General features: G+C 71.0%; 100 protein-coding genes and 2 pseudogenes (1 of these 102 cut by a window edge). 50 read left to right on the top strand and 52 right to left on the bottom strand.

Going from position 1 to position 112372, the window contains the following annotated elements; translation table 11 throughout:
• The 8 genes from ACH5AF_RS32605 to ACH5AF_RS32570 all read left to right on the top strand — a co-directional run.
• Positions 1–113: the end of an amidohydrolase gene (locus ACH5AF_RS32605; protein WP_398906805.1), read on the top strand. 1156 nt of this gene lie to the left of the window's left edge; only the last 113 of its 1269 coding nucleotides appear in the window; its start codon lies beyond the left edge, outside the window; the stop codon is at positions 111–113.
• 225 nt (positions 114–338) lie between these two features.
• Positions 339–1388: a BMP family protein gene (locus ACH5AF_RS32600; RefSeq protein ID WP_398906780.1), complete on the top strand. Its 1050-nt coding sequence runs from the start codon at positions 339–341 to the stop codon at positions 1386–1388.
• Between the two features lie 279 nt (positions 1389–1667).
• Positions 1668–3224, top strand: coding sequence for an ABC transporter ATP-binding protein (locus ACH5AF_RS32595; protein WP_398906778.1), 1557 nt, complete (start codon positions 1668–1670; stop codon positions 3222–3224).
• Positions 3221–4333 (top strand): ABC transporter permease, encoded by a 1113-nt coding sequence (locus tag ACH5AF_RS32590; RefSeq protein WP_398906777.1) that lies wholly within the window; start codon positions 3221–3223, stop codon positions 4331–4333. Before ACH5AF_RS32595 ends, ACH5AF_RS32590 begins: the two co-directional genes overlap by 4 nt.
• A complete protein-coding gene (locus ACH5AF_RS32585) occupies positions 4330–5601 on the top strand; it encodes an ABC transporter permease (protein WP_398906775.1) in 1272 nt (423 codons plus the stop codon). The genes ACH5AF_RS32590 and ACH5AF_RS32585 overlap by 4 nt, the downstream gene beginning before the upstream one ends.
• Entirely contained in the window at positions 5598–6035 is a 438-nt protein-coding gene (locus ACH5AF_RS32580; protein WP_398906773.1) for a cytidine deaminase, read from the top strand. The genes ACH5AF_RS32585 and ACH5AF_RS32580 overlap by 4 nt, the downstream gene beginning before the upstream one ends.
• Before the next feature lie 109 nt (positions 6036–6144).
• Positions 6145–7422 (top strand): thymidine phosphorylase, encoded by a 1278-nt coding sequence (locus ACH5AF_RS32575; protein WP_398906772.1) that lies wholly within the window; start codon positions 6145–6147, stop codon positions 7420–7422.
• Between the two features lie 85 nt (positions 7423–7507).
• Positions 7508–8038 carry an STAS domain-containing protein gene (locus ACH5AF_RS32570; RefSeq protein ID WP_398906803.1) on the top strand — a complete coding sequence of 177 codons (531 nt, stop codon included), beginning with the start codon at positions 7508–7510 and terminating at the stop codon, positions 8036–8038.
• A gap of 88 nt (positions 8039–8126) precedes the next feature.
• Here the strand turns inward: ACH5AF_RS32570 and ACH5AF_RS32565 are convergent, their stop codons facing one another.
• The 6 genes from ACH5AF_RS32565 to ACH5AF_RS32540 form a co-directional block, all read right to left on the bottom strand.
• On the bottom strand, positions 8127–8252 hold the full coding sequence (locus ACH5AF_RS32565) for a hypothetical protein (RefSeq protein WP_398906770.1): 126 nt from the start codon (positions 8250–8252) through the stop codon (positions 8127–8129).
• A gap of 68 nt (positions 8253–8320) precedes the next feature.
• Positions 8321–9895: a transporter gene (locus ACH5AF_RS32560; protein ID WP_398906768.1), complete on the bottom strand. Its 1575-nt coding sequence runs from the start codon at positions 9893–9895 to the stop codon at positions 8321–8323.
• Positions 9871–10656, bottom strand: a complete 786-nt coding sequence (locus ACH5AF_RS32555; protein ID WP_398906767.1) for an ABC transporter ATP-binding protein — start codon at positions 10654–10656, stop codon at positions 9871–9873. Before ACH5AF_RS32555 ends, ACH5AF_RS32560 begins: the two co-directional genes overlap by 25 nt.
• A gap of 131 nt (positions 10657–10787) precedes the next feature.
• Positions 10788–11792 carry a sigma-70 family RNA polymerase sigma factor gene (locus ACH5AF_RS32550; RefSeq protein WP_398906765.1) on the bottom strand — a complete coding sequence of 335 codons (1005 nt, stop codon included), beginning with the start codon at positions 11790–11792 and terminating at the stop codon, positions 10788–10790.
• Positions 11793–11928: 136 nt separating this feature from the next.
• Positions 11929–12576 carry a L,D-transpeptidase family protein gene (locus ACH5AF_RS32545; protein ID WP_398906802.1) on the bottom strand — a complete coding sequence of 216 codons (648 nt, stop codon included), beginning with the start codon at positions 12574–12576 and terminating at the stop codon, positions 11929–11931.
• A gap of 176 nt (positions 12577–12752) precedes the next feature.
• Complete coding sequence (locus ACH5AF_RS32540; protein WP_398906763.1) at positions 12753–14021, bottom strand: MFS transporter; 1269 nt, start codon at positions 14019–14021, stop codon at positions 12753–12755.
• Positions 14022–14083: 62 nt separating this feature from the next.
• Between ACH5AF_RS32540 and ACH5AF_RS32535 the strand changes: the two genes are divergently transcribed.
• Positions 14084–15034, top strand: a complete 951-nt coding sequence (locus tag ACH5AF_RS32535; RefSeq protein WP_398906762.1) for a LysR family transcriptional regulator — start codon at positions 14084–14086, stop codon at positions 15032–15034.
• 89 nt (positions 15035–15123) lie between these two features.
• Here the strand turns inward: ACH5AF_RS32535 and ACH5AF_RS32530 are convergent, their stop codons facing one another.
• Positions 15124–15837: an alpha/beta hydrolase gene (locus tag ACH5AF_RS32530; RefSeq protein WP_398906800.1), complete on the bottom strand. Its 714-nt coding sequence runs from the start codon at positions 15835–15837 to the stop codon at positions 15124–15126.
• A 265-nt stretch (positions 15838–16102) separates the two neighbouring features.
• Between ACH5AF_RS32530 and ACH5AF_RS32525 the strand changes: the two genes are divergently transcribed.
• Complete coding sequence (locus ACH5AF_RS32525) at positions 16103–17239, top strand: adenosine deaminase (protein ID WP_398906761.1); 1137 nt, start codon at positions 16103–16105, stop codon at positions 17237–17239.
• A gap of 145 nt (positions 17240–17384) precedes the next feature.
• Positions 17385–17756 carry an ATP-binding protein gene (locus ACH5AF_RS32520; RefSeq protein WP_398906760.1) on the top strand — a complete coding sequence of 124 codons (372 nt, stop codon included), beginning with the start codon at positions 17385–17387 and terminating at the stop codon, positions 17754–17756.
• A gap of 116 nt (positions 17757–17872) precedes the next feature.
• On the opposite strand, the gene ACH5AF_RS32515 is transcribed toward ACH5AF_RS32520, so the two are convergent.
• From ACH5AF_RS32515 to afsQ1, 5 genes are all read right to left on the bottom strand, one after another.
• Positions 17873–18103 (bottom strand): PspC domain-containing protein, encoded by a 231-nt coding sequence (locus ACH5AF_RS32515; protein ID WP_398906758.1) that lies wholly within the window; start codon positions 18101–18103, stop codon positions 17873–17875.
• 93 nt (positions 18104–18196) lie between these two features.
• Positions 18197–18781, bottom strand: a complete 585-nt coding sequence (locus tag ACH5AF_RS32510) for a VanZ family protein (protein WP_398906756.1) — start codon at positions 18779–18781, stop codon at positions 18197–18199.
• 733 nt (positions 18782–19514) lie between these two features.
• Complete coding sequence (locus tag ACH5AF_RS32505; protein ID WP_398906754.1) at positions 19515–20153, bottom strand: hypothetical protein; 639 nt, start codon at positions 20151–20153, stop codon at positions 19515–19517.
• The gene (locus ACH5AF_RS32500; protein ID WP_398906798.1) at positions 20150–21718 is read right to left on the bottom strand and encodes an ATP-binding protein; all 1569 of its coding nucleotides are present in this window, start codon (positions 21716–21718) and stop codon (positions 20150–20152) included. Before ACH5AF_RS32500 ends, ACH5AF_RS32505 begins: the two co-directional genes overlap by 4 nt.
• 85 nt (positions 21719–21803) lie before the next feature.
• Positions 21804–22481, bottom strand: coding sequence for a two-component system response regulator AfsQ1 (gene afsQ1, locus ACH5AF_RS32495; protein ID WP_215183360.1), 678 nt, complete (start codon positions 22479–22481; stop codon positions 21804–21806).
• A gap of 170 nt (positions 22482–22651) precedes the next feature.
• On the opposite strand from afsQ1, the gene ACH5AF_RS32490 reads away from it, so the two are divergent.
• Positions 22652–23428: a SigE family RNA polymerase sigma factor gene (locus tag ACH5AF_RS32490; protein WP_398906752.1), complete on the top strand. Its 777-nt coding sequence runs from the start codon at positions 22652–22654 to the stop codon at positions 23426–23428.
• 163 nt (positions 23429–23591) lie between these two features.
• Here the strand turns inward: ACH5AF_RS32490 and ACH5AF_RS32485 are convergent, their stop codons facing one another.
• On the bottom strand, positions 23592–24230 hold the full coding sequence (locus ACH5AF_RS32485) for a uridine kinase (protein ID WP_398906750.1): 639 nt from the start codon (positions 24228–24230) through the stop codon (positions 23592–23594).
• 118 nt (positions 24231–24348) lie between these two features.
• On the opposite strand from ACH5AF_RS32485, the gene ACH5AF_RS32480 reads away from it, so the two are divergent.
• Positions 24349–24759 (top strand): hypothetical protein, encoded by a 411-nt coding sequence (locus ACH5AF_RS32480; RefSeq protein WP_398906748.1) that lies wholly within the window; start codon positions 24349–24351, stop codon positions 24757–24759.
• Positions 24760–24817: 58 nt separating this feature from the next.
• Here ACH5AF_RS32480 and ACH5AF_RS32475 read toward each other — a convergent pair whose 3' ends face one another.
• Genes ACH5AF_RS32475 through deoC form a run of 3 tightly spaced genes read right to left on the bottom strand, consistent with a single transcriptional unit; the run spans position 24818 to position 28120 of the window.
• Entirely contained in the window at positions 24818–25738 is a 921-nt protein-coding gene (locus tag ACH5AF_RS32475; RefSeq protein ID WP_398906746.1) for an aldehyde dehydrogenase family protein, read from the bottom strand.
• On the bottom strand, positions 25731–27167 hold the full coding sequence (locus ACH5AF_RS32470; RefSeq protein ID WP_398906744.1) for an aldehyde dehydrogenase family protein: 1437 nt from the start codon (positions 27165–27167) through the stop codon (positions 25731–25733). Before ACH5AF_RS32470 ends, ACH5AF_RS32475 begins: the two co-directional genes overlap by 8 nt.
• Before the next feature lie 5 nt (positions 27168–27172).
• A complete protein-coding gene (deoC, locus tag ACH5AF_RS32465) occupies positions 27173–28120 on the bottom strand; it encodes a deoxyribose-phosphate aldolase (RefSeq protein WP_398906796.1) in 948 nt (315 codons plus the stop codon).
• 141 nt (positions 28121–28261) lie between these two features.
• Here deoC and ACH5AF_RS32460 point away from each other — a divergent pair, with 141 nt between their 5' ends.
• Positions 28262–28897, top strand: coding sequence for a PH domain-containing protein (locus ACH5AF_RS32460; RefSeq protein WP_398906742.1), 636 nt, complete (start codon positions 28262–28264; stop codon positions 28895–28897).
• Between the two features lie 793 nt (positions 28898–29690).
• Here ACH5AF_RS32460 and ACH5AF_RS32455 read toward each other — a convergent pair.
• From ACH5AF_RS32455 to ACH5AF_RS32445, 3 genes are all read right to left on the bottom strand, one after another.
• The gene (locus ACH5AF_RS32455) at positions 29691–31340 is read right to left on the bottom strand and encodes a phospho-sugar mutase (protein ID WP_398906741.1); all 1650 of its coding nucleotides are present in this window, start codon (positions 31338–31340) and stop codon (positions 29691–29693) included.
• Positions 31341–32021: 681 nt separating this feature from the next.
• Positions 32022–32852: a purine-nucleoside phosphorylase gene (locus ACH5AF_RS32450; RefSeq protein WP_398906739.1), complete on the bottom strand. Its 831-nt coding sequence runs from the start codon at positions 32850–32852 to the stop codon at positions 32022–32024.
• A gap of 202 nt (positions 32853–33054) precedes the next feature.
• Entirely contained in the window at positions 33055–33492 is a 438-nt protein-coding gene (locus ACH5AF_RS32445; protein WP_398906738.1) for a gamma-glutamylcyclotransferase, read from the bottom strand.
• A 238-nt stretch (positions 33493–33730) separates the two neighbouring features.
• Between ACH5AF_RS32445 and ACH5AF_RS32440 the strand changes: the two genes are divergently transcribed.
• Together ACH5AF_RS32440 and ACH5AF_RS32435 are read left to right on the top strand one after the other, a co-directional pair.
• The gene (locus tag ACH5AF_RS32440; RefSeq protein ID WP_398906737.1) at positions 33731–35170 is read left to right on the top strand and encodes an NAD(P)H-quinone dehydrogenase; all 1440 of its coding nucleotides are present in this window, start codon (positions 33731–33733) and stop codon (positions 35168–35170) included.
• A 200-nt stretch (positions 35171–35370) separates the two neighbouring features.
• A complete protein-coding gene (locus ACH5AF_RS32435; protein ID WP_398906794.1) occupies positions 35371–36261 on the top strand; it encodes a DeoR/GlpR family DNA-binding transcription regulator in 891 nt (296 codons plus the stop codon).
• A gap of 779 nt (positions 36262–37040) precedes the next feature.
• Here the strand turns inward: ACH5AF_RS32435 and ACH5AF_RS32430 are convergent.
• Together ACH5AF_RS32430 and ACH5AF_RS32425 are read right to left on the bottom strand one after the other, a co-directional pair.
• Entirely contained in the window at positions 37041–37673 is a 633-nt protein-coding gene (locus ACH5AF_RS32430) for a TetR/AcrR family transcriptional regulator (protein WP_398906736.1), read from the bottom strand.
• Positions 37674–37815: 142 nt separating this feature from the next.
• A complete protein-coding gene (locus ACH5AF_RS32425; protein WP_398906734.1) occupies positions 37816–39567 on the bottom strand; it encodes an acetyl/propionyl/methylcrotonyl-CoA carboxylase subunit alpha in 1752 nt (583 codons plus the stop codon).
• A 355-nt stretch (positions 39568–39922) separates the two neighbouring features.
• On the opposite strand from ACH5AF_RS32425, the gene ACH5AF_RS32420 reads away from it, so the two are divergent.
• On the top strand, positions 39923–40360 hold the full coding sequence (locus ACH5AF_RS32420; protein WP_398906732.1) for a hypothetical protein: 438 nt from the start codon (positions 39923–39925) through the stop codon (positions 40358–40360).
• A 103-nt stretch (positions 40361–40463) separates the two neighbouring features.
• On the opposite strand, the gene ACH5AF_RS32415 is transcribed toward ACH5AF_RS32420, so the two are convergent.
• The 4 genes from ACH5AF_RS32415 to ACH5AF_RS32400 form a co-directional block, all read right to left on the bottom strand.
• Positions 40464–41072: a nucleoside triphosphate pyrophosphatase gene (locus ACH5AF_RS32415; protein ID WP_215183332.1), complete on the bottom strand. Its 609-nt coding sequence runs from the start codon at positions 41070–41072 to the stop codon at positions 40464–40466.
• 400 nt (positions 41073–41472) lie between these two features.
• On the bottom strand, positions 41473–41601 hold the full coding sequence (gene mmpB / locus ACH5AF_RS32410; protein WP_398906730.1) for a morphogenic membrane protein MmpB: 129 nt from the start codon (positions 41599–41601) through the stop codon (positions 41473–41475).
• Between the two features lie 187 nt (positions 41602–41788).
• Positions 41789–42004 carry an acyl-CoA carboxylase epsilon subunit gene (locus ACH5AF_RS32405; protein WP_398906729.1) on the bottom strand — a complete coding sequence of 72 codons (216 nt, stop codon included), beginning with the start codon at positions 42002–42004 and terminating at the stop codon, positions 41789–41791.
• A 17-nt stretch (positions 42005–42021) separates the two neighbouring features.
• Entirely contained in the window at positions 42022–43605 is a 1584-nt protein-coding gene (locus ACH5AF_RS32400) for an acyl-CoA carboxylase subunit beta (RefSeq protein WP_398906727.1), read from the bottom strand.
• Positions 43606–43740: 135 nt separating this feature from the next.
• On the opposite strand from ACH5AF_RS32400, the gene ACH5AF_RS32395 reads away from it, so the two are divergent.
• The 5 genes from ACH5AF_RS32395 (at position 43741) to hutH (ending at position 50559) form a co-directional block, all read left to right on the top strand.
• On the top strand, positions 43741–44610 hold the full coding sequence (locus ACH5AF_RS32395; RefSeq protein WP_398906725.1) for a biotin--[acetyl-CoA-carboxylase] ligase: 870 nt from the start codon (positions 43741–43743) through the stop codon (positions 44608–44610).
• An 878-nt stretch (positions 44611–45488) separates the two neighbouring features.
• On the top strand, positions 45489–46652 hold the full coding sequence (locus tag ACH5AF_RS32390) for an adenylate/guanylate cyclase domain-containing protein (RefSeq protein ID WP_398906723.1): 1164 nt from the start codon (positions 45489–45491) through the stop codon (positions 46650–46652).
• A 90-nt stretch (positions 46653–46742) separates the two neighbouring features.
• Positions 46743–47543 carry an enoyl-CoA hydratase/isomerase family protein gene (locus tag ACH5AF_RS32385; protein WP_398906721.1) on the top strand — a complete coding sequence of 267 codons (801 nt, stop codon included), beginning with the start codon at positions 46743–46745 and terminating at the stop codon, positions 47541–47543.
• Positions 47544–47733: 190 nt separating this feature from the next.
• Positions 47734–48906 (top strand): diguanylate cyclase domain-containing protein, encoded by a 1173-nt coding sequence (locus tag ACH5AF_RS32380; RefSeq protein WP_398906719.1) that lies wholly within the window; start codon positions 47734–47736, stop codon positions 48904–48906.
• An 81-nt stretch (positions 48907–48987) separates the two neighbouring features.
• The gene (hutH, locus tag ACH5AF_RS32375; protein WP_398906792.1) at positions 48988–50559 is read left to right on the top strand and encodes a histidine ammonia-lyase; all 1572 of its coding nucleotides are present in this window, start codon (positions 48988–48990) and stop codon (positions 50557–50559) included.
• An 87-nt stretch (positions 50560–50646) separates the two neighbouring features.
• On the opposite strand, the gene ACH5AF_RS32370 is transcribed toward hutH, so the two are convergent.
• On the bottom strand, positions 50647–50952 hold the full coding sequence (locus tag ACH5AF_RS32370; RefSeq protein ID WP_398906717.1) for a hypothetical protein: 306 nt from the start codon (positions 50950–50952) through the stop codon (positions 50647–50649).
• A 108-nt stretch (positions 50953–51060) separates the two neighbouring features.
• Between ACH5AF_RS32370 and ACH5AF_RS32365 the strand changes: the two genes are divergently transcribed.
• The 3 genes from ACH5AF_RS32365 (at position 51061) to ACH5AF_RS32355 (ending at position 54822) form a co-directional block, all read left to right on the top strand.
• Positions 51061–51450, top strand: a complete 390-nt coding sequence (locus ACH5AF_RS32365) for a hypothetical protein (RefSeq protein ID WP_398906715.1) — start codon at positions 51061–51063, stop codon at positions 51448–51450.
• A gap of 347 nt (positions 51451–51797) precedes the next feature.
• Complete coding sequence (locus ACH5AF_RS32360; protein WP_398906713.1) at positions 51798–53063, top strand: Ig-like domain-containing protein; 1266 nt, start codon at positions 51798–51800, stop codon at positions 53061–53063.
• Positions 53064–53829: 766 nt separating this feature from the next.
• Positions 53830–54822, top strand: coding sequence for a GNAT family N-acetyltransferase (locus ACH5AF_RS32355; protein ID WP_398906712.1), 993 nt, complete (start codon positions 53830–53832; stop codon positions 54820–54822).
• Between the two features lie 15 nt (positions 54823–54837).
• Here ACH5AF_RS32355 and ACH5AF_RS32350 read toward each other — a convergent pair whose 3' ends face one another.
• The gene (locus ACH5AF_RS32350) at positions 54838–55701 is read right to left on the bottom strand and encodes a helix-turn-helix transcriptional regulator (RefSeq protein WP_398906710.1); all 864 of its coding nucleotides are present in this window, start codon (positions 55699–55701) and stop codon (positions 54838–54840) included.
• Between the two features lie 127 nt (positions 55702–55828).
• Between ACH5AF_RS32350 and ACH5AF_RS32345 the strand changes: the two genes are divergently transcribed.
• From ACH5AF_RS32345 to fxsT, 3 genes are all read left to right on the top strand, one after another.
• Complete coding sequence (locus ACH5AF_RS32345; RefSeq protein WP_398906708.1) at positions 55829–56881, top strand: NAD(P)-dependent alcohol dehydrogenase; 1053 nt, start codon at positions 55829–55831, stop codon at positions 56879–56881.
• 238 nt (positions 56882–57119) lie between these two features.
• Entirely contained in the window at positions 57120–57470 is a 351-nt protein-coding gene (locus ACH5AF_RS32340; protein WP_398906705.1) for a DUF1330 domain-containing protein, read from the top strand.
• A gap of 444 nt (positions 57471–57914) precedes the next feature.
• Positions 57915–60188: an FxSxx-COOH system tetratricopeptide repeat protein gene (gene fxsT / locus ACH5AF_RS32335; RefSeq protein ID WP_398906703.1), complete on the top strand. Its 2274-nt coding sequence runs from the start codon at positions 57915–57917 to the stop codon at positions 60186–60188.
• Between the two features lie 7 nt (positions 60189–60195).
• On the opposite strand, the gene ACH5AF_RS32330 is transcribed toward fxsT, so the two are convergent.
• A complete protein-coding gene (locus ACH5AF_RS32330) occupies positions 60196–61242 on the bottom strand; it encodes an LLM class flavin-dependent oxidoreductase (protein ID WP_398906701.1) in 1047 nt (348 codons plus the stop codon).
• Positions 61243–61623: 381 nt separating this feature from the next.
• Here ACH5AF_RS32330 and ACH5AF_RS32325 point away from each other — a divergent pair, with 381 nt between their 5' ends.
• A complete protein-coding gene (locus ACH5AF_RS32325; RefSeq protein ID WP_398906699.1) occupies positions 61624–61824 on the top strand; it encodes a hypothetical protein in 201 nt (66 codons plus the stop codon).
• 544 nt (positions 61825–62368) lie between these two features.
• Here ACH5AF_RS32325 and lepB read toward each other — a convergent pair.
• Both lepB and ACH5AF_RS32315 read right to left on the bottom strand, forming a co-directional pair.
• Positions 62369–62971, bottom strand: coding sequence for a signal peptidase I (gene lepB / locus ACH5AF_RS32320; RefSeq protein WP_398906697.1), 603 nt, complete (start codon positions 62969–62971; stop codon positions 62369–62371).
• 622 nt (positions 62972–63593) lie between these two features.
• Positions 63594–64253 carry a DUF4389 domain-containing protein gene (locus ACH5AF_RS32315; RefSeq protein ID WP_398906695.1) on the bottom strand — a complete coding sequence of 220 codons (660 nt, stop codon included), beginning with the start codon at positions 64251–64253 and terminating at the stop codon, positions 63594–63596.
• Positions 64254–65031: 778 nt separating this feature from the next.
• Here ACH5AF_RS32315 and ACH5AF_RS32310 point away from each other — a divergent pair.
• Both ACH5AF_RS32310 and ACH5AF_RS32305 read left to right on the top strand, forming a co-directional pair.
• Positions 65032–67140 (top strand): bifunctional polysaccharide deacetylase/glycosyltransferase family 2 protein, encoded by a 2109-nt coding sequence (locus ACH5AF_RS32310; protein ID WP_398906692.1) that lies wholly within the window; start codon positions 65032–65034, stop codon positions 67138–67140.
• Positions 67137–68321: an LCP family protein gene (locus ACH5AF_RS32305; RefSeq protein WP_398906690.1), complete on the top strand. Its 1185-nt coding sequence runs from the start codon at positions 67137–67139 to the stop codon at positions 68319–68321. The genes ACH5AF_RS32310 and ACH5AF_RS32305 overlap by 4 nt, the downstream gene beginning before the upstream one ends.
• 22 nt (positions 68322–68343) lie before the next feature.
• Here ACH5AF_RS32305 and msrA (ACH5AF_RS32300) read toward each other — a convergent pair.
• From msrA (ACH5AF_RS32300) to ACH5AF_RS32290, 3 genes and pseudogenes are all read right to left on the bottom strand, one after another.
• A pseudogene (msrA, locus tag ACH5AF_RS32300) lies at positions 68344–69048 on the bottom strand (peptide-methionine (S)-S-oxide reductase MsrA).
• A 117-nt stretch (positions 69049–69165) separates the two neighbouring features.
• Positions 69166–69855, bottom strand: coding sequence for a peptide-methionine (S)-S-oxide reductase MsrA (msrA, locus tag ACH5AF_RS32295; RefSeq protein ID WP_398906688.1), 690 nt, complete (start codon positions 69853–69855; stop codon positions 69166–69168).
• A gap of 76 nt (positions 69856–69931) precedes the next feature.
• The gene (locus ACH5AF_RS32290; RefSeq protein WP_398906686.1) at positions 69932–71035 is read right to left on the bottom strand and encodes a hypothetical protein; all 1104 of its coding nucleotides are present in this window, start codon (positions 71033–71035) and stop codon (positions 69932–69934) included.
• A gap of 133 nt (positions 71036–71168) precedes the next feature.
• On the opposite strand from ACH5AF_RS32290, the gene ACH5AF_RS32285 reads away from it, so the two are divergent.
• Positions 71169–72323 (top strand): cystathionine gamma-synthase, encoded by a 1155-nt coding sequence (locus ACH5AF_RS32285; protein WP_398906684.1) that lies wholly within the window; start codon positions 71169–71171, stop codon positions 72321–72323.
• Positions 72324–72395: 72 nt separating this feature from the next.
• On the opposite strand, the gene ACH5AF_RS32280 is transcribed toward ACH5AF_RS32285, so the two are convergent.
• The 4 genes from ACH5AF_RS32280 to ACH5AF_RS32265 all read right to left on the bottom strand — a co-directional run bounded on the left by ACH5AF_RS32280 (position 72396) and on the right by ACH5AF_RS32265 (position 74048).
• Positions 72396–72587: a DUF1059 domain-containing protein gene (locus ACH5AF_RS32280; RefSeq protein ID WP_398906682.1), complete on the bottom strand. Its 192-nt coding sequence runs from the start codon at positions 72585–72587 to the stop codon at positions 72396–72398.
• Positions 72588–72695: 108 nt separating this feature from the next.
• On the bottom strand, positions 72696–72947 hold the full coding sequence (locus ACH5AF_RS32275) for a hypothetical protein (RefSeq protein WP_398906681.1): 252 nt from the start codon (positions 72945–72947) through the stop codon (positions 72696–72698).
• 46 nt (positions 72948–72993) lie between these two features.
• On the bottom strand, positions 72994–73467 hold the full coding sequence (locus tag ACH5AF_RS32270) for a sigma factor-like helix-turn-helix DNA-binding protein (protein WP_398906679.1): 474 nt from the start codon (positions 73465–73467) through the stop codon (positions 72994–72996).
• A gap of 68 nt (positions 73468–73535) precedes the next feature.
• Positions 73536–74048, bottom strand: a complete 513-nt coding sequence (locus ACH5AF_RS32265; RefSeq protein ID WP_398906677.1) for a MarR family winged helix-turn-helix transcriptional regulator — start codon at positions 74046–74048, stop codon at positions 73536–73538.
• Between the two features lie 154 nt (positions 74049–74202).
• Between ACH5AF_RS32265 and ilvA the strand changes: the two genes are divergently transcribed.
• From ilvA to ACH5AF_RS32250, 3 genes are all read left to right on the top strand, one after another.
• Positions 74203–75432, top strand: a complete 1230-nt coding sequence (gene ilvA / locus ACH5AF_RS32260; RefSeq protein ID WP_398906675.1) for a threonine ammonia-lyase — start codon at positions 74203–74205, stop codon at positions 75430–75432.
• A gap of 510 nt (positions 75433–75942) precedes the next feature.
• Positions 75943–76968: an ATP-binding cassette domain-containing protein gene (locus tag ACH5AF_RS32255; protein WP_398906674.1), complete on the top strand. Its 1026-nt coding sequence runs from the start codon at positions 75943–75945 to the stop codon at positions 76966–76968.
• The gene (locus tag ACH5AF_RS32250; RefSeq protein WP_398906672.1) at positions 76965–77822 is read left to right on the top strand and encodes an ABC transporter permease; all 858 of its coding nucleotides are present in this window, start codon (positions 76965–76967) and stop codon (positions 77820–77822) included. The genes ACH5AF_RS32255 and ACH5AF_RS32250 overlap by 4 nt, the downstream gene beginning before the upstream one ends.
• A 71-nt stretch (positions 77823–77893) precedes the next feature.
• Here the strand turns inward: ACH5AF_RS32250 and greA are convergent, their stop codons facing one another.
• Together greA and ACH5AF_RS32240 are read right to left on the bottom strand one after the other, a co-directional pair.
• A complete protein-coding gene (greA, locus tag ACH5AF_RS32245) occupies positions 77894–78391 on the bottom strand; it encodes a transcription elongation factor GreA (protein WP_398906670.1) in 498 nt (165 codons plus the stop codon).
• Between the two features lie 175 nt (positions 78392–78566).
• The gene (locus ACH5AF_RS32240; RefSeq protein WP_398906668.1) at positions 78567–78974 is read right to left on the bottom strand and encodes a DUF4307 domain-containing protein; all 408 of its coding nucleotides are present in this window, start codon (positions 78972–78974) and stop codon (positions 78567–78569) included.
• A gap of 97 nt (positions 78975–79071) precedes the next feature.
• Here ACH5AF_RS32240 and mca point away from each other — a divergent pair, with 97 nt between their 5' ends.
• Together mca and ACH5AF_RS32230 are read left to right on the top strand one after the other, a co-directional pair.
• Positions 79072–79953, top strand: a complete 882-nt coding sequence (mca, locus tag ACH5AF_RS32235; protein ID WP_398906666.1) for a mycothiol conjugate amidase Mca — start codon at positions 79072–79074, stop codon at positions 79951–79953.
• Positions 79946–80200: a hypothetical protein gene (locus tag ACH5AF_RS32230; protein ID WP_398906665.1), complete on the top strand. Its 255-nt coding sequence runs from the start codon at positions 79946–79948 to the stop codon at positions 80198–80200. The genes mca and ACH5AF_RS32230 overlap by 8 nt, the downstream gene beginning before the upstream one ends.
• A gap of 738 nt (positions 80201–80938) precedes the next feature.
• On the opposite strand, the gene ACH5AF_RS32225 is transcribed toward ACH5AF_RS32230, so the two are convergent.
• A complete protein-coding gene (locus ACH5AF_RS32225; protein ID WP_398906664.1) occupies positions 80939–84145 on the bottom strand; it encodes a tetratricopeptide repeat protein in 3207 nt (1068 codons plus the stop codon).
• 183 nt (positions 84146–84328) lie between these two features.
• Here ACH5AF_RS32225 and ACH5AF_RS32220 point away from each other — a divergent pair, with 183 nt between their 5' ends.
• The 5 genes from ACH5AF_RS32220 to ACH5AF_RS32200 all read left to right on the top strand — a co-directional run bounded on the left by ACH5AF_RS32220 (position 84329) and on the right by ACH5AF_RS32200 (position 93364).
• Complete coding sequence (locus ACH5AF_RS32220) at positions 84329–86359, top strand: thioredoxin domain-containing protein (RefSeq protein ID WP_398906662.1); 2031 nt, start codon at positions 84329–84331, stop codon at positions 86357–86359.
• A 227-nt stretch (positions 86360–86586) separates the two neighbouring features.
• Positions 86587–87810, top strand: a complete 1224-nt coding sequence (locus ACH5AF_RS32215; RefSeq protein WP_398906660.1) for a glycosyltransferase — start codon at positions 86587–86589, stop codon at positions 87808–87810.
• On the top strand, positions 87807–89522 hold the full coding sequence (locus tag ACH5AF_RS32210) for an ArnT family glycosyltransferase (protein WP_398906658.1): 1716 nt from the start codon (positions 87807–87809) through the stop codon (positions 89520–89522). The genes ACH5AF_RS32215 and ACH5AF_RS32210 overlap by 4 nt, the downstream gene beginning before the upstream one ends.
• Positions 89519–90739 (top strand): glycosyltransferase, encoded by a 1221-nt coding sequence (locus ACH5AF_RS32205; protein WP_398906657.1) that lies wholly within the window; start codon positions 89519–89521, stop codon positions 90737–90739. Before ACH5AF_RS32210 ends, ACH5AF_RS32205 begins: the two co-directional genes overlap by 4 nt.
• Before the next feature lie 258 nt (positions 90740–90997).
• Positions 90998–93364: a galactose oxidase-like domain-containing protein gene (locus tag ACH5AF_RS32200; RefSeq protein WP_398906790.1), complete on the top strand. Its 2367-nt coding sequence runs from the start codon at positions 90998–91000 to the stop codon at positions 93362–93364.
• 151 nt (positions 93365–93515) lie between these two features.
• Here the strand turns inward: ACH5AF_RS32200 and ACH5AF_RS32195 are convergent, their stop codons facing one another.
• Both ACH5AF_RS32195 and ACH5AF_RS32190 read right to left on the bottom strand, forming a co-directional pair.
• Positions 93516–94175: a TetR/AcrR family transcriptional regulator gene (locus tag ACH5AF_RS32195; RefSeq protein WP_398906655.1), complete on the bottom strand. Its 660-nt coding sequence runs from the start codon at positions 94173–94175 to the stop codon at positions 93516–93518.
• 161 nt (positions 94176–94336) lie between these two features.
• Entirely contained in the window at positions 94337–95014 is a 678-nt protein-coding gene (locus tag ACH5AF_RS32190) for a hemolysin III family protein (RefSeq protein WP_398906653.1), read from the bottom strand.
• Between the two features lie 229 nt (positions 95015–95243).
• Between ACH5AF_RS32190 and ACH5AF_RS32185 the strand changes: the two genes are divergently transcribed.
• Positions 95244–97082, top strand: a complete 1839-nt coding sequence (locus ACH5AF_RS32185; protein ID WP_398906651.1) for a phosphoenolpyruvate carboxykinase (GTP) — start codon at positions 95244–95246, stop codon at positions 97080–97082.
• 201 nt (positions 97083–97283) lie between these two features.
• The gene (locus ACH5AF_RS32180) at positions 97284–97742 is read left to right on the top strand and encodes a hypothetical protein (protein ID WP_398906650.1); all 459 of its coding nucleotides are present in this window, start codon (positions 97284–97286) and stop codon (positions 97740–97742) included.
• Positions 97743–97924: 182 nt separating this feature from the next.
• Here the strand turns inward: ACH5AF_RS32180 and ACH5AF_RS32175 are convergent, their stop codons facing one another.
• Together ACH5AF_RS32175 and ACH5AF_RS32170 are read right to left on the bottom strand one after the other, a co-directional pair.
• Positions 97925–98311 carry a hypothetical protein gene (locus tag ACH5AF_RS32175; RefSeq protein WP_398906648.1) on the bottom strand — a complete coding sequence of 129 codons (387 nt, stop codon included), beginning with the start codon at positions 98309–98311 and terminating at the stop codon, positions 97925–97927.
• A 94-nt stretch (positions 98312–98405) separates the two neighbouring features.
• Entirely contained in the window at positions 98406–99617 is a 1212-nt protein-coding gene (locus ACH5AF_RS32170) for a pyridoxal phosphate-dependent aminotransferase (RefSeq protein WP_398906646.1), read from the bottom strand.
• A 362-nt stretch (positions 99618–99979) separates the two neighbouring features.
• Between ACH5AF_RS32170 and ACH5AF_RS32165 the strand changes: the two genes are divergently transcribed.
• Positions 99980–100792, top strand: a complete 813-nt coding sequence (locus tag ACH5AF_RS32165) for a putative protein N(5)-glutamine methyltransferase (RefSeq protein ID WP_398906644.1) — start codon at positions 99980–99982, stop codon at positions 100790–100792.
• 89 nt (positions 100793–100881) lie between these two features.
• Here ACH5AF_RS32165 and ACH5AF_RS32160 read toward each other — a convergent pair whose 3' ends face one another.
• Entirely contained in the window at positions 100882–101115 is a 234-nt protein-coding gene (locus ACH5AF_RS32160; protein WP_398906642.1) for a chaplin, read from the bottom strand.
• Between the two features lie 286 nt (positions 101116–101401).
• Positions 101402–101812 (bottom strand): rodlin, encoded by a 411-nt coding sequence (locus ACH5AF_RS32155; protein ID WP_398906640.1) that lies wholly within the window; start codon positions 101810–101812, stop codon positions 101402–101404.
• A 226-nt stretch (positions 101813–102038) separates the two neighbouring features.
• Between ACH5AF_RS32155 and ACH5AF_RS32150 the strand changes: the two genes are divergently transcribed.
• Positions 102039–102692: a vitamin K epoxide reductase family protein gene (locus ACH5AF_RS32150; protein ID WP_398906639.1), complete on the top strand. Its 654-nt coding sequence runs from the start codon at positions 102039–102041 to the stop codon at positions 102690–102692.
• Positions 102693–102781: 89 nt separating this feature from the next.
• On the opposite strand, the pseudogene ACH5AF_RS32145 reads toward ACH5AF_RS32150, so the two are convergent.
• Both ACH5AF_RS32145 and ACH5AF_RS32140 read right to left on the bottom strand, forming a co-directional pair.
• Positions 102782–102898: pseudogene (locus ACH5AF_RS32145) on the bottom strand (RdlA protein); the annotation flags it as partial.
• Between the two features lie 49 nt (positions 102899–102947).
• Entirely contained in the window at positions 102948–103247 is a 300-nt protein-coding gene (locus ACH5AF_RS32140) for a hypothetical protein (RefSeq protein ID WP_398906637.1), read from the bottom strand.
• A gap of 1020 nt (positions 103248–104267) precedes the next feature.
• Between ACH5AF_RS32140 and ACH5AF_RS32135 the strand changes: the two genes are divergently transcribed.
• Positions 104268–104768 carry a DUF5949 family protein gene (locus ACH5AF_RS32135; protein ID WP_398906635.1) on the top strand — a complete coding sequence of 167 codons (501 nt, stop codon included), beginning with the start codon at positions 104268–104270 and terminating at the stop codon, positions 104766–104768.
• 200 nt (positions 104769–104968) lie between these two features.
• Here the strand turns inward: ACH5AF_RS32135 and ACH5AF_RS32130 are convergent, their stop codons facing one another.
• The gene (locus tag ACH5AF_RS32130; RefSeq protein ID WP_398906633.1) at positions 104969–105217 is read right to left on the bottom strand and encodes a chaplin; all 249 of its coding nucleotides are present in this window, start codon (positions 105215–105217) and stop codon (positions 104969–104971) included.
• 764 nt (positions 105218–105981) lie between these two features.
• Between ACH5AF_RS32130 and ACH5AF_RS32125 the strand changes: the two genes are divergently transcribed.
• Together ACH5AF_RS32125 and ACH5AF_RS32120 are read left to right on the top strand one after the other, a co-directional pair.
• Entirely contained in the window at positions 105982–106566 is a 585-nt protein-coding gene (locus tag ACH5AF_RS32125; RefSeq protein WP_398906631.1) for a tetratricopeptide repeat protein, read from the top strand.
• Positions 106563–107837 carry a glycosyltransferase gene (locus ACH5AF_RS32120; RefSeq protein WP_398906629.1) on the top strand — a complete coding sequence of 425 codons (1275 nt, stop codon included), beginning with the start codon at positions 106563–106565 and terminating at the stop codon, positions 107835–107837. Before ACH5AF_RS32125 ends, ACH5AF_RS32120 begins: the two co-directional genes overlap by 4 nt.
• Before the next feature lie 277 nt (positions 107838–108114).
• Here ACH5AF_RS32120 and ACH5AF_RS32115 read toward each other — a convergent pair whose 3' ends face one another.
• From ACH5AF_RS32115 to ACH5AF_RS32105, 3 genes are all read right to left on the bottom strand, one after another.
• Entirely contained in the window at positions 108115–108756 is a 642-nt protein-coding gene (locus tag ACH5AF_RS32115; protein ID WP_398906627.1) for a hypothetical protein, read from the bottom strand.
• Between the two features lie 904 nt (positions 108757–109660).
• A complete protein-coding gene (rfbA, locus tag ACH5AF_RS32110; RefSeq protein ID WP_398906626.1) occupies positions 109661–110605 on the bottom strand; it encodes a glucose-1-phosphate thymidylyltransferase RfbA in 945 nt (314 codons plus the stop codon).
• A gap of 181 nt (positions 110606–110786) precedes the next feature.
• Positions 110787–111503 (bottom strand): NAD(P)-dependent oxidoreductase, encoded by a 717-nt coding sequence (locus ACH5AF_RS32105; protein ID WP_398906624.1) that lies wholly within the window; start codon positions 111501–111503, stop codon positions 110787–110789.
• 94 nt (positions 111504–111597) lie between these two features.
• Between ACH5AF_RS32105 and ACH5AF_RS32100 the strand changes: the two genes are divergently transcribed.
• Entirely contained in the window at positions 111598–112281 is a 684-nt protein-coding gene (locus tag ACH5AF_RS32100) for a TetR/AcrR family transcriptional regulator (protein WP_398906621.1), read from the top strand.
• Positions 112282–112372 lie beyond the last annotated feature (91 nt).

Below are 112372 nucleotides of genomic sequence, written 5' to 3'. Positions count from 1 at the left end.
CCACCCGCCGTGACCTGCACCGTGGGGACTTCGACGTCGACGAGGAGGCCATCACGGCCGGTGTCGAGCTGTTCACCGCCGCGGCGCTGCTGGAGGGGCTCCGCGCACCCTGACGTCACCCGCCCGACCAGGCGTCGTGCCGAGGCCGGCCGGCGACACGCCGGGGTGCGAAGGCGAACGGGCCCGCCCCGCCGGGCCGTACACGATGCATGGCTTGTTCGCGACGATCCGATAACGACTGATGAACGGGTCTTTAACTGACATCTACGCGCGTTACGATCGCCGCGAAACCCAGCGCCGGAAGTGGCGCTTTCGGTCAGGTTTTAAGGAGCCCCCTAGTGCGCCGGATCACCAGGATCGCCACCGTGGGCATCGCGTCCGCGGCTCTCGCGCTGTCTGTCACCGCGTGTGGCAGCGACTCGTCGTCCCAGGCAGGGTCGGACGACAAGGGCGGCAAGGCCGCCATCGCCTACGACATCGGTGGCCGCGGCGACCAGTCCTTCAACGATGCCGCGTTCGCCGGTCTGGAGAAGGCCGAGAAGGAACTCGACATCAAGGGCACCGAGCAGGAGCCCAGCGAGGGCGAGGGTGACCCGGACAAGGTCCAGCGCCTCACCGCTCTGGCCCGCGCCGGCAACAACCCGGTGATCGGCGTCGGCTTCGCCTACGCCCCGGCCATCGCCGAGGTCGCCCCGAAGTTCCCGAAGGTCACCTTCGGCCTCATCGACGACACTTCGAAGACCGGCCCGAACATCGCCAACCTCGTCTTCAACGAGGAGCAGGGCTCCTACCTGGCCGGCGTCGCCGCCGCCAAGGTGACCAAGTCCAAGACGGTCGGCTTCATCGGCGGTGTCGAGACCCCGCTGATCAAGAAGTTCGAGGCGGGCTTCGTCCAGGGCGTCAAGGACACCGACAAGAACGTCAACGTCAAGGTCCAGTACCTCACCCAGCCGCCGGACTTCGGAGGCTTCTCCAAGCCCGACCTCGGCAAGGCCGCCGCGCAGGGTCAGCTCGACGCGGGCGCCGACGTGATCTACGCCGCCGCGGGTCTCGCCGGTGCCGGCTCCATCGAGGCGACCGCCAAGGCCGGCAAGTGGGCCGTCGGCGTCGACTCCGACCAGTACAACCAGAAGGGTCTGGCCGCCTACAAGGAGCGGATCCTGACCTCGGTGACCAAGAACGTCTCCGGCGCCGTGTTCAACCTGATCAAGTCGGTCCAGGACGGCAAGCCGCAGACCGGTGAGATCCGCTACGGCCTCCAGGACGACGGCGTCGCCCTGGCCAGGTCCAACCCGGCCTTCACCAAGATGACCGAGGTCATCGCCGCGGTCGACAAGGCCGAGGCCGACATCACCGCCGGCACGATCAAGGTCAAGACGGCTCCGTAGTCCCGGCCAGCCGGTCGTTCGGACCACGGTCCGGGACTCGCGGCGCGCGGCGTACAGCCGCCGCCGCGGGACCCGGACCAAGTCATGGCCATCGGTTTTCACTCTTCGGCATTGCTACGCGCGTAGAACCCTCCCCGGCGCGATAACTTCGCCCCACCCGTCCCCTGCCCGCCGAGCTTCGCCTTCCCGCCTGCCCGCCAGCAGCTCCCGCCCTGCCCCCCGGGCTTCCTTTCCCGCCAAGGAGAGTGCGTCATCAACGCGTCCAGTCAGTCATTGCCGATGGCTGCTGCCGTAGAACTGCGCGGCATCACCAAGCGCTTCCCAGGCGTCGTCGCCAACCACGACATCGACATCACCGTCCACAAGGGCACCGTGCACGCCCTCGTCGGTGAGAACGGTGCGGGCAAGTCGACCCTGATGAAGATCCTCTACGGCATGCAGAAGCCGGACGAGGGCACCATCACCATCGACGGCGAGCAGGCCACCTTCTCCAGCCCCTCCGACGCCATCGCCCGCGGCATCGGCATGGTCCACCAGCACTTCATGCTGGCCGACAACCTCACGGTGCTGGAGAACGTCGTCCTCGGCGGCGAGAAGCTGTACGGCATCGGCGCCAAGGCCCGCAACAAGATCAAGGAGATCTCGGACGCGTACGGCCTGAACGTGCGCCCCGACGTCCTCGTCGAGCAGCTCGGCGTCGCCGACCGCCAGCGCGTCGAGATCCTCAAGGTCCTGTACCGCGGCGCCCGCACGCTGATCCTCGACGAGCCGACCGCCGTGCTCGTCCCGCAGGAGGTCGACGCGCTCTTCGCCAACCTGCGCGAGCTCAAGGCCGAGGGCCTGACCGTCATCTTCATCTCGCACAAGCTGGGCGAGGTGCTGTCGGTCGCCGACGAGATCACCGTGATCCGCCGCGGCACCACCGTCGGCACCGCCGACCCGAGGACGACGACCCCCAAGCAGCTCGCCGAGCTCATGGTCGGCACCGAGCTGCCCTCGCCGGAGACCCGCGAGTCGACGGTGACGGACATCCCGATGCTGTCGGTCCGGGACCTCCGGCTCACCGCGACCGACCCCGACGGCGTCGTCCGCGAGGTTCTCGGCGGGATCGACTTCACCATCCACAAGGGCGAGGTCATGGGCATCGCCGGCGTCGAGGGCAACGGCCAGACCGAGCTGATCGAGGCCCTGATCGGTCTGCGCGATCCCGACAGCGGCGTCATCACCCTCAACACCGCCGACATCTCGCACGCGCCCACCCGCAAGCGGCGCGAGGCCGGCATCGGCTACATCCCCGAGGACCGCCACCGGCACGGACTTCTGCTGGAGTCCCCGTTGTGGGAGAACCGCATCCTCGGCCATGTCACCGAGGCGCCCAACAGCAGGAGGGGCCTGCTCGACCTCGCGGCCGCCCGCAAGGACACCGAGCGGATCGTGCGCGAGTACGACGTGCGTACGCCCGGCATCGAAGTCACCGCCGCCTCCTTGTCCGGCGGCAACCAGCAGAAGCTGATCGTCGGCCGCGAGATGAGTCACACGCCCAAGCTGCTCATCGCCGCCCATCCCACCCGCGGCGTGGACGTCGGCGCGCAGGCCCAGATCTGGGACCAGATCCGCGAGGCACGCCGCGAAGGCCTCGCCGTCCTGCTGATCTCCGCCGACCTGGACGAGCTCATCGGGCTCTCCGACACCCTGCGGGTGATGTACCGCGGCCGGCTGGTCGCGGACGCCGACCCCGCCGCGATCACCCCCGAGGAGCTGGGTTCGGCCATGACCGGCGCCGCCTCCGGCCACCTGGAAGCACACGAGCAGCCCGAGAACGGTGAGGCCCGATGAAGAAGTTCGACAAGGACCGGCTGATCCTGGGCCTGGCCGGCCCGGTGCTCGCGCTGGTCGTGGCCTTCCTGCTCACCTCCGTGGTGCTGCTCCTCTCGGACCGCAGCCCCATCGAGCCGTACGCGCTCATGGCGGAGCAGATCAACTTCACCGATGTCCAGGTGCTGATCATCAATCAGACCGGCATCTACTACCTCGCATCGCTCGCCGTCGCCATCGGCTTCCGGATGAACCTGTTCAACATCGGCGTCGACGGCCAGTACCGCCTCGCGGTCATGTTCGCCGCCGCCGTCGGTGCCGCGGTCGAGCTGCCCGGGCCGCTGCACATCCTGCTGATCGTGTTCGTCGCCATGGCCGTCGGCGCCTTCTGGGCCGGTATCGCCGGCGTCCTCAAGACCACGCGCGGTGTCAGCGAGGTCGTCTCCACGATCATGCTGAACGCCATCGCCACCAGCCTGATCGCCTGGCTGATCCTGCCGAAGAACCTCGGCGTGCAGCCGGAGGGTTCCAACCAGCTGACCACCGGTGAGATCGCCGAGTCGGGCTGGTTCCCCGGCCTGGACATGGGCGAGGGCGGCTTCATCTACGGCTTCACGTTCGTCGCCTTCGCGCTGGGCATCGTCTACTGGTTCGTGCTCAACCGCACTCGCTTCGGCTTCGACCTGCGGGCCACCGGAGCCAGCGAATCCGCCGCCCAGGCGAGCGGCGTCGACTCCAAGCGCATGATCCTCACCGCGATGCTGATCTCGGGTGCCATGGCGGGGCTCGCCGGTATGCCGATGCTCCTGGGCCAGACGCACACCTACAGCCTCAGCTTCCCCGTCGGTGTCGGCTTCACCGCCATCTCCATCGCCCTGCTCGGCCGTAACAACCCGATCGGCATCCTCTTCGCGTCACTGCTCTTCGCCTTCCTCGACAAGACCGCCGAGGGCCTCGGGCTGGAGGGCTACCCGAAGGAGATCGCCATGATCATGCAGGGCCTGATCGTGATCGCGGTCGTCGTGTCCTACGAACTCGTCCGCCAGTACGGGCTTCGCCGTCAGCAGCAGAAGGTCGGCGAGGAGCTTGCCGCGCAGGCCCGTAAGAACAAGGAAGAGGTTGCGGCATGAGCGAGTCCACGAGCACGGTCTCGATGGCGAGCACCGCGCCCAGGAAGGGCGGCGGCCGCCGCAGGCTGAGCCTGCCCGTCATCCTGCTGATCATCGCGGCCGGCCTGGCACTCTTCTCCCTGGTCCGCGTCATCAGCGGCGCCGACGACCTCACCTCCGTGGGCCAGATCTCCGGAGCGCTCCAGCTGGCCGTGCCGATCGGCCTCGCCGGTCTCGGCGGCCTGTGGGCGGAGCGGGCCGGTGTGATCAACATCGGCCTCGAAGGAATGATGATCCTCGGCACCTGGTTCGGTGCCTGGGCCGGCTATCAGTGGGGCCCGTGGACCGGTGTGGTGGTCGGCATCGCGGGCGGTGCGCTCGGCGGTCTGCTGCACGCGGTGATGACGGTGACGTTCAAGGTGAACCACATCGTCTCCGGTGTGGCCATCACGATCCTGGCCACCGGTCTCACCCGTTACCTGTCGAACTTCACCTTCGACGAGGCCGAGGGCGGCTCCTCCAAGCAGTCCCCGCGCATCGACGCGATCGACCGCATCACCGTTCCGGGGCTCTCGGACTGGCTGGCGGACCTTCAGGCCAAGCACTGGTTCTTCGTCTCCGACCTCGGCGGCGTGCTGGGCGGCCTGATCACCAACCTGTCGCTGCTGACCATCGTCGCGCTGCTGCTGATCCCCGGGACCTGGTGGCTGCTGTGGCGGACGTCCTTCGGCCTGCGGCTGCGCTCCTGCGGTGAGAACCCGGTCGCCGCCGAGTCCCTCGGCGTCAACGTCTACAAGTACAAGTACATCGCCGTCGTCGTCTCCGGCGCGCTCGCCGGTCTCGGCGGTGCCTTCCTCGCGATCGTCTCCACCGGCATCTACCAGGAGGGCCAGACCGGCGGCCGCGGCTACATCGGTCTCGCCGCCATGATCTTCGGCAACTGGATGCCCGGCGGCATGGCCCTGGGCGCCGGCCTGTTCGGCTTCACCGACAGCCTCAAGCTGCGCGGCGGCGCCGTGAACGTGCACGCCATGCTCCTGCTGCTGGCGATCCTGCTGGTGGCCGTCGTCGTCTGGCAGCTGTACAAGAAGAAGTACATCCAGGCGGTCGTCGCCGCGGCCGTCTCGGCGCTGCTGTTCACCTGGTACGCGCTCACCGACGAGGTGCCCAGCCAGTTCGTCGACGCCGCTCCGTACGTCGCGACGCTGCTGGTGCTGGCCGTCTCCGCCCAGCGGTTGCGCATGCCCAGGGCGAACGGTCAGCCCTACTTCAAGGGCCAGGGCAAGTGACCGCTGCTGCCTTCGACTGGGAGGCCCTGCGGGCGCGGGCGCGCGAAGCCATGTCGCACGCGTACGCCCCGTACTCGGGCTTCCCGGTCGGCGTGGCGGCCCTGGTGGACGACGGCCGCACGGTCACCGGCTGCAACGTCGAGAACGCCTCCTACGGGCTCGGCCTGTGCGCGGAGTGCGGGCTCGTCTCGCAGCTCCAGGCGACCGGTGGCGGCCGGCTCACGCACTTCACATGCGTCGACGGCCGGGGCGAACTGCTCGTGCCGTGCGGCCGCTGCCGGCAGCTGCTGTACGAGTTCGGCGGGGCGGACCTGCTGCTGGACACCCCGGCCGGGGTCCTGCCGCTGTCCGAGATGCTTCCGCAGGCCTTCGGTCCGGGCCATCTGCGACCGGGTTCGCTCGGGGCGCGCCCGTCCGGTCCCGGCAGCCCGTGACAGGGCGGTCTTCCGCGGCCCTTCCGCTCCGGTGGAGGGGCCGCACCCCTACCCTTTCTCTATGCGCGTAGAGCTCCCTCTGTGCGTGGAGCGACTCTGGAGGAATGCCATGGACGTCATCTCCGTCATCCGCACCAAGCGGGACCGCGGCGAGCTGAGTGACGAGCAGATCGACTGGGTGATCGACGCCTACACGCGCGGTGAGGTCGCCGACGAGCAGATGTCGGCCCTGGCGATGGCCATCCTGCTGAACGGCATGACCCGCACGGAGATCGCCCGCTGGACCGCCGCGATGATCGCCAGCGGTGAGCGCATGGACTTCTCCTCCCTCTCCCGCCCGACCGCCGACAAGCACTCCACGGGCGGGGTCGGCGACAAGATCACGCTGCCGCTCGCGCCGCTGGTCGCCGCCTGCGGCGCGGCCGTGCCGCAGCTGTCCGGCCGCGGCCTCGGCCACACCGGCGGCACGCTCGACAAGCTGGAGTCCATCCCCGGCTGGCGCGCGCTGCTGTCCAACGAGGAGATGCTGCACGTCCTCGACACCACCGGCGCCGTCATCTGCGCGGCCGGCGACGGGCTCGCCCCCGCCGACAAGAAGCTGTACGCGCTGCGGGACGTCACCGGCACCGTCGAGGCCATCCCGCTGATCGCCTCCTCGATCATGTCGAAGAAGATCGCCGAGGGCACCGGCTCCCTCGTCCTGGACGTGAAGGTCGGCACCGGCGCGTTCATGAAGACCATCGAGGACGCCCGCGAACTGGCCTCCACCATGGTCGCGTTGGGCACCGACAGCGGCGTGCGGACCGTCGCCCTGCTCACCGACATGTCCACCCCCCTCGGTCTGACGGCGGGCAACGCCCTGGAGGTCCGTGAGTCCGTCGAGGTCCTGGCCGGCGGCGGCCCCGCCGACGTCGTCGAGCTCACCCTGGCGCTCGCCCGCGAGATGCTCGACGCGGCCGGCATTAAGGACGCCGACCCGGCGAAGGCGCTGGCCGACGGATCCGCGATGGACGTGTGGCGCCGGATGATCGCGGCCCAGGGCGGCGACCCGGACGCCACCCTGCCGGTCGCCCGCGAGCAGCACGTCGTCACGGCACCGTCCTCGGGTGTGCTGACCCGCCTCGACGCGTACGACATCGGCATCGCCGCCTGGCGTCTGGGCGCGGGGCGCGCCCGCAAGGAGGACCCGGTCCAGGCGGGCGCGGGCGTCGAGATGCACGCCAAGCCGGGTGACACGGTGACCGCCGGTCAGCCGCTGCTGACGCTGCACACGGACACCCCGGAGAAGTTCGACTATGCGCTGAAGTCCCTTGCGGGCGCGTACGACGTGGCCCCGGCAGGCACGGCGTTCACCGCCGCCCCGATCGTGCTCGACCGCATCGCCTGAGCGGGGGCCGACGCGCGTCCGGGCCACGTCCGAGCCCGCGGCGATGACTTCCCGCCGCGGCGGCGGTCATCCCCGTGTGGACGCAATGCAGCCGATCGTCATGCGCATCGCCGGGAGGGTCGCCCCCGGCGATGCGCCACGCCTGTGCGAGGAGTTGACCGCCCTCCTGAGGGACGCCGGCACGACGGTGGCGTCACCGGGAACGGCGTGGGACGACGGCCCGGCGCCGGCCGGCAGCGGAGCGGCGGCGGACACTTCGCCCGACCCGGACACTTCGCCGGACCCGGACCCCGACCCGGACCCGGACCCGGACCTGGACCCGGACCCGGACCTGGACCCGGACCTGGACCTGGACCTGGACCCGGACCCGGACCCGGACCCGGCGGCGGGAGACGGTATGGCGCGGCGCTGCCGGCCCGAGGTCGTCTGCGACGTCGGCGGACTCGCCCAGACCTCGCTCGCCGTCGTCGACGCGCTCGCCCGTCTCCAGCTCACCGCCCGCCGCCACGGCGCCCGCATACGCCTGCGGAACGCCCCGCCCGACCTCGTCGCCCTGCTCGGCCTCGTCGGGCTGTCCGGGCCGGGGGAGTCCACCGAGCGGGCCGGGCCCCAGTAGGCCCTCTCTTCAGGATCCTGCCGGGCTCGCGGGCCGGGCTGTGCGCCGTCGCGCCGGCCCGTGTGCGGGCGATCTCCTGATGCGCGGCTCACCGGTGCGGGGCCCGGCCGGCCTCCGGGGCGAGGCCCTGCGTCGCCGCCAGGCGGCGGTACAGACCGTTGTCGCGCAGGAGGTCGGCGTGTGAGCCGGCCGCCCGGACGCGGCCGTTCTGCATGACTCCTCGGGTCGTCGGACCCGGTCGCGCGGGCACGGCCGGGCAGGGCCTGGTGGACAGGGCCCGCGTCAGGAGGCCCGCAGCGCGGTGAGGACCTCCGGCGCCCGCGCATACAGCCGACGGGCCATGGACCGCAACGTGATCACGACCGCGAGCACGCCGTACGCCGTTCCCATCGGCAGCAGCAGCCAGGAATGCGGCGACCTCTCCAGCACGACCGCGCCGACGACGAACGGGGAGACGGCGAGCAGGCCGAGGAGGGTGCCCACGAAGTTGGCCGTGTGGTAGCCGCCGTTCTGCCCGGGCGCGCTCACCTCGAAGGGGTCCTCCGGGTACGGGTAGGGCCAGTGGACGCTGATGACCATGCCGATCGCGAACGTCAGCCCCAGCAGCGCGAACGTCAGCCCCAGGGCCGCCGCGAGCTGGTCACCCCGCCCGGTGAGCAGCGCGACGACCACGGCGGTCGCGGTGACCCACGGCACGATCAGCGCCATCTGCGGCAGCATCCTGCCCGCGAGTTCGGCACGGGCCTGCGCACGCGTACGCAATGTGGCGATGTTGCTCCAGATCGCCGACCCGTCCATCGCGAACAGCACGCCCGGGGCGGTCAGTCCGAACACCCAGGCACCGCCGACGGCCACGTACGGGCTCCTCGCCCCGACGGGCACGCACACCACAGGGAACAGCAGCGCGTACGCCAGCGCGGCGATCAGCGTCATCCGGTGCCGCGGCGCGCGCAGGAACGAGGTGAACTGGTGATGGGCGATCAGCAGCGTGCGGCTCGACGTCAGCAGCCGGGCCGTGGTCCCCGAGCGCGCGCCGCGCTCCCGGACGGCCTGGGCCGTCGACGCGTCCACGGTGGTCATCAGCCGGTTCAGCGACCTGTGCCACCAGACCATCAACAGCGCCGTCAGCGCGACGGCCGCCGCCGTCTCCGCCAGCACGACTCCCGCACGCCCCTCGGCGGCGGCCCGGATGCTGTCCGCGGTCCAGCCCGGCGGCGTCCAGCGGAGCACCCGCACCACGAAGGCCGGCAGCTGCGGACCGGAACCGGCCGTGCTCAGCAGCAGATACGCCGCATAACCGCCGACCGCCGTCAGGACGCCGCCCAGCGCCGCCACGTCCTTGCCGCGCCGCCCGGTCAACGCCCGGGCGAAGGAAGCCAGTACGGCACGCGAACCGATCACGCACAGCAGCAGCATCAGGACGGACGCCGCCACGGCCGCCCCTGCCGAGGCCGCGGATCCTCCGGTGGCACGGGCCGCACCGGTCGCCGCGCCCGCGACGAGGATGAGTGAGCACAGCGGCCCCGGGCCGACGAGCGCGGCGGCGGTGGCACCGGTGATCAGTGCACGAGGGCGTACGGGGAGGACCACGAGCCGCGTCGGGTCGGCGCTCTCGTCACCGCCCCCGCCGAAGGACAGCGGCAGCGCGAGCCATGCCACGGCGAGGCCGGTGAAGGCGAGCACCGTGAGATCGGCCGCTTCGTTCGCCGGGCGCGCCCCGGCAAGGTGCACGGACGTCCAGCAGGAGCCGACGACGGCCGCGGTCGTCCCGGCGACGAAGCCGACGGCCCGGGACCTGCTGCGCCGCAGACTGCTGCGCAGCAGGGCGACTTTCAGCCCGACGAAGACCCCAACCATGCGAGGCTGCCTCCCTTCGCCTTCGTGGCGGGGGAACCCACCAGCTCCATGAACCGCTCGCCCAGCGTCCGTCCGGCGCGCACCTCGTCCAGCGTCCCGTCGGCGACGACCCGACCCGCGGCCATGACGGCGACATGGCCGCACAGCGCGGACACGAGCTCCATCACATGGCTGGAGAAGATCACCGTCGAACCGGTGCCCGTGTACTGCCGCAGCACCTCCCGGATCGTCTCGGCGGAGACGGGATCCACGCTCTCGAACGGCTCGTCGAGGAACAGCACCGGCGGATTGTGCAGCAGGGCCGCGGCCAGCCCGATCTTCTTGCGCATGCCGGTCGAGTAGTCGACGACCATTTTTCCGGCGGCCTCGGTGAGCCCGAGGACCTCCAGCAACTCCTCGGCCCGCTCCTCGGTCTGATGCGCCGGCAGCTGGCGCAGACGCCCTGTGTAGCGCAGCAGTTCGCGGCCGGACAGCCGCTCGAACAGACGCAGCCCGTCGGGCAGGATGCCGATCCGGTGCTTGGCCTCGTACGGGTCCCGCCAGACGTCGTGGCCGGCGACCGTCACGGTCCCCGAGTCCGGTCGTAGCAGACCGGTGATCATCGACAGACTGGTCGTCTTGCCGGCGCCGTTGGGGCCGACGAGCCCGTAGAAGCTGCCCGCCGGGACGGTGAGGTCGATGCCGTCCACAGCGGCCTTGCCGTCGAACTCCTTCCGCAACTGCCGTACGTCGACGGCGGCAAGAGGTGCTTCATTACGCAATGGCTGTCACACCCCCCGGTATCAACAGTCCTGAAACTGATCTTAAGTGATCGGCTCGCGTCCCCAGTTGGAGGGGTCGCGAGCCGAGGGGTGGGCCGTCCGCCGGGGCGGCACCGGTGGTGCGGAGAAAATTACCGGTCGGTCATCGGCGCCCCGGTCGTGTCCAGCCGCGCCGGCAGGTCGAACAGCGGGAACCAGCGCTTGGTGTCCAGGAAGAAGTCCATCCCGCCCACCTTGCCGTCCCGCAGCTCCAGGACGATCAGCGCCCACGGCTCGTAGCCCTCGCCGTCCTGGCTCGGGTGGTAGTGCGCGAACGCCGGGACGCCGTTCGCCACCGTCGGGACCAGCCGGGAGCCCCGGCAGACGTCGCCGACGCCCAGCATCCAGCCCACTATGTCGTCGTGACCGCGCAGCCACAGGTCGTACGGCGGCATGGACATCGTCGCGTCCTCGTGCAGCAGCGCCGTGAGGGCCTTCATGTCGTATCCCTCGAAGGCCGCGACATAGCGGTCGAGCAGCTTCTGCTGCTCCTCGTCGAGCGGGTCCGCCGCGTCCGAGGTCGTGGGCTTTTGCTCGGCGAGCGTCGCGCGGGCGCGCTGGAGGGCGCTGTTCACCGAGGCTACCGTCGTGTCCAGCAGCTCGGCCACCTCGCTCGCCTTCCAGGCCAGCACCTCGCGCAGGATCAGCACCGCCCGCTGCTTCGGCGGCAGAAGCTGCAACGCGGCGACGAACGCCAGCCGGATCGTCTCCCGCTCCACGGCCGTCTCCGCCGGGTCCACGACCGACGGCAGCACCCGCCCGTCCGGCACCGGCTCCAGCCAGGTGATCTCCGGCCGGGCGTTGAGCTGCGCCTGGGCGACCGGGGTCGGGTCCGTCAGGTCCATCGGGCGGGCCCGGCGATTGCCCGCGTTCAGCATGTCCAGGCACACATTCGTCGCGATGCGGTACAGCCAGGAGCGCAGCGACGAGCGCCCCTCGAACTTCTCGATGTTCCGCCAGGCGCGGACCATCGTGTCCTGGACAGCGTCCTCGGCCTCGAAGGACGAGCCCAGCATGCGGTAGCAGTAGCCGGTGAGCTCCCGGCGATGCCGCTCCAGCTGTGCATCGAGATCCTGCGTCGTTGCGAGGTCACTCATCGGGTCCATCCCTGTCACCCATCGGCACCGGCGGTTCGAAAGCTACCGCAGGCCACTGACAATCAGGCCGGGCCGGGAGATCGGGGAACCACCGGGCCGCTTCCGTGGGGTCCTGGGGCGCGTATGACCGACGGGCTCAGGTGCCGGGCTTGCGCCCGTACACATAGACGTCGTCGCCGTTCCTCAACAGGTTCCAGTATGCCTTCGCGTCCGTGGCGCGCATGTTCACGCAGCCGCCGGACCCGGGCGGGTTCCACATGGACTTCGTCGTGGAGTGGAAGGCCTGTCCGCCGTCGAAGAACTGCGCGTACGGCATCCGTACGTGGTAGATCGTCGACCAGTGGTTGATGTTGCGCCAGTAGATCTTCTTCGCGCCGGTGCGGGTCTCCGTGCCGTTCTTTCCGGTGCGCACGGGCACCGGGCCGTACCTCAGCGTCCTGCCGTCCTGGATCCAGCTGAGCTGCCTGGTCAGGTCGACGCAGGCGATCCGCCCCTTGTTCACCGGGCACGTGCCGGCCTTGTTCGGGTTCTTCCCGGCGGCCCGCTGGGCGAGCATCGTGTTCATCGTGCGCCAGGTGATCGGGCCCGCGTAGCCGATGGTCGGTGTGATGCCGTGCTTGGCCTGGAAGGACCGGGTGGCCGTGCAGTCGGCCGCCGACTGGCGCCCGTCGACCGGGCGGCCGAGGAACCTCTCCACCTGCCTCTGGTACGGGCCCGTCGACGTCGTGCACGATGCCGCCTGTGCGGGTGCGGCGCCGAGCACCGCGGTGACCGGGATCAGCATGCCGGTCAGGCCCAGCACCACTGCCGTACGTCCTGTTATGCCTCTCATGTCCCCCAACTCCCCTTCGAGCGCCTTCCGGTGGGACGGTCTGCCGGTTGAGACACGCGAAGGGGAGCGTGAGTTGCACCGAAGGGGGACGTATTTCAGGACGTATTCGCTGAAGGGGGCGCGCGCCGTTACGCGGCCGCCGCGACGCGCCGGTCGTGGACCCGGGCCGCGTGCGTCCCGTACAGGGTGACCGACACGACGCCGAGCACCGCCAGCAGGCCGAGCGCGACCGTGCCGGACCAGCCGCCGGCGTGGAAGGCCACCGCGCCGAGCGTGCCGCCCACGCTGCTGCCCAGGTAGTACGCCGACTGGTACAGCGCCGACGCCTGGGCCCTGCCCGTCTTCGCCGTACGGCTCACGGAGGACGATGCGACGGCGTGCCCCGCGAAGAACCCGGCGGTGATCAGGACAAGGCCGAGCAGCACGGTGGCCAGTGAGTCGGCGAGCGAGAGCAGCAGACCCGTGGTCGTCGTGGTGACCGCGAGGTACAGCGCGCCGCGCCGGCCCAGCCGGGCGACCAGCTTCCCCGCGGCTGCGGACGAGACCGTGCCGACGAGGTAGACCAGGAAGATGGAGCCGATCACACCCTGGGGCAGGTGGAAGGGCGCCTCCACCAGGCGGTAGCCGATCACCGTGTAGACCGCGCCGAAGACGGTCATGAACAGCGCGCCTATCGCGTACAGCCGCAGCAGCAGCGGGTCGGACAGGTGGCCGCGGACGGTCCTCGCCAGCGCGAGGGGGTTCAGCGAACCGGGCGTGAAGTGCCGGGCGCGGGGGAGCAGCGCACGGAAGACGAGCGCGCACGCCAGCGCCATCACACCGACCGCGGCGAGCCCCACACGCCAGCCCGCGACCTGCGCGACCCAGCCGGTGAGGATGCGGCCGCTCATGCCGCCGATGCTGTTGCCCGCGACGAACAGGCCGATCGCCGCCACCAGCGCCTTGGGCCTGACCTCCTCCGCGAGGTACGCCATCGCCGAGGCGGGCAGCCCAGCCAGAGCCGCGCCCTGCAGGGCGCGCAGCGCCACCAGCCACGGAAGGTTCGGCGCGAGGGGCACCAGCAGGCCCAGCACGACCGCCACCGCGAGCGCCACGGTCATCACCGTGCGCCGCCCGAAACGCTCGGACACCGCGCTCAGCGGCAGTACGCACAGGGCCAGCGCGCCCGTCGCCGCGGACACCGTCCAGCTGGCGGCGCTCGCGCTCACGCCGAAATCGGCGGAGACGGCGGGCAGCAGCGCCTGCGTGGAGTACAGGAGAGCGAAGGCCGCCATGCCGGCGGCGAAGAGAGCGAAGCTCATGCGGCGGTAGCCGGGAGCGCCGGGGGCGAGTCGGAGATCGGGGGACGGCGAGGCGGCGCCCACGGTGGTGGGCGCCTTGGTACTGGCAGGAGGCATATGTCGAAGTTAGACCGCCGTTTTTCATGCGTCCAATGCATGAAAGGGGGATAATCGTTCCCATGGCGCATGAACGCAGCTCAGGGGCACGCCTGTCACAGGCCAGTTACGAAGAAGACATCGCGCTGCTGCTCGCGCCACGGCTCGCCTACTTCGCGGGAGTCGCTCGGCAGGAGCATGTGACCCGTGCCGCGCAGGAGATGGGCGTGCCGCAGTCGACCCTCTCGCGCGCCATGGTCCGGCTCGAACAGGACCTCGGCGTCACGCTGTTCGCCCGCAAGGGCCGTACGGTGTCCCTCACCCCGGCCGGCCGCGCCTTCCTCGCCTCGGTGGAGCGGGCGCTGTCCGAGATCGAGCGGGCGGCCGACTCGGTCCGGGCCGACGCCGACCCGCAGGCGGGCAAGGTCGCCTTCGGCTTCCTCCACACGATGGGCTCCGAGACGGTGCCTGGCCTGATCCGCGCCTTCCGCGCCGATCACCCCGGGATCCGCTTCACCCTGGTCCAGAACTACGGCGAGGCCATGATCGAACGGCTCCGGGCCGGCGAACTCGACCTCTGCCTGACCTCGCCGGTCCCCGACGCGCCCGACCTGGAGGCGCGCCGCCTCGACGAACAGCGCCTGCTGCTGGTCGTCCCCGACGACCACCGCCTAGCCTCGCGGAGACGCGTGCGCCTCGCCGAGGCAGCGGACGAAACCTTCGTCACCCTCGAACCGGGCTACGGCCTGCGACGCATCACCGACGACCTGTGCGCGGAGGCAGGCTTCACACCGCGTGTGGCGTTCGAGGGAGAGGAGGCGGAGACCCTGCGCGGCCTGGTGGCGGCGGGCCTGGGAGTGGCCCTGCTGCCACCCCCGGCCGTCCCCCGCCCCGGCGTCGTCGAACTGACGGTCACGGCACCGAAGGCGGTCCGCGAAATCGGCCTGGCCTGGCTCGATGGTCACCCGGAAACACTCCCGGTCGCAGCCTTCAAGCGCTTCCTCCTCTCCCGCCGGGGCAACCTGCTGGCGTAGTGCAGGCACGGGAAGGCGGTCCCGGTCTCCACTGCCGGAGACCCGGCCACGCCCCTCCGGGGGCTCGGGGGCGGGGCGCCCCGGGTCGGCTACGCGCGCAGGGCGCGGCCGAAGCCCGCTGCGAGCGGCATCCGCAGGCCCAGCGGCGGCGGAGCCGCCATCGCGTCCGCCAGGGGGCGCGCGTACGTCCCTGTGAACAGCGAGCCCCGCACGAAGTCCGCCGCCAGCGCCAGGACTTCCTCCTGGTACTGCCGCAGCGCATGCCCGTCCGAGTGGACCTCGAAGCGGCACGTGTCCCGGTTCGACTTCTTCGCGCGCTCCGCCAGGCGGTACGACAGCTCCGGGTCCGTCGTGCGGTCGTTCGTGCCGTGCACGATCAGCACCTGCCGGTCCACCAACTGCTCCACCGGCTCCGGCTGCACCGCCACGTCGTCCTCCGGCAGCCACGGCGCCATCGCCAGCACCGAGTCGACCGCCGGGTGGCCCGCCGCGTGCAGGGCCGCCCGGCCGCCCATGCCGTGCCCGGCCAGGCACACCGGAACATCGCCGTAGCGGCGTACGACCTCCTCCACCGCCCATGTCGCGTCCGCGGCGAGGCACGCGTCCGGACCGTTCCAGCCGCGCGAGCGGTAGCGCACCCAGTGCACGAGCAGCCCCTCCGCCCGCGCGGCGCGCGCCAGCGCGCGGCCCAGTGGGAGCGCCGCCGCGTACGACAGCGCCGACGCCCGGCGTGCCGATTCCGGCTCGCCGTCGGGGAGCAGCAGGACCACACCCGCCACCGCCGCGTCCTCGCCGCCGACCATGCCGAGGCGCCCGGGCAGTCGGCCGAGCCGGGCCTGCGCCGTCCGCCCGGTGCGCTCCGCCCGTCCAACCGCGGTGTCACGTAGGACCGTCGGCCCTCCGCCCGGTCCGGCCGGGCGCCCCCGCCACCGGGGCACTGCGTGGTGTGCCATGGCCCAACAGTCTCAGAAGGCCAGGTGTACTCCACTCGTACGCGCGGTCACTGTTACGTATCGACAGGGCTCGCCGGGGGGCGCGCTCTACGCGCGTAGGGGCTAGAGTGCGCAGATGACGAGCCAGACCCTCAATTCGCCCACCGGGGACCAGATCCGCCGCGCCCCGAAGGTCCTGCTCCACGACCACCTCGACGGCGGTCTGCGTCCGGGCACGATCATCGAACTCGCCCGTGACATCGGCTACGAGACCCTGCCCGAGGCCGAGCCCGACAAGCTCGGCGTCTGGTTCCGCGAGGCCGCCGACTCCGGTTCCCTGGAACGGTATCTGGAGACGTTCGCGCACACCTGCGCCGTCATGCAGACCCGCGACGCGCTCTTCCGCGTGGCCGCCGAATGCGCCGAGGACCTGGCGGAGGACGGGGTCGTCTACGCCGAGGTCCGCTACGCCCCCGAGCAGCACCTGGAGCGCGGGCTCACCCTCGAAGAGGTCGTCGAGGCGGTCAACGACGGTTTCCGCGAAGGGGAGCGCCGGGCCAGGGAGAGCGGTCACCGCATCCGCGTCGGCGCGCTGCTGACCGCGATGCGGCACGCCGCCCGCGCCCTGGAGATCGCCGAACTGGCCAACCGTTACCGTGACGCCGGCGTCGTCGGATTCGACATCGCCGGAGCCGAGGCGGGCTACCCGCCCACCCGGCACCTCGACGCGTTCGAGTACCTCAAGCGCGAGAACAACCACTTCACGATCCATGCCGGTGAGGCCTTCGGCCTGCCCTCGATCTGGCAGGCGCTCCAGTGGTGCGGTGCCGACCGCCTCGGCCACGGGGTGCGCATCATCGACGACATCGAGGTGGCCGACGACGGATCCGTGAAGCTGGGCCGGCTCGCCGCGTACGTGCGGGACAAGCGCATCCCGCTGGAGATGTGCCCGACGTCCAACCTGCAGACCGGCGCGGCCGACTCGTACGCCGCCCACCCCATCGGCCTGCTGCGCAGACTCCACTTCAGGACCACGGTCAACACCGACAACCGGCTGATGAGTGGCACCAGCATGAGTCGTGAATTCGAGCTGCTGAACGAGGCGTTCGGATACACGCTCGACGACATGCAGTGGTTCACCGTCAATGCGATGAAGTCGGCATTCATTCCTTTCGATGAACGACTGGCGATGATCAACGATGTGATCAAGCCCGGCTATGCCGAGCTGAAGTCCGAATGGCTGTTCCGGCAGACCGCGACGACCGGGAACTGAGCGCCCGCCGGACACGGCGACACGCGTACACCCAAGCGGCCGGAGGCGTCAATTTCCGGCCGCTTCGCCGTGTTTGCGGCGCCTGTGCGAGGCTGACTAGCTTGCGGAGCCGCTCATAGTTGTCGTCCCCAAGGATTTGTCTGCGATGAAGCAATCCGCAAAGACCCTCGGTGTCGCCGCCCTCGGCGCCGCCTTCGCCGCTGCCGCCGCCGGTACGGCATCCGCCGCACCCACGCTGCCCGACGCGACCGGTGCGCTCGGCCCCGTCTCCCACCTCGCCCCGGTCCAGGAAGTCGCCGGCAGTCTTCCGACGGGCGCCCCGCAGGCCCTCGCCGGCGGCCAGTCGGCGCTGAAGAACTCCGCCGCCACGCTGCCCGGAGCCGTCCAGGGCGCGGCCGGCAAGGTGCTGTCGTCCAAGGACCCCGCGGCGCCGGTCGCCGGCCTGCTCGGCGGCCTGAAGACGGCGAAGCTCCGCGGCGGTCTGCTCGGCGGACTCCCTGGCGGACTCGCGGGCTGACGAACCCGTGCCGACGTGCCGCGATGGCCGCACCCGCGTGGGGCGCACACCCGAACAGGGTGTGCGCCCCACGCGGGTGCGCTGTGAAGCCGCGAGGGCGCCCGTGCGCCGGGGTTTCACCAGGCGGCGGTCGCGTTCTTCTCCGACGGCAGCAGCAGCCACAGCGCCAGGTAGAGCAGGACCTGCGGCCCGGGCAGCAGGCACGAGACGACGAAGATCACGCGCATCGTGGTCGCGGAGGTGCCGAAACGCCGGGCCAGCGCTGCGCACACTCCGCCGAGCACGCTCCCCTCGCGCCTCCGGCGTGGGAGGTTCCCCCAGTCACGGGGGCGGGCAAGTGCGGCCATGGTGGGCTCCTTCACGAGAGCGGTCGGGGAGCCTTTGGATGTGCGCTCCCGATGTCTCCATGGTCGCGCTCCGAATGCGGGCGAAGCGTCGCTCTACGGGGCGATCCCGACCCTGGGAATCGTCGGGGTCGCCCCCTGAGAACCCTCGTCCCGCATGGTCCGAGGCTCCTGCCCACGGCCGCCCCCGCGCAGAGCCGACCGACCGCCCGGGTGCAGCAGCCTGCGGCGCAGCCGGGCACGGCCCGCGGGGACGACGGCGAGGTGGGCGAGCGCGACGCCGCAGGTGTTGAGCAGGATCGAGTCGATGTCGACGACCTGGCCGGGCACGCCGGTCTGGAGCAGCTCGATGCCGAGCGACAGCAGCACGCCGGCGGCGACCGTACGGGTCAGCGAGGCCCACGGGGAGACCGCCAGCCGGCCGCCGGCCATGGGCAGGAGCACGCCGAGCGGCGACAGCAGGAGCAGCCCCTCGCCGATGTGCCGGGCGGCCTCCAACGGCCCCAGCACCAGGGCTGCCTGGATCCCGGCGAACGGTTCGAGATTCGCCGCCGTCACCCACAGCACGTCGCGTGGGCGCAGTGTCAGCCAAGCGACGAGCAGCAGATGGGCGAGGAGGAGTACGAGCCCCGTCGCGCGGAAGAGGATGGCGGCACTGCCGCCCAGGCCTTGACGCTGCACGCCCCCCAAGACGCCGCCTCCCCGCGAAACGGTTCCGCCCCTGTCGGAAGGGACGGTCCCACCCGGACCCGCGCGGAACGCCGCCCGCGTTCGCGGGGTGTGCGGCACCGCCCTGCCGAGGGCCCCGGGCAGATCGCGCCCGCCCGGCTCCGCGCCCGCCCGGCTCCGCGCCCGCCCGGCTCCGCGCCCGCCCGGCTCCGCGCCCGCCCAGCTCCGCGCCCGCCCAGCTCCGCGCCCGCCCAGCTCCGCGCCCGCCCAGCTCCGCGCCCGCCCGGCTCCGCCCAGCTCGGAACACCGTCCGCGTACGCGGGGTGTGCGGCACCGCCCTGCCTGGGCGCCCTCCAAAACCGGGTCCCGTCCCTGCTCGGAACCGAGCGGCACGTCACCCCCGGCTTATACGCCGCCCGCTCACGCAGGGATGTGCGGCAATGCCCGAGCGGGGCGCCCCTGGGTAGACGGGGTCCCGCCCCTGCTCCGCCGAGCTCGGTACGCCGCGCGCGTACGCCGGGGTGTGGCGGCAATGCCCGAGCGGGGCACCCCCCGAAGACCGGGCCCGTCCCGCCCCCGCCCGGAACCGAGCGGCACGCCATCCGGCTTCGCCGGACGTATGGCACCGACCCCGTGAGGCGACACCCGACGCGACGAGCGCGTGGTGTCGCGCCCCCGAACTCGTGGGCTCAGCGCGGCGGGCCCGGCTATACCGGCCGGACGCCGCCCGCCGCCGAACCCGGGCTCAGTGCGGCGGGCCCGGCGGGCCCGCCGTCGGGAGCACCGCGTCGGGGCGCTCCTTCGTCGCGTCCGGACAGGTGTAGGCACGCGGGGCGTAGTCGCCCGGGCCGCCCAGCAGCACCGAGCCGTCCGCCGTCGCCCCGTTCTCCAGCAGGGTGCACACGATCTGTGCCAGCGCGGCCGGCGGCAGGTCCTCCGGCTGGCGGCTCAGGCGCAGCGCCCCGGCGGGGTCGTCGCGCCGTCCGGCGTTCAGCAGCAGCGGCCCGCGTACGTACGTGGAGAAGCCCGCCTCGTGCTCGGGGGCCGACGGCTCCCGCTGGAGCTCGTCGAGCAATGCCTGCGCGGTCGCGACGCGGTCGGCCGGGGCCTTCTCCTCCGTCGTCCCCGCCGTGCGGTCGACCGACACCAGCTGCGAAGCGCACACCAGATACACGCGGACCGGGAGGCCCGTACGCCCCGCCTGGGGTGCGATGTCGACGCCGGACACCTCGCACGGAACGCGTGAGGGCGCGGGCCCGGCGTCCACGGGCACCTGTGTGGGCCTGATCCCGCAGCCCGCGAGCGCGAGTGCGCCGGCCAAAGCGGCCAGCGCGGCCAGTGCGGCCGTCGGCCGGCGGGCCGCCGATGTTCCGGGGAGTATCACTGCGTGTCCCCCTCTCCCCGCTCGCGGCCGACACCATGGCCGCCGTTTTCGCTGTCCGCGTCGTCCGCCCGGGCCGCCTCGCAGTCCGCGCTCTCGGACGCGTCACGGGGCAGGCGCAGGACGAAGACGGCGCCTGCCCCGTCCGGGGAGTTGGCCGCGGTGATTTCGCCGCCGTGGATATGGGCGTTCTCGACGGCGATCGACAGACCGAGACCGCTTCCCTCGGAGCGCGGCCGCGAGGCGCTGGCCTTGTAGAACCGGTCGAAGACGTGCGGCAGGACGTCCTCGGGGATGCCCGGCCCGTGGTCCCGTACCTCGATGATCAGATCGTTTTCGCCCAGCCGCACGGACACCCGTACCGGGGAGCCGCCGTGCTTGAGGGCGTTGCCGATCAGATTGGCCAGGATCACATCGAGCCGGCGGGGGTCCAGGCGCGCCATGATCCCGCGCTCGGCGTCCAGTTCGACGGCATCCAGCCAGGCGCGCGCGTCGACGCACGCGGTGACCTGGTCGGCCACGTCCACCGTGTCGAGCACGAGCCTTGCGGTGCCCGCGTCGAAGCGGGTGACCTCCATCAGGTTCTCCACGAGGTCGTACAGCCGCCGCGTCTCGCTCACCACGAGGTTCACGGCCGGGGCGATCATCGGGTCGAGGCTGTCGGCCTCGTCCTCGAGCACCTCCGTGACGGCGGTCAGCGCGGTCAACGGGGTGCGCAGCTCGTGGGACATGTCGGCGACGAACCGCCGGCTCGACTCCTCCCGCGCGCTCATGTCCGCGACCTTCTTCTCCAGTGACGCGGCCGTCTTGTTGAACGTCCGTGCCAGCTCGGCCAGTTCGTCCGTACCCGAGACCCGCAGCCGGGTGTCGAGCTTGCCCTCGCCGAGCCGCCTGGCCGCCTCGCCCAGCCGGTGCACCGGCTTGAGCACGGTCGTGGCGGCGGCCTGGGCGAGCAGCGCCGAGCCGATGAGGGCCAGCAGTGTGGCGATACCCAGCGACCAGGCCAGGGAGTTGAGGTCCTGGCGCTCCTGGTCGAGCGAGGTGTACAGATAGCCGGTCGGCCCGCCGCCGGTGATCCGCGTACCGCCGACGAGATACGGCTCGCCGCGGCGCTCGGTGCGCTGCCAGTACAGGTGGTACGGATCGGAGTTGCCGGCGCCGACGTCCTGCCGGTCGTTCACCGCGTCCTGAAGCGACCGCGGCACGTCCGCCATCGTGAACTCGTCGCGGTCGGACACCCCGGTGATCGGCTTGCCCTCGGCGCGCTCGGCGATCAGCACCACGCTGTGGTCGCCGCCGCTCGCCATCTGCTCGGCGGTCTTCTGCAGTTCGGCCTGGGTGGGCCGCAGCGGCAGCGCCGCCGCCCGGTTCTGCATCTCCTGCCGGAAGTCGCCGAGCGCCGCGTCCTGGGTGCGGGTGAGCACCGCCTCGCGGTTGAGCCAGTACGCGATGCCGGAGGCGGAGACCGCCGCGGTCAGCGCGACCAGCGCGAAGACGACCACGAGGCGCAGCCGCAGGCTCGTCAGCCGCAGTCCGGCGAGCGGCCCACGCCGCGCGCCGCCCCCGATGCGGTCCGCGCCGTCCGCCGCACCCTTGTCCGTACCACCGCTCACCGAACGGTCCCGTCCGGCGCGCACGCGCCAAGCCCGTGGGTCACTGCGGAGCGTCCAGCCGGTAGCCGACGCCACGCACCGTACGGATCAGGGTCGGTGAGGAAGGCACGTCCTCGACCTTCGCCCGCAACCGCTGCACACACGCGTCCACCAGACGCGAATCGCCGAGGTAGTCGTGCTCCCACACCAGGCGCAGCAGCTGCTGGCGGGAAAGCGCCTGTCCCGGCCTGCGGCTCAGCTCCAGCAGCAGCCGCAGCTCGGTGGGCGTGAGCTGCAGATCGCCGCCGTTCTTGGTGACCGTCATCGCGGAGCGGTCGATCACCAGGGAGCCGAAGGTCGCCGAGTCGGTGGACTCCCGCTCGCCGCGGCGCAGTACGGCACGGATACGGGCGTCCAGCACCCGCCCCTGCACCGGTTTGACCACATAGTCGTCGGCGCCGGACTCCAGCCCGACGACCACGTCGATGTCGTCGCTGCGGGCGGTCAGCAGGATGATCGGCAGCTGATCGGTGCGCCTGATGCGGCGGCACACCTCGAAGCCGTCGATTCCGGGCAGCATCACATCCAGCACGATCAGGTCCGGCCGCTGCTCGCGCAGCAGCTGCAGGCCGTCTTCTCCCGTCGCCGCGGTGGCCACACGGTGGCCCTGGCGGGACAGGGAGAGTTCGAGGGCCGTGCGGATGGCGTCGTCGTCCTCGATCAGCAACAGGAAAGGCACGGGCCCATTCTGGCCCATGCGGTCGGCAACGTTCGACTCCTTGGCACATCACCGTTGTCCCCGGCCTCTGTGACGCGCCTGTGACAGTCGGCGGACACCGCGATGAAAGAGCCCGGGCAAGCTTCTTGTCACACGGAACGAAGCAGACTCCACTCGACGGGGGGCGCGAGATGAACGCACTGCACAGCACCACCTCAAGCGCAGTTGTCACGCGTCTCCACGACGTCGTACGGAGCGCGGAGAAGTCCGGCGCGGTCGGGGGCACCTCCCTGCTCGGGCGAAGCCCGGAGCAAGGGGGAGGGCGGGGGTGCGTTCGCGGCGCCGGGCGTCAGCACAAGGCGACGTACATGGTGGCCGTGACCGACCGGGGAACGGCGTACGGAGAGGCAACGGGGGAACGGTCGAACCTGCCGGAGTCGGGGTCCGCGGAAGCCGCGTTCACCGCCTACGTCCAGGAGCGCCGCGCCTCTCTGTACGCGACCGCCTACCACCTGACCGGCGACCGGTACGAGGCCGAGGATCTGCTGCAGAGCGCGCTGTTCTCGACGTACCGCGCCTGGGACAGGATCACCGACAAGGCGGCCGTCGGCGGCTATCTGCGCCGCACCATGACCAATCTGCACATCAGCGCCTGGCGCCGGCGCAAGCTGAACGAGTACCCGACGGAGGAGCTGCCGGAGACGGCCGGCGACACCGACGCGATGCGGGGCACGGAGCTGCGCGCGGTCCTGTGGCAGGCGCTCGCCAGGCTTCCCGAACTCCAGCGGACGATGCTGGTCCTGCGCTACTACGAGGGCCGCACGGACCCGGAGATCGCGGAGATCCTGGACATCAGTGTCGGCACGGTGAAGTCGAGCATCTGGCGGTCGCTCCGACGGCTGCGCGAGGACGAGGTCCTCAGCTTCGGCCGTGACGAGGAAGAGTCCTTCGGCGAGCTGGTGGCCTGAAGGCACGGGGGGAACACGGGGGAACGGGGGCCGCTGTTTCGGGGGAGACGGCGGGACGGGATCCGCGGGGGACACGGGGGATCCACGGGGGAAGCGGAGTGGGGCCGGACAGATCGGGGGGTTCTGTCCGGCCCCACTCCCATGTCCGCGGGCGGGAATCGCGTCAGGCCGGCTGGCGTGCCACGGGCGTACGGCAACGGCCGGCCGCCGCGTCCGCGAGACGCCCCAGGGCCTCGGCCTTGCCGCACGGGTGCGCGCCCAGGCCGGTCTGACGGGCCACGATCCCGCGTTCCGCGCGCATCAGGCGCCAGCCGCGGCGCAACAGGAACGGGACCGACTTGCGGCCCTCGCGCAGATCACGCACGAGGCGGCGGCGGAACGTCGTGGCGGGCCGGCCGCGCAGGCACAGGGCGTCGGCCAGTACGCCGAGCTCCTGGCAGCGGCGGACGATGTCGGCCGCGAAGATGCCCTCGGCCACGAACAGCGGGGTGCGGGCCGTGGCGAACGTCTCGTGACCTACGCGCGCGCTCGCCGAGATGTCGTACACGGGGACGTTCGTGCGGCCGGTGGCGCACACCTCCGCTATAGCGGTGACCGCGGCGTCGGCGTCCCACGACGCGGGTGAGTCCCAGTCGATGTCGGAACTGCCCGTCACCCGGGGCAGCGTCGGGTCGTTGCCCTCTTTGTAGAAGTCGTCCAGATGCAGGACCGGCAGCCCGGTGCGGGCCGCGAGGGACGATTTTCCGGAACCGGAGGGGCCCGCGATCAGCACCACGCGGGTCGGGATGGGTTGGGAACTCACGGGAGACAAGTGTGACGCATCGATCCGCCCGGGGGACCCCCTGGAGGCGGGGCGGTTGCCCGTCTCACACCTCAACTACTGTCCGTGCGTCCACGATTACTCGAACAGGCAGGAATTCATGGCTCGTCATGCAGCTTCTTCCCACCGGCGCCACACGCTTCTGCGGGCCGGGCTGACCGTTGTCGCGGCGGGTGCGGCACTGGGTGCGGGCTCGGCGGCCGCGCAGGCGGCCGACGGATCCGTCGGTACGGAGTCCGTCGCCGGCCCGGGCCCGGTGCTCGGTGCCGCTCCGCTGGAGACCGTGACCGGTACGGTCGCCCGGTCCGTGGACGGCGTCGGCCACCTCAAGAGCATGCAGCTCCACCCGCTGGCGAACACCGGTGTCGACCCGCTCGACAACTCGGTGGGCACCCAGGTCGCCGACTTCGAGCCGGTCAGCACCGCGATCGTGACGGACCACATCACCAAGGGGCAGGCGCTGGAGGACCTGCCGGTGGCCGGCCCGGTCACCGGCGCGCTGCTGCCGTAGCGCCCGTGAAGAAGCCCCTGCCTCCGGACGGAGAGGCAGGGGCTTCGGTCCGTGGGTGTCAGTACGCCGAACCGGAGGCGCCGAGCGAGCCGGTGGGATGCCAGACCGTCTTGGTCTCCAGGAAGGCCGTCAGGCGGTGGATGCCGGGGTCGGCCGGCCAGTCGTTGTCCACAGCCTGTGGACGCAGTACCCGCTTGAGGTTGTCCGCGGCCGCGATCTCCAGCTCCTTCGCCAGCACCTCGTCGGCGCCGGTCAGGTCGATGCCGTTGACGTCCTGGTGCGAGGCAAGCGGGGCGGCGATCTCCGCCGTACGCCCGGACAGCACGTTCACCACGCCGCCCGGCAGGTCGGAGGTGGCCAGCACCTCGCCCAGCGACAGGGCCGGGAGCGGGGCCCTCTCGGACGCGACGACGACCGCGGTGTTGCCGGTCGCGATCACGGGGGCGACGACCGAGACCAGACCCAGGAACGACGACTCCTGCGGCGCGAGGACCGTGACGACACCGGTCGGCTCCGGGGTGGAGAGGTTGAAGAACGGGCCCGCGACCGGGTTCGCCCCGCCCACGATCTGGGCGATCTTGTCCGTCCAGCCCGCGTACCAGACCCAGCGGTCGATCGTGGCCTCGACCAGGACGGCGGCCTTGGACTTGGACAGGCCCTCCGCGTCCGCGACCTCGTGCACGAACTGGCTCTTGCGGCCCTCCAGCATCTCGGCGACGCGGTAGAGGATCTGCCCCCGGTTGTACGCCGTCGCGCCCGACCAGCCCCCGAACGCCTTCCGGGCCGCGACGACCGCGTCACGCGCGTCCTTGCGGGACGACAGCGGTGCGTTGGCCAGCCACTTGCCCTTGCCCGCCGCCTCAGCGGCTGATGCTTTCGCCGTCACCTCGTACACCCGGCCGCTCTCGGAACGCGGGAACTTGCCGCCCACGTACAGCTTGTAGGTCTTGAAGACACTCAGGCGCGTCTGATCAGACATCGAGGTAGGCCTCCAGACCGTGGCGGCCGCCCTCGCGGCCGAAGCCCGACTCCTTGTAGCCGCCGAAGGGCGAGGTCGGGTCGAACTTGTTGAACGTGTTGGCCCACACGACACCCGCACGGAGCTTGCTCGCCACCGCGAGGATGCGGGAGCCCTTCTCCGTCCAGATGCCCGCGGACAGGCCGTACTGGCTGTTGTTCGCCTTGGCGACCGCCTCGTCCGGCGTACGGAACGTCAGCACGGACAGCACCGGGCCGAAGATCTCGTCGCGTGCGATGGTGTGCGCCTGCGTGACGTTCGTGAACAGCGTCGGCGCGAACCAGTACCCGGACGTCGGGAGGTCGCAGGCGGGCGACCAGCGCTCGGCGCCCTCCGCCACGCCCGCCTCGACGAGCGCGGTGATCCGGGTCAGCTGCTCCTCGGAGTTGATCGCACCGATGTCGGTGTTCTTGTCGAGCGGGTCGCCGAGGCGCAGCGTGGAAAGACGGCGCTTGAGCGACTCCAGCAGCTCGTCCTGGACCGACTCCTGGACCAGCAGGCGCGAGCCCGCGCAGCAGACCTGGCCCTGGTTGAAGAAGATGCCGTTGACGATGCCCTCGACGGCCTGGTCGATGGGGGCGTCGTCGAAGACGATGTTGGCGCCCTTGCCGCCCAGCTCCAGGGTGACCTTCTTACGCGTCCCGGCGACCTGGCGGGCGATGGCCTTGCCGACCGCGGTCGAGCCGGTGAAGGCGACCTTGTCGACGCCCGGGTGCTCCACGAGCGCGGCGCCGGTGTCCCCGTATCCCGGGAGGATGTTGACGACGCCCTTGGGCAGGCCGGCCTGGCGGCAGATGTCCGCGAAGAACAGGGCGGAGAGCGGGGTCGTCTCGGCGGGCTTCAGTACGACCGTGTTGCCGGTCGCGAGGGCCGGGGCGATCTTCCAGGCCAGCATCAGCAGCGGGAAGTTCCACGGGATGACCTGGCCGGCGACGCCGAGCGGCTTCGGGTTCGCCCCGTAGCCGGCGTGGTCGAGCTTGTCGGCCCAGCCCGCGTAGTAGAAGAAGTGCGCCGCGACCAGCGGGAGGTCCGCGTCGCGGGTCTCCTTGATCGGCTTGCCGTTGTCCAGCGTCTCCAGGACGGCCAGCTCGCGGCTGCGCTCCTGGATGATCCGCGCGATCCGGAACAGGTACTTGGCGCGCTCGGAGCCGGGCAGCGCCGACCACTTCTCGAACGCCTTGCGGGCGGCCTTCACCGCGCGGTCGACGTCCTCGGTGCCGGCCTGGGCGACCTCGGCGAGGACCTCCTCGCTGGCGGGCGAGACGGTCTTGAAGACCTTGCCGTCTGCGGCGTCGGCGAACTCGCCGTCGATGAACAGGCCGTACGAGGGCGCGATGTCGACGATCGACCGTGACTCGGGGGCGGGTGCGTACTCGAATGCGGAAGCCATGATGATCAGTCCACCGTCACGTAGTCGGGGCCGGAGTAGCGGCCGGTCGCCAGCTTCTGGCGCTGCATCAGCAGGTCGTTCAGCAGGCTGGAGGCGCCGAAGCGGAACCAGTGGTTGGTCAGCCAGTCGTCACCCACGGTCTCGTTCACCAGCACGAGGAACTTGATCGCGTCCTTGCTGGTGCGGATGCCGCCGGCGGGCTTCACGCCCACCTGTACCCCAGTCTGCTTCCGGAAGTCACGGACGGCTTCGAGCATCAGCAGGGTGTTGGCCGGGGTGGCGTTGACCGCGACCTTGCCGGTCGAGGTCTTGATGAAGTCCGCGCCGGCGATCATGCCGAGCCAGGAGGCGCGGCGGATGTTGTCGTACGTGGAGAGCTCACCGGTCTCGAAGATGACCTTCAGCCGGGCGCTTCCGGAGGCCTCCTTGACGGCCCGGATCTCCTCGAAGACCTGTCGGTACCTGCCGGACAGGAAGGCGCCGCGGTCGATCACCATGTCGACCTCGTCGGCGCCGGCGGCCACGGCGTCGCGGACGTCCGCGAGCTTGATGTCGAGGGCGGCACGGCCGGCCGGGAAGGCGGTCGCGACGGAGGCGACCTTGACACCGGAGCCCGCCAGGGCGGCCTTGGCGGTCGCCACCATGTCGGGGTACACGCAGACCGCCGCGGTGCGCGGGGTCGTGCGGTCGGTCGGGTCGGGATGGACGGCCTTGGCGGCGAGCGCCCGGACCTTGCCCGGGGTGTCCGCGCCTTCGAGCGTCGTCAGGTCGATCATCGAGATGGCCAGGTCGATGGCGTACGCCTTCGCCGTGGTCTTGATCGAACGGGTGCCGAGGGACGCGGCTCGCGCTTCCAGGCCGACGGCGTCGACGCCGGGCAGCCCGTGCAGGAAGCGGCGCAGCGTGCTGTCGGACGCGGTCACGTCAGCGAATGCTGGTGCAATGGTGGGCATGGTCACCAGATGAGCATATCTACGCGCGTAGCGACCTGTACAGGGGGTGCGTCGCCCGGAGAGGTCACAGGTGGATCGCGGGCGGTCCCTCGTGGGACCGGTCCCGGCGGCCGGTTGCGGGCGTACGGCAGAATCGGACCCATGACAAGCCCCCAGCAGCCGGCCGACTCCTCCTACGCCGACCGGGTCTTCCGGTCGCCCGCCGGGATGGCGGGCGGTGGACTGCTGCTCGCGCTCATCGCCTGGATGGTCGTGGACGCGCTCGTGCGCGGCGAGGGCCGCACGCCGTGGCTGGCGCTGGCGGCCGCACTGCTCGTGGTGCCGTTGATCGTCGCCTTCAGCATGCGTCCCGCGGTGTTCGTGAACGAGGAGCGGCTGAGGATCAGGAACCCGTTCCGGACGATCACGCTGCCGTGGGGCGCCGTCGCGGACGTACGGGCCGGGTACTCCAGCGAGCTCTTCACCATCGAGGGCACGAAGTACCAGATGTGGGCCATCCCCGTCTCCCTGCGCCAGCGCAAGCGCGCTGCCCGGCGGCAGATGCACAGCGCGACGGACGACCCGCACGGCGCCACGTCGGTGACGGCGGACGTCACCGACACGCAGACGCGGATGGCGCCGGCGGACCAGACGATCGCGGACCTGCGCGACATGGCCGAACACCTGGCCCCGCGCTCGTCCGCGCAGGGCGAGCCCCAGGTGCGGTGGGCATACGAAGTGTTCGCCCCGATGGCGGCGGGCGTGGTGCTGCTCGCCCTGGTGCTCGGCCTGGCCTGACGCGCGCGGGGCCCCGGAGGGGCGGCCGGGACGTGGGGGCGGCCTGTATCGGAGTCGACCCCGTGCCTCGGCCTGTACCGGGGCCGTTGACGGGCGCGGGCCTGGCCTGTAGCGGGGCAGGCGACGAGCCCCGGAGAGGCGGCCGGGGCCTGGGGGGTCGGCCTGTAGCGGGGTAGGCGACGAGCCTCGGAGAGGCCGCCGGGGCCTGGGGGTCGGCCTGTATCGGAGGGCCTGCCGGGCAGCGGGGTACTGCCTGTATCGGTGCTGAGCTGACGCCCCCCGAGAGGCCGCCGGGCCGCTGGGGCCGCGTGTACCGAGTCGACGCCGACTCGCCTCGGCCTGCACCGAGGCCGGCCCCGACGGGCCGCGGGCCTGGTCCTGTACCGGTGCCGACGTGACGGGCCGGGCCCCGGAGGGGCCGCCGGGCCCTGAGGGTCGGCTTGTACCGGAGTCGACTCCGGCCGCCTCGGCCCGTACCAAGGCGGTCTGATGGGCCGCGGAGGCCGCCGGCCCGCCGGGATCGGCCTGTGTCGGAGTGCCTGCCGGGCCGCGAGGTCCGGCCTGTACCGGTGCCGAGCCGATGGGGCGCCGGGGGCCCGCCCGTACCGGTGCCGAGCCGATGGGGCGCCGGTGGCCCGCCCCGTACCGGTGCCGAGTCGCAGGGCGCGGGAGCCCGTTCGTACCGGTGCCTGCCCGCCGGGGGCGGCCTTCACCGGGGCGGCCGCACGCTCCCGTCGTGCGGCGGCCCCGGCATCGGCAGGACCGCGGGCCGTCGACTCCGGCGCGCCGGGCTTCAGATGCCGGCCGCGGACGAGAGGTCGCGCTTGATGTCCGCGAGCACACCGGCCGCACGCTCCCGGGCCGCGGCCAGCTCGCTCGCGTCGGCGACCGGTACCACGACCTCCAGGTAGCACTTGAGCTTCGGCTCGGTGCCGCTCGGCCGGACGATCACGCGGGCGGTGAACTCGCCGTCGAGGTAGTAGCGCAGCCCGTCCGTCGGCGGCAGCGTGTCCGTGCCCCGCGTCAGGTCCTCGGCGCTCGTCACCCGCAGGCCCGCCAGCATCACCGGCGGCCGCTCGCGCAGCGCGCGCATCGCGTTCGCGATGACGCCCAAATCCTCGACCCGCACCGAGAGCTGGTCGGTGGCGTGCAGTCCGTGCGCGACGGCGAGGTCGTCGAGAAGCTCGTCGAGCGTACGGCCCTGCTCCTTGAGCTCGGAGACCAGTTCGGCGACGAGGAGGGCGGCTGTGATGCCGTCCTTGTCGCGCACACCGCCGGGGTCGACGCAGTAGCCGAGCGCCTCCTCGTAGCCGTAGCGCAGACCGTCGACCCGCGCGATCCACTTGAAACCGGTCAGGGTCTCCTCGTGGCCGAGCCCGGCCGCCCGGGCGATGCGCCCCAGCAGGGACGAGGACACGATCGACTCGGCGAAGACCCCGGTGGCTCCCTTGTGCACGAGATGCTCGGCGAGCAGCGCGCCGACCTCGTCGCCGCGGAGCATGCGCCAGCCGGCCTCGGCGGAGTCGTCGGGGACGGCGACCGCGCAGCGGTCCGCGTCCGGGTCGTTGGCGATGACGACGTCCGGACGCACCCGGCGGGCCGTCTCGAAGGCGAGATCCATGGCGCCCGGCTCCTCCGGATTGGGGAACGCGACAGTCGGGAACTCGGGGTCGGGCTCGGCCTGCGCCTCGACGAGCGCGGGCGCGGGGAAGCCGGCCCGTGCGAACGCCTGGAGCACCACGTCCTTGCCGACGCCGTGCATGGCCGTGTAGACGACACGGGCCGTACGCGGGGAGGCGGCGGTGAGGACCGCGTCCGTACGTTCCAGGTACGCCTGCACGACCTCGTCGCCGAGGGTCTCCCAGCTGTCCTCGGCACGCGGTACGTCGTCGATGCTCGCGATCGCGTCGATCTCGGCGGCGATCTCGGCGTCCGCGGGCGGCACGATCTGCGAGCCGTCGCCGAGGTAGACCTTGTAGCCGTTGTCCCGCGGGGGGTTGTGGCTCGCCGTGACCTCGACGCCCGCGACCGCGCCCAGCTTCCTTATGGCGAAGGCCAGGACGGGCGTGGGCAGGGGCCGCGGCAGCACGGCGGCGCGCAGGCCGGCGGCGACCATGACGGCGGCCGTGTCGCGCGCGAAGTCGGCGGACTTGTAGCGGGCGTCGTAGCCGATGACGACGAGGCCGTCGCCCTGGCCCTTGTCCTTGAGGTACGCGGCGAGCCCGGCGGCGGCCCGGATGACGACGACCCGGTTCATGCGCATGGGCCCGGCCCCCAGCTCCCCGCGCAGCCCGGCGGTCCCGAACTGCAGCGTCCCGCCGAACCGGTCCGCCAGCTCGGAGAGGTCGCGCGCCTCGATGAGCTTGCCGAGCTCGTCCCGGGTCTCGCTGTCCGGGTCCTCCGCGAGCCACGCCTGGGCCCGCGCGATGAGGTCCTGCTGCACGGTTGGTCCGCCTCTCGTGTGTGAGTACGTCGAGTGTGCGCGCCGGGCTCCTGCGCGCGATGCTTTTCCGCCCCTGCGCGCGCCGCTGCCTCCACCGGGGCGCTGCCCCGTGGGCCCCGTCGGGCTCCGCCCCGAGCCCCGCGCTTCGTACGCCGGCGAGAGGCCGGAAGCCGCGGGGCGGGCTTGCGGTGCGCCGCCCCGGGCCGCGGGCCTCAAGCTCCCTCTACGGCCTGACGGCCGTGGAAGGTGCGCCCAGCGGGGCGGGATTCTCAGCCCATTCGCGGCCACGGGCGCGGCGCGCTCGTCGGGGCCCGGCCCCGAACCCTGGCCCGCCGACGGGGACGGCCGGTGGGCCAGGTGAGCCCGGCGGGGCTGGTGAGCCGACGATGGGCCCGTTGGGGCCGGCGGGTTCGGCGGGGGTGGGTGAGCCCGATGGGGTTCGGTGGCCCAGGGTGCCGTGCGACACCGAGCCAGGCCCGACCGGGGTTGCCGGACGGGCCGGGGTGCCGCGCCCCAGCGAGGCCGGCCCCTCCGGGCCCCTGGCGAAGGCCAGGGAAGACCGAGGCTCCCGCGCCAAGCGGTACGGGGCCGGGGCTGGTACCCCCGGGGCGCAGCGCCAAGAAATGGGCCGGGCCCCCGACGGAAAACGTCTTGCGGCGCGCCGCCCCCGACCGCACCGGCTCAGATGCGGTCCAGCACCCGCGTCAGCAGCTCACCCATCCGCGCCGCCGAGTCCCGGCCCGCCTGCAGGACCTCCTCGTGGTTCAGCGGCTCGCCCGTCAGGCCCGCCGCCAGGTTCGTCACCAGGGAGATGCCCAGCACTTCGGCGCCCGCCTCGCGTGCGGCGATCGCCTCGAGGACCGTGGACATGCCGACGAGGTCGCCGCCCATCACGCGGACCATGTTGATCTCGGCCGGGGTCTCGTAGTGCGGGCCGGGGAACTGGACGTACACGCCCTCCTCCAGCGACTCGTCCACCTCCTTGCACAGTGCCCGCAGCCGTGGGGAGTACAGGTCCGTCAGATCCACGAAGTTGGCGCCGATGATCGGCGACGTGGCCGTGAGGTTGATGTGGTCGCTGATCAGCACCGGCTGACCCGGGCGCATGCCCTCGCGCAGACCGCCGCAGCCGTTCGTCAGCACGACGGTCTTGCAGCCGGCGGCGACGGCGGTGCGCACGCCGTGGGAGACGGCGGCGACGCCACGGCCCTCGTAGAAGTGCGTACGGCCCAGGAAGACCAGCGCGCGCTTGTCGCCGATGCGGTACGAGCGGATCTTGCCGCCATGGCCCTCGACCGCCGGCGGGGGGAAGCCGGGCAGTTCGGTGACGGGGAACTCGGCCTCGGGCGCGCCGAGCGCGTCGACCGCGGGGGCCCAGCCGGAGCCCATCACCAGCGCGACGTCATGGGTCTCGGTGCCGGTCAGCTCGCGCAGCCGCGCGGCGGCGGCGTCGGCCGCGGCATGGGGGTCGGCGAGAGCGCCGATGAGGTCCGGATTCACAGAAGCGTTCACGCCGACGAGGGTAACCCGACAATCCCTACGCGCGTAGATGACGCAGTACACGGTCTCCGGATCGTTGCCTTGTCGTTTCCGACGAATGAGCGGAGCGTCACCGCGCGGGCACCGAGGTGGGCCGGAAGGCGCCCTCCGGGCGGGGCCGGACCTGAGCAGGGGCGCTTGCGGCGGACCTGAGCACGGGCGCTTGCGGCGGACCTCAGCAGGGGCGCTTGCGGAGCTCCATCACATAGTCGTGGGGTGCCCCCGCCGACTCCGCCGCGTCCGCGATCTCGCCCAGGTAGCGGGCGGACGGCAGCCCGCCCTCGTACGCGTTCAGCACATACACCCAGGCCGCCTCCTCGCCGTCCAGCGTGTGCACCCGCACCCGCATGCGCCGGTAGATGTCGAGGCCGACACCCTCCCAGCGGTCCATCGAGTCCTCGTCCTTCGGCGCGATGTCGTACAGCGCGACGAAGACCTGGGACCGCGGTGCCTCCACGATGGTGGCGAGCGCCCCCTCCCAGCCCATCTGCTCGCCGCCGAAGGTGAGCCGCCAGCCGTTCAGCCAGCCGGTGCCGCGCAGCGGCGAGTGCGGTGCGCGGCGGGTCATCAGCCGCGCGTCGAGGTTGCCGGCGTACGCGGCGTAGAGCGACATGGGGTCGAGGGTACGGGAGCGGGCGGCGGAGCGGCCGACATGTCCGGGTGTGCGCGACGGTCGGCGGACGCCCGGGCGAGGGCAAGTGCCGTGGTCGCGGCCGTATACCGCCCCCGGGGCGAGAACCGCGACGCGGTGCGGGACAATGAAGTACGTACTGCATTCCCCGGGGGGACCCCCGGACCCCCGGCAGAGCGGGCAGGCGGGCCGGGACCGACAATGCGAGGCGGACTTTTTCGTGACCCGGATCGTGATCATCGGTGGCGGACCCGGCGGCTATGAGGCGGCGCTCGTCGCCGCCCAGCTGGGTGCGGAGGTGACCGTCGTCGACTGCGACGGTCTGGGCGGGGCGTCGGTGCTGACCGACTGCGTGCCCTCGAAGACCCTGATCGCCACCGCCGAGGTCATGACGACCTTCGACTCCTCCTATGAGGAGCTCGGCATCATCGTGGCCGACGACACCCCGCACATCGAGCAGGCGGCCCGCGTCGTCGGCGTCGACCTCGGCAAGGTCAACCGGCGTGTCAAGCGTCTCGCGCTCGCCCAGTCGCATGACATCACCGCCTCCGTCACCCGCGCCGGCGCCCGCGTCATGCGCGGCCGCGGCCGCCTCGACGGGCAGCAGGCGATGGACGGCTCCCGCAAGGTGATCGTGCGTGCCGCCGACGGCAGCGAGGAGACGCTCGTCGCGGACGCCGTCCTGATCGCGACCGGCGGCCACCCGCGCGAGATCCCCGACGCCCTGCCCGACGGCGAGCGCATCCTGAACTGGACGCAGGTGTACGACCTGAACGAGCTCCCCGAGGAGCTCATCGTGGTCGGTTCCGGTGTCACCGGCGCGGAGTTCGCCGGCGCCTACCAGGCGCTCGGCTCGCGCGTCACGCTCGTCTCCTCCCGCGATCGCGTCCTGCCGGGCGAGGACCCCGACGCGGCCGCGGTCCTGGAGGAGGTCTTCCGCCGCCGGGGCATGAACGTCATGGCCCGCTCCCGCGCCGAGTCCGCCAAGCGGGTCGGCGACCGGGTCGAGGTCACGCTCTCCGACGGCCGGGTCATCTCCGGCACGCACTGCCTGATGGCGGTCGGCGCGATCGCGAACACCGCGGGCATGGGTCTGGAGGAGGCCGGCGTACGGCTGAAGGACTCCGGCCACATCTGGACCGACAAGGTCTCGCGCACCTCCGCCCCCGGCGTCTACGCGGCCGGTGACGTCACCGGCATCTTCGCCCTCGCCTCGGTGGCGGCGATGCAGGGCCGTATCGCGATGTACCACTTCCTGGGCGACGCGGTCACCCCGCTGAACCTGAAGACCGTCTCCTCGAACGTCTTCACCGACCCCGAGATCGCGACGGTCGGCTACACCCAGGCGGACGTCGACGCGGGCAGGATCGACGCCCGCGTCGTCAAACTCCCGCTGCTGCGCAACCCGCGGGCCAAGATGCAGGGCATCAGGGACGGTTTCGTCAAGATCTTCTGCCGGCCGGGCACGGGGATCGTGGTCGGCGGTGTCGTCGTCTCACCGCGTGCTTCGGAACTGATCCACCCCATCTCGATCGCCGTCGACAACAACCTGACGGTGGAACAGATCGCAAACGCTTTCACCGTGTACCCGTCTCTGTCGGGCTCGATCGCCGAGGTGGCACGCCAGTTGCACACCCGCAAGGCAACCGCCGAGAGCTGACGGCGCCCGGCGGGGGACGAAACCCGGCGAACCCCGGCACTCCGCGCGGCAAGCGATCAACTGAGAGGCCGCCTATACCACTTGGCGGCCTCTCAAATGCGCAATTTCCGCTATCCGGCGCATAGAGCTGAAAACTGATGGGCGGTGGGGTTACTGTCAGTTTCGTGTTCGCTGCAGAACGTCGTCAGTTGATCCTCGAAATGGTGCGCGCCAACGGAGCCGTGTCGCTCCGTGAGCTCGCCCGCGTCGTCCAGACCTCCGAAGTGACCGTACGGCGGGACGTGCGGGCACTGGAGGCAGAAGGACTCCTCGACCGCCGGCACGGCGGTGCGGTACTGCCGGGCGGCTTCACCCGCGAGTCCGGCTTCCCGCAGAAATCCCTGTCCGCGACGGCCGAGAAGACGGCCATCGCGGATGTCGCCGCCGGACTCGTCGAAGAGGGCGAGGCCATCGTGGTGGGTGCCGGGACCACGACGCAGGAGCTGGCGCGCCGGCTCGCCCGCGTCCCCGGCCTTACCGTGGTCACCAACTCGCTGCTGGTGGCGCAGGCGCTCGCCCATGCCAACCGGGTCGAAGTGGTCATGACCGGCGGGACGTTGCGCGGCTCCAACTACGCCCTGGTGGGCAGCGGGGCCGAGCAGTCGCTCCAGGGACTGCGCGTCTCGCGGGCCTTCCTCTCGGGGAGCGGGCTCACCGCCGAGCGGGGGCTGTCCACGTCCAACATGCTCTCGGCGAGCGTGGACCGGGCCCTGGTGCAGGCCGCCGCGGAGGTCGTCGTGCTGGCCGACCACACCAAGCTCGGCACCGACACGATGTTCCAGACCGTGCCCACGGACGTGATCACCCGCCTGGTGACGGACGAGCCCCCGCCCCATGACGACCGGGCGGCGACGGAGCTGCAGGCGCTGGCGGACCAGGGCGTACAGATCACCGTGGCGGGGGCGGCGGCCACGGCGGCCACCGCCCGCCACGAGGTCCCGCTCCCCGGCCAGCGCCGCACCCGCGCCCCCCTGCGCAGTGCGGGCGGCGCCCTGGCCCCGGAGCAACTCCAGGACCGTTCACCCCGGGTCGCGGACCTCCGCCGCCGCTGAAGCCGCTTACGCGGCCCTTGGCGACCGAATCGCGGCTCTCGGCTCACGAGCCGGTTCCTGTCGCGCCACGATGGGTGTCTGACGCCGATCACGGCTACGGGCTGGGGGTTGCGTTGCCCGATCCCGGGCGCCGAAACGGGAGGACCGGCCATGGTGCCTGGCCGTCGGCACCGATGTCAGGCCATCGGTCATGATGTCGGGCCGCCGCCACCAACGACGCCCGGCCGCTGCCCACGACGACGCGGCCGCGGCCTCCAACGCCTCGTCGCCGCCGACGATGCCGGGCCATCGTCCATGACGCCGGGCCGGCGGCCAAGACGCCTGACCATCAGTCACCTGCCGGTCGCGTGTCACGAGGCCGGGCCGCCTGGCCGTCGGCCACACTGCCGGGCCGCTGCCCACGGCGACCCGGCCGTCGGCTCTGCTCCCACTGCTGTGGCGTCCTACCCTCCCGTGCTGTGCGCGCCGCCCGCTCACCGATGCGGCGCGCTACCGCCGGGCACCCGCCCAGGCACGGATGACCGGAGACAGAACCAGCAGGCGGCAGCCTCCGGCTTCGTCGTGATCACGGCAACACGTCGGCAGCAGCGCTGCGGACGGCCCGGGCGTGATCATCGCGCGGCTCACCGGATCGGGGCAGTCGCCCAGTCCCGGTTCGGGTCCGCCTCAGGTCCCGGCTCGGATTCCTGCTCGAAGCCGGCCCGCGCGGGCGCTGGGAGCCCCGGCACCGGAGCCGGCCACGGCTCAACGCGGGCGGCCCCGGGTGGTCGCCTGTCCGCTCACCCGCTCGGGGCAGTCGCCGGGTCCGCCTTCAGACCCCGGAGCGTCAGCGTCAGCAGGCGGTCCGCCAGCTCCCCGTCCTCCGGGCTTTCCTCCGCCGCCAGCGCGATCGCGTTCGTCAGTTGCATCAGGTCGCCGATCGACACGTCCGCCCGAACCGCGCCGCTCTCCTGTGCCCGTGCCAGCAGCCGCATCCCCGCCTCGCGCAGGGGGACGCTGCACGCCGCCAGCGCCGACTCCCTGTCCGCCGCCGCCGACATGAGCGCGCGGGCCAGGCCCCGGTACTCACCCGCATGTGTGATGAGGGCGCGCAGCCACTCCACGAGCGCCCCGCAGGGCTGCTCGGCGCCGACCAGTTCGCGGGAGCGTGCCAACAGGTCGGCCAGCGCCTCCTGGAAGACCGCGCTCATCATCGCGTGGCGGTTGGGGAAGTGCCGGTACAGGGTGCCGATGCCCACGCCCGATCGGCGGGCGATCTCCTCCAGCGACGCGTCGGTGCCGTGCTCGGCGAAGACGGCGCGCGCCTCGGTGAGCAGACGTTCGTAGTTGCGGCGGGCATCGGCCCGCATGGGCCGCGGTGCGGGCGCGCCCGCTGTCGTGTCCGCGGTCGTGCCGACCGTACTGGTTGCCATCGCCTCGTCCTTCCGGAGTCCACTCCGGTTCCAGGATGCCATTGCCGGATCGGCGGCCCGCCGTGAGTGGACATGTATGTGGGGCCCGCCCCCGGGCCGCCGACGCGGACCAGGGGCGGGCCCCACATGCTGACGTGCTGCGTCAGTCCTTGATCTCGCAGATGACTGCGCCGGAGGTCAGCGATGCGCCGACCTCCGCCGCGAGGCCCTTGACGGTGCCGGAGCGGTGCGCGTTGAGCGGCTGCTCCATCTTCATCGCCTCGAGGACGACGATCAGATCGCCCTCCGTGACCTCCTGGCCCTCCTCCACGGCGACCTTGACGATGGTGCCCTGCATCGGCGACGTGAGCGTGTCGCCCGAGGCGGCCGAGGTGGACTTCTTCGCCGCCCGGCGCTTCGGCTTCGCGCCCGCCGCCAGGCCCGTGCGCGCCAGCGTCATGCCCAGCGAGGAGGGCAGCGAGACCTCCAGGCGTTTGCCGCCGACCTCGACCACGATCGTCTCGCGGCCGGCCTCGTCCTCCTCGGCCTCTGCGGGGACGGCGAACGGCTTGATCTCGTTGACGAACTCGGTCTCGATCCAGCGCGTGTGGACCCGGAACGGGTCGGCGGTGAACGCCGGGTCGGCCACGACCGCGCGGTGGAACGGAACGGCGGTCGCCATGCCCTCGATCTCGAACTCCGCCAGCGCACGCGCCGCGCGCTGCAGCGCCTGCTCACGAGTGGCGCCGGTGACGATCAGCTTGGCGAGCAGGGAGTCCCACGCCGGGCCGATGACGGAGCCGGACTCGACGCCCGCGTCCAGGCGGACACCCGGGCCGGTCGGCGGGCGGAAGGTGGTGACGGTGCCGGGCGCGGGCAGGAAGCCGCGGCCCGGGTCCTCGCCGTTGATCCGGAACTCGAAGGAGTGGCCGCGCACGGCGGGGTCGTCGTAGCCCAGCTTCTCGCCGTCGGCGATACGGAACATCTCGCGCACCAGGTCGATGCCGGTGACCTCTTCGGTGACCGGGTGCTCGACCTGGAGACGGGTGTTGACCTCGAGGAAGGAGATCGTGCCGTCGACACCGACGAGGAACTCGACCGTGCCGGCGCCGACGTAGCCCGCCTCCTTGAGGATGGCCTTCGACGCGCGGTACAACTCGGCGTTCTGCTCGTCCGTCAGGAACGGCGCCGGGGCCTCCTCCACCAGCTTCTGGTGGCGGCGCTGCAGCGAGCAGTCACGGGTGGAGACCACCACGACGTTGCCGTGGCTGTCGGCCAGGCACTGGGTCTCCACGTGACGCGGCTTGTCCAGGTAGCGCTCGACGAAGCACTCGCCGCGGCCGAAGGCGGCGACGGCCTCGCGGACGGCGGAGTCGTAGAGCTCCGGGACCTCTTCCAGCGTGCGGGCGACCTTCAGACCACGGCCGCCACCGCCGAACGCGGCCTTGATGGCGATCGGCAGACCGTGTTCCCGCGCGAACGCGACGACCTCGTCCGCCCCGGAGACCGGGTCGGGCGTGCCCGCGACCAGCGGGGCGCCGGCGCGCTGGGCGATATGACGGGCGGCGACCTTGTCACCAAGATCGCGGATCGCCTGCGGCGGCGGACCGATCCAGGTCAGCCCCGCGTCGATCACCGCCTGGGCGAACTCCGCGTTCTCGGACAGGAAGCCGTAGCCGGGGTGGACGGCGTCCGCTCCCGAATCGGCCGCGGCCTGCAGCACCTTGGCCATGTCCAGGTAACTGGCGGCCGGGGTGTCACCGCCCAGGGCGAACGCTTCGTCGGCCGCCCGGACATGCAGAGCGTCCCGGTCCGGATCGGCGTAGACGGCTACGCTCGCGATCCCGGCGTCCCGGCAGGCACGGGCAACGCGGACAGCGATTTCGCCACGGTTGGCGATGAGCACCTTGCGCACGATGGCTCCCTCCTTGAAACAAGCTGAGTTTAGGGACTGCCGACACGGCCTTTCGACCCGTCCCCAATGGTGAGCTTGCCCACACGGAGCGTGATTCGAGGCTCGCTGACACGCGAAATCCCTTGTCGCACCACGGTACGACGGGTTCCTCCCTCGCACAGTAGCCCTCTGGTGTGGCCAAGGTCTCTGTTCGAGGACGCAGCGGCCGAATGGGTTTCTTTGTGGAGTCCCTACGAATGGCCCAATGAATCTTTGCCGTGTGACGGAGAGTGTCACGCCTCTTGTCCCTGCGTTTACTGGTCAGTAGCGTTCGCGTTGTCGTACGTACGTCCGGTAACAGAGGGTTGGGGGCGCCATGGTGCGCAGACCGGTGGCCGTCGTGGCTGCGATCGTCCTGCTGGTGGAGGCCGTCGGCATCGTCGTGATCAACGGGATCATGGCCCGTTTCGTCGAGGCGCAGAGCATGTCACTGGACGGTCTCGACCCGGACGCGATGGCCGCCGGCACCTGGGGTATGGGGATCGGCTCGGGGTTGTTCCTCGCGGTGTGCGGCGCGCTGTTGCTCCTGATGGGCATACGCGACCGGGCGCCCGGCCGGTTCCCCCGCATCCTGCTGATCGGCTGTGCGGTCGTGCACGGGGTGCTGGGCGCGCTGACGGTGGGCCTGGTCGGCTGGCCGGCGTTCGCCTGGATGATGCTGGTGCTCGGCCTGCTGGTGCTGTCCCTGATCACGTACGGCGGCGACGACGCTCCGGAGCAGGAGGCGGCCCCGAAGGAGGCCGCGCCCGCGTGACCCCGCGTGACCCCCGTGAGCGCCGACGTGATCGACCGCATGACCGCCCGCTTGACCGTCGGCCTGACGGTCGGATCCGGAGATCGCCGGACCCGGAGGATCGTCAGACCCAGAGGTCGGTGATCGAAATGCCCAACTCGGCGAACAGCTTGCGCAGCAGCGGCAGGGAGAGGCCGATGACGTTGCTGTGGTCGCCCTCGATGGACTCGACGAAGGGGGCGGAGAGCCCGTCGAGCGTGAACGCGCCCGCCACGTGCAGCGGTTCGCCGCTCGCGACGTAGGCGGCGATCTCGGCATCCGTCGGCTCGGCGAACCGTACGGTCGTGGACGCGGTCGCGGACACCTGCCGGCCGGTGGACGTGTCGATGACACAGTGCCCGGTCCGCAGCACGCCCGCCCGGCCACGCATCGCCTTCCACCGGGCGGTGGCCTCCTCGGCGTCGGCGGGCTTGCCGAGCGCCTGGCCGTCGAGCTCCAGCACGGAGTCGCACCCGATGAGCAGCGCACCGGCGGCCTCGGGCCGCGCGGCGACCGCGGCGGCCTTGGCCTCGGCGAGCGCCAGCGCGAGTTCGGCCGGGGTGGGCGCGCTGAGGGCGTCCTCGTCGACACCGCTGACGATGACATGCGGATCGAGCCCGGCCTGCTTGAGCAGGTTGAGCCGCGCGGGAGAGGCGGACGCGAGCACGAGACGCGGACGGGCGGGGGAGGTCATGCGGCCATGTTAGGCGGCCGCCCGCACGCGGCTTCGAGGGCCTCCGTCCCCGCTCTGATCCTCCTCCTCAAGGGCTCTGCCCCCGCGCTTCGCACATCGGCGTGGCAGGTGGGCCGATGGCCTGGTGGTGCTGTGCCGGTGTGGCGTGCTTGCGGGGCTATGTCCCGGATCCCGCGCTTCGCGCGCCGGGCGTGGCAGGTGGGCCGATGGCCTGGTGGTGCTGTGCCCGTGCGGCGTGCCGCAAGGCTCACTCCCGGCCCCCGCGCCTCGAACTCCCCCTACGGCCTGGCGGCCGTGGGTGGGCGTGCGCCCAGCGAGGCCGGGTGTGCCTGCGGCCGGCGGCGACGCCGCGCAGCGTCTGGGCGGAGTCCCGGTTCGGTCAACGGCCCCCGCCGCGCCCTCACCGGAGGCCCGCCACGACCATCCCCACCACCATGGCCAGCGCCAGCAGAATCCCCGCGCGGCGGAGCATCGCCTGCATGTCGCGCAGTTCCTTGGGCGGCTCGTTCTTCGGGTCGGACCAGAGCATGCCTTCGATGCTGCGACCGAGCGCCGCCTCGCGCCTGAGTACGCGTACTCAACCCGTCTCCCCCGTCGGGACCACGCACACCCCGCCCGCGCGCAGCCCTCCGTCGGCTCCGTGCGGAGTCCTTCGGCGCGATCCAGCATGGGCCGGGCCCCCCGACGCGGGGCCCGGCCCATGCTGGAAAGCGGCCTCAGGCAGGCCAGTAGCTGCGCGCCCACGACCGTGGGCCCGGCTGCGGCCTGCTGGCCCGTGCGATACGCGCGGGGTCCGACCAGCCCTCCGGTATCGGGGACAGAGCCGCCCCGGCAGCCGCGGCCTCGGCACTGGCCGCGGCCCGGGCCTGAACCACCGCCAGTGCGGCGGCCAGCTCCTCCGGGGTCGGGTTCCCGCGTACGACCTTGATCATGACGACTCCTGTCCGGCCTAGAGGGGGATGTTGCCGTGCTTCTTCGGCGGCAGGCTCTCCCGCTTCGTACGCAGCTGACGCAGCCCCTTGACGACCTGGGCCCGTGTCTCCGAGGGCATGATCACGGCGTCGATGTAGCCGCGTTCGGCGGCCGTGTACGGGTTCAGCAGCGTGTCCTCGTACTCCTGGATGAGCCGCGCCCGCGTCGCCTCCTGGTCCTCCGCCGCCGCGATGGTGCGCCGGTGCAGGATGTTGACCGCGCCCTGCGCGCCCATGACCGCGATCTGGGAGGTCGGCCAGGCGAGGTTGAGGTCCGCACCCAGGTGCTTGGAGCCCATGACGTCGTACGCGCCGCCGAACGCCTTCCGCGTGATGACCGTGATCAGCGGGACGGTGGCCTCGGCGTACGCGTAGATCAGCTTCGCCCCGCGCCGGATGATGCCGCCGTACTCCTGATCCACGCCCGGCAGGAAGCCCGGCACGTCCACGAAGGTCAGCACCGGCACGTTGAACGCGTCGCAGGTGCGTACGAAACGGGCCGCCTTCTCCGAGGCGTTGATGTCCAGGCAGCCGGCGAACTGCATCGGCTGGTTGGCCACGATGCCGACCGGGAAGCCCTCCACCCGGCCGAAGCCGGTGACGAGGTTGGGTGCGAACAGGGACTGCGTCTCCAGGAACTCGCCCTCGTCCAGCACGTGCTCGATCACCGTGCGGATGTCGTACGGCTGGTTCGCCGAGTCCGGGATGAGCGTGTCCAGCTCCCGGTCCTCGTCGGTGACGGCCGTGTCGGCGGTCTCGGGGAACGCCGGCGGCTCGGAGAGATTGTTCGACGGCAGGTACGACAGGAGGGACTTGACGTACTCGATCGCGTCCTTCTCGTCGCCCGACATGTGGTGCGCGACACCGGAGGTGGTGTTGTGCGTGCGCGCGCCGCCGAGCTCCTCGAAGCCGACGTCTTCGCCGGTGACCGTCTTGATGACGTCGGGGCCGGTGATGAACATGTGCGACGTCTGGTCCACCATCACCGTGAAGTCGGTTATGGCGGGGGAGTAGACGGCGCCGCCCGCGCACGGGCCCACGATGAGCGAGATCTGCGGGATGACGCCCGACGCGTGCGTGTTGCGGCGGAAGATCTCGCCGTACATGCCGAGCGCGCTGACGCCCTCCTGGATGCGTGCGCCGCCGGAGTCGTTGATGCCGATGACCGGGCAGCCGGTCTTCAGCGCGAAGTCCATCACCTTGATGATCTTCTGTCCGAACACCTCGCCGAGAGCACCGCCGAAGACGGTGAAGTCCTGCGAGAAGACCGCGACGGGCCGGCCGTCGACCGTGCCGTAACCGGTGACGACGCCGTCGCCGTACGGGCGGGTCTTCTCCAGGCCGAAGTTCGTCGAACGGTGGCGCGCGAACTCGTCCAGCTCCACGAACGAGTCCTCGTCCAGCAGCAGGTCGATCCGCTCGCGGGCGGTCAACTTGCCCTTGGCATGCTGCTTTTCCACGGCACGTGCGGAGCCGGCATGCGTCGCCTCGTCGATACGGCGCTGAAGATCCGCGATCTTTCCCGCGGTGGTGTGGATGTCGTTCTGTTCCGGCTCGGACATCGGGATGCGGCTCCCTGGCTGATCACGGGGACGGTAACGGAAGTCGATGAGTGGGTTCCGTTGCTACTGACTCGTAGCGTATCGGCGTGGATACCGTTCGGCAGTGCGGCGTTTACCACACCTAACCTGGCTTGCATGACGCCAGACAATGCGCCTGACGGCGCGCCCGCAAGCCCTTGGTCCGACCTCGGCCGGCCCCCGCTTAACGTCCCCGCGCTGCGCCGCGCCCTGCTGGTCCCCGGCTCCCTGTGGACGTCGCTCGATGTGGTCGCGGCCACCGGCTCGACCAACTCCGACCTCGCGGGGCGGGCCGCGTCCCTGCCGGAGGGTGCGGTGCTCGTCGCCGAGGAGCAGACGGCGGGCCGCGGCCGCCTGGACCGCAGCTGGATCGCGCCGCCGCGGTCGGGTCTGTTCTTCTCCGTACTCCTGCGCCCCGGCGACGAGGTCCCCGTCGAACGCTGGGGCTGGCTCCCGCTGCTCGCAGGGGTCGCCGCCGCGACCGGCCTCGCGCGGGCCGCGGGCACCGACATGTCCCTCAAATGGCCCAACGACCTCCTGGTCACCGTCGGCGGCGAGGAGCGCAAGGCCGGCGGCATCCTCGCCGAGCGCGCCGGGGACGACGCGGTGGTCCTCGGCATCGGTGTCAACGTGTCCCTGCGCGCCGACGAGCTGCCCGTCCCCACCGCGGGCTCCCTCGCGCTCGCGAACGCCGTGTCCACCGACCGCGACCCTCTGCTGCGGGCCGTACTGCGCTCGCTGGAGCAGTGGTACGACCGGTGGCGCGCGGCCGGCGGCGATCCCGGCGCGTCCGGGGTGCAGGAGGCGTACGCGGCGGGCTCGGCGACCCTGGGCCGCACCGTGCGCGCGGAGCTGCCGGGCGGCCGCTCGGTCAGGGGCGAGGCCGTCGCCGTGGACGGCGACGGCCGGGTGGTCCTGGTGGCCGAAGACGGCGAGCGCGTCGCGGTGAGCGCGGGCGACATCGTGCACCTGCGGGCGGCCGACTGACCGGGCGGGCGGGCGTGAACGGGTGTCCAGCGGGCTGGGCGGCGGTCGGCCGATGGCGTCGCGGCGGTTGGCCCGGTGGCGTTGTGGCGTCGCGGTCATGGCCGCGGCGCTCGGCCGACCTGGCGGGCCGAGCGGCGTCCGGTGCGGCCCCACGGTGCTGGCGCGGATTGGCCGAGCGGCGTGCCGCGGTGCGGCCCACGTGCCGCGGGGCGCGGTGCGGACGACTGGCCGCGTCCCCGGCACGCCCTCGCGGAACTCTGCGGACCAGTTACGCGGCCCCGGTACGCCGTTACGCGGCCCCGGTACCCCGTTACGCGGCACCGGTACTGCGGTCACGGAACCCAGTCCCCGGCCACGGGGACCCGCGCCCCGGTTACCCGGACCGGTACCGGAGTACCGCGCTCATGGGGACCCGCCGCCCCCGGTCAACGGACGCCCCGGCGGGCGGGCGGGCGGCACGGCGGGGGCGGAGCGGTGTCCACAGTGCCCGGGCGGGCCCGGTCGAGCGGCACGCGCGGGGCCCAGCGGCCCGGTTTCGCGGCCCCGTTGCCCCGGCGGGCCGGGCGGTGATCCCACTGAACGGCCGGCCGGCGGCCCGGGCGGTGGGGCCGGCCGAGCCGCAAGCGCGGCCCGGAACCCCCTGTCCCGGATCAGGTGGCCCCGCGGTTCGTGCGCGGCCCCCGGTGCCGTCCCGGGCCAGGCGGCCCCGCGGTGCGCGGGCGCGGGCGCGGGCGCGCATCGGCCGCCCCGCCGGAGCGGGCGCGGCGTGCATCGGGTCCGTCGCCGGGACGTGAGCTGGGGCACACCTGCCGTATCGTTGAGGCGATCGAGCGACAGATCGGCAGGGCAGTGCGCAGGGAACGGGCAGGAGGCGGGTGGTGACCGTCGACGACACCACTTCCGGCGCGGGCGATCGCGGCGCGGGCGATGGTGAAACGGGCTCGGGTACGAGCTCCGGCTCGGTGCATCCGACGCCGCACCACGAGGTCGACCACACCGCGGAGCCGACCGACGATCCGCTGGCCATCCGCCTCGAACAGCTGATTCTGGGCGCGGAGCGGCGCTACACGGCCTTCCAGGCCGCCCGGACCGCGGGCGTCTCCATGGAGCTGGCCTCCCGCTTCTGGCGGGCGATGGGCTTCGCCGACATCGGCCAGGCAAAGGCGCTCACCGAAGCCGACGTACTGGCCCTGCGACGGCTGGCCGGTCTTGTCGAGGCGGGCCTGCTCAGCGAGCCGATGGCCGTGCAGGTGGCCCGGTCCACCGGGCAGACCACCGCCCGACTGGCCGAATGGCAGATCGACTCCTTCCTGGAGGGCCTGACCGAGCCCCCCGAGCCCGGCATGACCCGCACCGAGGTCACCTATCCGCTCGTCGAGCTGCTCCTGCCCGAGCTGGAGGAGTTCCTCGTGTACGTCTGGCGGCGCCAGCTCGCCGCGGCCACCGGCCGGGTCGTGCAGGCGGCCGACGACGAGGAGATGGTCGACCGCCGCCTGGCCGTCGGCTTCGCGGACCTCGTCGGTTTCACCCGGCTGACCCGCCGCCTGGAGGAGGAGGAACTGGGCGAGCTCGTCGAGTCCTTCGAGACCACCTGCGCCGACCTGGTCGCGGCGCACGGCGGCCGCCTCATCAAGACCCTCGGCGACGAGGTCCTGTACGCGGCGGACGAGGGGCGCACGGCGGCGGAGATCGCCCTGAGGCTCATCGACGCCATGACCCAGGACGAGACGATGCCGGCCCTGCGGGTGGGCATCGCCTTCGGGACGGTCACGACCCGGATGGGCGACGTCTTCGGTACGACGGTGAACCTGGCGAGCCGGTTGACGTCGATAGCGCCGAAGGACGCGGTGCTCGTGGACGGGGCCTTCGCCGAGGAGCTGATCAGGACGGGGGACGCACCGCAGTCGGAAGCCGAGGCGGCAGAGGCGGAGAAGGAGAGCGAGGAGCCGCTGCCGTACCGCTACGGGCTGCAGCCGATGTGGCAACGGCCGGTCCGCGGCCTGGGCGTGGTCGAGCCCTGGCTCCTCTCCCGGCGCGCCTGACCGCTGCCCGGTGACCCGCGGCCATGGCCGTGCGCGGCGCCCGTAGAGTGAGGGCCACGTGAACCATCGTTAACCGGGAGGGTGGCTGTCATGTCGGAGTCCGAGCAGCGCTTCGGGGAGTACGTCGTCGTCCGCAGGCACGAGCAGGGGCACGTCGCCGAGCTCGTTCTCGACCGGCCGAAGGCCATGAACGCCGTGTCCACCGACATGGCCGTATCCCTCGGCGCCGCCTGCGAGGCGCTGGCGGCCGACCGGGGCGTCCGGGTCACCGTGCTGACCTCCAGCAACGACCGCGCCTTCTGCGTCGGCGCCGACCTCAAGGAGCGCAACTCCTTCTCGGACGCCGACCTCGTGCGCCAGCGCCCCACCGCCCGCGGGGCGTACACCGGCGTGCTGGAGCTGCCCATGCCCACCGTCGCCGCCGTGCACGGCTTCGCCCTCGGCGGCGGTTTCGAGCTCGCGCTCTCCTGCGATGTGATCGTGGCCGACGCGACCGCGGTGGTGGGTCTGCCCGAGGTCTCCGTCGGCGTCATCCCCGGCGGCGGCGGGACCCAGCTGCTGCCCCGCCGGGTCGGGGCCGCGCGGGCCGCCGAGCTCGTCTTCACCGCGCGGCGCGTGGAGGCCGTGGAGGCCCGGGAGTTGGGGCTCGTGGACGTGCTCGCGGAGGACGCCCGCACCGAGGCCCTCGCGCTCGCCGCGCGGATCGCCGTCAACTCGCCGGTGGGCCTGCGCAACGCCAAGAAGGCCATGCGGCTCGGGCAGGGGCTCGACCTGCGGGCCGGGCTGGAGGTCGAGGACGCCGCCTGGCGGGCGACGGCCTTCTCCGGTGACCGGGCCGAAGGCGTCGCCGCGTTCAACGAGAAGCGGAAGCCCGCCTGGCCCGGCGAGTGACCCGCCCCCGCTCCGGTGATCGACCTGGCCGGCCAAGGCAAGTGACCGTCTGGCTCGGGGAGTGACCCGCTCCTGCCCCGGCTGGCTGGGGGAGTGACCCGCTCCTGCCCCGGCGAGTGACTCCGCCCGGCCCGCCGAGCGACCCCGCGCCAACGGATCAAATCAGTCGAAACCTCCCTAAGCTGGGGAGATGGCTGAGGATCGGCGGTTGCGTTCCGTGGTGGCGCTGGCGCAGGCGATGGCGGCCGCCCACACACCGCGCGAATCCTGGCGGGCGGCGGCCCTGGGCGCCTGCGTCGCACTGGACGGCACCTTCGCCGCGCTCTCCGTGTGGGAGCGCGAACGGGGTCGGCTCAAGGTGCTGGTCAACGCCGGACAACGGGCCGAGGGGGAGGAGGAGTTCCCGGAGTCGGAAACGTATCCGGTGAACCGTTTCCCGGAGATCACCGAGTTCCTGCACGAGCAGTGGGCGGGCGGCGGTGAACCCGACGCGTGGGTGGAGACCGCCGACGGCCCCGCGACCGAGGGGCACGGTTACTGCCACCAGAGGGTCGCCGCCCTGCGCAGGCGGCGGCGCGGCTGTTGTGTCGTGGCCCCGATCGTGCTGCACGGCCGCGCCTGGGGCGAGCTGTACGTGGCGCGGCCGCTCGACGCGCCCGTCTTCGACCGCGAGGACGCCGACTTCGCGACCGTACTCGCCTCCGTCGTGGCCGCCGGCATCGCGCAGACCGAGCGGCTGGAGGAGGTGCGCAGGCTCGCCTTCACGGACCCGCTGACGGGTCTCGCCAACCGCCGCGCCGTCGACACCCGCCTGGACGAGGCGCTGGAGAGCCACCGCAGGGACGGCTCGGTCGTCAGTCTCGTGGTCTGCGACCTCAATGGCCTCAAGCAGGTCAACGACACGCTCGGGCACGCGGTCGGCGACCGTCTGCTGGAGCGCTTCGGATCGGTGCTGTCCCGTTGCGGGGCGATGCTGCCGGGCGCCCTCGCGGCGCGCCTGGGCGGTGACGAGTTCTGTCTGGTGACCGCGGGGCCCTCGGCCGACGAGGTCGTCAAGGCCGCCGAGGAACTGTGCGTGAGAGCAGCGGAGTTGGAGCTCGGGGCGGGAGTCGCGTGCGGGGTCGCGTCCACCGGTGATCCGATCGGCCAGGTGCGCTCGGGCCGCAGGCTGTTCCGGCTCGCGGACGCCGCCCAGTACCGGGCGAAGGCGGCCCGGTCGCCGCGGCCCGTGGTCGCGGGCCGGGACGGTGTCGTCATGCGGCTCGCCGACAGCCCGCCGCGCTCCCCACGGGAACGCCGCCGCTTCCGCGACGCGCGCCCGGAGGAGGACGCGGAGGCGCGGGAGCCCTGGAGCGAGCCATGAGCGGGTGAGGTCGGTAAGGGGCGGGCCGGGGCCGGACGGGTGACAGGTTCGGATTCAGTCCGTACGCTGCTGAATATGGATATGCAAACAGTCGTGGTGGGGATGTCCGGTACCACCGCCGATGACGTCATCGCCGTGGCCCGCGAAGGTGCCCGCATCGAGCTCTCCGACGAAGCCCGCGCCGCTCTCGCCGAGGCCCGCTCCATCGTGGACGCCCTGGCCGCGAAGCCCGAGCCCGTCTACGGGGTCTCCACCGGATTCGGTGCCCTCGCCACCCGGCACATCAGCCCCGAGCTCCGCGCCCAGCTCCAGCGCAACATCGTCCGCTCGCACGCCGCCGGCATGGGCCCCCGGGTCGAGCGCGAGGTCGTGCGGGCACTGATGTTCCTGCGACTGAAGACCGTCTGCTCCGGCCGCACCGGCGTACGTCCCGAGGTCGCGCAGACCATGGCGGACGTGCTGAACGCGGGCATCACCCCCGTCGTCCACGAGTACGGCTCCCTCGGCTGCTCCGGCGACCTCGCGCCGCTGTCCCACTGCGCGCTCACCTTGATGGGCGAGGGTGACGCGGAGGGCCCCGACGGCACCGTGCGCCCCGCCGGAGAGCTGCTCGCCGAGCACGGCATCGAGCCCGTCGAGCTGCGCGAGAAGGAGGGCCTCGCCCTCCTCAACGGCACCGACGGCATGCTCGGCATGCTGATCATGGCCCTCGCCGACCTGGACCGGCTCTACAAGTCCGCCGACATCACCGCGGCGCTGACGCTGGAGGCCCTGCTCGGCACCGAGAAGGTCCTCGCGCCCGAGCTGCACGCCATCCGCCCCCACCCCGGCCAGGGCGCCGCCGCGGCGAACATGCTGGCCGTCCTCAAGGGATCCGGCCTCACCGGCCACTTCCAGGAGGAGGAGGCGCCCCGCGTCCAGGACGCGTACTCGGTGCGCTGCGCCCCGCAGGTCTCGGGCGCGGGCCGCGACACCATGACGCACGCCCGCCTGGTCGCCGACCGCGAGCTGGCCTCGGCCGTCGACAACCCCGTAGTCCTCCCTGGGGGTACCTCCCAGGCCGGAGGCTCTGGGGGAGGTCGGGTCGAGTCCAACGGCAACTTCCACGGCGCGCCCGTCGCCTATGTCCTGGACTTCCTCGCCATCGCCGCCGCCGATCTCGGCTCCATCTCCGAGCGCCGCACCGACCGGCTCCTCGACAAGAACCGCAGCCACGGCCTGCCGCCGTTCCTCGCCGACGACGCCGGCGTCGACTCGGGCCTGATGATCGCCCAGTACACGCAGGCCGCCCTGGTCAGCGAGATGAAGCGGCTCGCCGTCCCGGCGTCCGCCGACTCCATCCCCTCCTCCGCCATGCAGGAGGACCACGTCTCCATGGGCTGGTCCGCCGCCCGCAAGCTGCGTACCGCCGTCGGCAATCTGACGCGCGTCATCGCCGTCGAGCTGTACGCGGCGACCCGCGCCATCGAGCTGCGCCGCCACCTCACCCCGGCCCCCGCCTCGAAGGCGGCCATCGAAACCCTTCGCGCGGCCGGTGTCGAAGGACCCGGCCCGGACCGCTTCCTGGCGCCCGACCTGGAGGCCGCTGAGGCGTTCGTACGGGAGGGCAGGCTGGTCGCGGCCGTGGAGCCCGTCACGGGGCCGCTGGCCTGACGCCACACGAGCCGCGGGCCCGACATCCGCGCGAAGGGGCCGCCCCGCCGATGACGGCGGGGCGGCCCCTTCGGCGAGGACCGGGTCTCAGACGGCGTACTCGCCGCGCGCGCGTATCGAGTACGCCACGAAACCGGCGCCGATCGTCAGGAAGGCCGTCCCGCCGATCACGTACGGGGTGGTGTCCGCGCTGCCCGTCTCCGCGAGCCGGAGCTCCTGGTCACCCGAGATCTCCTGCCCGCCCGAGGCCTCCTGGGCGGTCCGGGACGCGGCGCCGGACTGCTGCGGGGCCTGTCTCTCGGCAGTGGCGTTCGCCGAGGGGACGAACCACAGGGCACACAGCAAAGTCCCTGCGGCAGTGGCGGTCAGCAGCGGTCGACGTGCGACGGACACGGACTCGATCCCCCTTGAGGCATCCTCGAATTGGCCGGGTGGGCTGATGCTAGTGAAAGCAGCGGGTCGCGGGAAAGCCGAGCGGCCGGGCACCCTACGCTCCGCTCCATGACGACTTCTGAGACATCACGGTTTGTGCGACTGCGGGTGGAACTGGTACTGGAGATCGAGGACACCGAAGCCCTGACCGGAGCGGCCCTGGAGCGGATCGCGGCCGACGAGTTCATGCCGGACGAGGAGCGCACGCACGCGCAGTCCGCGGTGCGCGAGGACGAGGCGGAAGCCCTGGCGTACCTCATCGACCCCTTCGACCTCGTCGCCGAGGTGCCCGGCGTGGAGCTGGCGCAGGCGTCCTGGAGCAGCGAGCAGGTCGCATACGACCCGGAGGCGCAGGAGTGGGATCTCGACGACGACTTCGACGGCATCCGGGACGAGTACGAGGACGACGCGGATGACGAGGACGAAGACGAGGGCGACGGCGGCGGTAAGGGGCAGTAGGCGGTTGTGGCCGGAACGGGAAGGGGGTGTACGGGGCCGGCTCCGGCGCGAGGGATGATGGTGGAAGGAGCGGAGGCCTGTCGTGGCCGGCACGGCTGCCGACCTCGGTGGGATGACGCGCTTCGGGTCCCGGTTCGCCGGGCAGGCGAACCGGGAGCCGGAAATTTCCCGGCCGAATCGGTGGGAACGCTGCAACCGTCGGGGCCGATGGAGCGTCGATCACTGCGGTGAAGTGGGTGGCGGGGGTCACGCCGCCAGCAGTGGTATTTCCCACATCCCTGGGGATGGGGAACCGGATGCCCCGAGATGGGGGTTTCCATGGAAGAGGGTCAGGGGAATCGGGAGCGATGGAGAAGCGTGTGATGACGGACAGCAAGCGGCGCAAGGGCCTGATGGCCGTATCCGTCGTGCTCGGCGGTGTGCTGGTGCTTTCCGCATGCAGTGACGGGGACGAGGAAGCGGGCAGCGCCGAGCGCTCGAAGGCGTCACAGGCCGAGGTCGACGAGGCGGCGGCCAAGCAGGTCTCCAAGGCCCGAATAACGATCTCGCCGAAGAACGGCTCCACGAACGCCAGCATCAACAACGCCGCGAAGGTCACTGTCAGCGACGGCACCCTGACCAAGGTCACCATGACCACCGCGGACGGCACGGCGGTCGCGGGCACCCTCTCCTCGGACGGCAAGAGCTGGCAGCCGGACGGCCAGCTGGAGCGCTCCACCACGTACAAGATCGCCGCGACGGCGAAGGACGCCGCGGGCCTGGAGGCCCACGAGAACTCCTCCTTCACCACCGTCTCGCCGGCCAACAGCTTCATCGGGAACTTCACGCCCGAGGACGGCTCCACCGTCGGCGTCGGCATGCCGGTCTCGATCAACTTCAACAAGGCGATCACCGACCGCAAGGCCGTTCAGTCCGGCATCACCGTCACCTCAAGCAGCGGCCAGGAGGTCGTCGGTCACTGGTTCAACAGCCAGCGTCTGGACTTCCGCCCAGAGCAGTACTGGGCCGAGGGATCGACCGTCACCGTGAAGCTCGAGCTGGACGGCGTCGAGGGCGCCGACGGCGTCTTCGGTGTCCAGCAGAAGACGGTCACCTTCACGATCGGCCGCAACCAGGTCTCCACGGTCGACGCCGCCAGCAAGACCATGACGGTCACGCAGGACGGCAAGACCGTCAAGACCATCCCGATCTCCGCCGGCTCGCCGGAGAACCCGACGTACAACGGTCAGATGGTGATCTCCGAGAAGTTCAAGGAGACCCGGATGAACGGCGCGACGGTCGGCTTCACCGACGACGACGGCAAGGGCGAGTACGACATCAAGGACGTCCCGCACGCCATGCGGCTGTCCACCTCGGGCACGTTCATCCACGGCAACTACTGGGGTGCCGACTCCGTCTTCGGCAGCGCCAACACCAGCCACGGCTGTGTGGGTCTGAACGACGTCAAGGGCGCGAAGGATCCCAAGCAGCCCGCCGCCTGGTTCTACAACAACTCGCTCATCGGCGACGTCGTGATCGTGAAGAACTCGAAGGACACCACCATCAAGCCGGACAACGGCCTGAACGGCTGGAACCTGGACTGGGCGCAGTGGAAGGCCGGCTCCGCCGTCTGATCCGCCCCGCGCACGCCCGACAAGCGGCGGCACCCGGAGACGGGGGCCGCCGCTTTCGCGTGCGCTGCGGGGGCCCGGCGGCGGGTGCTTCGGTTGGCGACCGGTCCTGGTGCCTGGCCCGGCGGTCGGCGCTCCGTTTCTCGACCGGGCCTGGTGCCTGATGCTTCTGCTGCGGGCGCGCGCCTGGGCAGGCGCCGTGGTGCGTGGCGAGGGCGGGGTCCGGCCCCCGCGGCGGGCGCTCCGGTTCCTGGGACGGTGACCGGTGCCCGGCGGCGGTGGGCATTCGGTGGGCTTCTGCCGCGGGCGCGCGCCTGGGCAGGCGCCGTGGTGCGTGGCGAGGGCGGGGTCCGGCCCCCGCGGCGGGTGCTCCGGTTCCTGGGACGGTGACCGGTGCCCGGCGGCGGTGGGCATTCGGTGGGCTTCTGCTGCGGGCGCGCGCCTGGGCAGGCGCCGTGGTGAGTGGCGGGGGCGGGGTCCGGCCCCCGCGGCGGGCGCTCCGGTTCCTCGGCCCGCGGCCGGAGTCCGGCGGCGGCCGGTATCCGACGGGGCCTCCGGCGCTTGCGCGCCTGGCCGCTCCTGCGCGTGCCCGGCTGCTGGGGCGCTTCGGTTCGCGGCCGGGTCCGGTGCCTGGCCGCCGCTCGGCGCGCTCGCCTCCCGCGCTCCCCGCGCTCCCACGCCTCAGCGCGCCGCACGCCCGCGCGCCCCCTCCGGCAGACCGTCGTAAATTCACCTGCGGCGGCCCGCCACGGTCCGTAGCGTCCGGCGGATGACCGTCACACGCCTGCCCTCCTCGCCCGCCGACCGCGTCGTCGACGCCTGGTACGAGGTCGTCCGCACCGCCCACACACATGACCTGCCCGCCGCCGTGCCCCCGCCCGGCCGGGCGGAGAGCACGGGCAAGCTCCGCTTCCCCAGCCCACGCACCCATGCCGTCCATCTCGCCGCCGTGGCCGCCGACGGCTCGTACGACGGCGTGGCCACCCTCGTCCTGTTCGACGACGCCGCCAACCGGCACGCCGCCTTCCTCGACGTCCTCGCCGTGCACCCACGCGCCAGGAACCGCGGCACCGGCGCCCGGCTGTGGAAGGCCGCGCACGCCGAACTCGCCGGGGACGGACGGACGTCCGTGGCAGCGGTCGTCGAACTCGGCGGTCCCGGCGAGACGTTCGCCCGCCGCCTCGGCTTCGAGAACGTGCTCCCGCTCGCCTGGTACGTACAGAACGTCTCCGACGCGCTCGCCGCCCGCCCCGTCCCGCCCGCCCTCCCCGACGGCTACGCCCTCGCCCACTGGACCGGCGTGGTGCCCGACGCGCTGGCCGACGCGTTCGCCGAGGCCCACAACGCCATGCAGGACGCACCGACCGGCGACATGGACCGGGCCGTCCCTGCCTGGGACGCCGCACGGGTCCGCGCCGCGGCACAGGTGGTCGAGGACCGCGACGGCGTCATCCTGTCCGCGGCGGTCCTTGACGGCGCGCCCCCCGCGCAGACCGTCGCCGCCTACACCGAACTCGTCCTGCGCGACCCCTCGGACACCCGGGCGCTGCAGTACGACACCGTCGTCGTCCCCGCCCACCGCGGTCGCGGTCTCGGCACCGCCGTCAAACGCCACATGATGGGGGTCCTGGCCGCCGCGCGTCCCGGCGTACGGGAGATCGGCACGACCGTCGCGGACGAGAACGGCCCCATGCTGGCCGTCAACGAACGCCTCGGTTACCGGCGTGAACGGACCGTGGCGTACTTCCAGGCCACGCTGTAGCCGGCCTGCCGCGACTCACCGCACGTCCGCGTTCGCCACCTCGTCCACGCCCCAGCCGGACAGCAGCCGCAACGACTCCGCGGAGCGGCTGCCCGGCTCGGCGTGGTACGTGACCAGCGACAGGTCGTGGTCGTCGGGGAACCTCAGCGTCTCGAACGCCAGCGTCATCTCACCGACCAGCGGATGGTGCAGCCGCTTGCTGCCGTGGCCCTTGTCCTGCACCGTGTGCGCCGCCCACAGCGAGCGGAAATCATCGCTCTTGACCGACAGCTCGCCCACCAGCGCCGTCAGCTGCGGATCGTCCGGATAGCAGCCGGCGCACAGCCGCAGCACGCTCACCACCTCGATCGCCTTGCACTCCCAGTCGAGGTACAGGGCGCGGGCGTTGGGGTCGAGGAAGATGAGCCGGGCCATGTTGCGCTCCTCCGGCTCCATCGCCGTGAAGTCGCCGAGCAGCGCCCGGGCCATGCGGTTCCACGCGAGGATCTCCAGCCGCCGCCCGAGGAGCAGCGCGGGTACCGTCTCCATCGAGTCGATCAGATGCTGGAGTTGAGGACGGACCTTCTGCGGCCTGGCCGCGGCCGCCCGCTTCTTCTTCGCCTTCGGCTTGGCCAGATGGGTCAGATGCGCCCGCTCCGTGTCCGTCAGGCGCAGCGCGCGGGCGATCGAGTCCAGTACCTCGGTGGACACGTTCTGGCCGTTGCCCTGTTCCAGACGCGTGTAGTACGCGACGGACACCCCGGCCAGCTGCGCCAGCTCCTCGCGGCGCAGCCCCGGCACGCGCCGGTGGCGCCCGAAATCGGGTAGCCCGACGTCCGCCGGCTTCAGGCGGGCCCGCCTGGACCGGAGGAATTCACTGAGCTCGGCACGCTGATCCATACAGCAAGTATTCCGGGTCGCGCGGAAGCCCGGAGGGGCGAGCCTGTCCCTGCCAGTGGTAGGTACAGCAGACGTAGGCACACCAGGGGGCTGGGTGGCGAGTCTCCCGTCGGCCAGGCTCGACGCCATGACCACGAACGCTTCCACAGTCCCCGCATACGCCGCTCCCGCCGCGGGCGCCCCGCTGGAGCGCACGACCGTCCCCCGCCGCGCCGTCGGTGCGCACGACGTCCTGATCGACATCAAGTACGCGGGCATCTGCCACTCCGACATCCACCAGGCCCGCGACGGCTGGGGCCGGGGCATCTACCCGATGGTCCCCGGCCACGAGATCGCCGGCACCGTCGCCGAGGTCGGGTCCGGGGTCACCAAGTTCGCGGTGGGCGACCGGGTCGGGGTCGGCTGCTTCGTCGATTCCTGCCGCGAGTGCGAGCACTGCAGGCAGGGTCTGGAGCAGTACTGCACCCGGGGCGGGACCGCCACGTACAACGCCCTCGACAAGAACGGGGAGCCCACCTACGGCGGCTACTCCACCCGTATCGTCGTCGACGAGAACTACACCGTCCGCATCCCCGACGGTCTGGCGCTCGACGAGGCCGCGCCGCTGCTCTGCGCCGGCATCACCCTCTACTCGCCGCTGCGCCACTGGAACGCGGGCCCCGGCAAGAAGGTCGCCATCGTCGGCCTCGGCGGCCTCGGCCACATGGGTGTCAAGATCGCGCACGCGCTGGGCGCCGAGGTGACCGTGCTGTCCCAGACGCTGCGCAAGAAGGACGACGGGCTCAAGCTGGGTGCCGACCACTACTACGCCACCGGCGACGACGTGACGTTCCGGGCGCTGGCCGGCACCTTCGACCTCATCGTGTCGACCGTGTCCGCGCCGCTGCCGTTCGACAAGTACCTGGGCCTGCTGAAGACCGACGGTGCCATGGTGAACGTCGGAGCGCCCGAGGAGCCGATCTCCCTCAACCTGTTCTCCGTCATCGGCGGCCGCAAGACGCTCGCGGGCTCCATGATCGGCGGCATCCGGGAGACCCAGGAAATGCTCGACTTCTGCGCGGAGCACGGCCTCGGCGCGGAGATCGAACTGATCAGGGCGGAGCAGATCAACGAGGCGTACGAGCGGGTGCTCGCGAGCGACGTGCGCTACCGATTCGTGATCGACACGGCGACGATCTGACGCCCACCCGCACCCACACGAGGCCGACTGCGGGGCCGGGGCCGGCGGTTGCTTCTCCGTGCCTGGTCCAGCGGTCGCCTCCGCCGCTGCTCCGGTGGTCACGTCTGCGGCGTCTGGCGGTGGCCTCCGCCGGGGCGGGCCTGGCGGTTACCTCGCAGGTAATCGCCAGGCACCGCCGCCCCCGGCAGGATCGAGGCACCGCACCGCGCCGCACCCACTCCGAACCCCGGAGGGCACCATGACCGCGTACGCCGTCGGCCACCTGCACCCCGCCGCCCGTCTGGACGACGACGTGTTCGCCTACATGGAGCGCATCCAGTCGACCCTCGACCCCTTCGGCGGCCGTTTCCTCGTCCAGGGCGCGACCGTCGAGATCCGCGAGGGCGCCTGGCCCGGCGCTCTCGTCATCATCGGCTTCCCTGGCATGAACGAGGCACACGACTGGTACGAGTCCGCCGCCTACCAGGAGCTCATCCCGCTGTGCACCCGCCACATGGCGGGCGACGCGGTCCTCGTCGACGGGGTCGCCCCCGGCTACGACGCCGCCGGCACCGCGGCCCTGCTGCGGGAGAACCAGGCCGCTGCATGATGCGTGCATGATGACCTCCTGCCGAAAGGCCGAGGCCGCCGGACCTGGCCCAACGCCGGTGTCAGCAGGTCCCATGGCGGCCGCCCGGCGGTCCGGCCACTCCGGTACGTGGCGACGCCTGCATCCCGTCCCGGAACGACCACCCGCTTTCCACGCCCCGTGGGCGGTTCCAGCCGCGCACCGAAAGCACGTGAGCCGGGTGCCCGTCCCGTCTGCGGGCACCGGATTTCGCTGGGGGCGCAACGCCGGACCCGTTGCGCGGGCCGCTCCTACCCTTGGCAGGTGAGCAGCCACACGCCGAACCGACCTGGCGTCATTCCCTGCGCCCGCCCCCAGGCCCCCGTGCCCAAGGAACTGCCGCGGCGCCACGTCGTCGGCGATGCCGAATCCTGGCGGCCGACCCGGTGAGCGAGAGCGATGACGGTGAGGGCTGAGGGGGCGAGGGTGCGCGGGCGGATCACGCAGGATGCGGCGTTGGCCGAGTTACGGGAGCGGCTTCGTCGGGCGCAGGCGCGCCGGGAATGGTCGGTCGAGCAGGTTCGCGTGCGGGCAGGGCTGGGGCGGACTACGGTCAGCCAGGCTCTGAACGACGAGAACCCGGCTCCCAGTGCACGCACCGTGACGGCGTTGGCGAGGGCGCTGGGGATGGAGGCGGATCCGCTGCTGGACCTCCTCGACGTCGCCACATCATGCGGCGACGTCTCCTCGGGCGAAGGCGACTCGATCCGTCGGGTACCCGCTGTCTGGAACGTGCCGCGGCGCAATCCGTTCTTCACCGGCCGCGGTGCGGTTCTTGAGCAGATGCACCGGTTCATGCGGCGAACGGATACCGGCTCGGAGGCCGGCGGAAGAACGCTCTCGCTGCAAGGTCTCGGTGGCATCGGGAAAACCCAGCTGGCCACCGAGTACGCCTACCGCTACGCCTCCGGCTATGGGCTGGTCTGGTGGGTTCATGCCGAGCACTCCGCGCTTGCGGAGAGCTGCCTGGCTGAACTTGCCGAACTGCTGGGGCTTTCGGCCCCGGGAAAGCAGTCCGTACTGATCCGCCGCCTGTGGTCCGCGCTCTCCCAGCGTGACGACTGGCTGCTCATCTACGACAACCTCGACGACCCGAGGGGTGCCGACCAGGTGCCGCCGCTCGACTGCGGACGCCTGTTGATCACCTCACGCAGCCCTGCTGTCGGCAGGCTCACGCCGGACATGATCCGGCTCTCGACGTTCGACCGGGAGGAGTCGCTCGCGCTGCTGCAACGCCGGTGCCCGGATCTGCCACATCACGAGGCGAAGCGAGTCTGCGAGGCCGTCGGCGACCTGCCTCTGGCAGTGGAGCAAGCCGGGTGCTTCCTGGCCGAAAGCTGTCTGGAAGCAGGCGACTACGTGGCTCTGCTCGGGACCAGACCCGCGGAGGCAGGGTTGGCGGATCCCACACTCGACCTGCACCCGGGGCTGGCCAAGGTGGTGACCGTGGGCCGTGAGCGCCTGCGTACCGCGTGCCCGGAGGCCGGCAGCTTCCTGGACCGGATGGCGTACTGCGCGCCGTTGCCTCTGCCGGTTTCACCGTCAGCGGCGACCACCCCGGGATCCGGCGGCGTCCGACTGGGCGATGTGGCTGCGACGGCCCGGATCGTCCGCTCGCTGACCGGCTTGGGACTTGTTCAGCGCTCCGGCATATATCTGCAGGTGCACCGGCTTGTGCAGGCGCTGCTGCGCAGCCTTCACAGCCAGGAGGAACAGGTGGTCGCACGCATCGATGCGCAAAGACTTCTGGCCACCGCCCGACCGGGCAACCCGGACGACCCCCGCGTGTGGCCCGCATACGCCGCGCTCACTCCACATGCACAGGCCCTCGCAGAAGACACGGAGCCGCCAGGCAGCTCCGAGACGCCGGAACCGGAGGAGTTCCGCGCCCTGCTCGTCGATGTCTGCCGCTATCTGCATGTGACAGGCCAGTACCCCAGCGCCCGGAGCCTGTCCGAGCGCACGTATGCCCGCTGGACGAAGACCCTGGGCGGCTTGCATCCGGACACGCTGCGTGCCGCCCACAACCTCGGACGTGTGCTGCGCGCTCTGGGGGCCTACGAGGCGGCCCGAGAGCTGAACGAGAGCACGCTCTCGGGATTCCGGCGTGTGCTGGGGGAGGATCACGCATACACATTGGCTTCGGCCACCAGCCTCGCGTTCATCCTGCAGCATCTGGGCGCCTACCAGGCCGCGCACGAACTCAACGAGGCGACCCTCGCCCGTTACCGGCGGGTGCTCGGCGAGGACCATGTGGCCACCCTCAACTCGGCCAGCAACCTTGCCTGGGTGCGGCACGTCCTCGGCGACTTCGAGGCCGCCCGGGCTCTGGATGAGGACATCCTGGCGCGTCGGCGCCGGGTGCTGGGCGAGGACCATCCGCAGACACTGATCTCGGGCAACAATCTGGGGCGGGATCTCTTCGCGTTGGGCGACTATGAGGCCGCCCGGGTTCTGGATGAGGACGTCCTTGCGCGCCGGCGACGGGTGTTGGGCGACGACCACGCCCACACACTGGTCTCCGGCAGCAATTTGGGGCGGGATCTCTTCGCGTTGGGCGACTATGAGGCCGCCCGGGTTCTGGATGAGGACGTCCTTGCGCGCCGGCGACGGGTGTTGGGCGAGGACCACCCCCACACACTGGCCTCCGCGGCCGATCTGGAGGCCAGTGCCGCGGCGGTCTCCGGAGAGCGGACGTGAACCGGATTCACGTACCGTCCTGACGCATGGGGAGCGAGTCCGGCAGCTCCTGGCGGAGCACGGGCGCCACGTCCGCGGCGAACAGTTCGAGGGAATCGCGCCGTTCGGCGGGCGGAAGTCCGTCCACGGTGAGGCCGAGCAGTTGGTGGCCGTAGGCCTGATGGGCCAGATGCACCTTCTCGATGACTTGCTGAGGGCTGCCCACCATCAAAGGCCCGTGGCGGATCGCGTCGTCCAGGTCCTGGAACGGTGATCGATTGCGCCGCGCGGCGGCCGTACCGGCCAGGAAGGCGTAGACGGGGCCGTACTGCTTGCGTGCCTGCTGGGATGTGCGCGCGACATGGAACACGGATCCCGCGCCCACCACGGCGTCTGCGGCTGGTCGGCCGTAGTGCTCCCACCGCTCCCGGTAGTGCTCGACCAGGACCCGGTACTTCTCCATGGGCTGAGAGCCGTTCGCGGTGAAGAGCGGATCGCCGTGGCGGGCGGCCAGGTCCGCGGAGTGGAGGCTTGTGGCGCTGCCGTGCCAGACGCGGATGTGGTTCTGACATGGCCGCGGCGTCACCGTCGCCCCTTGCAGAGGTGTTCGGAAGCGCCCGCTCCAGTGGACGTCCTGCTCGGACCAAAGACGGCGGAGCAAGGCGTAGTTCTCGGCCAGGCGGTCCCACAGCTCACCTTCTCGGACACCGAAGAGGCCGAGCATCCCTGGGTCGTTTCCCTTGCCGATCACCAGTTCCAGCCGGCCGCCGGACAGGTTGTCGAGCGTGGCGAAGTCCTCCGCCGCCCGCACCGGGTCCATGGCGCTCAACACCGTCACCGTCGTCATCAGCCGAATCGCCGACGTCCGAGCGGCAACGGCTCCCAGCAACACTGCCGGCGACGAGGCCAGGAACGGCGGTCCATGACGCTCACCGATGCCGTACGCGTCGAAGCCCAGGCACTCGACCTCCTCCGCCAGCCCAACGATGTCCTCCAGGCCTGTGCGGGTGGGCATGGGGGCCCCGCCCGTGGAGTGCGGGAGGTGATAACCGATCGAAAAGACAGCGAACTTCATGTCTCCCCCAGCCGCCGCTCAGCGCCTTCCGGCGCCCTGCCGATCACGTCAGCTGCGGCACCCGCGGACCCACCGCAGATGCGGTGCCGACCGCCCACGGCCACACCGGCCGCCGCATCCGCTGCCGGGCCGAGACCCCGTGCCAAGCCGCCGCTGAGCTTCCTCAGACACCTTTCCACACTTCCCGGCGAGCTCCATCGGTCCCCGCAGGTTCGGTAGAACTCCGCACCACTCTGACCGCAAACACATCCGCTCGTCATGCATCTGTCCGCCCGGCCGGGGTGTTCGTCGGTGTTCACCTTCGCCCGGCCGAACCCCGGCGAACACCGTTTGCGCGACCTTCGGTGACGTCAACACCCCATCACCCACAGGGAGCTTGCCGTGCCCGGTCTCGCCGTTGTTCTGATCACCGCAGCACTCGTCGTCGTGTTCGCCCTCCTGGCGGCTGCCGGCGCGGGCAAACTCGCCCGCCTGGACGGCGCCACCTACCCCGCTGCCCTCACGCGGGCCGCGGCCGCGTTCACCGCGGCGGTCACCGTCGCCACCGTCGTCATCGGCGCCTTTGCCCAACTCTTCTCCTGAACGGCGCCAGTCCGGCGATGAGCACCGGCAGCGAGGGCGGTCACGCGTACGAAGAAGGTGGGGTGGCCCGCGGGAATGCGACCCCGGGCCCCCACACAACGCAGCGTGACCGTATCCCGTCACTCCGTTCTCGCCATCGTGGCATCCGTGCCCGCGAACGGTTCGTCGAGCGTGTGGGCGACGTGCGTTCCGGATGTCGGGCTTCCAGCAGGGCGAGGCGCGGTTGCGGCCCGCCCACCTCTGCCTCCGGCCACGGGGCGGGCGCGTGCCCGGGCCCCTCAGGGCTGCCAGCGTACGATGGCCGCGACCACGACACCTTCATCGGCTACCCAGCCGGCGCCGCCCGACCATGCCGGCCAGTGACGTGCGGGTGTCGCCACCCGACATCGCACGCAGAGCCGTCACAGCTTCCGGGCAGGATGAGCTGGGGCATGTCGATGGCGCCGCCCGAGGGGCCTGACCGGCCATCTGGCCGACGCATGCTGTCCTGTTGATGCCTTGTCGGCCGTCTGGCGGCGCCGCTCTGCTCGCGGGACCGACTGGGTCACGCGGACGTCGGCAGTACGGGGGCGGGCCAGCGCTGCTGTCGTGCGCGCCGAGCGGCGATCCCCAACGCGAGTGCCATGAGGGTGAGGAGAAGCCCGAACAGCGCCGTCGATACCTGGGCCAGGAGGGCCGTGCGGTCCTCAAGGACCCGTGCCCGGACCGCGGTGGCCGCGACCGTGCCTGACTGCTCGCTGAGGAAGAAGCGGGAGTCGTTGGCGTTTCCGCGGTTGTCGCCGAGCAGGAAGAGCCGCCCCTTGGGAACCACTACGCCATACGCAGGAGATCCGGCGGACGGATCACCGTCCATGACGTACGGCTCAGCCAGCGGCTTCCCGTTCACTGTGAGCTGCGCACCAGGCCGTGCCGCGACACGGTCGCCACCAAGACCGATCACACGCTGCAACACCACCGCACCCTGGTAGCGATCCGGGATCCGGTACAGCACCACGTCGCCCCGCCGCACCTCGCCGGCATCGATCCGTTCGAGGAAGACCTGCTGACCGACGGAATACGTCGGTTCCATGGACGAGCCCGCGACCGTGACCCCCGTATAGCCGGTCCCGAGCAACGCGACCGCCCCCACCAGCAGTACCAGCCCCACCGGACCCACCACCCAGGCAACGATTCGCAACCTTCGCCCAGCCCTCATCATGCTCCCTCCCAAGGTGACGGCGGAAAGGGTAACGTCCGCCGCTCGGGCGACCAGCGGCCCGCCAGACGGTGAGATGCCCGCGTCAAGATCGCGCCGGACAGACCACGGCGGCCACTCGGCCGGTAGTCAACAGTCGGAGGAATGACACCAACCGCAGGGGTCGCACCACAGCGCACCAGATGGGCACCGGAACAGCAGGTCAACAGACAGCGGTCACTACCGGCTACGCCACGGCCGGCCGGCGGAGCCACGGCGGCATGGTTGCCGCAGGCCAGACCCCACGCGCCGTCAAGCGATCGGTGATTCCCAGGCTCAGGGCGGTCAGGAGACGCCGCCACCTCGGTCCCAGACTCTTGCCTGTCGCCAGGTCCGATCGTCCTGCCTTGTGGAGACGGCACATCCAGCTTGCCCCGGTCCTGGCGAGCCGGCGCTGCCATGTGACCCAATGGCGCGGTCTGTTGTGGGGAGATGCTCGATCAGGGACATGGGTGTGCCATGTGGCCCCGGCTGTCAGTGCGAGCGGACAGGTCGCTCAGCACTGCTCGCGAGGCCATCGCATGGAACACCTGAGTCAGGCCGTCGTCGCCGGTGCCGCCTCCCGCCCGCCCATGTCGAGCCGGAAGGGCGGGTACTGGTCGGTCAGCAATGCGGCATAGGCGGTGACCCGGGCGACCCAACGGGCCAGACCGAGCAGAAGGTCGAAGAGGTGCACCGGATAACGGGCCCTGACCGCCAGGATGATCACAGCGACCAGCGACAGAAAGGGAATCAGTCCGCTGTAGCGCCAGCCTTCGTCGTTGCCCCAGCCTCCGGCCAGAATCCCGACGACGACATACTGCGGAATCGCCAGCAGCCACCACTTCACCAGGACCAGGCCGCGGGAGAGGCGCTCGGGGTAGGCGATGTCGAAGTGCGCCGGATAACCGGGCACGTCGGCGAGCGTGAACGGCGGGTACCGGTCGGTGCCGAGGGCCGTATGGGCGTAATAGCTGACACGCCAGTTCCAGCGCAGTACGCCGACATTGAAGTCGAAGAGGGGCCGCGGATACCGGCCGGTGATCAGGATGGCGAAGAACGCGACGAGGGTGACCAGCACGAAACCGATCCACAGGAAAAACAGCACGATGTAGTGCGGAATGGCGAGCAACCATTTCACCAGCCACATCCATCGGGACAGCCCCGGATCGAGAGACGCCTCGATACGCACGTCTGACGTGGTGACGGGAATCATGGAGGAACAACTCCTTTCGAGTGTCCCGCTCGGCAGACGCCGGGCCGAGGTGATCCTGGATCAGAACCCAGCCTCACATGCGGTGCGGAAAGCCGCGACTTGTCACTCCGTTTCGAGTGAGACGAGTGCGTCGGAGTGCTCCTTCCCGCCTGCCGGCACCTCTGCGCGAGGTGACGTCCCGGACGGCAACACGGGTGTCTGTGTCATGTGCTCACCGTCTCGGCACCGGTCACGGCGCGGTCGGCCGAGATGGCCGCAGCCCCCCGGGCGTTGCCCTACCCGCCGGCGCCCTCAGTGCTTGTGCTGGACATCCAGCCGTCATGGGGCGGCCACAAAGGTACTGGGATGCTGTTGTCTCGCACGAAGCGCTGAACCCGCTGTTCCGGGTGCAAGACGTTCAAGGTCGCGTCGGCGGCGCCGCGTACCAGCTGAGCACCTCGGTCGGGCGCGGCGCGAAGGTGGCGGCCGCTTCAACCCGGATCGACGCGAGCTGGACGTTCCGCTCCGCGGTGGCGATGCGCCTGCCCGCCCTCTCGCGCTCCGGACGGCGGCCGGCTGTAGTCGCCCAGGACGGCAAATGGTTGCACCCGACGCCGAAAGTGTGCCGTACATCACCTCTCGCATCGGTCCCAGTTGTTTCGCAATGCCCCAAATCGCAGGTCGAGAACTCAATACACTCGCCTCCCATGTGTGAGTGGTACGTGAAGAACGGGTGGCCGATGCGGCCGCCGGGTCAAGGTCTGAACCAACCGGACAACCATGCCGAGCGCGCCGCCTGATGGCGGCACGGCACAAGCAAGCAAGGGATCCGAGGGCGCATTGGCTGCTCCTCATCCTCACCCTGCCCATCCTCTTCGGGGCCCTGCTCTTCCAGGGCTGGACGCAGAACGAGGTCGACGGCTCCCCGACCAAACCAGCCTGCACCGAGCCGGTGCCCCAGGCCGCCACCGACGCCGGCCCCGTCCTCGCGGTGCACGGAGACCGGGTGAAGTCGGCCTCGATGCCCGCGGGCACCGTCGCCCTCACCTACGACGGCGGCCCCGACCCGTACTGGACCCCGCGACTGCTGGCCCTGCTCAAGAAGCATCGCGCGCACGCCACGTTCTTCCTCAGTGGCGCCAAGGCCGCCCAGTACCCCGACCTCGTCCGGCAGATCCGGGCGGAAGGGCACGAGATCGGCTCCAACACCTACACCGGCGCCGACCTCGGCGCCGCTTCCGCAGCGCGCAGGACCCTTGAGCTCCGCCTCACACAGAGCGCGTTCGCCGGCGCCGACGGCTTCCGCACCTCGCTGCTGCGGATGCCGTTGACCACCGCCGTCCCCACCCTGTGCGGTGCCGAGTGGCCCGTCGCGCGCAGCGCCTCGGCCGACGGCTACCTCCTGGTCGCCGCGGACCGGTCCGGGCGCAAGCCCGCCGACGGGGTCGTCCGCCAGTTCAGCCAGACCTCCGTCGCCTACCGCGAGACCGGGAAACTGCTCACCGACCCGAACGCCCGGCGGTTCGCCACGATCTCCGAGGGCGTCCGCACCACCAAGACGCCCGCCATGGCCGAAGTGGGCGCGATCGAAAGGTGGTTGGGCACCGGGCTCATCTGGTTCCAGAAGCTGGGCCGCAGCTTCGTCGCCGCCCTCACCTGGGTGCTGACCGTCGCCGCCGGGCTCGGCCTGCTGCGCCTGTTCGTCCTGGTCCTGTTCGCCCGCGCGCACGTCAAACGCCTGGAGCGATACCGTCCCGGCGCGCCCTGGCTGCGTGAGATCCGCGACCCGGTGACCGTGCTCGTCCCCGCGTACAACGAGGAGGCCGGGATCGGCGGCACCCTGCGCTCGCTGCTCGCCTCCACTCACCAGCGGCTGCAGATCATCGTGATCGACGACGGATCGTCGGACCGCACCGTGGAGATCGCGAACGAGTACGCCCACCGGGACCCGCGCGTGCAGGTGGTGTGCCAGTCCAACGCTGGCAAGGCCGCTGCCCTCAACCACGGCCTGAGGTACGCCCGTTGCCCGTACGTCGTGATGGTCGACTCGGACACCGTCTTCGAAGCGGACGCCATTCAGCGCCTCATCCAGCCGCTCGCCCATCCGGCGGTCGGCGCGGTCAGCGGCAACACCAAGGTGGGCAACCGCAAGCGCCTCCTCGGGCGCTGGCAGCACCTGGAGTACGTCTTCGGATTCAACTTGGACCGCCGGATGTTCGAGGTCCTGGAGTGCATGACGACCGTGCCGGGCGCCATCGGCGCGTTCCGGCTCGACGCGCTCATGGGCGTTGGCGGCCTCAGTGAGGACACCCTCGCCGAGGACACAGACCTCACGATGGCGCTGTGGCGGGCCGGCTGGCGGGTCGTGTACGAGGAGACCGCCATCGCCTGGACCGAAGTTCCCACTTCCCTAAGGCAGTTGTGGCGCCAGCGCTACCGCTGGTGCTACGGCACCCTGCAGGCGATGTGGAAGCACCGCAGAGCCGTACTGGAGGTCGGGCCCGCCGGGCGGTTCGGGCGGCGCGGCCTGTCGTACCTCTTCCTCTTCCAGGTGGTGTTGCCGCTCCTCGCGCCGGTCATCGACGTCTTCATGCTCTACAGCGCCCTGTTCACCAGCTCGCCGGTGAAGTCGATGGCGACGTGGATCGGTTTTCTGGCCGTGCAGATGGCCGTGGCGGCGTATGCTCTGCGACTCGACGGAGAGCGCCGCCGCACGCTGTGGGCGCTGCCCTTCCAACTGCTGGTCTACCGGCAGCTGATGTATCTCGTGGTCATCCAGTCGGTGGTCGCCTTCCTGGGCGGCAGCCGGTTGAAGTGGCAGCGCATGCACCGTTCCGGTACGGCCGCCGCGGCGGCCCAGCACATCGGCAAGGCGGCCGGCGACCGTGGCCTGCCGGTTACGAGGTGACGACCCTGAATTCCAGCCCACTGACCCCGATACCCCTCCTCGGTCACGAGGACCCGTACGACGCGTACGCGCCGACTCCCTACGAGCCGTACGCGCCGACGTCGTCCGACCCGTACGAGCCGGCGCCGGCCGGGCCGCCGGCCGACGGCGGCGGATACAAGCGCAGCGATCGTCGGCCGAGGCAGCCGCGCTCGCGCTTCCGCCGCGTTCTGCGCGCCCTCTGCCTGCTGGTCCTGCTGGGCATGCTCGGCGGCGCGAGCACCTACGTGTGGGCGGACTCCCGCCTCGACAGCGACGTCGACCTGTCCGCGCTGCCGGACCGGCCCGCCCCCGGCAAGGGCACCAACTACCTGATCGTGGGCTCGGACAGCCGCGAGGGCCTGAGCGAGCAGCAGTTCAAGGACCTGCACACCGGCTCCTCGACCGGCTCCGAGGGCCGTCGCACCGACTCGATGATGGTGCTGCACACCGGCGCCCACGGCACTACGCTGACCAGCCTGCCGCGTGACTCCTGGGTCACGATTCCCGCCTACGTCGACCCGAAGACCGGCGTCCACCACAAGCGGGAGAAGAACAAACTCAACGCGGCGTTCTCCCTCGGCGGCCCCGAGCTCCTCGTCCGCACCGTGGAGTCCAACACCGGCCTGCGCATCGACCACTACACCGAGATCGGTTTCGCCGGCTTCGTCGGCATCGTGGACGCGGTCGGCGGCGTGCGCATGTGCGTGGACCGGCGCATCGTCGACGAGAAGTCCGGGCTCGACCTCACCAAGGGCTGTCACACCCTTGACGGCCGTGATGCGCTGGCCTTCGTACGCCAGCGCCACCAGGAGAAGGAGGGCGACCTCGGCCGCTCCCGCAACCAGCAGAAGTTCCTCGCCGCCCTGGCCACGAAGGCCGCGTCCCAGGACGTCCTGTTCAGCCCGTCCGCCGTGTTCGGCACAGCCGACGCGGGCCTGGACACCCTCGTCGTGGACAAGTCGACCGGACTGCCCCAGCTGTCCGATCTGTTCAAGGCGATGCGCATGGTGTCCACGGGCAACGGGAAACAGCTCAACGTCCCCGTCGCAACCACCGGCCTGGCCACCTCCAAGGGCAGCGCCATCGTCTGGGACAAGGCGAAGTCGGCCAGGCTCTTCGCCGAACTGCGCGCGGACCGTCCGGTCACGGTCCACGGTTGAACGGGCGGGCGGCGCTGATGCTTCAGGTGGTCCGTCCCGGCCCATGGCCCGGACGGGGTGTCGTCCTGCTGTCAGGGAGAACAGCGGCGGACAGCTTGACTCCCGGCCTGCCGGCGCCGCAGTAGCCCGCCGGGTTCCGGTCCAGATACTGCTGGTGGTACGCCCGTGCCGGGTAGAACGGATGCTCCCCGGCCGGGAGGATCTCCGTGGTGATCCGGCCGTACCCCGAGGCGGATAGGGCCTTCTGGTACGCGTCGCGGGACGCCTCCGCCGCGGCGGCCTGGCCGGGGGAGTGGGTGAAGAGGACCGACCTGACGTGGGTGCCGACGTCGTTGCCCTGGCGGAAGCCCTGAGTGGGGTCGTGCGATTCCCAGAAGAGCTTCAACAGATCGGAATAGGACACCTTCGCCGGGTCGAACACCACGCGTACGGTCTCCGCGTGCCCGGTCAGCCCGGTCCGGATCTCGTCGTCGACCGGGTTCGGGGTGAAGCCGCCCTGGAAGCCGGTCACGGTGGTCCAGACCCCTGCCGTCTGCCAGAACCTGCGCTCGGCGCCCCAGAAGCAGCCGAGGGCGAAGTCGCCGACCTCGAGCCCCTGGGGCCAGGGTCCTTGCAGCGGGGTCCCCAGAACGGCATGCCGCTCCGGTTACCTCGTACGCGGGCGCGGGGCGACCCGGAGGGGCCTCGTCGGGGTGGGCAGACGCAGATCCCGGCCTCTGGCGAACAGCATGGAGGTCCCCCCTGTGTTCCCTGTGACGGTGCGCGTTCTCGGTTCCGCCATTGTCCCGGCGCCGGCCGCCGGGGCACACCCACAGACCGGCCGACCTTGCGACGGCGGTGTGAGTCACGGCGTGCGAGGTCCTCGGGCCTCCGGCGACGGGGCCTTCGCCGCCCCGATCGGGCAGCTCACGCCCGTCCCGCCGATGCCGCAGTAGCCGCCCGGGTTCTTGTCGAGGTACTGCTGGTGGTACGCCTCGGCCGGGTAGAACGGGCGGCCCTCCGCCGGGAGCAGTTCCGTCGTGATCGTGCCGTGGCCCGAGCCCGTCAGGACCTTCTGGTACGCCTCGCGCGACGCCTTGGCCGCGGACTCCTGGGCCGGGGAGTGGGTGTAGATCGCCGAGCGGTACTGCGTGCCCACGTCATTGCCCTGGCGGAAGCCCTGGGTCGGGTCGTGGGACTCCCAGAACAGCTTGAGCAGCTGCTCGTACGAGACGACCGACGGGTCGAACACGACCCGGACCGCCTCCGTGTGGCCCGTCAGGCCCGAGCAGGCCTCTTCGTACGTCGGGTTCGGCGTGAATCCGCCCTGGTAGCCGACGAGGGTCGTCCACACGCCCTTCGTCTGCCAGAACTTGCGCTCCGCGCCCCAGAAGCAGCCCAGGGCGAAGTCCGCGACCTCCAGGCCCTCGGGGTAGGGGCCGAGGAGGGGGTTGCCGAGGACCGTGTGGCGGTCGGGGACGGTGAAGGACGGGTCGGGGCGGCCCTTGAGGGCCTGCTCCGGGGTGGGCAGCACGGGCGTACGGCCGAAGAGCATGGCTGGTTCTCCTTCACGGTGACGGCACCGGGATCAACGTCCCGGTGCCACCGGGAATTCCGTAGCGCCCCGGACCTCAGTGCGGAAGCGTCGCCGGGCTGCCGCCGTTCGCCTCGTAGCCGGCCACCGCGAGGGCGCGGTAGACCGTGTACTCGGCCGCCGGGTCGCTGTTGTGCGTCCACGGCAGGGCGCCCACGTGGCCGTCCACGTGGACCAGCTGGTTCATCGCCTCGGCCCAGCGCTCGGAGCGGACCAGGAACATCACGAGCAGGTGGCGTACGTGCGCGAGCATCGGGTCGTCGGGGCGGGCCGAGTGCACCGCGTACAGCGCGCCTTCCACCGCCTTGGTGACGACCGCGCTCTGGTAGAAGCCGCTGACCAGGTTGAGCTCGGGCAGGTGCTCGTACACCGCGAACAGCGGCAGCGCCGCCAGCAGCGAGCCCTGCGGGGCGCGGGCCGCCGCGGTCGTCGCGAAGTGGTCGGCCTCCTCGCGGGAGCCGTGCCACTTCTCGCACAGGTAGTGCAGGGCGGCGAGGTGCGCGCCCATGTGGTTCGGCGCGCGGTCGATGACCTTCGCCCACAGCTGGTCGAACTGCTCCTGCGAGTCGCCCAGACCGCGGGCGACGGCCAGATCGACGATGTACGGGACCGGGTCGCCGGGGGCCAGCAGCGCGGCACCGGCGCACACGGACCTGGCCTCCTCCAGGATGATCCGGAAGTCGTCCGTGCCCGCGGCCGACGAGCGCCACGCCTGCTGGACGAGGAACTCGGCGTGGACCTGGGCGCCGCCCGCGTCCTTGGGGGACTCCGCACGCCAGGCGCGCAGCCACGCGCCGCCCGTGCCGGGCTGCTGCTGGAGTTCCAGCGACGCCGCGCCGGCGAACGCCTGGACGCGCTGCCAGCGCAGCTCGCCCTCCTTGGGCGTGCCCGCCAGCAGCTGGGCGGCGGCCCGCCAGTCCTGGGTGCGCTGGACGACGTCGAGTACGTCGAGGAGGTCCTGGTCCGGTCCGGGCAGGCGCACGTCCAGCTGTTCCTGGCGCAGGAAGCCGTAGTTGTCCGGGTCCGCGGCGTCGGGCGAGCCGGGGCGCGCGAGCCGGATGCCTGCGCCGCGGCGCCTGAGTACGGGGCCGATGACCGCGGCCAGCATGCACATCGCGATCAGGAACCAGAGAATCTCCATGGCTTCATTGTCCCGGACGCGCCGGCCGTGCCGACCGGTCAGGGGGTGGGGTCCGGTTGGTCGCGCACGAGGCCGCATGAGTCCGTACGCCTCGGGCCGCGTACCACCCCTGGCGGGACTACGCTCGTTCCTCATGAGCGACGACCACACCTTGCACAGCTTCGAGACCCGCGCCATCCATGCGGGCAACACCGCCGACCCGCTGACCGGCGCCGTCGTGCCGCCGATCTACCAGGTCTCCACCTACAAGCAGGACGGCGTGGGCGGGCTGCGCGGCGGTTACGAGTACAGCCGCAGCGCCAACCCGACCCGTACCGCGCTGGAGGAGAACCTCGCGGCGATCGAGGGCGGCCGGCGCGGTCTCGCCTTCGCGTCCGGGCTCGCGGCGGAGGACTGCCTGCTGCGCACCCTGCTGAACCCCGGCGCACATGTGGTGATCCCGAACGACGCCTACGGCGGCACGTTCCGGCTGTTCGCCAAGGTCGTCGAGCGCTGGGGTGTGGACTTCTCGGTGGCGGACACCTCGGACCCGGCGGCGGTGCGGGACGCGGTCAACGACCGTACGAAGGTGATCTGGGTCGAGACCCCGTCGAACCCGCTGCTCGGCATCACCGACATCGCCGCGGTCGCGGACGTGGCGCGTACGGCGGGCGCGAGGCTCGTCGTCGACAACACGTTCGCGAGCCCCTACCTCCAGCAGCCGATCGCTCTCGGCGCGGATGTCGTCGTGCACTCCCTGACCAAGTACATGGGCGGGCACTCGGACGTCGTGGGCGGTGCGCTGATCGCGGCCGACCCGGACCTGGGCGAGGAGCTGGCTTTCCACCAGAACGCGATGGGCGCCGTGGCCGGCCCGTTCGACGCGTGGCTGGTGCTGCGGGGCATCAAGACGCTCCCGGTGCGCATGGACCGGCACAGTGAGAACGCGACGCGCATCGCGGAGATGCTGACCACGCACCCGAAGGTCACCAAGGTGCTGTACCCGGGGCTGCCGGAGCACCCGGGCCACGAGGTCGCGGCGAAGCAGATGAGGGCCTTCGGCGGCATGGTGTCGTTCCGCGTCGAGGGCGGAGAGGCCGCGGCGGTCGAGGTCTGCAACCGGGCCGGGCTGTTCACGCTGGGCGAGTCGCTGGGCGGTGTCGAGTCGCTGATCGAGCACCCCGGGAGGATGACGCACGCGTCGGTGGTCGGTTCGGCGCTGGAGGTGCCCGGCGACCTCGTGCGCCTGTCGGTGGGCATCGAGGCGGCCGACGACCTGATCGCGGACCTCAAGCAGGCGCTCGGCTGAGGCAGTCGACTCCTGCCGGACGGCATCGGGCCCCGGCCGGGTACGGCCGGGGCCCGATGTACGGGTGCCTGCTCAGGCGGTCACCTTCTCGTCCTCGAGGGAGTCACGGACCATCTGCCGCAGCTCGGCGTTGTCGGTGTGCCCGTGGACGGACACGGCGTGCTCGACGGCGGCACGGATGACCTCGTCTTCCTCGCCGGAGATGGTGAGGGTGCATCCCGAGACGCTCGGACTCTTGCGGCAATCGGCGACTTTCCTGGTCATGAGGGCCTCCTCGACATGCTCTGAAGCCGCTCACTCCAGGGTAGATCCGGATGGATCGGGTAAATATCGCCTCTTGGTGACGTGCGGCAGCAGGCCGCGCTCCGCGGGTCAGAAACCCTCGAGCGGCGGTGTGGTCTGCGACGGCGGCACCAGCCACGGCTGGTTCACGGTCGCCCACACCACGAAGGCCAGGGCCGCGGCGACGATCAGCAGCCACCCCGCCCGGCGCAGTGCGCGGTGCCGGCGTACCAGCCGGCTGCCGTGGGCCGCCGCACGCACCGCGAGATCGGCGGGCACGACGGGCTGGGGGCCCTCCATCATCCGGCGGACCTCGTTCTCCTTGCGGTCGGCGCCACTCATGACGTCGCCCGCAGCGAGGGCAGCGTCGGCTTCGGCGGGATGCCGCTCATGATGCCGCCCGCAGCCGGGGCCGCGTCGGCTTCGGCAGGGTGCCGCGCATGACGGCGACGGCCCGGGTGCAGATCGCGCGGACCCGGTCCGCCGGGATGCCGAGCAGCGCCGCGGTCTGTTCCTCGGCGACCCCTTCGTACAGCCGCAGTACCAGGATCAGGCGCTCCTGCGCGGTGAGCCGGGCGAGCACGCCGCCGCGGGGCCGGTGATGGCGCCAGGCGCCGCGCGCAAAGCGGGTGGCGAGCTCCTGGCGGGTGCGGTCGTACGGATCCTCGCCGCGCAGCCGGTCCCAGTCGGCGTACGTCCGGGCGAGCGCGGTGGTGAGCAGCTGCTGGGCGTGCGGGTTGGCGCCCGGAGGCTCGGCGGTGAGCAGGGTCGCGGCGTGCAGCAGCCGGCCGGCCGCGCCTGCCACGAAGGCGTCGAACTCCTTGGCGCGGCGGCGGTCCCGGGACGAAAGCCGCTCGCTCACGTCCTCATATAGGGCCCTGGCCGCGTCCCTGGTCAAGAGGTCGGCCCGGGGCAGCGGCGCCGCCCTGGTCAGGAGGTCGGCGGAGTCACCGCTTCCGCCGGGGGCAGGCCGGCCTGGCGGGCGGAGAGGGCGGTGTTGAAGCGGGTGAGCAGGGTGCAGAACGACTCGCGCTCGCTCTCCGTCCAGCCGTCCGTCACCTGCCGCATCAGCTCCCGGCGCGAGGCGCGGACCTCGTCGAGACGGGCCTGGCCGCGGGGCGAGAGCTGGAGCACGACCGCGCGGCCGTCCTCGGGGTGTGAGGTGCGCTTGACCAGGCCGGTGTCGACGAGCGGCGCGACCTGGCGGGTCACGGTCGACGAGTCGATGCCCATGCCCGCGGCGAGCGCCTTGACGCCCATGGGGCCTTCCTGGTCGAGGCGGTTGAGCAGCAGGTAGGCGGCACGGTCCATGGAGTTGCGGACCTGGCCCACGCCACCGAGCCGGGTCTGTTCCGCGCGCCGGGCGAAGACGGCCACCTGGTGCTGGAGGGCATCGAGGAGGCCGGGAGCGAGATCTGTCGTCATGTCCTGTGAAGTGGGCATGGCAGTGGGTGGCTCTCTCGTGCGGTGGTCGGTTGGTGGGGGACAGAGTACGCGGCAACGAAGCCGTGCGTACGGGCGCTGCACAATCCCGTGACCGGACGCCCGGGATTCGGACGGCAACCCGCTGGGCTGGGCGAACTGCGAGACTTGTGGCATGAGCTTCCGCACGCCCGAGATCCTGCGTTCCGTCATCCTCGACGACATCCGCGGCGCACAGAAGATGCTGGCGGGGGTCGCGCGGATGACGCCCATGGAGGGCAGCCGGCACCTCACGCGACTCGTGGGGTCTCCGGTGCATCTGAAGTGCGAGAACCTTCAGCGCACCGGCTCCTTCAAGCTGCGCGGTGCCTATGTGCGCATCGCCGGCCTGCGGCCGGAGGAGCGCGCGGCCGGCGTGGTCGCGGCCTCGGCGGGCAACCACGCGCAGGGCGTCGCGCTCGCGTCGTCGCTTCTCGGTGTCCGCTCCACCGTCTTCATGCCGGTCGGGGCGCCGCTGCCGAAGGTGGCCGCGACGCGGGAGTACGGCGCGGATGTGCGGCTCGTGGGGCAGGTGGTCGACGAGACGCTGGCGGCGGCCGAGCAGTACGCGCGCGAGACGGGCGCGGTGTTCATCCACCCCTTTGACCACCCCGACATCGTCGCCGGGCAGGGCACGGTGGGGCTGGAGATCCTGGAGCAGTGCCCGGAGGTGCGGACGATCCTCGTCGGCGTCGGCGGCGGGGGTCTGATCGCCGGTATCGCGGTGGCGGTCAAGGCGCTGCGGCCGGATGTGAAGGTGATCGGCGTCCAGGCACAGGGTGCGGCGGCGTATCCGCCGTCGCTGGCGGCGGGGCGGCCGGTGTCGATCGACGCGCCGACGACGATGGCGGACGGGATCAAGGTCGGGCGGCCCGGGGACGTGCCGTTCAAAATCATTGGCGATCTCGTGGACGATGTCCGTACGGTTTCCGAGGACGAGCTCTCCAGTGCGCTGCTGCTGTGCCTGGAGCGGGCCAAGATGGTCGTCGAGCCGGCCGGGGCGAGCACGGTGGCGGCGCTGCTGAGCGATCCGCGGTCCTTCGAAGGACCGGTGGTCGCGCTGCTGTCGGGCGGCAACGTGGATCCGCTGCTCATGCAGCGCATCCTGCGCCACGGCATGGCGGCGGCGGGCCGGTACCTGTCGCTGCGGCTGCGGCTGACCGACCGACCGGGCGCGCTGGCCGGGCTGCTGGGGGCGCTGTCGGTCGCGGACGCCAACGTCCTCGATGTGAGCCATGTACGGACCGATCCCCGGCTCGGGCTCACGGAGGTGGAGGTGGAACTGCACCTGGAGACGAAGGGGCCGGAACACTGCGAGGAGGTCGCGGCGGCGCTGCGCGCCAAGGGTTACACGATCCTCGACTGAGGTACGCACGGCGGTACGCCGGCGGCCCCGGCGATCGGGCACGTCCGGCGGTGGTTCATGCGTGGGCTGTGCCTGTCCGCGGCCCTGGGGGGCTGGTCTGTGCGGCGGTGGTTCTTGCGTGGGCTGTGCCTGTCGGCGGCCCCGGTGACCGGGCGCGTCCGGCGGTGGTTCATGCGAGGGCCGTGCCTCTCGGCGGCCTCGGGAGGTCGACCCGACCGGCGGCAGTTCACGCGACCGCCGTGCCCGCCGGCGCTTCGAGAGGCCGATCCGCCCCGCAGCGGCCCACGCGACATCCGCGCACACACGGCACGGCGGTACGCCGGCGGCACCCGGCCCGTCTCCCCAGGACTCGCGCGGCGCCCGTGTGCAGCGGATGTCGTAACTCGCTTGAGAGACGCGATGTATCGCGTTACTGTGCCGACGTGGCCGCATCCGCCTGGGCGGATCCGCGGGCATGTGTACATGTTCGTCCAGAAGTGACCCATCCACCCGTCATCTTGGGAGACCCCCATGCCAGGCGCCATCCATGCCGAAGGTCTGGTGAAGACCTTCGGCGAGGTCAGGGCACTCGACGGCGTCGATCTCGACGTCCCCGAAGGCACGGTCCTCGGACTTCTCGGCCCGAACGGCGCCGGCAAGACCACCACCGTGCGCGTACTGACCACCCTGCTCCGGCCCGACAGCGGCCGCGCCGTCGTCGCCGGGATCGATGTGCTCCAGCACCCCAACGAGGTGCGCAGGTCCATCGGTCTGTCCGGCCAGTTCGCGGCCGTCGACGAGTACCTGACCGGCCGGGAGAACCTCCAGATGGTCGGGCGGCTCTACCAGATGAACGCGCGGGACGCGAAGATCCGGGCGGGCGAGCTGCTGGAGCGGTTCAACCTCGCCGACGCCGCCGACCGCCCCGCCAAGACCTACTCCGGCGGTATGCGCCGCCGGCTGGACCTGGCCGCGGCCCTGGTCGTCTCCCCGCCCGTGATGTTCATGGACGAGCCGACGACCGGCCTCGACCCGCGCAACCGCCAGCAGCTGTGGGAGGTCATCCAGGAACTCGTCCGCGGCGGCACGACCCTGCTGCTCACGACGCAGTATCTGGAGGAGGCCGACCACCTCGCGGACAACATCTGCGTCGTCGACCACGGCAAGGTCATCGCCCGGGGCACCGCCGACCAGCTCAAGGCCCGCACCGGCGGCGAGCGCGTCGAGGTCGTCGTGCACCACCCCGACGAGATAGCCCCGGCCCGCGAGGCCCTCACCGCCTACGGCAAGGGCGAGGTCACGGTCGCCGAGCACACCCGCAAGCTCACCGTCCCGGTCACGGGCGGCGCCAAACTGCTCGCCGAGGTCATCCGCGACCTCGACACCCGTGGCGTGGAGATCGACGACATCGGTCTGCGCCGGCCCACCCTCGACGACGTGTTCATCTCGCTGACCGGCCACGCGGCCGAGGTCGCCGACGAGAACAACGGCGTGGAGCAGGACGCCGAACAGAAGCACGGTCACGGCCGCAAGAACCGGAAGGAGAGCACGAAGTGAGCACCTCAGCGGACGCCGCCCACGTCACGGCCCCGCGGCCGCGCGGCGGCATCGGACAGTCGGTCGGCGACTCGCTCGTCGTCGCCAAGCGCAACCTCATCCGCATGACCCGCATCCCCGAGATGATCATCTTCGGCATGATCCAGCCGGTCATGTTCGTGGTGCTGTTCAGCTACGTCTTCGGCGGCTCCATCTCGGTCGGAGGCAGCCTCTCCCCGGCCGACTACCGGGAGTTCCTGATGGCGGGCATCTTCGCGCAGACCGTCACGTTCGCCACCGCCGGAGCGGGCGCGGGGATCGCCGACGACATGCACAAGGGCCTCATGGACCGCTTCCGTTCCCTGCCGATGGCACGTGGCGCGGTGCTCACCGGCCGCACACTCGCCGATCTGGTGCAGACCGCGCTCACTCTGGTCGTGCTCGCGGTCGTCGCCCTGCTCGTCGGCTGGCGCACACATGAGAACGGCGGCAAGGTGCTGGCCGGTTTCCTCCTGCTGCTCCTGCTCGGCTACGCCTTCTCCTGGATCGGCGCGCTGATCGGACTGTCGGTGCGCACCCCGGAGGCGGCCACGTCCGGCGGGCTCATCTGGCTCTTCCCGTTGACGTTCATCTCGAACGCGTTCGTTCCCTCCGACAACATGCCGACGTTTCTCCGGCACATTGCCGAGTGGAACCCCTTCAGCGCGACCGTTCAGGCGGCGCGTGAGCTGTTCGGGAACTTCCCGACGGGTTACCAGGCGCCCGACGCCTGGCCGATGCAGCACCCGATTCTGGCCTCGGTCATCTGGTCGGTGGTCATCATCGCGATCTTCAGGACCCTCGCGGTCCGCAAGTACCGCTCCGCTTCCGTCTGAACACGGACACACCAAGGGGGCCGGACCGCGCGTGCGTGGTCCGGCCCCCTTTGGTCTGCGGTGGGTCGGGCTCAGCTCGTGTACGGCTTGGCCGCGAGGATCGTCACCGACGCCTTGTTGCCGTTCGGCAGCTCGTACTCGGCGTCCTCGCCGACCTTCTTGCCGTTCACGCCGGAGCCCAGCGGGGACTGCGGCGAGTACGTCTCGATGTCCGCGCTCGCGTACTCCCGCGAAGCCATCAGGAAGGTCAGGGTGTCGCTCTCGTCGCCGTCGAAGGCGATCGTGACGACCATGCCGGGCTCGACGACGCCGTCGTCCGCGGGGGCCTCGCCGACCTTCGCGTTGTCGAGAAGCTGGGTCAGCTGGCGCACCCGGAGCTCCTGCTTGCCCTGCTCCTCCTTGGCCGCGTGGTACCCGCCGTTCTCCCGCAGGTCGCCCTCCTCACGGGCCGCCTCGATCTTCTTGGCGATCTCCGTGCGCGCGGGACCAGACAGGTACTCCAGCTCGGCCTTGAGCTGGTTGTACGCCTCCTGGGTGAGCCAGGTGACGTTGTCGCTGGTCTGGGTCACAGGTGCTCCTCGTAGGTACTGGGAATACAAAGCATCGCCCTACTCAGAAGGATTGTCCGTCCCGAGCGGGCGAAACCACGAGCCTAACAATTCCGGGGCGAAAGGGGGAGGACAAAAATGCTCAGAGTGTAAAAGTCCCTGGTCAGACCCGTGACTCGCCGATGAAACCGCCCGGTCAGGAGGCGCTGCAGCCCAGCAGCTCCGCGCTCGTCGCCTGCTCGGTGGTACGGATCCTCACGACCTGGTCGATCCGGCTCTCGCCCGTACGGTCGATCGGCACGTCGAGGCGGCCCACCTCGCTGCCGGCCTCCGACAGCGAGCGCAGGGTGCAGGTGCCGGTGGCGTCCTCGTCCTTGCGGACCTCCAGGTGCACCTGGACCTCGTTCGCACCCTCGACGACATCGAACTTGATCACTTCGGCGCTGATCTTCTGGCCGGCGATGTAGTCGTAGCCGAACCAGCCGACCATCGCGAGAAGGCCGGCGCCGAGCACCGCGCCGATCATGCGCAGCCTGCGGTCCGCGCGCTCGTCCGCGGAGCGGCCGTAACGCCCCTGCGGTAGCTCCTCGCGTACAGCCGCCATGATCTTTCCCCTCGCGTGCCGGAGGCAGGAATTTTCCGTCCGCCGATTCGGTCACTATAGAAGCCGCACGACGCGACGAATCATTGAGGATCGAGTCTTGACTGAGCAGCTTCGACTGATGGCCGTGCACGCCCACCCCGACGACGAGTCGAGCAAGGGCGCGGCCACGATGGCCAAGTATGTGTCCGAGGGGGTGGACGTGCTGGTCGTGACCTGCACGGGAGGCGAGCGCGGCTCCATCCTCAATCCCAAGCTCCAGGGCGATGCCTACATCGAGGAGCACATTCACGAGGTCCGCAAGAAGGAGATGGACGAGGCGCGGGAGATCCTCGGCGTCAAGCAGGAGTGGCTCGGCTTCGTCGACTCCGGCCTGCCGGAGGGCGACCCGCTGCCCCCGCTGCCCGAGGGTTGCTTCGCGCTGGAGGACATCGACAAGGCCGCCGGCGAGCTGGTGCGCAAGATCCGCGCCTTCCGTCCCCAGGTCATCACGACCTACGACGAGAACGGCGGCTACCCGCACCCCGACCACATCATGACCCACAAGATCACGATGGTGGCCTTCGACGGCGCGGCGGACGCCGAGACGTTCCCCGAGTCCGAGTACGGCCCGGCGTACCAGCCGCAGAAGCTGTACTACAACCAGGGCTTCAACCGCCCGCGCACGGTCGCCCTGCACGAGGCGCTGCTCGAGCGGGGCCTGGAGTCCCCGTACGGGGAGTGGCTGGAGCGCTGGAAGGAGTTCGAGCGCGCCGAGCGCACGCTGACCACGTATGTGCCCTGCGCCGACTTCTTCGAGACCCGCGACAGGGCGCTGATCGCGCACGCCACGCAGATCGATCCGGACGGCGGCTGGTTCCGGGTGCCGATGGAGATCCAGAAGAAGGTCTGGCCGACGGAGGAGTACGAGCTGGCGAAGTCGCTCGTCGATACGTCCCTCCCCGAGGACGACCTCTTCGCGGGCATCCGCGACAATGCCTGACATGAGCGCAAGCGCAAACCTCGCCATGACGCAGGTCGCCACCCTCGCCAAGGAGCTCGACGAGAACAAGGTCACCCCGGGTGTCCTGGGCTTTCTCGTGTTCGCGGCGCTGGCTGTCGGCGTGTGGGCCCTGATGAAGTCGATGAACCGGCACATGGGCCGTGTGAACTTCGAGGAGGAGCCGGAGTCCGAGCCGTCCGCGACGGCGAAGACCGCGACGCGGAAGCCGGCGGGCGGCTCGGCCTGACCCTCACGCGCGCCCGGCCCCGCGGCAGGCGGGTGCCGGGCGCGTCTGCGCCCGGCACGGGCGCGGCGCCGGTTCGCCTGGGCGCGGCTGCGTCCTGGACCGGTGCCGATTCGCCCCCGGCGGCGGCGCGCCCAGTGCCGTCCCGCCGGGCATGGCTGCGCCACGGTGCCGGTGCGTCGGGCGTGGCTGCGCCACGGTGCCGGTGCGTCGGCGGCTTCCCGCCGCGGGGTGCGGCACGCCCTGCGGGCGTGTCCTCAAGCGCCGGACGGGCTGGAGTGGCCGGTGCACGCCGACGGCAGCGGCGCTCGGAGCCGCGGGCGCGGCGCCGGTTAGCCGGGCGCGAGCAGGCCCGGCGTGTCCTCAAGCGCCGGGCGGGCTGGAGTGGCGTGGCCGCAGCCGTTCCGTTGCCGGCCCCAGCCGCGGCGCATGTGGGCGGTGCACGCCGACGGCAGCGGCGCTCGGAGCGCGGGCGCGGCGCCGGTTAGCTGAGCGCGAGCAGGCCTGCGGGCGTCCCAAGCGCCGGGCGGGCTGGAGTGGCGTGGCCGCAGCCGTTCCGTTGCCGGCCCCAGCCGCGGCGCACGTGGCCGGTGCACGGGGACGGCAGCGGCGCTCGGAGCCGCGGGCGCGGCGCCGGTTAGCCGGGCGCGAGCAGGCCCGCGGGTGTCCTCAAGCGCCGGGCGGGCCCGGAGCCGTCGCCGCCGGTGCGCCTACGGCCCTGGAGCCGGTGGCGCCACCGCCCTACTTCGGCGCCGCCACCGGCACCCCCATCACCTCCCGCGCGTGCCGGTTCGGCACCAGGCCCAGGTGCCACACCTGCCAGCCGTCCTCCAGACGCACCCCGCGGTCCAGCATCACCGCCAGCGCCTCCGCGCAGTCCTCCAGCTTCGCGTCCCGGAACGGGTGCGAGGAGGCCATCAGTTCGGTCAGCTCCTCCTGCGCCACCACCGTGCCGACCTCCGTCCCGCCCGGGGAGGCGTACGGCAGCAGCGTGCAACGCAGGAACGCGGCCCAGTCCGCGCCGCGGCGGTCCTCGTACGACGCGAAGAGCTCCGCCGCCTCGTCGCACAGCGCCAGCGCCTGCGGGGCCCGGTTGTTGCCCGCGTCGATCAGGGCCAGCTCCAGGCACGTCCACGCCTCGCCGTGCGGCACCTTGATGCGCGCGAAGTCCGCGCGGGCGTCCATCAGCAACTGCCGGGCGAAACCGGAGTTGCGCAGGTTGCCCGTCTGGGCCGCGCGCTGGTCGCGGGTGACGCGGCCCGAGTGGTGGCGGGCGCAGGCCAGCCCGTACACGTCCCGCATCCGCGAGAACATCGTCCGCGACCGCTCCAGCTCACGGACCGCCTCGTCCCGGTCGCCGCGCTCCTCCAGCGCCTGCCCCAGGTAGTACAGGGTCCACGCCTCGCCACGGGCGTCCTCGTTCTCCCGGTGGCGGGCCAGGGCGGCCCGCAGCTCCTCCACCGCCGTGCCCGGATCGCCGTCCACCAGCCGGGCCCGCGCCAGCTGGGTCAGCGCCCATGCCTCGCCGCGGTCGTCGCGGGTGCGGCCGTACAGATCGAGGGCCGTGCGCAGCGCCGCCTCGGCGTCCGCCACAGCCCCCATCCGCAGACACACCTGCCCCAGCTGGAACTGTGTCCACGCCTCGCCGTGCAGCGACTCGCCCTCGCGGTGCAGCCGCAGTGCCGTCTCCAGCAGCCGAAGCGCCTCAGCAAGATGGGCCCGGTCCCGTTCCACCGCCGCCAGCGCGTGCAGTGACCAGGCCCGGTCCTCGGCCTGCTCGGGCGAGGACTGCAGCTCGATCGCCTCGTGCAGTTTGGCCGCCGCCTCCGTCAGGTTGCCCTGATGGTGCAGCGTGATGCCGAGCGAGCAGAGGGCGAGTGCCGCGCCGGCGTCGTGCTGCGCCTCCCGGTACAGGCCGACGACGGACGTCAGGGTCGTCCTGGCCTTGTCCAGCTCACCGAGCTGACGGGCCGCGATACCGGTACGCCACCGCACCGAGCGCTCCAGCAGCCCCTGGTCCACCGCCTGTGACAGCTCCGTCAGCTCACCCAGGCGGTACAGGTCGCCGCGCAGCAGGCAGTAGTCGCACAGCGCGCCCAGCAGCCCGAGTACGGCCTGCTGGTCCACGCCCTCGGCGTGCCGGAGCGCGGACGTGATGAAGCTCGACTCGTCGTCCAGCCAGCGCAGTGCCGCGTCCAGCGACGGGAAGCCATGGGCGCCGAACTGGCCGGCCCGCGTCGACATCTTCCCATCGACCATGCGGATCACCGCCCCGGCCAGGTCCGCGTAGTTCCCGATCAGCCGTTCCTGCGCGGCCGTCCGGTCCTTCGCGTCCTCCTCGTCCAGCAGCCGGGCCCGCGCGAAGTCCCGTACGACGTCGTGCAGCCGGTACCGGCTCGCCCGTACGTGGTCGATGAGACCCGCCCGCGCCAGCGTCGCGAGCAGCCGCTGCGCCTCCTGCTCGTCCGCGCCCAGCAGCGCGGCCGCGGCCGCCGCCCCCAGCGAGGCGCGCCCGGCCAGCGCCAGGCGGCGCAGCAGCCGCCGCGCCTGCTCGGGCTGGTCCGTGTACCGCAGCCACAGGGCACGCTCCACCGGGGCCACCGGCCCGTAGGCCCCCAGGTCCGCCGCGAGCCGGTCCGTGCTGCGCTCCCCGAGCGACGACCCGGCGATCCGCAGTGCCAGCGGCAGCCCGCCGCACAGCTCCCGCACCGCGTCCGCCGACTGGGCGTCGTACGGCCCCGCCGAGGGTTCCGCGGCCGCGGCCCGCAGCAGCTCGTCGGCGCCCGCCGCGTCCAGGGCCCGCACCGGCAGCTGATGGATCCAGGCGGGGGTGTCGTCCGGCAGCTCCAGCGGGCGGCGCGCAGTCACCAGCACCAGGCTGTCGGAGCGCTCCGGCAGCAGCGTCCGCACCTGCTCGGCGTCGCCGGCGTCGTCCAGCACGACCGTCACCGGCAGTCCGGTCAGATGCTGGTGGTACAGCTCGCCGAGCCGCCGCACCTGCTGCTCGGGTGACGACCGCTCCCGGAACAGCAGCTGCTCGCGCGGCGCCCCCAGCCGGTTCAGCAGGTGCAGGAGCGCGTCCCGGGTGGACAGCGGATGCCCGCTCTCACCGCGCAGATCGACCACGCACGCGCCGCGGAACTGGTCTTTGAGGTGGTGTGCGGCACGCACCGCCAGTGTCGTGCGGCCCGATCCGGCGTCGCCGTGGAGGACCACCACCGTCGGCCGGGTCTGCGTCGATGCGCGGGCCGCGTGCACCCATTGGGAGACCTGCGTGAGCTCATCGCGCCGCCCGGCGAAGGGGCCCTCGGCCTGCGGCAGATGAGCGAACGACTGCTCCAGCACCGACCTGCGGCGCGCTGCCGCGCTGCGGTCCGCGCCGCGCAGCTGCGGCGCCGCCGCGGCCTTCCTCGCGGGCCGCGCCGCCGAGGCCAGCATCCGCTGCTGGTCCAGGAACGGGCGGATGCCCCGTACCTCCAGCGCCGTCAGCCACTGCAGCCGCAGCTGCTCCACACCGCCCGGCTGGGCCGCCGCCCCCGCCCTGCGGTGCGCCGCCGGCCAGTGCGACGCGGTCACCTTGGCGACCGTGGTCGCGGCCCCCGCGACCGCGACGACGGCTCCCGCGCCGAGCGCCGTGCCGGCCGCGGTGCCGAGCGCGACGTCCGCGCCGATCGCGGCGACGGCCGCGACGGCCGTCACCAGGGCCGGTGTGGAAAGGTTTCCTTTGCTGAACCGCTCGGACAGCGGCAGCGCGCCCGTCTCCGCCTCGTCGAGCGCACGCTCGTACGCGGCGTACTCCTCGGCCGCGCTCGCCGCCATGGTCTCCAGCGCGGCCCGCCCACGGGCGAGCAGCATCTGCCCGTCCGTCCGTCCGCCGCCGCGCCGTACCTCTTCCTCCACGGCGCGGCCCAACAGCCGCTCCGCTTCCACCCGGTGGCTGTCTCGCATGTGCGTCCCCCTCGACGTGCGCCAATTCCGTTCGGCTACCCAGTCGTTGCGGCGTCAAGTGTCCTGCGTCCGGGCCGCCGGCGCGAGGGAGTCGGGCGAGTGCGCACGGCCCGGTGCGGCGCGCGGGCGGAGCGTGACCGTGGCGCGTGGGCGGTGACCAGGAGGGTGAGTAAGGATGGGGGTATGGCCAACCGACTTGCGCACGCCACGTCCCCGTACCTCCTCCAGCACGCGGACAACCCGGTGGACTGGTGGCCGTGGGAGCCCGCCGCCTTCGAGGAAGCTCGTCGGCGCGATGTCCCCGTCTTCCTGAGCGTGGGATACAGCGCCTGCCACTGGTGTCACGTCATGGCGCACGAGTCGTTCGAGGACGATGGGACCGCCGCGTACATGAACGAGCACTTCGTCAACGTCAAGGTGGACCGCGAGGAGCGCCCCGACGTCGACGCCGTGTACATGGAGGCGGTGCAGGCCGCGACCGGGCAGGGCGGCTGGCCGATGTCGGTCTTCATGACGCCGGACGGGGAGCCCTTCTACTTCGGCACGTACTTCCCGCCCGCCTCGCGGCATGGCATGCCGTCCTTCCGGCAGGTGCTCGAGGGCGTGGAGGGCGCGTGGAGCGGCCGACGCGCAGAGGTCGGCGAGGTCGCGGGGAGGATCACTCGCGACCTGGCAGCGCAGCAGCTGGACCATGGTGTGGGCGGCCTGCCCGGTGAGCAGGAGCTTGCTCAGGCGCTGCTCGGGCTGACCCGGGAGTACGACCCGGTGAGCGGTTGGCTCGGCGCCGGTGACACCAGGTTCCCGCCGAGCATGGTGATCGAGTTCCTGCTGCGGCACCACGCCCGGACGAAGTCGGAGGGGGCGCTGGAGATGGCCGAGGGGATCTGCGACGCCATGGCGCGCTCCAGCCTCTACGACCAGTTGGGCGGGGGCTTCCATCGGTACGTTCTTCGACAGCGGGCCGGTGGGCCTTTGGTACCGCACTTCGAGAAGATGCTCTACGACAACGCGCTGCTGTGCCGCGTGTACGCCCACCTCTGGCGGGCCACCGGCAGTGATCTGGCGCGGCGCGTCGCGCTGGAGACCGCCGACTTCCTGGTCCGCGAACTGCGCACGGCCGAGGGCGGTTTCGCCTCCGCGCTCGACGCGGACAGCGACACCCCCGAGGGCGGGCACGCCGAGGGCGCCTTCTATGTGTGGACGCCCGCGCGGTTGCGCGAGGTGCTCGGCGACGAGGGCGGGGCGCGGGCCGCGGAGCTGTTCGGAGTCACCGAGGAGGGCACCTTCGAGGAGGGCGCCTCCGTGCTGCAACTGCCGGGCGCCGAGGCGGACCCCGAGCTGCGGGCGAGGCTGCTCGCGGCGCGGGAGGAGCGGCCCAGGCCGGGCCGGGACGACAAGGTGGTGGCCGCCTGGAACGGGCTGGCGATCGCCGCTCTCGCCGAGGTGGGCGCGTACTTCGACCGCCCCGATCTGGTCGAGCGGGCCACGGAGGCCGCCGATCTGCTCGTACGGCTGCACATGGACTTCTCGGCCGGTGGCCTGCGGATGCACCGCACGTCCAAGGACGGCCGCGCCGGGGCGAACGCGGGCGTCCTGGAGGACTACGCGAACGTCGCCGAGGGCTTCCTCTCGCTCGCCGCGGTCAGCGGTGAGGGCACCTGGCTGGAGTTCGCCGGTTTCCTGCTGGACATGGTGATCGACCGGTTCAGGGTCGAGGGCGGGGCCTTTTTCGACACCGCTCACGACGCCGAGCCGCTGATCCGCCGGCCCCAGGACCCCACCGACGGCGCGGCCCCCTCGGGCTGGTCGGCGGCGGCCGGAGCCCTGCTGTCGTACGCGGCGCACACCGGGTCCGACGCCCACCGCACCGCCGCCGAGGGCGGCTTGGGCGTGGTCAAGGCGCTGGGGCCGCGAGCTCCGCGGTTCATCGGCTGGGGGCTCGCGGTGGCCGAGGCGCTGCTGGACGGGCCGCGTGAGGTGGCGGTCGTGGGGGAGCCGGGCGATCCGCACCGTGGCGAGCTGCACCGGGCGGCGCTGCTCTCGACGGCCCCGGGCGCGGTCGTGGCGGTGGGTGAGGCGGACGGCGAGGAGTTCCCGTTGCTGAGGAACCGCCCGCTGGTGAACGGGAGTTCGGCGGCGTACGTCTGTCGCGCCTTTGTGTGCGATGCACCTACAACAGAGGCATCAGAACTGGTACGGAAGCTCACCAACTGAACGTTGTCAGTCATATTATCGGACCGGCAGCGGAATGAAACGTTCCGCCTCTAGGGTCCGTACGACCAGTCAGACCAGCTGGAGGCGTGCTCACTGGGGAGTGACGCGCGCGGGGCAGTTGCGTGCGTCGTCGTACGGCCAGGGGAAACTTGCCGCGGCGCACGGGCCTAGGGGGGCTTGTGCTCATATCGGTGTTCGTTGTTGCCATTTCCGTTGCGCTTTTCTGGATGGCGGCGTTCACGCTGTGGTGGCAGATGCATGCCTGGCGTACGCCGGAGACGCTGGCTTCGACCAGATTCGTCCGGCCCGACGGCGGCGTGGGGCTGTCGTTCTCGCTGCTCCTGCCCGCCCGCCACGAGCAGGCGGTGCTGGAGCACACCATCGAGAGGCTGCTGGAGTCCAGCCACTCGAACTTCGAGATCATCGTCATCGTCGGTCACGACGACCCGGAGACCGCTGCCGTCGCCGAGCGGGCCGCCGCCCGCGACCCGGTCCGGGTCCGGGTCGTCACCGACACCCATGAGGTGAAGAACAAGCCAAAGGCGCTCAACACCGCGCTGCCGCACTGCCGCGGCGACATCGTCGGGGTCTTCGACGCCGAGGACCAGGTGCACCCTGAGCTCCTCGCGCACGTCGACCACGCCTTCACCACCACCGGCGCGGACGTCGTCCAGGGCGGTGTGCAGTTGATCAACTTTCATTCGAGCTGGTACAGCCTGCGCAACTGCCTGGAGTACTTCTTCTGGTTCCGCAGCCGGCTGCATCTGCACGCCGAGAAGGGCTTCATCCCGCTCGGCGGCAACACCGTCTTCGTCCGCACCACCGTGTTGCGCGAGGCCGGCGGCTGGGATCCGGACTGCCTGGCCGAGGACTGCGATCTCGGCGTACGGCTGTCGTCCGTCGGCAAGAAGGTCGTCGTCGCCTACGACAGCGACATGGTCACCCGGGAGGAGACCCCCGGCACGCTGATGAGCCTGCTCAAGCAGCGCACCCGCTGGAACCAGGGCTTTCTTCAGGTCTACCGCAAGAAGGACTGGACACAGCTCCCGGGCCGCGGTCAGCGGATGCTCGCCCGCTACACCCTGATGACACCGTTCCTGCAGGCGTTCTCCGGGCTGATCATTCCGGTGAACGTCGGGATAGCGCTCTTCCTCGACGTCCCCGTCGGGATCGCCATCGTGTCCTTCCTGCCGCTGATCACGGCCATGGTCACGTTCGTGTTCGAGGTTGTCGGACTGCACGACTTCGGCGTGCAGTACGGCCTGCGGGTCCGCCCCGTCCACTACATCAAGCTCATCGTCGGCGGGCCGTTCTACCAGGTGCTGCTGGCCGGCGCCGCCGTGCGCGCGGTCTGGCGCGAGCACCGCGGCCGCAACGAGTGGGAGCTGACCAGCCATGTCGGCGCGCACCTGACCGACCTGAGCGACACCCGTCAGGAGGCCGGCCGGTGACCACCACCCTGCCTCCCGTGCCCGAGGCGCCCCAAGACGCCGCCGTCACCCCGCCCCGCCCGGACCGCGCGCCGCAGGCCGTGCCCGGCTTCGTCCGGCCGGTCGTACGGTTCCGCAGCTCACGGCCCGATCTGCTGCTCTGCGCCGGGCTGCTGTGCCTGATCCTGCTCGTCCAGGGCTGGAACATCACGAACTTCCCCACCCTCAGCGACGATGAGGGCACCTACCTCGCCCAGGCGTGGGCGGTCCAGCAGGGCGACGGGCTCGCCCACTACACGTACTGGTACGACCACCCGCCGCTCGGCTGGATCCAGATCGCGTTCCTGACCTGGCTGCCCTCCCTCGTCGCACCCGAGTCGATGACCGTCGCCTCGATGCGCTGCGCGATGCTCCTGGTCAGCGCGGCGTGTGCGGTGCTGCTCTACGTCCTGGCGCGCCGGCTGTTCCTGCCGCGCTGGGCGGCGGGGCTCGCGATGCTGCTGTTCGGCCTGTCGCCGCTGTCGGTGGTCCTCCAGCGGGAGATCTTCCTCGACAACATCGCGGTGATGTGGATGCTGCTGGCGTTCTGCCTCGCCGCGTCCCCGAGCCGTCATCTGTGGCACCACTTCGCCGCGGGACTGGCGGCGGCGACCTCGGTGCTCACCAAGGAGACGATGCTGCTGGTGCTGCCCGCGCTGGTGGTGACCATGTGGAGGCACAGCCACCGCGACACCCGCAAGTTCGCGGTGACCGGCGCGATCACCGCGTGCGTGCTGATCGGCCTGGCGTACCCGCTGTACGCGCTCCTCAACGACGAGCTGTTCCCGGGCCCGGGGCATGTGTCGCTGATCGACGGCATCACGTACCAGATGAGCCGGCCAGGTTCCGGATTCATCCTCCAGGAGGGCTCCGGCTCGCACGGGGTGCTGCGCTCGTGGCTCTACTACGACACGGTGCTGCCGCTCGGCGGCCTGGCGGGCGCCGGTCTGCTGCTGTGCACCCTGCGCTGGTCGGTGACGGCACGCGCGCTCGCGGGCCCGTCGCTGGCGGTCGCGATCCTCGCGGGGGTGGCGATGCGCCCGTCGGGCTACCTCCCGGCGATGTACGTGATCCAGGCGCTCCCGTTCCTGGCGCTGGTGCTGGCGGGCGGCGCGGCGAGCGTGGCGCACGCGGTGCTGCGCAAACCACTGGGCCGTGATGCCCCGACGGGGCACGGCCGGCCCCGCCGGGCGGGGGGCGCATTCCCGACTTCCGGGACCGGTCGGCGGCGCGTCACGCGCATCACCGTGGCCGCCCTGCTCGCGCTCGCCGCCACCGCGTACATCGCGCCCCACTGGTACGAGGGCAACCGCGCCGCCCTCACCGTCGACGCCAACGCCCCATACCGCGCCGCCGCCACCTGGCTCCAGAACGAGGTCGACGACCCCGCCGGCACGCGGGTGCTCGTCGACGACGCCCTGTGGCTGGATCTCGTGCACGACGGCTTCACGCCCGGCACCGGTGCCATCTGGTTCTACAAGGCCGACCTCGACCCGGCCGTCACGAAGACCATGCCCCGCGGCTGGCGCGACATCGACTACGTCGTCTCGTCCCCGACCGTTCGGCGCGACGCGGTCGATCTCCCCAACGTCAAGGCCGCTCTGGAGCATTCGACGCCGGTCGCCGTGTTCGGCGACGGCGAGGACCGCATCGAGATCCGCCGTGTCAGCCGGACCGATGGAGGCGAACTGTGACCACCCCCCGTACGGGCACCGAGGAACTCGGCGATCCGAAGTCGAGTGCCACCCAGATCGCCGAGCCCGGTGCCGTCACCCTCGTGATCCCGACCTTCAACGAGTCGGGGAACATCCGCGAACTGCTGCGCCGGATCAGCGAATCCGTGCCTGCCCGGCTGCCCTGCGAGGTCGTCTTCGTCGACGACTCCACCGACGACACCCCTGACGTGATCCGCAGTGCCGCGCAGGACTGCGCCTTCCCGGTCTCGGTACTGCACCGCGGCGAGGCGGTCGGCGGGCTCGGCGGAGCTGTCGTGGAGGGCATGAAGCAGGCGGGCTCCGAATGGATCGTCGTCATGGATGCCGACCTCCAGCATCCTCCCGCGGTCGTGCCGGAGTTGGTGGCGGCGGGGGAGCGCGCATCGGCGGACCTCGTCGTGGCCAGCCGGTACATCAGGGGCGGCAGCCGGGAAGGCCTCGCCGGCGGCTATCGCATCGCCGTCTCCCGTGGGGCGACCTGGCTGACCAAAGCCCTCTTCCCACGTCGGCTGCGCGGGGTCAGCGACCCGATGAGCGGGTTCTTCGCCATCCGCCGCAGTGTGGTCACCGCCGACGTCCTGCGGCCGCTCGGCTACAAGATCCTGCTGGAGCTGGCGGTGCGCTGCCGTCCGGAGACGGTCGCGGAGGTGCCGTTCGTCTTCCAGGACCGGTTCGCGGGCGAGTCCAAGTCGACGGCCCGGGAAGGGATGCGGTTCCTCGGGCATCTCGCGGGGCTGCGCGCGGCCTCGCCGGTGGCGCGGATGATCGGGTTCGGCCTGATCGGGCTCACCGGATTCGTGCCGAACCTCGCGGGGCTGCATCTGCTGACCGCCGCCGGGATGCACTACCTGACGGCCGAGATCGTGGCCAACCAGTTCGGTGTCGTGTGGAACTTCCTCCTCATCGAGGTGCTGCTCTTCCGCGACCGCCGCTGCCACCGGCACTGGGCGGACCGGGTGGGCCGGTTCGCACTGCTGGCCAACGCCGATCTGCTGCTGCGCATTCCGCTCATCGCGTTGTTCGTGGGCCGGCTGGGGATGGCGGTGCTGCCCGCGACGGCGCTGGCGCTGCTGACCACGTTCGTGCTGCGGTTCGCGGCGACGGAGGCGCTGGTCTACCTGCCGGGCAGAAGGAGCGCGCCGCGCGCCCGCCGGAGGGGAGCGCGTGCCGTGGCCGAGGAACGTGTCAGCCCCTGAGCCGCCGTGCCCGGCCCGGGAGCCCGTGGTCCGGCGGGACCCGCCCGTACAGCCCGGTGCCGTACAGCCCCGCTCGAACCACCCGGCGCCGTAGGGACATTCACCAGCCATCACCTGGTCAGCCGCATGAAGCGAGCGCATGAAGTGAGCGCGCGAAGCGAGCGCACGAAGGGAACCGCCATGTCTCCACCCACCCGTCCGCACCCGCCCCGGGGCGCCCGCAGCAGACGCCGTACCGCGCTGCTCGCGGTCGGTGTCATGACCACGGCGCTGTTGGTCTCCGCCCCGCAGGCCGCACAGGCAGGCCCGCCCAACCTGATCTCCAACCCCGGCTTCGAGACCGCCGGTACAGGGGACATGCCGGACTGCTGGTCCAGGTCCGGCTGGGGCGACAACGACTTCACCTTCGAGACCGTCGCCGACGCGCACTCCGGTTCCACGGCGATGAAGGTCTCGCTCACGCGCCGCGTCGACGGCGACCGCAAGGCGCTGATCACCGAGAACACGGCCTGCGCCCCGACCGTGACGCCGGAGCGGCAGTACGACCTCTCCCTCTGGTACAAGTCCACGACCCCCGACACGGCCATCACCCTCTTCCGGCGCGACACCACAGCCGGCTGGCAGTACTGGACGGACCTCAAGACCCTCGACATGAGCGCCGGTTACCAGCGCGCCGAGGTCCGTACCCCTGCCGTCCCGCCCGGCACCGACAAGATCGCGTGGGGGGTGTCGGTGTACGGCACCGGCTCGGTCACCACCGACGACTACGCCATGGAAGAGGTGTCCGCCCCCGCGCCCGCACCACAGTGCACGGGCACGCCCGAGGAGTGCGCCAAGGGCCGCTGGGACGTCCTGCCGGTGCAGAACCCGGTGCGCTCGATGCACTCGGTGGTGATGCACAACAGCAAGGTGCTGGTGATCGCGGGCTCGGGCAACGACCCGGCGCAGTTCGCGGCGGGCACGTTCACCTCGGCGGTGTACGACCCGGCGAAGGGCACGTTCCGCACGATACCGACGCCGGCCGACATGTTCTGCTCGGGCCATGTGCAGCTCCAGGACGGCAAGATCCTGATCATGAGCGGCACCAAGGGCTATCCGTCGGCGGACGGCTCGATCGGTTACCAGGGCCTGAAGGACTCGTTCGTCTTCGACCCGCAGACCGAGACCTACACCCGCACGAACGACATGCACGACGGCCACTGGTACCCGTCGGCGACCATCCTCGGCAACGGTGACGTCATCTCCTTCGGAGGTCTGAAGGAGGACTCCACCGGCAATGTGACCACGGAGAGGTTCTCCGCCGCGCAGAACAAGTGGCTGCCCATCAACGAGGTCAACCAGACCTGGTCGTACTGGGGCCTGTACCCGTCGATGATCCTGATGCAGGACGGCCGGCTGTTCTACTCCGGCAGCCACACGTTCGGCAACGGCACCCCGGGCACGGGCGCGTCCATCTACGACTCCACCGCCAACACGATCACCGATGTCCCCGGCCTGCAGGCCAAGGACGAGCGCGACGAGTCGGCGAGCGTCCTCCTGCCGCCCGCGCAGGACCAGCGGGTGCTGACCATCGGCGGCGGCAACAACGAGACCAACCCGGCCGCCAACCGGTACACGGACATCATCGACCTCAAGCAGCCCGACCCGGCCTATGTGCACGGCCCGTTGCTGCCGCAGGGCGAGGTCGACCAGGGGCAGGGCCGCCGTCCGCAGACCGGTGCTGAGGGCAAGATGTACGTCTCCGCGGTGCTGCTGCCGGACGGGAAGGTCTTCGAGACCGGCGGCGCGCTGCACGACCGGGCCGACCCGGTGTACGAGGCGTCCTTCTTCGACCCGGTGACCAACACCTACGAGGCGGGGCTCGCGACGGACCCGATCCCGCGCGGCTACCACTCCTCGTCGTTCCTGCTGCCGGACGGCCGGGTGATGTCGGTCGGTGACAACCCGGGCAACGGCACGTACAACCACAACGTGTCGATCTACACGCCGCCGTATCTGCTCCAGGGCGCGCGCCCGCAGATCACCTCGGTGATCGACGGTGAGTGGACGTACGGCGACACGCAGCGGATCACGGTCGACCGGCCGATCGCCAAGGCGGAGCTGATCCGCCCGGCGGCCGTGACGCACTCCTCCGACCCGAACCAGCGGTTCGTGGACCTGCCGATGACGGTCGACGGGAACAACGTGGACCTCAATGTCACCAGCAACCCGAACCTGGCGCCGCCGGGCTGGTACATGCTCTTCGCGGTCGACGCGAACGGCGTGCCGTCGGTGGCGAAGTGGGTGCGTCTCGGGGGTCCGGCGGCGACGGCCGCGGACGCGCCCTCGGCGCACGTGCACTCCTTCGCCGACGATGCGGCCAAGAAGCCGAAGAAGCCGCTGAAGAAGCGGAGTTCGGTGCCCGTGAGTCCGCAGATCGCCGGATGCGACCGCCACTACGGGAACGCGGGTGTGTGCGTGCCGACCGTCTTCCCGAAGACGGTGAAGCGGACGACGGCGGCGCGGTGCGAGTGGCTGAAGGCGCACGACTACGGCCGGTTGAAGGTGAACGGCGGGGACGACCCGCTGCACCTGGACCCTAACCGCGACGGAGTGGCGTGCGGGAAGGGTGACATGAGGCGTTAGCGGGGCCGGCTGCCGGAGTTGGTCCAGACCTCTTTGACGGTAGGTCTGGACCAACTTGCGTCTCCGGCGGCGGAACCCACACCGCCCGAAGGAGCCCGCGCTGAACAAGGGCCTGGTGGAGGCCCTGCCCGCTGTCGGAGGCCAGGACTCCCTAGAGGCGCAGGCCGCCCTCCAGCACGTCCATCGTGCGGTCGACGAGCGCGGCCAGGTCGTCCTTCTGGCCGTGCTCGGCCCAGCGCGGCATCGCCTCGCGCAGCGCACCCATCACCGCCGCGGTGAAGATCCGCACCTCCAGGTCGTCCGGCGAACGCCCGGCCGGCGCGGCGATCGGCGCGGCGAGCACCTGCGAGGTCTCGGCCATCGTCCCGGTGAGCCGTGCGCGCAGCGACGGGACCTCGGACATGAGCCGCGTCCGCAGGCGCAGTTCCTCGGGCTCCTGCTCGGCGATCGAGGCGACCGCCTCGGTGAGGACGGCCCGCAGGGAGGCGAGGGGCGGCTCGCCGGCGGGCCTGGCGTTCAGCGCGGCCACCATCGCCGCGTCGTGTTCGTCGGTGAGGACGATGTCTTCCTCGGTGGGGAAGTAGCGGAAGACGGTGGAGGGCGACACCTCGGCGGCCGCGGCGATCTGCTCGACGGTGGTCGCGTCGTAGCCCTGCTCGGCGATCAACCGGTAGGCGGCCGTACGGATGGCGATGCGCGTCTTGATCCTCTTGCGCTCCCGCAGCCCGGGGCGCGGCCGGTTCTCGGCGACCGCTTCGCGCGAGGCGGCTCGCGGCAGGGTGCGCGCGGTGGTGCGTGTACTGGCGGCCATGACCCTCATTGCCGTGCATCGGCACGGGCCCGGCCGCGGTGGTGGACGGCCCACGCCATGGGCTACGGGCCGACCGCTGGTGCGGGCGGCAGCGGTGGACGGCCCGCGCGCCATGGGCCACGGGCCGTCCGGTGGAGATGCTGCCGGGGCGGTGGCGCGGGTCAGGAGTGCTGGTACGCCACCAGCGAGATCCCCACGTAGTGCACGATGAACGCCGCGAGCGTGAGGGAGTGGAAGACCTCGTGGAAGCCGAACCAGCGCGGTGACGGGTTCGGCCGCTTCATCCCGTAGATCACGCCGCCCGCGCTGTAGAGCAGCCCGCCGGCGATGACCAGCACCAGGACGGCGACCCCGCCCTCGCGCAGGAAGTCGGGCAGGAAGAAGACGGCGGCCCAGCCCATCGCGATGTAACAGGGCGTGTACAGCCAGCGCGGGGCGCCGACCCAGAACACCCGGAAGGCGATGCCTGCCAGCGCCGCCGCCCACACCGCCCACAGCAGCACCCGGCCGGTGGAGTCGGGTAGCAGGAGCAGGGTCAGCGGAGTGTAGGTGCCAGCGATGATCAGGAAGATGTTCGCGTGATCGAGCCGGCGCAGCACGGCCGTGGCCCGCGGGCCCCAGGTGCCCCGGTGGTAGAGCGCGCTGACGCCGAACAGCAGGCAGGCGGTCAGGCCATAGATCGCGCAGGCGATCCGCCCGCGCGTGGAGTCCGCCAGCGCCGTGAGCACGATTCCCGATATCAGGGCGGCGGGGAACATCCCGGCATGCAGCCAGCCGCGCAGTCTCGGCTTCACCGGTTGCGCGGCTGTCTCGGTCACTTCAGGGACGGCTGCAGTCATGCCCGGCATGTTACCTACGCGACCGTAGGTAACCAGGCATGAGTGGCTATGCTCGCGCGCGAGTGGCCATGCTCACGTGAGGGGTCCTCTGGACATATGGGCATTCGGCATCGATGATCAGATGAGTGCGGTCGGCACCGGATGAGCGCCAGCCACAAGTAGGTCGAAGCATCCGGGTCGCAGCCCCCACGGGGCAACAACCAAATGGACCCCTCATTTAGGAGCGATCGTGGCGCGCGACATCGCGGCTCCCCTGCCCACCACCCACCAGGAACTGATCGCCTGGGTCGACGAGATCGCGGCGATCACACAGCCCGACGAGATCGTCTGGTGCGACGGCTCAGAAGCCGAGTACGAGCGGCTGTGCGAGGAGCTGGTGGCCAAGGGCACCTTCCGGAAACTGGATCCGATCAAGCGCCCGAACTCGTACTACGCCGCCTCCGACCCGACCGACGTCGCACGCGTCGAGGACCGGACCTTCATCTGCTCCGAGAAGGAGGAGGACGCCGGGCCGACGAACCACTGGAAGGCCCCGGCGGAGATGAAGGCCATCTTCACCGGAGAAGGAGACAGTTTCGCCGGAGAGAAGGGCATCTTCCGCGGCTCGATGAAGGGCCGGACGATGTACGTCGTCCCGTTCTGCATGGGCCCGCTCGGCTCGCCCCTGTCCGCGATCGGCGTCGAGATCACCGACTCCGCCTACGTCGCCGTCTCCATGCGCACCATGACTCGCATGGGACAGCCGGTCCTCGACGAGCTCGGCACCGACGGATTCTTCGTCAGGGCCGTCCACACGCTGGGTGCGCCCCTGGCCGAGGGCGAGGCCGACGTGCCGTGGCCGTGCAACTCCACCAAGTACATCTCGCACTTCCCCGAGACCCGTGAGATCTGGTCCTACGGCTCGGGCTACGGCGGCAACGCCCTGCTCGGCAAGAAGTGCTACGCCCTGCGCATCGCGTCCGTCATGGCGCGCGACGAGGGCTGGCTCGCCGAGCACATGCTGATCCTGAAGCTGACGCCGCCGCAGGGCGAGTCCAAGTACGTCGCCGCCGCGTTCCCGTCCGCCTGTGGCAAGACCAACCTCGCCATGCTGGAGCCCACGATCTCCGGCTGGACCGTCGAGACCATCGGTGACGACATCGCCTGGATGCGCTTCGGCGAGGACGGCCGCCTCTACGCGATCAACCCCGAGGCCGGCTTCTTCGGCGTCGCGCCCGGCACCGGCGAGCACACCAATGCCAACGCCATGAAGACCCTGTGGGGCAACGCCGTCTTCACCAACGTCGCGCTCACCGACGACAACGACATCTGGTGGGAGGGCATGACCGAGGAGTCGCCCAAGCACCTCACGGACTGGAAGGGCAACGACTGGACGCCGGACTCCGAGACTCCGGCCGCCCACCCCAACGCCCGCTTCACCGTCCCTGCCTCGCAGTGCCCGATCATCGCGCCCGAGTGGGAGGACCCGAAGGGCGTGCCGATCTCGGCGATCCTCTTCGGCGGCCGCCGCGCCTCCGCCGTTCCGCTGGTGACCGAGTCCTTCGACTGGAACCACGGCGTCTTCCTCGGCGCGAACGTCGCCTCCGAGAAGACCGCCGCCGCCGAGGGCAAGGTCGGCGAGCTGCGCCGCGACCCGTTCGCCATGCTGCCGTTCTGCGGTTACAACATGGGCGACTACATGGGCCACTGGATCAAGGTCGGCAAGACTGCGGACCAGGCGAAGCTACCCAAGATCTACTACGTGAACTGGTTCCGCAAGAACGACGCGGGCAAGTTCGTGTGGCCCGGTTTCGGCGAGAACAGCCGCGTGCTGAAGTGGATCGTGGAGCGCCTGGAGGGCAAGGCTGGGGGTGTCGAGACCCCGATCGGCATCCTGCCGACGCGTGACGCGCTCGACACCGACGGTCTGGACCTGCCCGAGGAAGACCTCGACTTCCTGCTCAAGGTCGACGCCGAGGTGTGGCGCGAGGAGGCCGCCCTGGTCCCCGAGCACCTCAACACCTTCGGCGACCACACGCCCAAGGAGCTGTGGGACGAGTACCGCGCGCTGGTCGCCCGCCTCGGCTGACCTGCCCGGCCCTTTGAGCCACGTGGCGGGGCGCCCCGACATCCGCCCTGACCAGTGGGGGTCACGAACGACCCGTCACGTGTGAACGGCCCCCGGAGTCCCCTCAGATTCCGGGGGCCGAACTCTTCGCGCAATCCGGGTGCGGCGTCCTGCGTCCACAGCTCGCCCAGTTCCATGAGATCTTCATGTTCGACGATGGGCATGAACCAAGCCGAACTGGACGGCCTGGCACCGGCCGAGCCGGCCGGGGTGACCGCCGTACGCACCACCGCCGACGGCACCCGCACGCTCGCCGCCGCGGAGGTGGGCGCGGACGGCACGTTCACGGTCCTCGACGTGCCGGACGCCGTCGGCAGCGCCACCTGCACGCTCTCGTTCCTCGACGACATCACGCACCTCCCGGCCGAGGACGTCTCGATCACCGTCGACGTGGCCAGGGCGCCGACGTCGATCGCGCTGACGGCCCCGCAGGAGGCCTCCATGAGCGGGGCCGTGGAGATCACCGGCAGGCTGACCGCCCAGGGCCGCGCACTCCCCGCCGGGTCACGCTCGCCGTCCGGCGCACCGACCGGCCGGGCGCGGGTTTGCTCTCGTCTGTCCCGGTGGCGGCCGACGGCACCTTCACGGTCAACGACATGCCGCGCACGCGGCGGGACGTGACCTACACGGTGTCGTACGAGGGCGACGACCTGTACACGGGCAGCAGCGCCTCGGCGACGGTGTACGTCACGCGCTGAGCCGCACGCACAGATGCCGTGTCCGGACGGTCCCGGACACGGCACGCGCTGCGGTGATGCGTGGCACCCGGTCCGCGCGCCTCCCCGGCCGCGGACCGGGGCCGTTCAGGGGGCGCCGACGAGATCGCGGCTCTTCAGGGCGGCCGTATGGGCATCGATCCGCTCGGCGGACAGGATCGCGGCGGCCGTGTCGGCGCGGGACGCGGCGACGACCAGCGCACGGCCCGCAAGGGCGAGCGCCCGCCGGTGCAGGGCGTCGGCGTCGGCGTGGGTCAGCGCGGCATGGCGGGCGGGCGGCGCCCCACGAAGCCGTGACACCTGGGCCGCGATGGCTTCGGCCGGCTCGTCGAGACCGAGTTCGTCGGTGACGGCGAGGAGCGCGGCGAGGTGCCCTGCGAGCTGGATGTCCAGCTCCTCCTCCCGGCTGCGGTGGGGGTACTGCGGCTCGTCGGCCATCGAGTGGACCGACTTGGTGCGGATCGGCTCGTACATGGGGATGGCCTCCTGCTCACGGTCAGGAGGCCATCCTACATTGGATTCAGTCTAAAGTTGAGTGGGGTCGGAACTCTGTCAGGTCGTGCGCAGCTCAGGGCTGGCTGTAACCGTCCAGGAAGCTGCCGATCCGGGTGACCGCGTCCACGAGGTCCTTCGTCGGCGGCAGCGTGACGATGCGGAAGTGGTCCGGTTCCGGCCAGTTGAAGCCCGTTCCGTGCACGACCATGATCTTCTCGGCACGCAGCAGATCGAGCACCATCTGCCGGTCGTCCTTGATCTTGTAGACCGAGGAGTCCAGGCGCGGAAAGAGATACAGCGCGCCCTTCGGTTTCACACAGGTGATGCCGGGGATCTGCGTCAGCAGGTCGTATGCCGCGTCGCGCTGCTCCAGCAGCCGCCCGCCCGGCAGGACCAGCTGCTCGATCGACTGCCGGCCGCCGAGCGCCGTGGCCACCGCGTGCTGCGAGGGCATGTTGGCGCACAGCCGCATGTTGGCCAGGATCGTCAGCCCCTCGATGTACGAGGAGGCGTGCGCCTTCGGCCCGCACACCGCGAGCCAGCCGGAGCGGTACCCGGCGACGCGGTAGTTCTTGGAGAGCCCGTTGAAGGTGAGGACCATCAGATCGGGGGCGATCGCGGCCGTCGGGGTGTGCGTGGCGCCGTCGTAGAGGATCTTGTCGTAGATCTCGTCGGAACAGACGACCAGATTGTGGCGCCGGGCGATCTCGGTGAGACTGCGCAGCATCTCGTCGTCGTAGACCGCGCCGGTGGGGTTGTTCGGATTGATGATCACGATCGCCTTGGTGCGGTCGGTGATCTTGCGCTCGATGTCCGCGAGGTCGGGCATCCAGTCCGACTGCTCGTCGCAGCGGTAGTGCACGGCGGTGCCACCGGACAGTGACACGGAGGCTGTCCACAGCGGATAGTCGGGCGCGGGAACGAGCACCTCGTCGCCGTCGTCGAGCAGCGCCTGCATCGACATCTGGATCAGCTCGGAGACGCCGTTGCCGAGATAGATGTCCTCGACGTCGAGGTCGATGCCCTTGGTCTGGTAGTGCTGCATGACGGCACGGCGGGCGGAGAGCAGCCCCTTCGCATCGCCGTATCCGTGCGCGCCGCCGATGTTGCGCAGGACGTCCTCGAGGATCTCCGGCGGGCACTCGAAGCCGAAGGCCGCGGGGTTGCCGGTGTTCAGCTTGAGGATGCGATGACCTGCCGCCTCCAGCCGCATTGCCTCCTCGAGGACCGGGCCCCGGATTTCGTAACAGACGTTTGCGAGCTTCGTGGACTGGATCACCTGCATGACGCGAGCTTACGGGGGCCGGGAAGTGATCGCTTCGTTTTTTGGCGCACGAACACATGACGCGAATGTCTGGTTTGTTGCTTCTGGTGGCAGAGGAGTCCAGAACCCTTGGAATGCGCCGCGTGAACGGGGGGACAGCCTCTGATTCAGGCAGCGGGCCACCAATTGTTGCGCTCGTCACCCAGGGCACCCGCGGGTGGTCCGGGACGCGTTACTGTGTGCGTTCACGCAGTGCACGGACCTACTCGGGAGGTGAGCCCCCATTTCCGCAGCAGCAGGCCGGGTGCCCTCATCTCCTGTCCGTGCGGTCGACCGGGTCTAGGTGACCGCGAGGGTGCCCTTCAGTACCCGAAAGGCTCTTCATGCCGGTTTCACCGACCGACTTCTCCTTCCCCTCCCTCGTCACCACCCTTCGCTCCGCCGGCTGCGTCTTCGCCGAGGACGAGGCGGAGCTGCTGTTCGCCGTGGCCCGCGACGCCGACGAGCTCGCCGTGATGGCCGACCGCCGTGTCGCGGGCATGCCCCTTGAACACCTCCTCGGCTGGGCCGAGTTCCTCGGTACGCGGATGGCCGTCGACCCCGGCGTGTTCGTGCCCCGGCGCCGCACCGAGTTCCTCGTCGAGTGCGCCGTCGCCCTCGCCCCGCCCTCGGCGGTCGTCGTCGACCTGTGCTGCGGTTCGGGTGCGCTCGGCGCTGCCGTGGTGCGGGCACTCGGCGGCGGCGAACTGCACTCCGCCGACATCGAGCCGACTGCCGTGCGCTGCGCGCGCCGCAACGTCGGGGCGGTCGGGGGGCGGGTGTACGAGGGCGACCTCTACGATCCGCTGCCCGCGGCGCTCATGGGGCGTGTCGACGTGCTCGTCGTCAACGCCCCCTACGTGCCGACCGCCGAGATCGAGTTCCTGCCGTCCGAGGCGAGGGATCATGAGCCACGGGTCGCGCTCGACGGCGGGGCCGACGGGCTGGACATCCAGCGGCGGGTGAGCGCCGGTGCGGCACGGTGGCTGGCTCCCGGCGGGGTGCTGCTCGTCGAAACGAGCGAGCGGCAGGCCCCGCGAACCGTTGCCGCGTTCGCCGATCAGGGTCTCTGCCCCCGTGTCGCCGTTGACGAGGAGCTGGAGGCCACCGTGGTGATCGGGACCAGGCCCGTACAACGGGACCCGGCCCGTATATAGGGGAAGACGAACAGCGGAACGGCCCCGGGGAGCGCGGTTGCTCCTCGGGGCCGTTCCGCCATCGCGCCAAAGGGGGCGCCGCGTGGGTGTCAGCCGATGATGGAAGTGTTGCCACTGACCGGATTCAGCAGGCCCAGCACATTGAGCGAGTTGCCGGTGAGGTTCAGCGGAACGTGGACCGGAAGCTGGACGACGTTGCCGGACAGGAAGCCCGGGGAACCAGCGGCGATACCCTCGGCACCCGCGTCGGCCATGGCGGGCGCGGCGCTGCCGAGCGCCATGAGCAGACCGGCGGCAACGGCTGCAGCCTTTGTGTACTTCATTTCGATCCTTTCAGCAGGGGCGTACGCGGTACGGCCTTCGTGTCGCGCAGCTGCAATTCAGCCATGCAGACATGCGCCTCCGCAGAACTAGTAACGAATCGGTTCCCGCCGGGAAACCGCCGCGCGACTGCCGATTCGAAAAGTCACTCGTATGCCTCACGTGCAACGTGTCGAACCGATGCACGGAATCCGGGGAGGAAACCCCCGATCCTGCCGGAGATCCCTTTCGGCGCGGAGCTGCCCCCGTGCGCATTGCGCACGGGGGCAGCTCTTCGGCCCGCGGTGATCAGCGGAGGGACTCGCCGTTCCCAGAAAGGACCGGGATGTCGCTGAGGATGTGCGACAGGGGCTCGTCGCCCTTGGCCTGGGTGGAGTTCTCGACGCACTGCTGGTTCTGCGGGGCCGACAGGACCGGGACGTCCTGGACGCCGATCGGAACGACGCCGACGAGGGAGCCGAGGTTGGCCTTGGCGGGCAGGCCGACGCAGGGCTTGTTGAGCGAGCCCGCGATCAGGCTCATCTGCGGGCTCATGGTGCCGTAGGTGGCGGAGTTGCCGTAGTGCTGCGTGGCGCCGACTCCGCTCGAGGTGGCGGAGCTCTGGTCGTCGCCGACGGCCAGAGCCTGCGGGGCCATCGCCGCGCCGGCGCCCACCATCGAAGCGGTGACCATGGCCGTCGTCAGAATCTTCTTGATCACTTACTTGTCCTTTTTCGTTTGAACGCGCGAACGCGGTGCAGCCTGGTCAACTGAAGCCGGGGCGTTTGGTTTCGGGTGTTCACCCGAATGCCGTACCCGGCTCGATGTGCACCAATGGCGGTATCGGGTTCACCCGTTCTGCCGAACGGATTCTTCGCCCCGGGTGCCGCTTTCGGTTGCGGCACAATGGGCGAATCCATCGGGCCGAACGAGCGGTGAATTCAATATGACAATTACGTCTGCCGGATACCTGTCCGTCGAGCAGGGAGGGAGGCGGCGGGCCGCCAAGGAACGCGGCCGGGGCACGGTCGGCGCGAGTCGGGCCTTCGCCTGGATGCTGGTGGCCACCGGTGCGGCCGGGCTGCTGGCGGCGTGGGTCATCACGCTCGACAAGTTCAAGCTGCTGGAGGACCCGGGCTTCACGCCGGGTTGCAGCCTCAACCCCGTGGTGTCGTGCGGCAACATCATGAAGAGCGAACAGGCGGCCGTCTTCGGCTTCCCCAACCCGATGCTGGGGCTCGTCGCCTACGGCATGGTGATCGCGATCGGTGCCGCGCTGCTCGCGGGAGCGCGGTACCGCAGGTGGTTCTGGCTGGGCATGAACGCCGGCACGGGGTTCGGCGTCGTCTTCTGCACCTGGCTGCAATACCAGTCGCTGTACGAGATCAACGCGCTGTGCCTGTGGTGCTCGCTGGCGTGGGTCGCCACGATCGTCATGCTCTGGTACGTGACCTCGCACAACGTCCGCAACGGCATGCTGCCCGCCCCGGCCGCGCTGCGCGGCTTCTTCGGCGAGTTCACCTGGGTGCTCCCCGTGCTGCACATCGGAATCATCGGGGTGCTGGTCCTGACCCGCTGGTGGGACTTCTGGACCGGCTGACCCTCGCGTACGTGAGCACCGACGCGCCCGTACGGGAGCACCACGCCCAGGGCCCCGGCAGCCTCACGGCGCCGGGGCTCCTGCGGTGATCAGCGGGCGGAGTCGCCGTGCCCCGAGAGGACCGGGATGTCGCAGAGGATGTGCGACAGGGGCTCGTCGCCCTTGGCCCGGGTGGAGTTCTCGACGCATTGCTGGTTCTGCGGGGCGTACGCCCGCACCGGTGGGCCGATCACGATGCGTTGCCGGCAGGGCGGATCAGCCGCCGAGCGAGACACCGCCCAACAGGGGAGTGGTCGCGGCGGCAGTCTTCAGCACCTGCCCGGGCGCGTTGCCCCTGATGTTGTTCAGGTCGGTGGCGACGTCGCCCACCTGGCCAAGGGCGGCCCCGGCGGGGGTTGCGTCCGCCAAGTGCGGGACGGAGGCGGCGACCTCGCCGAGACCGCCGTTCAGGCTCATGGGGGGCATGCCCGCCGAGTGGGCGGCGAACGCCGGAGTGGCCGCTCCCAGCGCCGCCACGGAACCGGCAAGGACGGCAGCGGCCCTCGAGTACTTCATGTTTCGCATCCCTCTTCCCGGCGGAGTCCTCCGCCGTCGAGAGACGTAACGACCCGCGCTCGTACGGGAAACCCTGTCGCTCTCGTGATTCGGTCACACGTGTGCGAAGGAGTGTGGCGGCTTGTCGCCGGGTCCCGGGCGGCTGCGCCGCAGCTCGGGCACTGTCCCGGTGCCGCACTCCGCGGCGCACCGCGGGGCGTGACGCCGCCCGCCCTTGATCGTTGACGGATGGCGTCAGGCCTTGACCGTCCATGGCCCACCGGGGCCGGCGACAGCGGCAGTTGCTGCCGGTGGGCGGCCCCCGGGTTCGGGCGGGAGCCACGCGGGGTGCCGGTCGTGGAGCCAGCCCCGGCGCGGCGGCGGGGGAGTGGGACGGACCTGCTGTTCCTCCGCCGATGGGGACGGGAACAGGGTGAGCCGTCTCCACTCGCCGTCCGGCCGACCCGGCATGGTCCGGCCCGCGGCCGCCCACTCGCGCGCCAGCTGGTCGTAGATCGGGCTGCCGGCGGGCGGCGGTGCCGTCGGTGCCGGATCCGTTCTCGTCTGCACGCGCTGCCAATGAGCCGGAGCGGTAGTCCTTGCCATACCACGGCCAACGCGCACGCGGTATCCGAGGTCACTGCCACGCGGGGACGCTGGGGTACGGGAGGAACGGCCTTTCGAGCCCGTCGCTCAGCGTAGTGACACGCCCCCCTGAGACGTGGCGTGCCGTCGGCGTTCCCGTCCGCGATGGCGGCGATGCCCGCCGCAGGCGTCGGCGACACGGCGACGGCGGGCGGCGCGCGCTTCGGCGGCATCTTCGGTTCGCCGCTCGCCGCACGGGCTTTGGCAGCCGGCGAACACGGCGACAGCCGACCGGTGTTCGACATCCCTCGCGATCCCCGTCCCGTACGGCTGCACCACACCCGTCGGAACCGCCGAACGCCGCCGGCCCCAGTGGCAGTCCGGCCCGGAGCCCGTTCACCCGGGCAGGTGAACGGGCAGCGGCCGGGGGGCGGCAGGGCACTAGGGTGCCGAGCCATGACCACTGCCAGCACCCCCAGAACAACCGTCGACCGGGCCGAGTTGGGCACCCTCGCCCTGCTCGCCTGGACCGGTGACCCGGCCCAGGGCTACGACACGCCGTACCTGATCGCATACTCCCTCGGCGACGGCACCGGCGGCGGCGAGGCGGCGGCCGCCGCCTCCCTGGCGTTGATCGAAAAGCTCGGGCTCACCACCGGCGACGTCATGCAGGACCACACCGGCGAAGGCGTCTCCCCGATCCAGCTGCTCGTCCAGGGTGGCCAGGCCGTCGTCAACATGCCCTATATGAACGCCCAGTGCCCCGTCCCCGCCGAATGGCTGGCAGCCGCCGAACGGCGAGGCCATGTGCACTTCATGATCTCCGGACGCGCGTGGCCCGAGGCGAAGCCCGGCGTGCCCGTCGCCGAGGAGACTTTGCGGGCCCACCTCGGCAACGAAGACGCGCTCAAGGGCATGGCCCACGTCCTGCTGCCGGTGTCCCAGCTGCGGCGCTGACGGCCCGAGCGGGTACGGCGGGGCCCGTGGCCACGCCGCGGCAGGCCGCGCTGACCGCCATGACAAGGGCCGGCCGGGAATCACCGGCCGGCCCTTTCTGTGCGGCCCGCATCCTTTCCTGTGCGGCCCGCACTCCTACGGACTGCGGCCTCCCCTGCGTCGTGCAGGGGAGGCCGCAGCGTTCATCGGTTGTGCGGTGCTCAGGCGCCGTCGCTGATTTCGCACCCAATGCCGAAGGCCGGGTTGAGCAGCGCGATGGCGTCCACCGTGTTGCCGCAGAGGTTGGTCGGCAGGTGGACGGGAACCTGAACGGAGTTGCCCGAGGCGATCCCCGGGGAACCGGTGGCCGTACCGAGCGCTCCGGCGTCGGCGGCAGCCATGCCGGCACCGCCGGCGAGGATGGCACCCGTGCCGGCGACAATGGCGGCGGCCTTCGCGATACGCGACATCAACTTCTCCTTGCAGGACGAGAGGCGGCCGCAGGGGTTGCGGCCTTCACTCCCCGTTCAACGCGGAAAGCGGACACCGGTAACGGATCACCGCAAAGTCAGACCCCAACGGTTTTGTCGACGCCCTCCTCGGCCATACGCCGGACGAGACCGAGCAGTGCCTCGACACCCCCTCGTCGTCGCGGTCGCCGACGGGCTCGGCGGTCCGTCGGCCGAGGAGGTGGCGAGTGCGCGGGGCGGCTCCCCAAATGGTCTCAGTGGCAGCCGCCTTGGAGGAAGAAGAAGCGGTCCTGCAACGTCGGCGACAGCACACCGCGGGCTCGCGAGAACTCGCCGACGTCTGGGTCGGTGAACTGGCCATGGCGCCGGACGCCTTCACCGTGCGCTCATCGGATTGGCATTCGACACGACCACCTCGGTCCGGGCGACCCGGCTGTGGATCAGCAGCGGACGAATGAGAAAGCGGTCCCCCCAAGCGCCTTGCGTTTCACGGTGATTCAACGACATCGGCCTCGGATGAACGGTGCCCGATGCGTACGTTCGGGTGGTATGTGTGCCCCAAGTGCCTGACAACGGGTGAAGTCATAACGGTCGTCTCGTAACTTCAGTGAGAATGGCGGCGGTTCGACCTCCGGCCTCGCCGGCACCGCTTTCGTGTCTCCTCGTGTCAGCCACCCGACGTCGACCGGATCCATCATTTCCCCACCAACTCCATGAGATGTGACCAAGTGAAACGTAGGCGATTGTGGACAGGGTTCGCCGTAATGGCGATGGTCGCCGTTGGGGTAACGGCCTGGGCGATTCTGTCCCAGCCGGACGCGACCCCGGAATCCGAGGCCAAGTCAGCGGCCGAGGCCGTTTCGGAGGCAAAGGCACTTGTACAGGCCGGCGCTTTGCAGTCGCAGTACCAGGACTTCTCTGGGGCAGCCCGCACTTTCAGGCGTGTGCTGGAGCTGGATCCGGACAACAAAATGGCCTGGTACAACCTGGGTGTCATCGCGCAGCGTGACGGCAGGACGACTGATGCGCGCAAGGCCTATGACAAGGCATTGAAGATCGATCCGAAGTTTGCGTCTGCCCTCTTCAATGAGGCCTTGCTGCTCGAGTCGAGCGATCCAGACCGGGCTGTCACGCTCCTGAAGCGTGCTGTTTCCGCCAACCCGAAGGCCTCCACGGCCTACCTGCACCTTGGGCGGGCTCTGGCGAAGAAAGGTCGCGACGAGGAGGCCCAGGACGCATTCCGTCATGCCGTTGCGACCGATTCCAAGATGCACTCTCTCGTTCCGGAACCGTTCCAGGATTCCGTAAGCCCATCACCGTCAACGAGCCAAGCAGGTACTGCCAGATGACGTCGACTGCGACACCGAGGTTCTCCGTCTTCACTCCCAGCCACAGGCCGCGTTTCCTTGACGAGTGCCTGGCGACCCTGCAGGCACAGACCTGCACGGACTGGGAGTGGATTGTCCTGCTCAACAACGGCGCCCGGTGGCGGCCGGAGCGCCCCGACGAGCGTGTCCGCGTGGAGATCGCGGACGAAATCCATGGCGTCGGGGCAGCCAAACGAAGGGCCTGTGAACTGGCGCGCGGAGAGATCCTCGTGGAACTCGACCACGACGATCTGCTGGCGAAGGCGTGCCTGGCGGAGCTGGCCGAGGCATTCGACGCTCATCCCGAAGCCGTGTTCGTCTACAGCAACACCGCGCAGATCACCGAGGACGGGCAGCGCGACGAGACCCGCTTCAACGAGACGCACGGCTGGCAGTACGAAGATGTGGACGTCGACGGCCGCCGGCTGATGCAGGCTCTGTCCATGGCTCCGACGCCGCACAACGTCTCGTACATCTGGTACGCGCCCAACCACGTGCGGGCGTTCCGCAAGGACGTCTACGAAAAGGTCGGCGGATACGACACCACCCGTACGGTCCTGGACGACCAGGACCTGATGTGCCGTCTCTTCCATGTCGGGGACTTCCACCACATCCCCCGCTGCCTGTACCTCCAGCGGATCCACCGCGCGAACACCCAGCGCGACCCGGAGATCAACGCACACATCCAGCGTGAGACGGTCGCCCTGTACGACAAGTACATCGAGGCCAACGCCCTGGCCTGGACCCAGCGCCGCGGACTGGCCGCGCTGGACCTCGGCGCAGCCCACCGGAAGCCGCCCGGCTACCTGGGCGTGGACCAGTATCCGGGAGAGGGCGTCGACATCGTCGCGACCCTGCCCGGGAAGCTGGACCTGCCCGACAACTCCGTCGGTCTGATGCGGGCGGTGGACTTCCTCGAGCACGTACCCGCGAAGGTGCCACTGATCAACGAGCTGTACCGGCTGCTGGCACCCGGCGGCATGCTCCTCACCATGACGCCGAGCTCCGACGGCCGCGGCGCGTACCAGGACCCGACACACGTCGCCTTCTACAACGAGAACTCGTTCTGGTACTACACGGACAACCAGTACCGCGCCTTCGTGCCCGAGATCGAGGCCCGGTTCCAGAAGTCACGGCTGGTCACCTACTTCCCGACCGACTGGCACACCAAGAACAACATCTCCTATGTGGTCGCCAATCTCATCGCGGTGAAGGAGGGCGCCGCGCGGTGCGGCGGAGCGCTGCTGGTCTAGGAACGTCCGGGCGAGGCGCCCGGCGGGACGGTCAGTTCCCGCCGGGCGCCTCGTGCGTTCAGGGTCGTCTGCCCTCGGTCGGGGCCTTGCGTTGCTCAGGTCGACAGGCGTCCGCAATCGATGTCCGGGGCATGGGCGGCGATCCGGCGCAGGCCTTGAGGCCGCGGGCGCGTGCAGAACGCAAAACGGTGCCCCGAGGCCGAAGCCTAGGGGCACCGTCATTCATTCCCAGGTGAAGCGGAAAGCCGGTACCGCGCCACCGCTCCCGTGGGAATCCTTACGAGGCGTGGCAGATCGCGAAGGCGGTGACCTCGCCGAGGGGGGTGGGGGTGCTGACCTGCCAGCCAGTGGCCGGGCCGTCACCAGCGAAGATCGGTGCATCCTGGTCGACCGTAATACCGGTGACGGTGCCTTGGTATCCGCCGCCGGTGGCGACGTCGTCACCGATGCAGTCGGCAGTCGACTGGGCGCCCTGGGCGCCCGTCACGACGTAGGTCTCGAGCTCCGTGGAGCCCTGGAAGCCCTGCGGGCCCTGCGCGCCGGCGTCACCCTGGAAGCCCTGCGGACCGAGGTCACCCTGCGGGCCCTGCGCACCGGCGTCGCCCTGTGCGCCCTGAGCGCCGGCGTCACCCTGCGGCCCCTGCGCACCCGGGTCACCCTGTGCGCCCTGGGGGCCTTGAGGGCCACCGGGGTCACCCTGGAAGCCCTGCGGTCCCTGCACGCCCGGCACACCCTGCGGGCCCTCCTCGCCCGGTGCGCCCTGGAAGCCCTGCGGGCCCTGCGGGCCCCGCGGGCCCCGCTTGCCCTCCGGACCACGGTCGCCGTCCTTGTCGCGGTCGGCACTGGTGGCGCCCTTGGGGCCCGGCAGCCCCATGCTGTGCTCGGTGCCGGCTCGCTGGATCGCGTCGGCGACTGCCACTGTGCTCGGGACAACATTGAGCGCAATGGCAAGGGTTCCCGCAGAAACCAGCGTTGCGGTTTTCATGCGGGAGCTTCGGATCGTTTTACGGCTCACAAGAGAACCTTCCTCACGGAACTGGAGTGACCACACCGCAAGCGTGCACACTCCATAAGTGCGCTGATTTGCCTGCGTGTCACGTCGCCCACGGCCACGGACAGAACCATCCTTAACCCTCGGTTACCGAATGATCACGACCCCGCCCGTGTCGCGGATGAGGATCACCCGAGCGGCCGCGAAATCTCGCACCCACCGGTATGCATACCGACGGGATTCGTCAAGGCAGTTCACGACCGCTGGAGCGGTGCAGCCAAGGCCACTCGGTGATTTGTTTTCAGGCTTGGCGGTGAACTCAGTCGGTACGCCGGGATCGTCGTCTTCTCCGTCCTTGGGGCGGAGGTGGGACTCGGCGAGTTTTTCCAGGTCGATGGAGCGTCGGGCTTCGGTCCATTTCTCGTTATGCTCGGCCAGGGCCTGCGCCGACCATGTGGGTGAGGGTGGTGCCGCCGGGGAGGTTTCCGACGACGTCGGTGCGGTGGCGATCTCTTTGTGGGGTCTCTTTGTTCAGCTGTCCCTGCGGGTTGTCGGATCAGATCTGGGGCCGGCTCTCGCGCGGGAAGGCGGTAAGGGCCAGGAGTTCCTGCCGGCCGCGTCCAAGTCGAGCGCATTGTTGGGGAACTAGGCCTCCAGCGCGGCGAGGACGTGCGTCATCAGCGCCTGACAGCCTCGGCGCCGCGCTGTTCGAAAGTGCTGAGCAGGGTCTGACGCCGTCAGGCCCGCGAGCGGTCAGCAAGCGCGGAATGCCGGCCGGTGCCATCCTCGGCGGTGGCAGACATCGATGGTCTGCCTCCCGCATGCGTCCGGGTCACTCGGGAGTGGCCGGTCCTGTTCGGAGCAGTTCGTCTCGAAGTGATTCGCTTCCCCTTTGGCGCATGACGGCATGCCGGGAGTCCTCCAGGAGTCCCAGCAGATAGTGGCCGTACCCGCTCTTGAGCAGCGGCTGGGCCAGCGCCCGGAGCCGGTTGTCGTCGATCAGGCCGGCCCGCCAGACCGCCTCCTCGACGCAGCCGATCTTGAAGCCCTGACGCTCTTCGATCACCCGGACGAACTCCGAGGCCTGAACCATGGAGCCGAAGGTCCCGGTGTCCAGCCACGCGGTGCCTCGGTCGAGCCGTGTGACGCGCAGTGCATCGGCTTCCAGATAGACGCGGTTGACGTCCGTGATCTCCAACTCGCCACGGTCGCTGGGCCGCAGGCGCCGGGCGATGTCCACCACATGGTTGTCATAGAAGTACAGTCCGGGCACGGCGTACCGGGACCTGGGCCGGGCCGGTTTCTCCTCGATGGACAGTGCTCGGCCCAGCTCGTCGAACTCCACCACGCCGTAGGCCGCGGGGTTGGCGACCTGATAGGCGAATACCCTGCCGCCCCGCATGCCGTCATGGTTGGCCAGCTGTGTGCCGAGACCGCTGCCGTGGAAGATGTTGTCGCCCAGGATCAGGGCGACCGACTCGCCTTCGATGAAGTCGGCGCCCAGTACGAAAGCTTGAGCGATGCCCTCCGGGCGCTCCTGCGTGGCGTATTCCAGCCGCAACCCCAGTTGAGTGCCATCGCCGAGCAACCGGCGGAACTGGTATTGGTCCTCGGAGGTGGTGATGATCAGAATTTCTCTGACCCCCGCCATCACCAATGTGGAAAGCGGGTAATAGACCATGGGCTTGTCGAAGACCGGCAGCAACTGTTTGGATACGGCCCTCGTCAATGGCCACAGTCGCGAGCCGGTGCCGCCGGCCAGCAGAATTCCTCGCATGGCATCACCATAGATGAATCGCCAAGAGAAGCTCTGAGCTTGGAGATCCGCGGCGTGTGCAGGCGAGGGACCGGCGAGAGGCCATTTCCTTTGGGTGTGATGCCGCATGTCATCGGGACGTGCGACAACACAGCGAGCGTGTGGGCCAAGGGGCGGGCCGGCCTGATCCGCGAGACCTGCGCTACGCGTGTTCCTGGGGGACGCCAGTGTGGGCGAGGGCGCTGGGGGTGAGGCGGCCGACGATCGCCGGTGCCTCCTGGACGAGCGTGTCGTCGGTGAGCGCCTCCACCATGAACAACGCGAAGTCCACACGGCGCGTCAGGTTGCCGGCCAGTACCGGGTCGCCCACGTGCCGGCTCCACACGGGCAGGCCCTGGCTCTCGCCCTCCTCCAGGTTGCTGCCGCGCACCACGGTCCACCGGGTGTCGCTGGCGAACACCCGGCGGCACGCCTCCACTTGGTCGTCGATCTCGGCGAAGCGGACGAGCTTGGCCAGGCGGGCGGCGATCCGGAGGGCCGTCAGGAACGTCCGCGAGTACGTGTCCTTGCCGTCGCGCGTGATGTGCCAGCCGCACGAGAAGACCAGGCGCGCGCCCGGCCGTGCGTGGTCGAGCACCGCCTGCGCCGTGCCCGACGCGTACTGCTGCACGCCCCAGGGTGCCAGCACCGTCAGCACCCCGTCGCACCCGGCGACCGCCCGCCTGATCACCTCCGGGTCGTTCGTGTGCCCGGGGACGATGGCCATCCGGCCCTCGAACGCGGCCAGCTTCGGCACGCTGCGCTCCCGGCACACGCCGACCACCTCATAGCCGCGCTCCAGTGCGTGCCGGACCATGTACTGCCCGAGCTTCCCCGAAGCCCCGACGATGCAGACCTTCTTCGCACGATCCGTGCCCATGGTGCAGCCTCTTTCGCCGGAATGTCGACCTTATGTTGTAAGGTACGCTAGCCTTATGCTGTAAGGCCGTCAAGGGGAGTGGAAGGAGCGGTGGATGCGCGAGGGAGGGAAGGGTCGGCGCAGGACACCGGCGCGTACCCCGCTCAGTCGCGAGCGCGTGATCCGCACGGCGGTGGCGGTGGCGGACGAGAACGGCTCGGCCGCGCTCACCATGCGGGCCATCGCCGAACCGCTGGGCGTCGAGGCGATGTCGCTCTACCACCACGTCGCAGGCAGGGAGGACGTCCTCGACGGCATGGTGGACGCGGTGTTCGGCGAGATCGACCTGCCGCCGCGCGACGCGGACTGGAAGAGCGCCATGCGCCATCGCGCGGTCTCCGTCCGCGCCGTGCTCCGGCGCCACCCGTGGGCCGTCGGCCTGATGGACTCCCGCAGCCGGCCAGGCCCCGCGACCCTGCGTCACCACGACGCCGTGCTCGGCACGTTGCGCGCCGGAGGGTTCTCCGTCCCGATGGCCGCGCACGCCTTCTCGCTGATCGACAGCTACCTGTACGGCTTCGTGATGCAGGAGTTGAGCCTGCCGTTCAGCGGGTCGGCGGAGCTGGACGAGGTCGCGGACGCCATCTTGCGCGCGATGCCCGCCGACGCCTACCCCCACCTCACCGAGCTCGTCACCGAGCACGCCCTCAAGCCCGGTTACGACTACGCAGACGAGTTCACCTTCGGTCTCACGCTCATCCTCGACGCCCTGCGCCCGGACGAAGGCGCGAGCGCCTAGAAGGCTGCTGAAAATCTCGGTTTTGGCCCCGGCTCGGTGGAGTTGGGGCCAGTCTTGTAGGCATGCAGGGGGAATGGGCCGGGGAGATGGT

Source organism: Streptomyces sp. NPDC018833, from assembly GCF_044390825.1.
Taxonomy (GTDB): domain Bacteria; phylum Actinomycetota; class Actinomycetes; order Streptomycetales; family Streptomycetaceae; genus Streptomyces.
Note: the sequence above shows the minus strand (reverse complement) of the source record. Positions and strands in the feature narration are given on the sequence as shown.

What these genes read in the sequence shown, in the direction of transcription:
- rfbA (WP_398906626.1), bottom strand. Translation starts at nt 110,605, where the DNA reads ATGCGAGGAATTCTGCTGGCCGGCGGCACCGGCTCGCGACTGTGGCCA.
- ACH5AF_RS32345 (WP_398906708.1), top strand. Translation starts at nt 55,829, where the DNA reads ATGACCACGAACGCTTCCACAGTCCCCGCATACGCCGCTCCCGCCGCG.
- ACH5AF_RS32595 (WP_398906778.1), top strand. Translation starts at nt 1,668, where the DNA reads ATGGCTGCTGCCGTAGAACTGCGCGGCATCACCAAGCGCTTCCCAGGC.
- ACH5AF_RS32200 (WP_398906790.1), top strand. Translation starts at nt 90,998, where the DNA reads ATGACCACGGCGCTGTTGGTCTCCGCCCCGCAGGCCGCACAGGCAGGC.
- ACH5AF_RS32400 (WP_398906727.1), bottom strand. Translation starts at nt 43,605, where the DNA reads ATGTCCGAGCCGGAACAGAACGACATCCACACCACCGCGGGAAAGATC.
- hutH (WP_398906792.1), top strand. Translation starts at nt 48,988, where the DNA reads ATGCAAACAGTCGTGGTGGGGATGTCCGGTACCACCGCCGATGACGTC.
- deoC (WP_398906796.1), bottom strand. Translation starts at nt 28,120, where the DNA reads ATGCCCACCATTGCACCAGCATTCGCTGACGTGACCGCGTCCGACAGC.
- ACH5AF_RS32405 (WP_398906729.1), bottom strand. Translation starts at nt 42,004, where the DNA reads ATGATCAAGGTCGTACGCGGGAACCCGACCCCGGAGGAGCTGGCCGCC.
- ACH5AF_RS32435 (WP_398906794.1), top strand. Translation starts at nt 35,371, where the DNA reads ATGGTGCGCGCCAACGGAGCCGTGTCGCTCCGTGAGCTCGCCCGCGTC.
- ACH5AF_RS32255 (WP_398906674.1), top strand. Translation starts at nt 75,943, where the DNA reads ATGCCAGGCGCCATCCATGCCGAAGGTCTGGTGAAGACCTTCGGCGAG.
- ACH5AF_RS32355 (WP_398906712.1), top strand. Translation starts at nt 53,830, where the DNA reads ATGACCGTCACACGCCTGCCCTCCTCGCCCGCCGACCGCGTCGTCGAC.
- ACH5AF_RS32445 (WP_398906738.1), bottom strand. Translation starts at nt 33,492, where the DNA reads ATGTCGCTCTACGCCGCGTACGCCGGCAACCTCGACGCGCGGCTGATG.
- ACH5AF_RS32480 (WP_398906748.1), top strand. Translation starts at nt 24,349, where the DNA reads ATGGCTCGTCATGCAGCTTCTTCCCACCGGCGCCACACGCTTCTGCGG.
- ACH5AF_RS32415 (WP_215183332.1), bottom strand. Translation starts at nt 41,072, where the DNA reads ATGACCTCCCCCGCCCGTCCGCGTCTCGTGCTCGCGTCCGCCTCTCCC.
- ACH5AF_RS32275 (WP_398906681.1), bottom strand. Translation starts at nt 72,947, where the DNA reads ATGAGTGGCGCCGACCGCAAGGAGAACGAGGTCCGCCGGATGATGGAG.
- ACH5AF_RS32120 (WP_398906629.1), top strand. Translation starts at nt 106,563, where the DNA reads ATGACGTCGACTGCGACACCGAGGTTCTCCGTCTTCACTCCCAGCCAC.
- ACH5AF_RS32575 (WP_398906772.1), top strand. Translation starts at nt 6,145, where the DNA reads ATGGACGTCATCTCCGTCATCCGCACCAAGCGGGACCGCGGCGAGCTG.
- ACH5AF_RS32540 (WP_398906763.1), bottom strand. Translation starts at nt 14,021, where the DNA reads ATGCCTCCTGCCAGTACCAAGGCGCCCACCACCGTGGGCGCCGCCTCG.
- ACH5AF_RS32520 (WP_398906760.1), top strand. Translation starts at nt 17,385, where the DNA reads ATGAAGCAATCCGCAAAGACCCTCGGTGTCGCCGCCCTCGGCGCCGCC.
- ACH5AF_RS32150 (WP_398906639.1), top strand. Translation starts at nt 102,039, where the DNA reads ATGACAATTACGTCTGCCGGATACCTGTCCGTCGAGCAGGGAGGGAGG.
- ACH5AF_RS32475 (WP_398906746.1), bottom strand. Translation starts at nt 25,738, where the DNA reads ATGTCTGATCAGACGCGCCTGAGTGTCTTCAAGACCTACAAGCTGTAC.
- ACH5AF_RS32215 (WP_398906660.1), top strand. Translation starts at nt 86,587, where the DNA reads ATGGCGGCGTTCACGCTGTGGTGGCAGATGCATGCCTGGCGTACGCCG.
- ACH5AF_RS32230 (WP_398906665.1), top strand. Translation starts at nt 79,946, where the DNA reads ATGCCTGACATGAGCGCAAGCGCAAACCTCGCCATGACGCAGGTCGCC.
- ACH5AF_RS32285 (WP_398906684.1), top strand. Translation starts at nt 71,169, where the DNA reads ATGAGCGACGACCACACCTTGCACAGCTTCGAGACCCGCGCCATCCAT.
- ilvA (WP_398906675.1), top strand. Translation starts at nt 74,203, where the DNA reads ATGAGCTTCCGCACGCCCGAGATCCTGCGTTCCGTCATCCTCGACGAC.
- ACH5AF_RS32590 (WP_398906777.1), top strand. Translation starts at nt 3,221, where the DNA reads ATGAAGAAGTTCGACAAGGACCGGCTGATCCTGGGCCTGGCCGGCCCG.
- ACH5AF_RS32220 (WP_398906662.1), top strand. Translation starts at nt 84,329, where the DNA reads ATGGCCAACCGACTTGCGCACGCCACGTCCCCGTACCTCCTCCAGCAC.
- ACH5AF_RS32195 (WP_398906655.1), bottom strand. Translation starts at nt 94,175, where the DNA reads ATGGCCGCCAGTACACGCACCACCGCGCGCACCCTGCCGCGAGCCGCC.
- ACH5AF_RS32330 (WP_398906701.1), bottom strand. Translation starts at nt 61,242, where the DNA reads ATGAAGTTCGCTGTCTTTTCGATCGGTTATCACCTCCCGCACTCCACG.
- ACH5AF_RS32340 (WP_398906705.1), top strand. Translation starts at nt 57,120, where the DNA reads ATGACCGCGTACGCCGTCGGCCACCTGCACCCCGCCGCCCGTCTGGAC.
- ACH5AF_RS32525 (WP_398906761.1), top strand. Translation starts at nt 16,103, where the DNA reads ATGACGAGCCAGACCCTCAATTCGCCCACCGGGGACCAGATCCGCCGC.
- ACH5AF_RS32430 (WP_398906736.1), bottom strand. Translation starts at nt 37,673, where the DNA reads ATGGCAACCAGTACGGTCGGCACGACCGCGGACACGACAGCGGGCGCG.
- ACH5AF_RS32550 (WP_398906765.1), bottom strand. Translation starts at nt 11,792, where the DNA reads ATGAGTGACCTCGCAACGACGCAGGATCTCGATGCACAGCTGGAGCGG.
- ACH5AF_RS32130 (WP_398906633.1), bottom strand. Translation starts at nt 105,217, where the DNA reads ATGTCGCGTATCGCGAAGGCCGCCGCCATTGTCGCCGGCACGGGTGCC.
- ACH5AF_RS32535 (WP_398906762.1), top strand. Translation starts at nt 14,084, where the DNA reads ATGGCGCATGAACGCAGCTCAGGGGCACGCCTGTCACAGGCCAGTTAC.
- ACH5AF_RS32570 (WP_398906803.1), top strand. Translation starts at nt 7,508, where the DNA reads ATGCAGCCGATCGTCATGCGCATCGCCGGGAGGGTCGCCCCCGGCGAT.
- ACH5AF_RS32350 (WP_398906710.1), bottom strand. Translation starts at nt 55,701, where the DNA reads ATGGATCAGCGTGCCGAGCTCAGTGAATTCCTCCGGTCCAGGCGGGCC.
- ACH5AF_RS32170 (WP_398906646.1), bottom strand. Translation starts at nt 99,617, where the DNA reads ATGCAGGTGATCCAGTCCACGAAGCTCGCAAACGTCTGTTACGAAATC.
- ACH5AF_RS32290 (WP_398906686.1), bottom strand. Translation starts at nt 71,035, where the DNA reads ATGGAGATTCTCTGGTTCCTGATCGCGATGTGCATGCTGGCCGCGGTC.
- ACH5AF_RS32135 (WP_398906635.1), top strand. Translation starts at nt 104,268, where the DNA reads ATGACCACTGCCAGCACCCCCAGAACAACCGTCGACCGGGCCGAGTTG.
- ACH5AF_RS32530 (WP_398906800.1), bottom strand. Translation starts at nt 15,837, where the DNA reads ATGGTCGGCGGCGAGGACGCGGCGGTGGCGGGTGTGGTCCTGCTGCTC.
- msrA (WP_398906688.1), bottom strand. Translation starts at nt 69,855, where the DNA reads ATGCTCTTCGGCCGTACGCCCGTGCTGCCCACCCCGGAGCAGGCCCTC.
- ACH5AF_RS32190 (WP_398906653.1), bottom strand. Translation starts at nt 95,014, where the DNA reads ATGACTGCAGCCGTCCCTGAAGTGACCGAGACAGCCGCGCAACCGGTG.
- ACH5AF_RS32105 (WP_398906624.1), bottom strand. Translation starts at nt 111,503, where the DNA reads ATGGGCACGGATCGTGCGAAGAAGGTCTGCATCGTCGGGGCTTCGGGG.
- ACH5AF_RS32225 (WP_398906664.1), bottom strand. Translation starts at nt 84,145, where the DNA reads ATGCGAGACAGCCACCGGGTGGAAGCGGAGCGGCTGTTGGGCCGCGCC.
- ACH5AF_RS32565 (WP_398906770.1), bottom strand. Translation starts at nt 8,252, where the DNA reads ATGCAGAACGGCCGCGTCCGGGCGGCCGGCTCACACGCCGACCTCCTG.
- ACH5AF_RS32490 (WP_398906752.1), top strand. Translation starts at nt 22,652, where the DNA reads ATGAACGCACTGCACAGCACCACCTCAAGCGCAGTTGTCACGCGTCTC.
- ACH5AF_RS32240 (WP_398906668.1), bottom strand. Translation starts at nt 78,974, where the DNA reads ATGGCGGCTGTACGCGAGGAGCTACCGCAGGGGCGTTACGGCCGCTCC.
- ACH5AF_RS32175 (WP_398906648.1), bottom strand. Translation starts at nt 98,311, where the DNA reads ATGTACGAGCCGATCCGCACCAAGTCGGTCCACTCGATGGCCGACGAG.
- ACH5AF_RS32395 (WP_398906725.1), top strand. Translation starts at nt 43,741, where the DNA reads ATGACGCCAGACAATGCGCCTGACGGCGCGCCCGCAAGCCCTTGGTCC.
- ACH5AF_RS32140 (WP_398906637.1), bottom strand. Translation starts at nt 103,247, where the DNA reads ATGAAGTACTCGAGGGCCGCTGCCGTCCTTGCCGGTTCCGTGGCGGCG.
- ACH5AF_RS32545 (WP_398906802.1), bottom strand. Translation starts at nt 12,576, where the DNA reads ATGCTGATCCCGGTCACCGCGGTGCTCGGCGCCGCACCCGCACAGGCG.
- ACH5AF_RS32470 (WP_398906744.1), bottom strand. Translation starts at nt 27,167, where the DNA reads ATGGCTTCCGCATTCGAGTACGCACCCGCCCCCGAGTCACGGTCGATC.
- ACH5AF_RS32585 (WP_398906775.1), top strand. Translation starts at nt 4,330, where the DNA reads ATGAGCGAGTCCACGAGCACGGTCTCGATGGCGAGCACCGCGCCCAGG.
- ACH5AF_RS32310 (WP_398906692.1), top strand. Translation starts at nt 65,032, where the DNA reads ATGGCGGCACGGCACAAGCAAGCAAGGGATCCGAGGGCGCATTGGCTG.
- ACH5AF_RS32420 (WP_398906732.1), top strand. Translation starts at nt 39,923, where the DNA reads ATGGTGCGCAGACCGGTGGCCGTCGTGGCTGCGATCGTCCTGCTGGTG.
- ACH5AF_RS32385 (WP_398906721.1), top strand. Translation starts at nt 46,743, where the DNA reads ATGTCGGAGTCCGAGCAGCGCTTCGGGGAGTACGTCGTCGTCCGCAGG.
- ACH5AF_RS32360 (WP_398906713.1), top strand. Translation starts at nt 51,798, where the DNA reads ATGGAGAAGCGTGTGATGACGGACAGCAAGCGGCGCAAGGGCCTGATG.
- mmpB (WP_398906730.1), bottom strand. Translation starts at nt 41,601, where the DNA reads ATGCTCTGGTCCGACCCGAAGAACGAGCCGCCCAAGGAACTGCGCGAC.
- ACH5AF_RS32560 (WP_398906768.1), bottom strand. Translation starts at nt 9,895, where the DNA reads ATGGTTGGGGTCTTCGTCGGGCTGAAAGTCGCCCTGCTGCGCAGCAGT.
- ACH5AF_RS32165 (WP_398906644.1), top strand. Translation starts at nt 99,980, where the DNA reads ATGCCGGTTTCACCGACCGACTTCTCCTTCCCCTCCCTCGTCACCACC.
- ACH5AF_RS32315 (WP_398906695.1), bottom strand. Translation starts at nt 64,253, where the DNA reads ATGATTCCCGTCACCACGTCAGACGTGCGTATCGAGGCGTCTCTCGAT.
- ACH5AF_RS32100 (WP_398906621.1), top strand. Translation starts at nt 111,598, where the DNA reads ATGCGCGAGGGAGGGAAGGGTCGGCGCAGGACACCGGCGCGTACCCCG.
- ACH5AF_RS32125 (WP_398906631.1), top strand. Translation starts at nt 105,982, where the DNA reads ATGGCGATGGTCGCCGTTGGGGTAACGGCCTGGGCGATTCTGTCCCAG.
- ACH5AF_RS32180 (WP_398906650.1), top strand. Translation starts at nt 97,284, where the DNA reads ATGAACCAAGCCGAACTGGACGGCCTGGCACCGGCCGAGCCGGCCGGG.
- ACH5AF_RS32265 (WP_398906677.1), bottom strand. Translation starts at nt 74,048, where the DNA reads ATGCCCACTTCACAGGACATGACGACAGATCTCGCTCCCGGCCTCCTC.
- ACH5AF_RS32280 (WP_398906682.1), bottom strand. Translation starts at nt 72,587, where the DNA reads ATGACCAGGAAAGTCGCCGATTGCCGCAAGAGTCCGAGCGTCTCGGGA.
- ACH5AF_RS32380 (WP_398906719.1), top strand. Translation starts at nt 47,734, where the DNA reads ATGGCTGAGGATCGGCGGTTGCGTTCCGTGGTGGCGCTGGCGCAGGCG.
- ACH5AF_RS32365 (WP_398906715.1), top strand. Translation starts at nt 51,061, where the DNA reads ATGACGACTTCTGAGACATCACGGTTTGTGCGACTGCGGGTGGAACTG.
- ACH5AF_RS32460 (WP_398906742.1), top strand. Translation starts at nt 28,262, where the DNA reads ATGACAAGCCCCCAGCAGCCGGCCGACTCCTCCTACGCCGACCGGGTC.
- ACH5AF_RS32160 (WP_398906642.1), bottom strand. Translation starts at nt 101,115, where the DNA reads ATGAAGTACACAAAGGCTGCAGCCGTTGCCGCCGGTCTGCTCATGGCG.
- ACH5AF_RS32515 (WP_398906758.1), bottom strand. Translation starts at nt 18,103, where the DNA reads ATGGCCGCACTTGCCCGCCCCCGTGACTGGGGGAACCTCCCACGCCGG.